The organism is Nocardioides sp. NPDC101246 (genome assembly GCF_044767415.1).
Lineage (GTDB): Bacteria > Actinomycetota > Actinomycetes > Propionibacteriales > Nocardioidaceae > Nocardioides.
In genome coordinates this window covers 293,986-407,248 of sequence record NZ_JBIWNX010000004.1, presented here as the reverse complement: position 1 = coordinate 407,248, position 113,263 = coordinate 293,986, and the positions used below count along the sequence as shown (strand labels likewise).

At 71.0% G+C, this 113,263-nt stretch carries 107 protein-coding genes (1 of these 107 cut by a window edge); 56 read left to right on the top strand and 51 right to left on the bottom strand.

The window, feature by feature from the left end:
• The 10 genes from ACIRON_RS09740 to ACIRON_RS09695 form a co-directional block, all read left to right on the top strand.
• Positions 1-220 carry the 3' portion of a tripartite tricarboxylate transporter substrate binding protein gene (locus tag ACIRON_RS09740; RefSeq protein WP_402992125.1) on the top strand. Its footprint begins 776 nt before the window's first position, so the window shows 220 of its 996 coding nt (coding positions 777-996); its start codon lies off the left edge, out of view; it ends in the stop codon at positions 218-220.
• Between the two features lie 29 nt (positions 221-249).
• Positions 250-780, top strand: coding sequence for a tripartite tricarboxylate transporter TctB family protein (locus tag ACIRON_RS09735; protein ID WP_402992123.1), 531 nt, complete (start codon positions 250-252; stop codon positions 778-780).
• A gap of 12 nt (positions 781-792) precedes the next feature.
• Positions 793-2,331, top strand: coding sequence for a tripartite tricarboxylate transporter permease (locus ACIRON_RS09730; protein ID WP_402992121.1), 1,539 nt, complete (start codon positions 793-795; stop codon positions 2,329-2,331).
• A gap of 26 nt (positions 2,332-2,357) precedes the next feature.
• Entirely contained in the window at positions 2,358-2,753 is a 396-nt protein-coding gene (locus ACIRON_RS09725) for a universal stress protein (protein ID WP_160028030.1), read from the top strand.
• Positions 2,750-4,018 (top strand): glucarate dehydratase family protein, encoded by a 1,269-nt coding sequence (locus ACIRON_RS09720; RefSeq protein WP_402992119.1) that lies wholly within the window; start codon positions 2,750-2,752, stop codon positions 4,016-4,018. Before ACIRON_RS09725 ends, ACIRON_RS09720 begins: the two co-directional genes overlap by 4 nt.
• A gap of 138 nt (positions 4,019-4,156) precedes the next feature.
• Entirely contained in the window at positions 4,157-5,353 is a 1,197-nt protein-coding gene (locus ACIRON_RS09715; protein WP_402992117.1) for a hypothetical protein, read from the top strand.
• Positions 5,350-5,874 carry a TRAP transporter small permease gene (locus tag ACIRON_RS09710; protein WP_402992115.1) on the top strand — a complete coding sequence of 175 codons (525 nt, stop codon included), beginning with the start codon at positions 5,350-5,352 and terminating at the stop codon, positions 5,872-5,874. The genes ACIRON_RS09715 and ACIRON_RS09710 overlap by 4 nt, the downstream gene beginning before the upstream one ends.
• 26 nt (positions 5,875-5,900) lie before the next feature.
• Positions 5,901-7,196 carry a TRAP transporter large permease gene (locus ACIRON_RS09705; protein ID WP_402992113.1) on the top strand — a complete coding sequence of 432 codons (1,296 nt, stop codon included), beginning with the start codon at positions 5,901-5,903 and terminating at the stop codon, positions 7,194-7,196.
• Positions 7,197-7,235: 39 nt separating this feature from the next.
• Complete coding sequence (locus ACIRON_RS09700; protein WP_402992111.1) at positions 7,236-8,288, top strand: TRAP transporter substrate-binding protein; 1,053 nt, start codon at positions 7,236-7,238, stop codon at positions 8,286-8,288.
• Positions 8,285-9,109 (top strand): NAD-dependent epimerase/dehydratase family protein, encoded by an 825-nt coding sequence (locus ACIRON_RS09695; RefSeq protein WP_402992109.1) that lies wholly within the window; start codon positions 8,285-8,287, stop codon positions 9,107-9,109. The genes ACIRON_RS09700 and ACIRON_RS09695 overlap by 4 nt, the downstream gene beginning before the upstream one ends.
• Positions 9,110-9,208: 99 nt before the next feature.
• Here the strand turns inward: ACIRON_RS09695 and ACIRON_RS09690 are convergent, their stop codons facing one another.
• Both ACIRON_RS09690 and ACIRON_RS09685 read right to left on the bottom strand, forming a co-directional pair.
• Positions 9,209-9,892, bottom strand: a complete 684-nt coding sequence (locus ACIRON_RS09690; RefSeq protein ID WP_402992108.1) for a FadR/GntR family transcriptional regulator — start codon at positions 9,890-9,892, stop codon at positions 9,209-9,211.
• 76 nt (positions 9,893-9,968) lie between these two features.
• Complete coding sequence (locus ACIRON_RS09685) at positions 9,969-11,090, bottom strand: mandelate racemase/muconate lactonizing enzyme family protein (protein ID WP_402992106.1); 1,122 nt, start codon at positions 11,088-11,090, stop codon at positions 9,969-9,971.
• Between the two features lie 76 nt (positions 11,091-11,166).
• Between ACIRON_RS09685 and ACIRON_RS09680 the strand changes: the two genes are divergently transcribed.
• The 3 genes from ACIRON_RS09680 (at position 11,167) to ACIRON_RS09670 (ending at position 14,905) form a co-directional block, all read left to right on the top strand.
• Positions 11,167-12,414 (top strand): alpha-hydroxy acid oxidase, encoded by a 1,248-nt coding sequence (locus tag ACIRON_RS09680; protein WP_402992104.1) that lies wholly within the window; start codon positions 11,167-11,169, stop codon positions 12,412-12,414.
• A gap of 35 nt (positions 12,415-12,449) precedes the next feature.
• A complete protein-coding gene (locus tag ACIRON_RS09675; RefSeq protein ID WP_402992102.1) occupies positions 12,450-13,847 on the top strand; it encodes an FAD-binding oxidoreductase in 1,398 nt (465 codons plus the stop codon).
• 77 nt (positions 13,848-13,924) lie between these two features.
• A complete protein-coding gene (locus ACIRON_RS09670) occupies positions 13,925-14,905 on the top strand; it encodes an NAD-dependent epimerase/dehydratase family protein (RefSeq protein ID WP_402992100.1) in 981 nt (326 codons plus the stop codon).
• Here ACIRON_RS09670 and araA read toward each other — a convergent pair.
• The 4 genes from araA to ACIRON_RS09650 form a co-directional block, all read right to left on the bottom strand.
• The gene (gene araA / locus ACIRON_RS09665) at positions 14,893-16,404 is read right to left on the bottom strand and encodes an L-arabinose isomerase (RefSeq protein ID WP_402992098.1); all 1,512 of its coding nucleotides are present in this window, start codon (positions 16,402-16,404) and stop codon (positions 14,893-14,895) included. The genes ACIRON_RS09670 and araA overlap by 13 nt on opposite strands.
• Positions 16,405-16,450: 46 nt before the next feature.
• On the bottom strand, positions 16,451-17,140 hold the full coding sequence (locus ACIRON_RS09660; RefSeq protein ID WP_402992096.1) for an L-ribulose-5-phosphate 4-epimerase: 690 nt from the start codon (positions 17,138-17,140) through the stop codon (positions 16,451-16,453).
• Positions 17,140-18,789: a xylulokinase gene (locus ACIRON_RS09655; RefSeq protein ID WP_402992094.1), complete on the bottom strand. Its 1,650-nt coding sequence runs from the start codon at positions 18,787-18,789 to the stop codon at positions 17,140-17,142. The genes ACIRON_RS09660 and ACIRON_RS09655 overlap by 1 nt, the downstream gene beginning before the upstream one ends.
• 321 nt (positions 18,790-19,110) lie before the next feature.
• Positions 19,111-20,127, bottom strand: a complete 1,017-nt coding sequence (locus tag ACIRON_RS09650; RefSeq protein ID WP_402992092.1) for a LacI family DNA-binding transcriptional regulator — start codon at positions 20,125-20,127, stop codon at positions 19,111-19,113.
• 101 nt (positions 20,128-20,228) lie between these two features.
• Between ACIRON_RS09650 and ACIRON_RS09645 the strand changes: the two genes are divergently transcribed.
• Genes ACIRON_RS09645 through ACIRON_RS09635 form a run of 3 tightly spaced genes read left to right on the top strand, consistent with a single transcriptional unit; the run spans position 20,229 to position 22,751 of the window.
• Complete coding sequence (locus ACIRON_RS09645) at positions 20,229-20,564, top strand: hypothetical protein (RefSeq protein WP_402992090.1); 336 nt, start codon at positions 20,229-20,231, stop codon at positions 20,562-20,564.
• A 59-nt stretch (positions 20,565-20,623) separates the two neighbouring features.
• Positions 20,624-21,568 carry an SDR family oxidoreductase gene (locus ACIRON_RS09640; protein ID WP_402992088.1) on the top strand — a complete coding sequence of 315 codons (945 nt, stop codon included), beginning with the start codon at positions 20,624-20,626 and terminating at the stop codon, positions 21,566-21,568.
• 34 nt (positions 21,569-21,602) lie between these two features.
• Positions 21,603-22,751, top strand: a complete 1,149-nt coding sequence (locus ACIRON_RS09635) for a TetR/AcrR family transcriptional regulator (RefSeq protein WP_402992087.1) — start codon at positions 21,603-21,605, stop codon at positions 22,749-22,751.
• A gap of 4 nt (positions 22,752-22,755) precedes the next feature.
• Here ACIRON_RS09635 and ACIRON_RS09630 read toward each other — a convergent pair whose 3' ends face one another.
• Entirely contained in the window at positions 22,756-23,970 is a 1,215-nt protein-coding gene (locus ACIRON_RS09630; RefSeq protein ID WP_402992085.1) for an oxygenase MpaB family protein, read from the bottom strand.
• Positions 23,971-24,135: 165 nt separating this feature from the next.
• On the opposite strand from ACIRON_RS09630, the gene ACIRON_RS09625 reads away from it, so the two are divergent.
• From ACIRON_RS09625 to ACIRON_RS09605, 5 genes are read left to right on the top strand one after another with little or no spacing between them, the layout of a single operon-like run.
• Complete coding sequence (locus ACIRON_RS09625; protein WP_402992084.1) at positions 24,136-25,740, top strand: succinic semialdehyde dehydrogenase; 1,605 nt, start codon at positions 24,136-24,138, stop codon at positions 25,738-25,740.
• A 2-nt stretch (positions 25,741-25,742) separates the two neighbouring features.
• Positions 25,743-26,216: a DUF4334 domain-containing protein gene (locus tag ACIRON_RS09620; RefSeq protein WP_402992082.1), complete on the top strand. Its 474-nt coding sequence runs from the start codon at positions 25,743-25,745 to the stop codon at positions 26,214-26,216.
• On the top strand, positions 26,213-27,277 hold the full coding sequence (locus ACIRON_RS09615; RefSeq protein WP_402992080.1) for an alcohol dehydrogenase catalytic domain-containing protein: 1,065 nt from the start codon (positions 26,213-26,215) through the stop codon (positions 27,275-27,277). Before ACIRON_RS09620 ends, ACIRON_RS09615 begins: the two co-directional genes overlap by 4 nt.
• A 44-nt stretch (positions 27,278-27,321) precedes the next feature.
• Entirely contained in the window at positions 27,322-28,467 is a 1,146-nt protein-coding gene (locus tag ACIRON_RS09610; protein WP_402992078.1) for a glycosyltransferase, read from the top strand.
• A gap of 9 nt (positions 28,468-28,476) precedes the next feature.
• Positions 28,477-29,394 carry a LysR family transcriptional regulator gene (locus ACIRON_RS09605; RefSeq protein ID WP_402992076.1) on the top strand — a complete coding sequence of 306 codons (918 nt, stop codon included), beginning with the start codon at positions 28,477-28,479 and terminating at the stop codon, positions 29,392-29,394.
• Here the strand turns inward: ACIRON_RS09605 and ACIRON_RS09600 are convergent.
• From ACIRON_RS09600 to ACIRON_RS09550, 11 genes are all read right to left on the bottom strand, one after another.
• On the bottom strand, positions 29,289-30,212 hold the full coding sequence (locus ACIRON_RS09600; protein WP_402992074.1) for a LysR family transcriptional regulator: 924 nt from the start codon (positions 30,210-30,212) through the stop codon (positions 29,289-29,291). The two genes, ACIRON_RS09605 and ACIRON_RS09600, sit on opposite strands and share 106 nt — an antisense overlap.
• 226 nt (positions 30,213-30,438) lie before the next feature.
• Positions 30,439-31,203, bottom strand: a complete 765-nt coding sequence (locus tag ACIRON_RS09595) for an SDR family NAD(P)-dependent oxidoreductase (RefSeq protein ID WP_402992072.1) — start codon at positions 31,201-31,203, stop codon at positions 30,439-30,441.
• A 22-nt stretch (positions 31,204-31,225) separates the two neighbouring features.
• Complete coding sequence (locus ACIRON_RS09590) at positions 31,226-32,356, bottom strand: thiolase family protein (protein ID WP_402992070.1); 1,131 nt, start codon at positions 32,354-32,356, stop codon at positions 31,226-31,228.
• The gene (locus tag ACIRON_RS09585) at positions 32,349-34,082 is read right to left on the bottom strand and encodes a class I adenylate-forming enzyme family protein (protein WP_402992068.1); all 1,734 of its coding nucleotides are present in this window, start codon (positions 34,080-34,082) and stop codon (positions 32,349-32,351) included. The genes ACIRON_RS09590 and ACIRON_RS09585 overlap by 8 nt, the downstream gene beginning before the upstream one ends.
• On the bottom strand, positions 34,079-34,867 hold the full coding sequence (locus ACIRON_RS09580) for a crotonase/enoyl-CoA hydratase family protein (RefSeq protein WP_402992066.1): 789 nt from the start codon (positions 34,865-34,867) through the stop codon (positions 34,079-34,081). The genes ACIRON_RS09585 and ACIRON_RS09580 overlap by 4 nt, the downstream gene beginning before the upstream one ends.
• Positions 34,868-34,887: 20 nt before the next feature.
• Positions 34,888-36,039: an acyl-CoA dehydrogenase family protein gene (locus ACIRON_RS09575; protein WP_402992064.1), complete on the bottom strand. Its 1,152-nt coding sequence runs from the start codon at positions 36,037-36,039 to the stop codon at positions 34,888-34,890.
• A 14-nt stretch (positions 36,040-36,053) separates the two neighbouring features.
• Positions 36,054-37,058 carry an NAD(P)H-dependent flavin oxidoreductase gene (locus ACIRON_RS09570; protein WP_402992062.1) on the bottom strand — a complete coding sequence of 335 codons (1,005 nt, stop codon included), beginning with the start codon at positions 37,056-37,058 and terminating at the stop codon, positions 36,054-36,056.
• Positions 37,058-38,362, bottom strand: coding sequence for an MFS transporter (locus ACIRON_RS09565; protein ID WP_402992060.1), 1,305 nt, complete (start codon positions 38,360-38,362; stop codon positions 37,058-37,060). The genes ACIRON_RS09570 and ACIRON_RS09565 overlap by 1 nt, the downstream gene beginning before the upstream one ends.
• A gap of 205 nt (positions 38,363-38,567) precedes the next feature.
• Complete coding sequence (locus tag ACIRON_RS09560) at positions 38,568-39,347, bottom strand: enoyl-CoA hydratase/isomerase family protein (RefSeq protein ID WP_402992058.1); 780 nt, start codon at positions 39,345-39,347, stop codon at positions 38,568-38,570.
• Entirely contained in the window at positions 39,344-40,492 is a 1,149-nt protein-coding gene (locus ACIRON_RS09555) for an acyl-CoA dehydrogenase family protein (RefSeq protein WP_402992056.1), read from the bottom strand. Before ACIRON_RS09555 ends, ACIRON_RS09560 begins: the two co-directional genes overlap by 4 nt.
• 48 nt (positions 40,493-40,540) lie before the next feature.
• Positions 40,541-41,761 (bottom strand): CaiB/BaiF CoA transferase family protein, encoded by a 1,221-nt coding sequence (locus ACIRON_RS09550; protein ID WP_402992054.1) that lies wholly within the window; start codon positions 41,759-41,761, stop codon positions 40,541-40,543.
• An 84-nt stretch (positions 41,762-41,845) separates the two neighbouring features.
• On the opposite strand from ACIRON_RS09550, the gene ACIRON_RS09545 reads away from it, so the two are divergent.
• A complete protein-coding gene (locus ACIRON_RS09545; RefSeq protein WP_402992053.1) occupies positions 41,846-42,775 on the top strand; it encodes a LysR family transcriptional regulator in 930 nt (309 codons plus the stop codon).
• A gap of 6 nt (positions 42,776-42,781) precedes the next feature.
• On the opposite strand, the gene ACIRON_RS09540 is transcribed toward ACIRON_RS09545, so the two are convergent.
• Positions 42,782-43,690: an acyl-CoA thioesterase gene (locus tag ACIRON_RS09540; RefSeq protein ID WP_402992051.1), complete on the bottom strand. Its 909-nt coding sequence runs from the start codon at positions 43,688-43,690 to the stop codon at positions 42,782-42,784.
• A gap of 163 nt (positions 43,691-43,853) precedes the next feature.
• Between ACIRON_RS09540 and ACIRON_RS09535 the strand changes: the two genes are divergently transcribed.
• The 11 genes from ACIRON_RS09535 to ACIRON_RS09485 all read left to right on the top strand — a co-directional run bounded on the left by ACIRON_RS09535 (position 43,854) and on the right by ACIRON_RS09485 (position 55,087).
• Entirely contained in the window at positions 43,854-44,798 is a 945-nt protein-coding gene (locus tag ACIRON_RS09535; RefSeq protein WP_402992049.1) for a CoA transferase subunit A, read from the top strand.
• Positions 44,795-45,580 carry a CoA-transferase subunit beta gene (locus tag ACIRON_RS09530; RefSeq protein ID WP_402992047.1) on the top strand — a complete coding sequence of 262 codons (786 nt, stop codon included), beginning with the start codon at positions 44,795-44,797 and terminating at the stop codon, positions 45,578-45,580. The genes ACIRON_RS09535 and ACIRON_RS09530 overlap by 4 nt, the downstream gene beginning before the upstream one ends.
• Positions 45,577-46,959, top strand: a complete 1,383-nt coding sequence (locus ACIRON_RS09525) for an MFS transporter (protein WP_402992046.1) — start codon at positions 45,577-45,579, stop codon at positions 46,957-46,959. The genes ACIRON_RS09530 and ACIRON_RS09525 overlap by 4 nt, the downstream gene beginning before the upstream one ends.
• Positions 46,946-48,205, top strand: coding sequence for a CoA transferase (locus ACIRON_RS09520; protein WP_402992044.1), 1,260 nt, complete (start codon positions 46,946-46,948; stop codon positions 48,203-48,205). Before ACIRON_RS09525 ends, ACIRON_RS09520 begins: the two co-directional genes overlap by 14 nt.
• 79 nt (positions 48,206-48,284) lie before the next feature.
• A complete protein-coding gene (locus tag ACIRON_RS09515) occupies positions 48,285-49,118 on the top strand; it encodes an HpcH/HpaI aldolase/citrate lyase family protein (protein ID WP_402992042.1) in 834 nt (277 codons plus the stop codon).
• Complete coding sequence (locus tag ACIRON_RS09510) at positions 49,115-50,275, top strand: acyl-CoA dehydrogenase family protein (RefSeq protein WP_402992040.1); 1,161 nt, start codon at positions 49,115-49,117, stop codon at positions 50,273-50,275. The genes ACIRON_RS09515 and ACIRON_RS09510 overlap by 4 nt, the downstream gene beginning before the upstream one ends.
• Before the next feature lies 1 nt (position 50,276).
• Positions 50,277-51,014, top strand: coding sequence for a 3-oxoacyl-ACP reductase FabG (fabG, locus tag ACIRON_RS09505; RefSeq protein WP_402992038.1), 738 nt, complete (start codon positions 50,277-50,279; stop codon positions 51,012-51,014).
• Complete coding sequence (locus ACIRON_RS09500) at positions 51,011-51,880, top strand: MaoC family dehydratase N-terminal domain-containing protein (RefSeq protein WP_402992036.1); 870 nt, start codon at positions 51,011-51,013, stop codon at positions 51,878-51,880. The genes fabG and ACIRON_RS09500 overlap by 4 nt, the downstream gene beginning before the upstream one ends.
• A 13-nt stretch (positions 51,881-51,893) precedes the next feature.
• The gene (locus tag ACIRON_RS09495; RefSeq protein ID WP_402992034.1) at positions 51,894-53,117 is read left to right on the top strand and encodes an acetyl-CoA C-acetyltransferase; all 1,224 of its coding nucleotides are present in this window, start codon (positions 51,894-51,896) and stop codon (positions 53,115-53,117) included.
• Positions 53,117-53,569: a MaoC family dehydratase gene (locus tag ACIRON_RS09490; protein ID WP_402992032.1), complete on the top strand. Its 453-nt coding sequence runs from the start codon at positions 53,117-53,119 to the stop codon at positions 53,567-53,569. Before ACIRON_RS09495 ends, ACIRON_RS09490 begins: the two co-directional genes overlap by 1 nt.
• Positions 53,570-53,764: 195 nt before the next feature.
• Positions 53,765-55,087, top strand: coding sequence for an MFS transporter (locus ACIRON_RS09485; RefSeq protein ID WP_402992030.1), 1,323 nt, complete (start codon positions 53,765-53,767; stop codon positions 55,085-55,087).
• Positions 55,088-55,107: 20 nt separating this feature from the next.
• Here ACIRON_RS09485 and ACIRON_RS09480 read toward each other — a convergent pair whose 3' ends face one another.
• A complete protein-coding gene (locus tag ACIRON_RS09480) occupies positions 55,108-55,710 on the bottom strand; it encodes a TetR/AcrR family transcriptional regulator (RefSeq protein WP_402992028.1) in 603 nt (200 codons plus the stop codon).
• Between the two features lie 61 nt (positions 55,711-55,771).
• Between ACIRON_RS09480 and ACIRON_RS09475 the strand changes: the two genes are divergently transcribed.
• The 3 genes from ACIRON_RS09475 to ACIRON_RS09465 all read left to right on the top strand — a co-directional run bounded on the left by ACIRON_RS09475 (position 55,772) and on the right by ACIRON_RS09465 (position 59,080).
• The gene (locus ACIRON_RS09475) at positions 55,772-57,079 is read left to right on the top strand and encodes a hypothetical protein (protein WP_402992026.1); all 1,308 of its coding nucleotides are present in this window, start codon (positions 55,772-55,774) and stop codon (positions 57,077-57,079) included.
• Positions 57,080-57,188: 109 nt separating this feature from the next.
• Positions 57,189-58,517, top strand: coding sequence for an MFS transporter (locus tag ACIRON_RS09470; protein WP_402992024.1), 1,329 nt, complete (start codon positions 57,189-57,191; stop codon positions 58,515-58,517).
• The gene (locus tag ACIRON_RS09465; RefSeq protein ID WP_402992022.1) at positions 58,514-59,080 is read left to right on the top strand and encodes a nuclear transport factor 2 family protein; all 567 of its coding nucleotides are present in this window, start codon (positions 58,514-58,516) and stop codon (positions 59,078-59,080) included. The genes ACIRON_RS09470 and ACIRON_RS09465 overlap by 4 nt, the downstream gene beginning before the upstream one ends.
• On the opposite strand, the gene ACIRON_RS09460 is transcribed toward ACIRON_RS09465, so the two are convergent.
• The 5 genes from ACIRON_RS09460 to ACIRON_RS09440 all read right to left on the bottom strand — a co-directional run bounded on the left by ACIRON_RS09460 (position 59,077) and on the right by ACIRON_RS09440 (position 63,382).
• Entirely contained in the window at positions 59,077-59,721 is a 645-nt protein-coding gene (locus ACIRON_RS09460) for a response regulator transcription factor (protein ID WP_402992020.1), read from the bottom strand. The two genes, ACIRON_RS09465 and ACIRON_RS09460, sit on opposite strands and share 4 nt — an antisense overlap.
• Before the next feature lie 17 nt (positions 59,722-59,738).
• Positions 59,739-60,995, bottom strand: coding sequence for an amidase family protein (locus ACIRON_RS09455; RefSeq protein WP_402992017.1), 1,257 nt, complete (start codon positions 60,993-60,995; stop codon positions 59,739-59,741).
• Positions 60,992-61,255 carry a hypothetical protein gene (locus ACIRON_RS09450; RefSeq protein ID WP_402992015.1) on the bottom strand — a complete coding sequence of 88 codons (264 nt, stop codon included), beginning with the start codon at positions 61,253-61,255 and terminating at the stop codon, positions 60,992-60,994. Before ACIRON_RS09450 ends, ACIRON_RS09455 begins: the two co-directional genes overlap by 4 nt.
• Positions 61,256-61,269: 14 nt before the next feature.
• On the bottom strand, positions 61,270-61,794 hold the full coding sequence (locus ACIRON_RS09445; RefSeq protein WP_402992012.1) for a flavin reductase: 525 nt from the start codon (positions 61,792-61,794) through the stop codon (positions 61,270-61,272).
• Between the two features lie 70 nt (positions 61,795-61,864).
• The gene (locus ACIRON_RS09440) at positions 61,865-63,382 is read right to left on the bottom strand and encodes an ATP-binding protein (protein WP_402992009.1); all 1,518 of its coding nucleotides are present in this window, start codon (positions 63,380-63,382) and stop codon (positions 61,865-61,867) included.
• Between the two features lie 176 nt (positions 63,383-63,558).
• Here ACIRON_RS09440 and ACIRON_RS09435 point away from each other — a divergent pair, with 176 nt between their 5' ends.
• The 9 genes from ACIRON_RS09435 to gdhA all read left to right on the top strand — a co-directional run bounded on the left by ACIRON_RS09435 (position 63,559) and on the right by gdhA (position 73,227).
• Positions 63,559-64,704 (top strand): acyl-CoA dehydrogenase family protein, encoded by a 1,146-nt coding sequence (locus ACIRON_RS09435; protein WP_402992006.1) that lies wholly within the window; start codon positions 63,559-63,561, stop codon positions 64,702-64,704.
• 28 nt (positions 64,705-64,732) lie between these two features.
• Positions 64,733-65,125: a hypothetical protein gene (locus tag ACIRON_RS09430; protein WP_091048142.1), complete on the top strand. Its 393-nt coding sequence runs from the start codon at positions 64,733-64,735 to the stop codon at positions 65,123-65,125.
• Positions 65,122-66,420 (top strand): Rieske 2Fe-2S domain-containing protein, encoded by a 1,299-nt coding sequence (locus tag ACIRON_RS09425; protein ID WP_402992003.1) that lies wholly within the window; start codon positions 65,122-65,124, stop codon positions 66,418-66,420. Before ACIRON_RS09430 ends, ACIRON_RS09425 begins: the two co-directional genes overlap by 4 nt.
• Positions 66,413-66,955 carry an aromatic-ring-hydroxylating dioxygenase subunit beta gene (locus ACIRON_RS09420; RefSeq protein WP_402992000.1) on the top strand — a complete coding sequence of 181 codons (543 nt, stop codon included), beginning with the start codon at positions 66,413-66,415 and terminating at the stop codon, positions 66,953-66,955. The genes ACIRON_RS09425 and ACIRON_RS09420 overlap by 8 nt, the downstream gene beginning before the upstream one ends.
• On the top strand, positions 66,952-67,698 hold the full coding sequence (locus ACIRON_RS09415; protein ID WP_402991997.1) for an SDR family NAD(P)-dependent oxidoreductase: 747 nt from the start codon (positions 66,952-66,954) through the stop codon (positions 67,696-67,698). Before ACIRON_RS09420 ends, ACIRON_RS09415 begins: the two co-directional genes overlap by 4 nt.
• Positions 67,699-67,729: 31 nt before the next feature.
• Complete coding sequence (locus tag ACIRON_RS09410) at positions 67,730-68,680, top strand: PDR/VanB family oxidoreductase (protein WP_402991994.1); 951 nt, start codon at positions 67,730-67,732, stop codon at positions 68,678-68,680.
• Between the two features lie 144 nt (positions 68,681-68,824).
• Complete coding sequence (locus tag ACIRON_RS09405; protein WP_402991991.1) at positions 68,825-70,324, top strand: GMC family oxidoreductase; 1,500 nt, start codon at positions 68,825-68,827, stop codon at positions 70,322-70,324.
• 38 nt (positions 70,325-70,362) lie between these two features.
• Positions 70,363-71,814, top strand: coding sequence for an aldehyde dehydrogenase family protein (locus tag ACIRON_RS09400; protein ID WP_402991988.1), 1,452 nt, complete (start codon positions 70,363-70,365; stop codon positions 71,812-71,814).
• 75 nt (positions 71,815-71,889) lie between these two features.
• The gene (gene gdhA, locus ACIRON_RS09395) at positions 71,890-73,227 is read left to right on the top strand and encodes an NADP-specific glutamate dehydrogenase (RefSeq protein ID WP_402992189.1); all 1,338 of its coding nucleotides are present in this window, start codon (positions 71,890-71,892) and stop codon (positions 73,225-73,227) included.
• Here the strand turns inward: gdhA and ACIRON_RS09390 are convergent.
• Positions 73,220-73,675 (bottom strand): DoxX family membrane protein, encoded by a 456-nt coding sequence (locus ACIRON_RS09390; protein WP_402991985.1) that lies wholly within the window; start codon positions 73,673-73,675, stop codon positions 73,220-73,222. The genes gdhA and ACIRON_RS09390 overlap by 8 nt on opposite strands.
• A 94-nt stretch (positions 73,676-73,769) precedes the next feature.
• Between ACIRON_RS09390 and ACIRON_RS09385 the strand changes: the two genes are divergently transcribed.
• Complete coding sequence (locus tag ACIRON_RS09385; protein WP_402991982.1) at positions 73,770-74,363, top strand: TetR/AcrR family transcriptional regulator; 594 nt, start codon at positions 73,770-73,772, stop codon at positions 74,361-74,363.
• 127 nt (positions 74,364-74,490) lie between these two features.
• On the opposite strand, the gene ACIRON_RS09380 is transcribed toward ACIRON_RS09385, so the two are convergent.
• Positions 74,491-74,757, bottom strand: a complete 267-nt coding sequence (locus ACIRON_RS09380; protein WP_402991979.1) for a hypothetical protein — start codon at positions 74,755-74,757, stop codon at positions 74,491-74,493.
• A complete protein-coding gene (locus tag ACIRON_RS09375) occupies positions 74,754-75,377 on the bottom strand; it encodes a superoxide dismutase (protein WP_402991976.1) in 624 nt (207 codons plus the stop codon). Before ACIRON_RS09375 ends, ACIRON_RS09380 begins: the two co-directional genes overlap by 4 nt.
• Positions 75,378-75,502: 125 nt before the next feature.
• Here ACIRON_RS09375 and ACIRON_RS09370 point away from each other — a divergent pair, with 125 nt between their 5' ends.
• The 3 genes from ACIRON_RS09370 to ACIRON_RS09360 all read left to right on the top strand — a co-directional run bounded on the left by ACIRON_RS09370 (position 75,503) and on the right by ACIRON_RS09360 (position 78,401).
• On the top strand, positions 75,503-76,447 hold the full coding sequence (locus ACIRON_RS09370) for an alpha/beta fold hydrolase (RefSeq protein ID WP_402991974.1): 945 nt from the start codon (positions 75,503-75,505) through the stop codon (positions 76,445-76,447).
• Positions 76,448-76,504: 57 nt separating this feature from the next.
• Complete coding sequence (locus tag ACIRON_RS09365) at positions 76,505-77,323, top strand: IclR family transcriptional regulator (RefSeq protein WP_402991971.1); 819 nt, start codon at positions 76,505-76,507, stop codon at positions 77,321-77,323.
• 61 nt (positions 77,324-77,384) lie between these two features.
• Positions 77,385-78,401 carry a 2-hydroxyacid dehydrogenase gene (locus ACIRON_RS09360; RefSeq protein WP_402991969.1) on the top strand — a complete coding sequence of 339 codons (1,017 nt, stop codon included), beginning with the start codon at positions 77,385-77,387 and terminating at the stop codon, positions 78,399-78,401.
• Here ACIRON_RS09360 and ACIRON_RS09355 read toward each other — a convergent pair.
• From ACIRON_RS09355 to ACIRON_RS09330, 6 genes are read right to left on the bottom strand one after another with little or no spacing between them, the layout of a single operon-like run.
• Positions 78,398-79,123, bottom strand: coding sequence for a sulfite exporter TauE/SafE family protein (locus tag ACIRON_RS09355; RefSeq protein ID WP_402991966.1), 726 nt, complete (start codon positions 79,121-79,123; stop codon positions 78,398-78,400). The genes ACIRON_RS09360 and ACIRON_RS09355 overlap by 4 nt on opposite strands.
• On the bottom strand, positions 79,123-80,136 hold the full coding sequence (locus tag ACIRON_RS09350) for an ABC transporter ATP-binding protein (RefSeq protein WP_402991963.1): 1,014 nt from the start codon (positions 80,134-80,136) through the stop codon (positions 79,123-79,125). The genes ACIRON_RS09355 and ACIRON_RS09350 overlap by 1 nt, the downstream gene beginning before the upstream one ends.
• Positions 80,133-81,092 (bottom strand): ABC transporter ATP-binding protein, encoded by a 960-nt coding sequence (locus ACIRON_RS09345; RefSeq protein WP_402992188.1) that lies wholly within the window; start codon positions 81,090-81,092, stop codon positions 80,133-80,135. The genes ACIRON_RS09350 and ACIRON_RS09345 overlap by 4 nt, the downstream gene beginning before the upstream one ends.
• Before the next feature lie 44 nt (positions 81,093-81,136).
• Positions 81,137-82,081 carry an ABC transporter permease gene (locus tag ACIRON_RS09340; RefSeq protein ID WP_402991960.1) on the bottom strand — a complete coding sequence of 315 codons (945 nt, stop codon included), beginning with the start codon at positions 82,079-82,081 and terminating at the stop codon, positions 81,137-81,139.
• Positions 82,082-82,094: 13 nt separating this feature from the next.
• Positions 82,095-83,024, bottom strand: coding sequence for an ABC transporter permease (locus ACIRON_RS09335; RefSeq protein ID WP_091048109.1), 930 nt, complete (start codon positions 83,022-83,024; stop codon positions 82,095-82,097).
• A 31-nt stretch (positions 83,025-83,055) separates the two neighbouring features.
• Entirely contained in the window at positions 83,056-84,609 is a 1,554-nt protein-coding gene (locus ACIRON_RS09330; RefSeq protein WP_402991957.1) for an ABC transporter substrate-binding protein, read from the bottom strand.
• Between the two features lie 211 nt (positions 84,610-84,820).
• Between ACIRON_RS09330 and kdgD the strand changes: the two genes are divergently transcribed.
• Together kdgD and ACIRON_RS09320 are read left to right on the top strand one after the other, a co-directional pair.
• A complete protein-coding gene (kdgD, locus tag ACIRON_RS09325; protein WP_402991954.1) occupies positions 84,821-85,735 on the top strand; it encodes a 5-dehydro-4-deoxyglucarate dehydratase in 915 nt (304 codons plus the stop codon).
• Between the two features lie 26 nt (positions 85,736-85,761).
• On the top strand, positions 85,762-86,703 hold the full coding sequence (locus ACIRON_RS09320) for a 2-hydroxyacid dehydrogenase (RefSeq protein WP_402991951.1): 942 nt from the start codon (positions 85,762-85,764) through the stop codon (positions 86,701-86,703).
• Here the strand turns inward: ACIRON_RS09320 and ACIRON_RS09315 are convergent.
• The 4 genes from ACIRON_RS09315 to ACIRON_RS09300 all read right to left on the bottom strand — a co-directional run bounded on the left by ACIRON_RS09315 (position 86,687) and on the right by ACIRON_RS09300 (position 92,883).
• A complete protein-coding gene (locus ACIRON_RS09315) occupies positions 86,687-87,979 on the bottom strand; it encodes a hemolysin family protein (protein WP_402991948.1) in 1,293 nt (430 codons plus the stop codon). The two genes, ACIRON_RS09320 and ACIRON_RS09315, sit on opposite strands and share 17 nt — an antisense overlap.
• 90 nt (positions 87,980-88,069) lie before the next feature.
• The gene (locus ACIRON_RS09310) at positions 88,070-90,379 is read right to left on the bottom strand and encodes an FdhF/YdeP family oxidoreductase (protein ID WP_402991945.1); all 2,310 of its coding nucleotides are present in this window, start codon (positions 90,377-90,379) and stop codon (positions 88,070-88,072) included.
• Positions 90,380-90,408: 29 nt separating this feature from the next.
• A complete protein-coding gene (locus tag ACIRON_RS09305; protein ID WP_402991942.1) occupies positions 90,409-92,184 on the bottom strand; it encodes a BCCT family transporter in 1,776 nt (591 codons plus the stop codon).
• A 180-nt stretch (positions 92,185-92,364) separates the two neighbouring features.
• Positions 92,365-92,883, bottom strand: coding sequence for a RidA family protein (locus ACIRON_RS09300; protein ID WP_402991939.1), 519 nt, complete (start codon positions 92,881-92,883; stop codon positions 92,365-92,367).
• 56 nt (positions 92,884-92,939) lie between these two features.
• Between ACIRON_RS09300 and ACIRON_RS09295 the strand changes: the two genes are divergently transcribed.
• From ACIRON_RS09295 to ACIRON_RS09285, 3 genes are all read left to right on the top strand, one after another.
• Complete coding sequence (locus tag ACIRON_RS09295) at positions 92,940-93,533, top strand: anthranilate synthase component II (RefSeq protein WP_402991936.1); 594 nt, start codon at positions 92,940-92,942, stop codon at positions 93,531-93,533.
• Positions 93,530-94,768 carry an anthranilate synthase component I family protein gene (locus ACIRON_RS09290; RefSeq protein WP_402991933.1) on the top strand — a complete coding sequence of 413 codons (1,239 nt, stop codon included), beginning with the start codon at positions 93,530-93,532 and terminating at the stop codon, positions 94,766-94,768. Before ACIRON_RS09295 ends, ACIRON_RS09290 begins: the two co-directional genes overlap by 4 nt.
• Positions 94,769-94,829: 61 nt before the next feature.
• Entirely contained in the window at positions 94,830-95,504 is a 675-nt protein-coding gene (locus tag ACIRON_RS09285) for a GntR family transcriptional regulator (protein WP_402991930.1), read from the top strand.
• Between the two features lie 51 nt (positions 95,505-95,555).
• On the opposite strand, the gene ACIRON_RS09280 is transcribed toward ACIRON_RS09285, so the two are convergent.
• The 3 genes from ACIRON_RS09280 to ACIRON_RS09270 all read right to left on the bottom strand — a co-directional run bounded on the left by ACIRON_RS09280 (position 95,556) and on the right by ACIRON_RS09270 (position 99,039).
• Entirely contained in the window at positions 95,556-96,722 is a 1,167-nt protein-coding gene (locus ACIRON_RS09280; RefSeq protein WP_402991927.1) for an FAD-binding oxidoreductase, read from the bottom strand.
• A gap of 18 nt (positions 96,723-96,740) precedes the next feature.
• Entirely contained in the window at positions 96,741-97,991 is a 1,251-nt protein-coding gene (locus tag ACIRON_RS09275) for an SRPBCC family protein (protein ID WP_402991924.1), read from the bottom strand.
• 265 nt (positions 97,992-98,256) lie between these two features.
• Complete coding sequence (locus ACIRON_RS09270; RefSeq protein WP_091048087.1) at positions 98,257-99,039, bottom strand: IclR family transcriptional regulator; 783 nt, start codon at positions 99,037-99,039, stop codon at positions 98,257-98,259.
• A gap of 239 nt (positions 99,040-99,278) precedes the next feature.
• Here ACIRON_RS09270 and fdhA point away from each other — a divergent pair, with 239 nt between their 5' ends.
• Entirely contained in the window at positions 99,279-100,490 is a 1,212-nt protein-coding gene (fdhA, locus tag ACIRON_RS09265; RefSeq protein WP_402991921.1) for a formaldehyde dehydrogenase, glutathione-independent, read from the top strand.
• 154 nt (positions 100,491-100,644) lie between these two features.
• Here the strand turns inward: fdhA and ACIRON_RS09260 are convergent, their stop codons facing one another.
• Genes ACIRON_RS09260 through glyA form a run of 10 tightly spaced genes read right to left on the bottom strand, consistent with a single transcriptional unit; the run spans position 100,645 to position 112,297 of the window.
• On the bottom strand, positions 100,645-101,964 hold the full coding sequence (locus ACIRON_RS09260; protein ID WP_402991918.1) for a bifunctional folylpolyglutamate synthase/dihydrofolate synthase: 1,320 nt from the start codon (positions 101,962-101,964) through the stop codon (positions 100,645-100,647).
• Complete coding sequence (locus tag ACIRON_RS09255; RefSeq protein WP_402991915.1) at positions 101,961-102,815, bottom strand: methylenetetrahydrofolate reductase; 855 nt, start codon at positions 102,813-102,815, stop codon at positions 101,961-101,963. Before ACIRON_RS09255 ends, ACIRON_RS09260 begins: the two co-directional genes overlap by 4 nt.
• Entirely contained in the window at positions 102,812-103,672 is an 861-nt protein-coding gene (gene folP, locus ACIRON_RS09250) for a dihydropteroate synthase (protein WP_402991912.1), read from the bottom strand. The genes ACIRON_RS09255 and folP overlap by 4 nt, the downstream gene beginning before the upstream one ends.
• Positions 103,669-104,559 (bottom strand): bifunctional methylenetetrahydrofolate dehydrogenase/methenyltetrahydrofolate cyclohydrolase, encoded by an 891-nt coding sequence (locus tag ACIRON_RS09245; RefSeq protein WP_402991909.1) that lies wholly within the window; start codon positions 104,557-104,559, stop codon positions 103,669-103,671. Before ACIRON_RS09245 ends, folP begins: the two co-directional genes overlap by 4 nt.
• 24 nt (positions 104,560-104,583) lie before the next feature.
• Positions 104,584-105,957 (bottom strand): L-serine ammonia-lyase, encoded by a 1,374-nt coding sequence (locus ACIRON_RS09240; RefSeq protein ID WP_402991907.1) that lies wholly within the window; start codon positions 105,955-105,957, stop codon positions 104,584-104,586.
• Positions 105,957-106,577, bottom strand: a complete 621-nt coding sequence (locus ACIRON_RS09235) for a sarcosine oxidase subunit gamma (protein ID WP_402991904.1) — start codon at positions 106,575-106,577, stop codon at positions 105,957-105,959. The genes ACIRON_RS09240 and ACIRON_RS09235 overlap by 1 nt, the downstream gene beginning before the upstream one ends.
• 4 nt (positions 106,578-106,581) lie before the next feature.
• On the bottom strand, positions 106,582-109,485 hold the full coding sequence (locus tag ACIRON_RS09230; RefSeq protein WP_402991902.1) for a 2Fe-2S iron-sulfur cluster-binding protein: 2,904 nt from the start codon (positions 109,483-109,485) through the stop codon (positions 106,582-106,584).
• Entirely contained in the window at positions 109,482-109,772 is a 291-nt protein-coding gene (locus tag ACIRON_RS09225; RefSeq protein WP_091048069.1) for a sarcosine oxidase subunit delta, read from the bottom strand. The genes ACIRON_RS09230 and ACIRON_RS09225 overlap by 4 nt, the downstream gene beginning before the upstream one ends.
• Before the next feature lie 12 nt (positions 109,773-109,784).
• Positions 109,785-111,002, bottom strand: coding sequence for a sarcosine oxidase subunit beta family protein (locus ACIRON_RS09220; protein ID WP_402991898.1), 1,218 nt, complete (start codon positions 111,000-111,002; stop codon positions 109,785-109,787).
• Positions 111,002-112,297, bottom strand: a complete 1,296-nt coding sequence (glyA, locus tag ACIRON_RS09215) for a serine hydroxymethyltransferase (RefSeq protein WP_402991895.1) — start codon at positions 112,295-112,297, stop codon at positions 111,002-111,004. Before glyA ends, ACIRON_RS09220 begins: the two co-directional genes overlap by 1 nt.
• Positions 112,298-112,408: 111 nt before the next feature.
• Between glyA and ACIRON_RS09210 the strand changes: the two genes are divergently transcribed.
• Positions 112,409-113,107, top strand: a complete 699-nt coding sequence (locus ACIRON_RS09210; RefSeq protein ID WP_402991892.1) for a GntR family transcriptional regulator — start codon at positions 112,409-112,411, stop codon at positions 113,105-113,107.
• Positions 113,108-113,263: the final 156 nt, after the last annotated feature.

Here is a 113,263-nt window from a genome sequence, read left to right as displayed (position 1 = left end):
CATGACCGTCCCGAAGGGCACCCCGGACAACGTCAAGGACGCCATCGCCGAGGCGATGCAGGCGACGTTCAAGACCGAGGAGTACCAGGCCTTCAACAAGCAGAACAGCCTCACCCCGATGGAGATCTCCGGCGACGAGGTGGTGACCCAGCTCGAGGCGGACAAGAAGCGGTTCGCCGATCTGGTCGAGCAGTACGGTCTCAACCTCGGCGCGAGCTGACTCCCGCCCCACACGACGAAGGCATGACGATGAGCGACGAACGTACCCCATCTCCAGACCAGGACATCCTGGCCGAGATCCAGGCCGAGGTGGCCCATGAGCTGGAGGAGGAACGACCTCCGGCCGGCGGACCGGTCTACCAGGTGGTGGGTGCGCTCGTCGCTCTCGTCGTCGGCATCGGCGGCGCGGTCCTCGCCTACGGCTACGGCCTGGGCTCGCTGCGCCAGCCCGGACCCGGCCTGTGGCCGTTCGTGGTCAGCATCGCCATCACCCTGATGGCCGTGGCGCTGCTCGTGGTCGGCCGCGGCCTGACCGACAGCGAGAAGTTCACCCGCTCCAGCGTGCTGCCCGCGGTCGGCCTCGTGACCTTCATCGCGCTGGCCCTGCTGATGCCCGTGATCGGCTTCGAGATCCCCTCCCTGCTGCTGTGCGTCGTCTGGCTGAGGTTCCTCGGTGGCGAGTCCTGGCGCAGCACGATCATCACCTCGGTCGCCACGGTCGCCGCGTTCTACTTCCTGTTCCTCTACGGGCTGCGCATCCCGCTGCCCCACCTGTTCTGAGCGGAGCCCCCAGTGGACGTCAACGCATTCCTCGACGGCTTCGGGCTCGTCACCGAACCGCAGAACCTTCTCTACTGCCTGATCGGCGTGCTCATCGGCATGCTGATCGGCGTACTCCCCGGCCTCGGGCCGGCGGCCACGATCGCCATCCTGCTGCCGATCACCTACAGCATCGACCCGGTCTCGGCGATCATCATGCTGGCGGGCATCTACTACGGCGCCCAGTACGGAGGCACGATCACCTCGGTGCTGCTCCGGCTGCCGGGTGAGGCCTCATCGGTCGTCACCGTCTTCGACGGCTTCGCCCTCGCCAAGCAGGGCAAGGCCGGCACCGCTCTCGGCATCGCCGCGATCGGCTCCTTCGTCGGCGCGACCGTCTCCATCCTGGGCCTGACCCTGGTGGCGCCGCTGATCGCCGGCTGGGCGCTCAACTTCGGTGACCCGGAGTACGCAGCCCTGGCCCTGCTGGGCGTCCTGCTGGTCGCCACCATCGGAAACGGCAACAAGCTCAAGGCCATGATCGCCGCCGCGCTCGGCCTCCTGCTGGCCACGATCGGCCGGGACAGCTTCAGCGGCGCCGAGCGCTTCACCTTCGGCAGCCTGCAGCTGACCGAGGGCATCGACTTCGTGGTCGTCGCGATGGGCCTCTTCGGCGTCGGCGAGATCCTCTACAACCTCGAGGAGCGGCACGGGAAGCCCCACGTACCCGCCGCCGTGGCCAACATCTGGCCCTCCCGCAAGGACCTCAAGCAGTCCTCGGGCGCCATCGGCCGCGGCTCGGTGATCGGCTTCGTCCTGGGCGTGCTGCCCGGTGGCGGCGCGGTGATGTCCTCCCTGGCCGCGTACGCCACCGAGAAGCGGATCTCGAAGCACCCCGAGCGCTTCGGGCGCGGTGCCATCGAGGGCGTCGCTGCTCCCGAGACCGCCAACAACGCCGCCGCGACCTCCTCCTTCATCCCGCTGCTGACCCTCGGCATCCCGGCCAACGCGTCGATGGCGATGCTCTTCGGTGCCCTGCTCATCCTCGGCATCTCGCCCGGTCCGCAGCTGGTCGAGGAGCGCCCCGACCTGTTCTGGGGCGTCATCAACTCGATGTACATCGGCAACCTGATCCTGCTGGTCCTGAGCATCCCGCTGGTCGGCATCTTCGTACGCATCCTGCGGGTGCGCCCGGCGATCTTGGCCCCGATCACCGCGCTGATCACGATCCTGGGCGTCTACACGATCAACAACTCCACCTTCGACATCTTCGTGATGATCGTCTTCGGCCTGATCGGCTACCTGATGAAGAAGGTGGGCTTCGAGCCCGGCCCGCTGGTGCTCGCCTTCGTCCTGGGCTCGATCGTGGAGGACGGGGTACGCCGCTCGATGCTGATCTTCGACGGTGACCCGACCGGGTTCTTCACCCGCCCGATCTCGGGCACCATCCTGGCCGCCTTCGTCCTGGTCGCCCTCTGGCCCGCCGCCAAGGCGATCCTGGGCCGGCGCAAGACCGCCCCCGTCGCCGCGGCCCCGGCCGAGCGCGACGACGCCGACACCCCGACCCGCTGAGCCCGACCCGCTGAGAGGCACACACCATGACCATCCTGATCGGCTACGTACCCACCCCGGTAGGTGAGGCGGCCCTCGAGGCCGGCCTGGCCGAGGCCGCGGCCCGCGGCGACGACGTCGTCATCGTCAACAGCCCGCGCCGGGGCGCCACCGTGGACGCCGACCTCGTCGACGAGGCGGCGGCCGCGAAGCTCGTCGCCCGTGCCGCCGAAGCCGGGGTGAGCGCTCGCGTCGACCACACCACGCACGGCGCCGACGTCGTGGAGACGTTCGACGGTCTGGTCGCCTCGACCGGCGCCCGGCTGATCGTGATCGGCCTGCGCCGCCGCTCGCCGGTCGGCAAGGCGCTGCTGGGCAGCGACGCCCAGCGCATCCTGCTCGACGCCGGTGTGCCGGTCCTCGCCGTGAAGCCGACCGCATGAGCGGGCCGAGCCGGATCTCCAAGGTCGTCGTCACCCCGGTCGCGTTCGCCGACCCGCCGCTGCTCAACGTGGTCGGCGTCCACCAGCCGTGGGCGCTGCGCGCGATCGTCGAGCTGCACACCGACACCGGCCTGGTCGGCCTCGGGGAGACGTACGCCGACGAGACCCACCTCGCCCGCCTCGACGCCGTCGCCGCCGCACTGCCAGGACGGGACCCCTACGACACCCACGGCCTGCGCCGGCTCGTCGTCGACGTGCTCGGCAAGGAGACCGGCGGGGCGGGTGCCTCCTTCGGCGGCATGCTCGACGTCTCCTCCGCCGTCGACACGGTCTACTCCCCCTTCGAGGTCGCCTGCCTCGACCTGGTCGCCCGCGAGGCGGGCCGTCCGGTGAGCGACCTGCTCGGCGGCGCGGTGCGCGACCGGGTGCCGTTCAGCGGCTACATGTTCTACAAGTGGGCCGGCCACCCCGGGCAGCCGGACGACGCGTGGGGCGAGGCCCTGAACCCCGACCAGATCGTCGCGCAGGCCAAGCGCCTGGTCGACGGCTGGGGCTTCGGCTCGCTCAAGCTGAAGGGCGGGGTGTTCCACCCCGACGAGGAGTGCGCCGCGATCGAGGCGCTGCGCGACGCCTTCCCCGACCTGCCGCTGCGGCTCGACCCCAACGGCGCCTGGACGCCGGAGACCTCGGTGAAGGTCGCCGAGCGGCTGGCGGGCATCGTGGAGTATCTCGAGGACCCCACCCCCGGGATCGAGGGGATGGCGCAGGTCTCGGCCCGCACCGACGTACCCCTGGCCACCAACATGTGCGTGATCGCGTTCGAGCACCTCAAGCCGGCGATCGCGGCCGACGCGGTCCAGATCGTGCTCTCCGACCATCACCTGTGGGGCGGGCTGCGCCAGTCGGCGCTGCTGGGCGGCATCACCGACACCTTCGGGATGGGCCTGTCGATGCACAGCAACTCCCACCTCGGCGTCTCCCTGGCCGCGATGGTCCACCTGGCCGCCGCGACCCCGAACCTGACCTACGCCTGCGACACCCACTACCCGTGGAAGACCCAGGACGTCGTACGCCCCGGGGTGCTCGACTTCAGCGACGGCGCGATCGCGGTGCCGACAGGTCCGGGCCTCGGCGTGGAGCTCGACCGCGATCTCCTCGGCGAGCTGCACGAGCAGTACCTCAGCTGCGGTGTGCGTCGCCGGGAGGACACGGTCTACATGCGTACCTTCGAGCCGGACTTCACACCGAACACCTCACGCTGGTGACCGATCGGGCGATACCCATGAGGTATCGCCTGATGCGATAAGTGCCTTGGACACGAATCGCGCATCCTGACAGTCTCCTGTGACCGGGGCCACACTCGGCTCCGCCCCCACACCCCTGGCTGGCAGGAGCAGACACCGGTGACTGAGACCGACTCGGGCAGGACCGGCACCGTCCCGGTCGTCGGATATGCCTACCCCTGGGACGTGATCGGCGACCCTGCGTTCGCCGATCGCGCCCGGGGGCTCGGAGTCACGAAGGTCGCCCTCGCCGCGGCCTATCACACCGCGCGCGCCGCGACCCCGCTCCACCCCGGGCACCGGATCGTCGAGGCCCGCAGCGCGGCGCTCTACCGCCCGGTGCGCGCCGAGGCCTGGGCCGGCGCGCGACTGGTGCCGCCCGCGGCGACCTGGGTCGCGGCGGAGGACCCGTTCGGCGAGGCCGCAGCCATCCTCGCCGAGGCCGGGATCGAGGTAGCCGCCTGGATCGTCCTGACCCACTCCACGATCCTCGGCGAGGCCAACCCGGACCTCGCGGTCCTCAACTGCTGGGACGAGCCCTACCCCTACGCCCTGTGCGCCCGCCACGAGGACGTCCGCCGCTACGCGGAGACCCTGGCCGCCGAGGCCGTCCGCGACACCCCCGTCTCCACGGCGATCCTGGAGGCCTGCGGCCACCTCGGGTTCGGCCACGGCGGACACCACGAGAAGACCGACGGCGCCTACGACGAGGTCACCCAGGAGCTGCTCTCGATCTGCTGCTGCCGGGCCTGCCGCGAGGACTGGGCCGCCCGCGGGCTCGACGCGGAGGCCACCGTCGCGGCCCTGCGTGAGGCGACCGGCACGGCGCCGTCCGGAGCGGCCGTCGACCAGGAAACCCTGGACGCGATCCTCGCCTCCCGCCACGCCGCCGACGACGAGCTCCGCCACCGGGTGATCGCGGCCGTCCGCGAGGCCGCACCCGACATCGCCGAGATCGGCCTGCACGCCCAGCCCGACTCCTGGGCCACCGGCGCCAGCCCGGGTCTGACCCCGACCACCGCCGACGACGTCGACCTGGTCGTCTCCTTCTGCTGGCCGACCACCGAGGCCTCGGTGGAGACCGGGCGCCGGCTCGTCGAGGCGGTCTCCGGAAAGGCAGCGGCTGCCGCGTACGTCACCGTTCTCCCGCCGACCACCGAGGACGCCTTCGGTGACCATGTGCGGGCCCTGGTCGATGCCGGGATCGACCAGATCCACCTCTACCACCTCGGCCTGGCGGGCGCGGACAGGCAGCACCTGCTCGCCGAGGCGACCAAGGTCCCCACCACCGCGACGAGGACGGATCGACGCCCATGAACACCCGCAACGAGAACGGAACGCTTCGGCGCGCCTGGCGCGCGGTCGACACGGTCTTCGAGGCCTTCTGCGTCCTGTGCCTGGTCGCCACGCTGCTCATCGTGCTGTGGCAGGTGTTCAGCCGTGAGCTGCTGAGCAACTCCCCCAGCTGGAGCGAGGAGACGGCCCGGATCCTGCTGGTCTGGATCGGCTTCCTCGGCGCGGCGATCGGCTTCCGGGAGGGCGCCCACATCGCGGTCACCTTCCTGGTCGACAAGTTCCCGGCGACGCTCAGGTCGGTGATCGACCGGTTCGTCCAGGTGCTGCTGCTCGGGTTCGGGCTCTTCCTGATCGTCCAGGGAACGCAGTTCGTCATCGACGCCCAGACGGCGACCCTGGCCGGCACCGGCCTCCCCCGCAGCGTCCTCTACCTGATGATGCCGGTCGCCGGCGCCATGATCGTCCTCTACACCGTCCTCCAGGCCTTCGGCATCAGTACCCAGCGGTACGCCGAGCCTGACGATGCAGCCGAGATCGGCTGAGCCGCCGATAGCCGAAGGACTCCCCCATGCCTATCGATCCACTTGCCATCGCCATCTTGCTGGGTGGCTTCGCCGTCCTCGTCCTGCTCCGCGTCCCGGTCGCCCTGGCTCTCGCTCTGGCCGCCATCTTCGAGGCGCTCTACATCGGACTTCCGCTCACCACCGTCGGCCAGCGGATGGTCGCCGGTCTGGACACCTTCGCCCTGCTGGCCATCCCGTTCTTCATCCTCGGCGGCGAGATCATGGGCACCGGCGGCATCTCGCGGCGCCTGATCGCCCTGGCCGGGCTGCTCGTCGGCTGGGTACGCGGCGGCCTCGGGATGGTCAACATCGGCGCCAGCACCTTCTTCGGTGCCCTGTCCGGCTCCTCGGTCGCAGACGTCTCCGCGATCGGGTCGGTGACGATCCCGATGATGAAGAAGCGGGGCTACGACACCGACTACGCGGTCGCCGTCACCGTCTCCGGCGCCACCCAGGCGGTCATGATCCCGCCGAGCCACAACCTGATCATCTACTCGATGGCCGCGGGCGGCGTCTCGATCGGCGCCCTGTTCACCGCGGGCGTGATCCCGGGGCTCCTGCTCGGGGCGTCGCTGATGGTGATGGCCTACATCGTGGCGGTCAAGCGCGGCTACCCGAAGGAGGAGCTGGTCCCGCTCAAGGACGTACCGAAGATCGTCGCCGAGGGCCTGCTCAGCCTGCTGATGCCGGTGATCATCCTGGGCGGCATCCTCAGCGGCATCTTCACCGCGACCGAGTCGGCGGCGATCGCCTGCCTGTACGCCTTCATCCTGACCTTCTTCGTCTACCGGGACCTGCCGCTCAAGGCGATGATCCCGATCCTGCAGAGCAGCCTGCGCACCCTCGGCGTGGTCCTGTTCATCATCGCGGCGGCGGGTGCCTTCGGCTACTTCCTGGCCTTCCTGCAGGTGCCGGCGCTGGCCACCGACGCTCTCCTCGGCATCTCCGACAACATCGTCGTGGTCCTGCTGCTGATCAACCTGCTGCTGCTCGTGCTCGGCGCGATCATGGACATGGCTCCGCTGATCGTGATCATGACGCCGATCCTGCTGCCGGTCGCCACGGGGCTCGGCATGGACCCGGTCCAGTTCGGGATCATGCTCGTCTTCAACCTCGCCATCGGCCTGATCACCCCGCCGGTCGGCAACGTCCTCTTCGTCGGCTGTGCCATCGGACGTACGTCGATCGAGAAGGTCATCAAGATGGTCGGCGTCTTCCTCATCCCGATGCTCATCGTGCTGCTGCTGATCACGTACGTCCCGTTCTTCTCGCTCGCCCTCCCCGATGCGCTGGGCCAATAGATCGGACCACGTAACTCCCTCTCTGGAAAGGAACCACCCGTGAACACCTCATCCCCCACGCCGGTTGCCCGGCGCTCCCTCTTCAAGGCAGGCGCCTTCGGCGCCGCGGCGGTCGCCGGCGGCCTGGCCCTCAGCGCGTGCGGCGGCGGGTCCCTCGCCGGCAGCGGCGGCGGAGGCGGTGGCTCGTTGACCTTCAAGCTGGCCGAGACCCACCCCGACGACTACCCGACCACGCTGGGCGACAAGAAGTTCGCCGAGCTGGCCGAGAAGTACAGCAACGGCCGGATCAAGATCCAGGTCTACCCCAACGCCCAGCTCGGCGAGGAGTCCGACGCCATCGAGCAGGTGCAGATGGGCTCGATCGAGATGACCCGGATCAGCTCGGCCCCGATGGGCGAGTTCGTCCCCGCGATGGGGCTGTTCAGCCTGCCGTACCTCTTCGACGACGCCGATCACCTGTGGCGCTTCCTGGAGAGCGAGAGCGGCAAGAAGCTGCTCGGCGAGGCCGATGGCGCCGGCTTCAAAGGCCTGGGCTACTTCGACCCGGGCGCCCGCAGCTTCTACACCTCCCAGAAGGCGATCAAGGCCCCGGGCGACGTCAAGGGACTCAAGATCCGGGTGCAGGAGTCACAGGTGCAGATCGACTTCGTCAAGGCTCTCGGCGGCTCCCCCACCCCGATGGACTACGGCGAGGTCTACAGCTCGCTGCAGAGCGGGCTGCTCGACGGCGCCGAGAACAACGAGCCGTCCTACTACTCCGCGTCTCACTACGAGGTCGCGAAGAACTACACGCTCGACCGGCACATGCGCGTCGCCGAGGTGCTCCTCATCAACAAGGACACCTGGGAGGGGCTCGACTCCGCGGATCAGGAGGCGCTGCAGAAGGCCGCCGACGAGGCCGCCCCGTTCCAGCGTGAGAAGTGGGACGCCCAGGTCGAGACCGACCTGGAGAAGCTGCGCGGGGAGGGCGTCACGATCAACGAGATCAGCGACCTCGCCCCGTGGCGCGAGGCCACCAAGTCCGTCATCGACAAGCACGGCGCGGACCTGGGTGAGTACATCACCGCCGTCGAGGAGCTGCGCACCGCATGACACAGGTTGTCCTGATCACCGGAGCCGACGGCGTCGTCGGGCGGCTGATGCGCACCCGCCTGGCCCGCGCGGGCAGGGTGCTCCGCCTCCTCGACGTCGTACGTCCCGAGGACCCCGCCGAGGGCGAGGCCGTCGAGGTCATCGAGGCGTCGGTGACCGACGAGGCGGCGATGCGCGCCGCCTGCGAGGGCGTCGAGGCGATCATCCACCTGGGCGGCATCAGCGTCGAGGGGCCCTGGGCCGACATCCTCTCGGCGAACATCGACGGCACCCGGGTGGTCCTGGAGGCCGCCCGGGACGCCGGGGTGGCGCGCGTGGTGCTCGCCTCGAGCAACCACGCCGCCGGCTTCTACGACCTCGACGACGTACCCGCCGAAGGGCTGGCCGCCGACGCCTTCCCGCGACCGGACACCTACTACGGGGTCAGCAAGGTCGCGATGGAGGCGCTCGGCAGCCTCTTCCACGACCGCTACGGCATCGATGTGACCGCGCTGCGGATCGGCTCGTGCTTCGAGAAGCCCTGGGACCGCCGCTCGCTGTGGACGTGGATGTCACCCGACGACGGCGCCCGGCTCCTCGAGGCGTGCCTGGCCACCCCCGAGCCCGGCTTCCGGGTGGTGTGGGGCATCTCCCGCAACACCCGTCGCTGGTGGTCGCTGGAGGCCGGCGAGGCGATCGGCTACCACCCGCAGGACGACTCCGAGATCTTCGCCGCCGAGCTGCTCGGCGAGGCGATCGACGATGGTCCGCAGGGCCCCGAGGAGCGTCTGGCCGGAGGGAAGTTCTGCTTCACCCCGCTGGGTGAGCAGCAACAGAAATAGACCCCATGGGGAACGGGTGGTCCGGCTGTCGCCGGGCCACCCGTTCTCCTTTTCCCAGGTTTCAGCCAGCGTGGGTCGGCGCCGTGGCTCCAGACGTGATCACTGCCGCAGGCGCCGGCGGGTGCTGCCCAGATGCACCCGCATCGCCGCCCGGGCCGTGTCGGCGTCACCGGCGAGGATCGCGGCCGCGACGTTGTCGTGCTCGCGCTGCACCCGCTCGACGTGGAGCGCGTCACTGGGCGAGTACGCGTCGCCGAGCCGGGTCCGGGGCAGCATGATCATCATCGGGCCCAGCGAGTCCATCAGGTCGAGGTAGAAGCGGTTGCCGGTCGCGGCCGCGACGGCGCGATGGAAGGCGAAGTCGGCCTCCACGGCGCCGTCGGGATCCGCGGCGGCCAGTGCCGCGAGCGCCTCCTCGATGGCGCGCGAGCCCTGCTCGTCGAGGTGGGCGGCGGCCAGGGCCGCCGCCTCACACTCCACGCCGAGCCGGAAGTCGACCATGTCGAGCACGTCGTGCTGGGTGCGGATCGCGGAGGACTCCAGCGCGAACGGCGACGGAGCCGGCACCGCCAGCACGAACGAGCCGCGCCCCTGGAACGTCTCGACCAGACCCTCGGCACGGAGGCGGGTGACCGCCTCTCGTGCCACCGTCCTCGACACCCCGTACGCCGCGACCAGGTCCGACTCCGAGGGCAGCTTCGCACCCGGAGCCAGGTCCCCGGCCAGGATCTGGTCCTTGACCCCCGAGACCACGCGGTCGGCGAGCCCAGCGCTGATGGTCATGCCGTCGCCTCCGTCAGACAGAGGCAAGGATACGGACGCGACGGCATGACCCTGATCGTCGCTCGCTGGCGCTCGCTCATGCCTTGAACTTAGCCGTCTCCACGGTGTGCTTGCGCATCTGGTCGCTGAGCGTGAAGCCGAGGCCCGGGCGGTCCGGGACCCACATCTGGCCGTCGTGGATGTCGATGCGCTCCTCGAAGAGCGGGTTGAGCCACTCGAAGTGCTCGACCCACGGCTCGGTCGGGTAGGCCGCGGCCAGGTGCAGGTGGATCTCCATCGCGTAGTGCGGTGCGAGCGCCAGACCGGCGTGGGCGGCGAGGGTGGCGAACTTCAGGAACGGGGTGATCCCGCCGATGCGCGGCGCGTCGGGCTGCACGATGCCGCGGTAGCCGGCGTCGATCAGCGCCATGTGCTCGGGCACCGAGGTGAGCATCTCGCCGGTCGCGATCGGGGTGTCGAACGTACGCGACAGGTCGGCGTGGCCGACGGCGTCCCAGGCGTCGAGCGGCTCCTCGATCCAGATCAGGTCGAACTGCTCGAGCTCGCGGCACATCCGGCGGGCGCGGGCGCGGTCCCACTGCTGGTTGGCGTCGACCATGAGCGGGGTGTCGCCGAGGTGCTCGCGGATCGCGGCGACGCGCCGCAGGTCCTCGGCCCAGTCGGGCTGGCCGACCTTGATCTTGATGCCGCCGATGCCGGCCTCGAGCGACGCGGTGGCCTTCTCCTTGATCTCCTCGACGCTGGCCTGGAGGAAGCCGCCGGAGGTGTTGTAGACGCGGCAGGAGTCGCGGTGGGCGCCGAGGAGCCTGGCCAGCGGAAGGCCGGCACGACGGGCCTTGAGGTCGTAGAGCGCCACGTCGAGAGCGGCCACGGCCTGGGTCGCCACGCCGCTGCGGCCGACGGAGGCACCGGCCCACATCAGGGACTCGTAGATCTTGGCGATGTCGGAGGGGTCCTGGCCGATGGCGACCTCGGCGATCTCCTTGAGGTGGGCGTACTGCGCCGGGCCACCGGCGCGCTTGGAGTAGCTGAAGCCCATGCCCTCGAAGCCCTGCTCGGTGGTCACCTCGACGAAGAGCAGCACGGTCTCGGTGAGCGGCTTCTGCCGCCCGGTGAGCACCTTGGCATCACTGACCGGGTTCTCGAGCGGGAGGACGACGTGGGAGAGGGTCAGTGACGTGATGCGGTCGGCGGCCATGGCGGGATGCTCCTCGATGGGCTAAGTTGTATGACAAGTTCAGAACTTATCCGATGAGTGGCGAGGAGTCCAGAGCGTGCCCGATTCCGAGGTGGTCCAGCAGGTCGTCCGGCGGCAGGTCCCCCGATGGCGCGATCTGGCGCCCTTCCTGCGGCCGCGCCCGTTCCGATGGCGGGCCGCCGACCGCCGGCTGGCCCGCTGTCTCAGCGTCGACGATCTGGAGCTGGCCGCGCGCCGGCGGGTGCCGACGGCGGTCTGGGACTACGTCTACGGCGGCTCGGACGGCGAGCACGCGATGCGCCGGAACCGGGAGGCCTTCGACCGCGTGGAGCTGCGGCCCACGGCCTTCGGCCAGGTGGGCGAGCCGGAGGTGCGTACCTCGATCCTCGGGCGGCCCGCGGCTGCACCCATCGTGCTCGCGCCGACCGGCTACACCCGGCTGAGCCACCACACCGGGGAGCGGGCGGTCGCCGCGGCGGCGGCCGCGGCCGGGCTGCCCTACACGCTCTCGACGTACGCGACGACCTCGATCACCGACGTCGCGGACGCGGCGCCGCAGGGACGTAACTGGTTCCAGGTCTATCTGATGAAGGACCGGGCGGTGACGCTCGAGCATCTCGCCGAGGCGGCCTCGCAGGGTTATGAGGCCCTGATGCTGACCATCGACACGACCGTGACCGGGATGAAGCGCAAGGACAAGCTCAACGGGTTCGCGATCCCGCCCCAGCTGAGCCTGCGTACGTTCGCGGGCATGGCCCGCCATCCCGGCTGGGTCGCCGACATCCTGACCACCGAGCCGCTGCGGTTCGCGACGTTCCCCGAGGGGTCGCACTACGGCCGCTGGGGCATGTCCAACGAGCTGCGCGAGCAGGCGATCCGGCCCTCGGACATCGGCTGGCTCAAGGAGCACTGGGACGGCCCGGTGGTGGTCAAGGGCGTGCTCTCGGTCGCCGACGCGGTGGCGTGCGTGGACGCGGGAGCCGACGCGGTGGTGCTCTCCAACCACGGCGGCCGCCAGCTCGACCGGGCACCGGTGCCGCTGGAGCTGCTGCCGGCGGTGGTCGACGCGGTCGGCGACCGGACCGAGGTCTACGTCGACTCCGGCGTCCGCTCCGGTGGCGACATCGCGGCCGCGCTCGGCCTCGGCGCCCACGGTGTGGTGATCGGACGGCCCTACCTCTACGGCCTGATGGTCGCCGGGCAGCAGGGGGTCGACGCCACCCTGAGCCTGCTGGTCGAGGAGCTGCGGCGGGCGATGTGTCTGCTCGGCACCCCCGACATCGCCGCGATCGGCCCCGAGCACGTACGCCTGCGGTCGGCATGACCGCCCACCTCCCCCACCTCCCGAAGGAGAACCCTGTGACCGACCTCGTCCACGACCTGCGCGCCGCGCTCGGCGAGAACGCGGTGCTGACCGATCCGGCCGACATGACGGCGTACGTCACCGACTGGACCGGCAGCTTCACCGGCACCGCCCTCGCGGTGGTGCGCCCGGCCTCGACGCAGGAGGTGGCGACGGCGGTCCGGCTGTGCGCGGAGGCGGGCGTCGGGGTCGTCCCGCAGGGCGGCAACACCGGCCTGGTCGGCGGCGGCGTGCCCGACTCCGGCGGCGACCAGGTCGTGCTCTCGCTCGGCCGGATGCGGCGGGTCCGCGAGGTCGACCCGGTCGCCGACACGCTCGTCGTCGAGGCCGGAACGCCCTTGGCAACCGTGCAGGAGGCCGCCGCGGCCGCCGGGCGGCTCTTCCCGCTCTCGCTCGGCTCGGAGGGCTCGTGCACCATCGGCGGCACGATCGCGACCAACGCCGGCGGTACCGCGGTGCTGCGCTACGGGATGATGCGCGAGCTGGTGCTCGGGCTCGAGGTGGTGCTCCCCGACGGCCGGGTCTGGGACGGGCTGCGACCGCTGCGCAAGGACAACACCGGCTACGACCTCAAGCAGCTCTTCATCGGCTCCGAGGGCACGCTCGGCGTCGTCACCGCGGCGGTGCTGCGACTGCTGCCGGCAACCCCGCGCCGGGCGACCGCGTTCGTGGCGCTGGAGTCCGTCTCCGCGGCGACCGAGCTGCTTCCCCTGCTCCGCGAGCACGGCGGCGGCCAGCTGACCACCTGGGAGCTCCTCGGCCGCCAGGCCGTCGACCTGGTCCTCGCCCACCTGCCGGGCGTGCGCGACCCGTTCGGGGACCGGCACGAGTGGTACGGGCTCGTCGAGCTCGCCGGCACCTCCGCCGACGTGGACGAGCGGCTCGAGTCGGCCCTCGAGGCCGCCGCTTCGCAGGAGCTGCTGCTCGACGCCGTCGTCGCCGGGAGTCCCGCCCAGCGCGAGTCGCTGTGGGCGCTGCGCGAAGGGGTCTCCGAGGCGCAGAAGAGCGAGGGCGCGACCCTCAAGCACGACGTCACCCTGCCGATCACGGACCTACCCCGGTTCGTCTCCGAGGTCGGCCCTAGGTTGCTGGAGGCACTGCCGGGGCTGCGGCTGGTGACGTACGGGCACATCGGGGACGGCAACCTGCACTACAACATCTCCGCACCCCTCGGCGACGACGCGGCACTCAAGCGGGAAGCTCCCGAGCTGACCCGGATCGTCTACGACGCCGTCACGGCGCTCGGCGGCAGCATCTCCGCCGAGCACGGGATCGGTGCGCTCAAGCGAGATGCGGCCGCTGCGTACAAGACGGGTGTCGAGGTCGACCTGATGCGCGCCATGAAGCAGGCGATCGACCCCGACGGGATCATGAACCCTCGCAAGGTGCTGTGATGAGTCGTCCGGTCTCCAGGATCTGCCTGAAGCAGAATCGGTTGCCGCGTGGCGCTCGCGGGTGATTGCGTGTCCGCATGCGAATCCTGGTGCTCGGCGGCACGGTCTTCCTCTCCCGCGCAGTGGCGGAGTCGGCGGTACGCGGCGGTCACGAGGTGGTCTGCGCGGCGCGCGGCCGGTCGGGGACCGTCCCGGAGGGCGCGGAGCTGGTGCCGTGGGACCGCACCGAGACATCTCCCTCCGCCCTGACGACTGCGGAGTTCGACGCTGTCGTCGACGTGGCCCGGACCCCCTCGTGGGTTCGTTCCGCCGTCGCCGCCTTCAGCGAGGCCCACTGGGTCTTCGTCTCGACCATCAGTGTGTACGCCGACCACCGCACCCCCGGCGGCACTCCGGACTCGCTCCCTGTCCTCGCTCCGGCGACGGACGACATCGAGGACGACGACCCCGATGCGTACGGCTCGATGAAGGTCGCCTGCGAGGAGCTCGTCCGCGCGGGCGCAGCCTCAGCCACCATCGTCCGCCCCGGCCTGATCGTGGGCCCGGGGGACCCCAGCGGCCGGTTCTCCTACTGGCCGCGGCGCCTGAACGCCGGCGGCGAGATCCTCGCTCCCGGCTCGCCCGAGGACAGCACCCAGGTCATCGACGTACGCGACCTGGCGGACTGGATCCTCCACTGCGCCACCGCCCGGGTGGACGGCACCTTCGACGCCACCGGTCCGTCGATGCCGATCAGCACCTTGCTGACCGAGACCGCGAGCGGCGTCGGCACCGTCCCGACCTGGAGCTGGCTCCCCCAGGACTTCCTCCAGGCCAACGACGTCGACCCCTGGTCAGGCCCAGGCTCGATCCCGCTGTGGCTCCCCCGCCCCGAGTACGACGGGATGCTCGCCCACGACACCACCTCGGCCACGGCGGCCGGCCTCACCACCCGCCCGATCGCCGAGACCGCCCGCGACACCCTCGCCTGGCTGCAGGCCTCCCCCGATGCGTACGTCACCGGCATCTCGCCCACCCGCGAGGCCGAGCTCCTCGACCTCTGGCGTCAGAGCCCCTGAGCGACCCGGTAGAACACCTGGTTCCAGCGCACCTGGTCGGCGAAGCCGCGGCGGGTGGTCGACTCGTCGATGACCAGCAGCTCGGTGCGGGCGATGTTGGCGAAGACCTCGAAGGCCTCGATCCCGGCGGCGGTCGACATCACCGTGTGGTGTGCGCCACCGGCGGTCAGCCAGGCCTCGGCCGAGGTCGCGAAGTCGGGGCGCGGGGCCCAGACGGCGCGCGCGACCGGCAGGTTCGGCAGCGCCTGCGTCGGGGGGACCACGTCGACCACGTTGGCGGTCAGCCGGAAGCGGTCACGCATGTCGGCCAGCGACACGACCACGGCGCCCTCACCGGCATCGGCGTCGAAGACCATCCGGACGGGGTCCTCGCGGCCACCGATGCCGAGCGGGTGGATCTCGACGCGCGGGGTGGAGGTGGTCAGCGAGGGGCAGACCTCGAGCATGTGGGCGCCGAGGATGACCTCCGCGCCCGGGGTGAGGTCGTAGGTGTAGTCCTCCATCAGGGAGGCGCCACCGGGCAGCCCCTCCCCCATCACCTTCGCGGCCCGCACCAGGACCGCGGTCTTCCAGTCGCCCTCGGCGCCGAAGCCGTAGCCCTTGCTCATCAGCCGCTGCACGGCGATGCCGGGGAGCTGGCGCAGGCCACCGAGGTCCTCGAAGTTGGTGGTGAACGCCTTCGCGTCCCGCTCCACCAGGAACGCCTCCATGGCGATCTCCTGGCGGGCGGCGTAGCGCAGCGACTCGTGGCGCTCGCCGCCTCGACGAAGCGACGGCTCGACGTCGTAGAGGTCCTCGTACTCCGCGACCAGCGCGTCCACGGCCGCCTCGTCGACGGCCTCGACTGCCGCCACCAGGTCGTTGACGCCCCAGGTGTTGACCGAGACGCCGAAGCGCAGCTCGGCCTCGGTCTTGTCGCCCTCGGTGACCGCGACGTTGCGCATGTTGTCGCCGAAGCGGACCAGATTGAGCCCGTGGGTGGCGGCCCAGCCGGCGGCGCCGCGGACCCAGGTGCCGACGCGGCGGGTGACCGCCGGGTTGGAGACGTGCCCGACGACGGTGGTGCGGGCGACGCCGAGGCGGGTGGCGATGTAGGCGTACTCCCGGTCGCCGTGGGCGGCCTGGTTGAGGTTCATGAAGTCCATGTCGATCTCCGACCAGGGGAGCTCGACGTTGGCCTGGGTGTGCAGGTGCAGGAGCGGCTTCTGCAGGGCGTCCAGGCCGGCGATCCACATCTTGGCCGGGCTGAAGGTGTGCATCCAGGTGATCACGCCGAGGACGTTGTCGTCGGAGTTGGCCTCGAGCATCGCCCGGCGGATGGCCGCGGAGTCCTTCAGGACGGGCTTCCACACGACCTTCGCCGGTACGTCGCCGGAGGCGTCCAGGGCGCGGGCGACCTCCTGGGACTGCTCGGCGACCTGGCGAAGGGTCTCCTCGCCGTAGAGGTCCTGGCTGCCGGTGAAGAACCAGACCTCGCGGTCCGCGTAGGGCTTGCTCATGTGGGGGGGTCCTTCCGATGCTGGATGTGGTTCGTGGCGGCGCAGCTCAGTGCTGGCCGTAGACGTTCTGGTAGCGGTCGTAGAGCGCGTCGACGTGGCCTTGGTCGATCGGGAGCGGCTGGCCGAGCTGGCGCGCGATGTGCACCGTTCGGGCGACCTCCTCGCACATCACCGCGGCCTTGACCGCGGAGCGGCCGTCCTTGCCGATGGTGAAGGGGCCGTGGTTCCGCATCAGCACCGCCGGGCTGCGCGACTCGCGCAGCGTCTCGACGATGCCGTGCCCGATCGAGTCGTCACCGATGATCGCGAACGGACCGACCGGGATCGGTCCGCCGAACTCGTCGGCCATCATCGTGAGCACGCAGGGGATCTCCTCCCCGCGGGCGGCCCACGCGGTGGCGTAGGTGGAGTGGGTGTGGACCACGCCACCGACCTCGGGCATGTTGGCATAGACGTACGCATGGGCGGCGGTGTCCGAGGACGGCGACCGCTCGCCCTCGACGAGGTCGCCGGCCAGGTCGCACACGACCATCGCCTCGGCGGTGATGTCCTCGTAGGCGACCCCGGAGGGCTTGATGACCAGCAGGTCCTCGCCGTCGGGGTTCGGCACCCGCTCGGAGACGTTGCCGGCGGTCCACACGACCAGCTCCCAGCGGGGCAGCTCGGCGTGCAGCGCGGCGACGCGCTCCTTGGCGGCGTCGACGGCTTCGCGAAGAGCGGTGGGTACGCCGATCATCACTGGTCTCCTTCTGCGGTGTTGTCTGCGGTGTTGTCTGCGGTGGCGGGGGCGAGCGCGGCCACGGCGGCGCGCTCGATGTCCAGGCCGGCCTCGTAGCGCTCGAGGTAGGTCCGGAACCCGGCGAGGTCGGCCGCGTCGGGCTCGACGACCTCGAGGTCGATGTCGCCGAAGACGCGCTCGGCGAGGTAGGCGCTCAGGCTCGGCCCGTTCCCCTCCGCCGTCGCCCGGGCGTACGCAGCCAGGACCGCGATCCCCCAGGCACCGCCCTCGCCGGCGGTGCGGCCGACCGCGACCGGGGCGCCGATCGCGGCGGCGAGCAGCCGCTGGGCGACGCCCGCGGTGCGGAACAGGCCGCCGTGGGCGAACATCGCGTCGATCTCGACGCCCTGGTCGGCGAGGACGCGCATGCCGAGCGCGAGGGTGCCGAAGACGCCGTAGACCTGGGCGCGGGCGAACCCGGCGAGGTCGAGGCGGCTGCCGGGGGTGCGTACGAACAGCGGGCGACCCTCGTCGAGGCCGGTGATCGGCTCGCCGGCCAGGTAGTTGTAGGCCAGCAGGCCGCCGCCGTCGGGCGAGCCCTTCAGGGCCGCGGTCAGCAGGGCACCGAAGACGGCGTCGGGCTCGCTGGGGTGGCCGAGCGCGGCGGCGAACTCGCCGAAGACCCCGGCCCAGGCATTGAGCTCGCTGGCGCCGTTGTTGCAGTGCACCATCGCGACCGGGTCGCCGGCCGGGGTGGTGACGATGTCGATGGCGTGGTGGACGGTCGTCAGCGGGGCCTCGAGGACGACCATCGCGAAGATCGAGGTGCCGGCGCTGACGTTCCCGGTGCGCTTGGCCACGGAGTTGGTCGCGACCATGCCGGTGCCGGCGTCACCCTCGGGCGGACACAGTGGGACACCGGGCCGGAGCGTGCCGGTGGGATCGAGCAGCGCAGCGCCCTCGGGGGTGAGGTGGCCGGCGTCGGCGCCTGCCGGGAGGACCTGCGGGAGCAGCCCCTCGACCCGCAGACCGGGGCGCTTGGCGGCGGCCAGGTGACCGAGCTGCTCGAGCATCCGCTGGTCGTAGGTTCCGGTGGCCGGGTCGATGGGGAAGACGCCGGAGGCGTCGCCGACGCCGAGCACATGGCGTCCGGTGAGCGCGCGGTGGACGTAGCCCGCGAGCGTGGTCAGCGAGGCGATCTTCGGCAGGTGGGGCTCGTCGTCGAGGATCGCCTGGTAGAGGTGCGCGACCGACCAGCGCAACGGGATGTTGGTGCCGAAGATCTCCGACAGCTCGGCGGCGGCGACGGCGGTGTTGGTGTTGCGCCAGGTGCGGAAGGGCACCAGCAGCTCGCCAGCCTCGTCGAAGGCGAGGTAGCCGTGCATCATCGCCGAGACCCCGATCGACCCGAAGGTGTCCGGGCGTCGCCCGTAGCGGCGCTCGACCTCGTCGCCGAGGGCGGCGAGCGCGCCCTGTACGCCCGCCCAGACCGCGTCGAGCGAGTAGGTCCACAGGCCGTCGACGAGCTCGTTCTCCCACAGATGGGAGCCGGTGGCGACCGTCGCATGGTCGGGCCCGATCAGGCACGCCTTGATGGTGGTGGAGCCCAGCTCGATGCCGAGCGCGGTCTCTCCGAGGTCAGGCAGGCGGCCTGTTCGCTGCGTCATCACGGCTCCGTTTCTGCCCGACGGCTCGGGGTGGGGTTCGAGGCGATGTGAACGCTAACATATGACGGGCGGGTTACCGCTGGGTTCCCCGCAGACCCTCGTCGAGGCGTCAGCCCCGTCGGCCGAGTTGGCACCGTCGCGCCGACTCGGCCGACCCAGCTGACGACTCGACCGACCTAACCGACGACTCGACCGACCTAACCGACGACTCGACCGACCTAACCGACGACTCGACCGACCTAACCGACGACTCGACCGACGTAGGTGACGACTCGACCGACGTAGGTGACGTCTCGGCCGACGTGGGTGACGCCTCGGCTGTTAGCTGGGGATCTCGTCGGCGGAGGCCCGGACCACCAGCTCTGGCTCGAGCAGAGCGGGGGTCTCGACGGTCCCCTCGGCGATGGCCTTGGTGGCCACCTCGACCGCGAGCTCGCCGAGGGAGGCGAAGTCCTGGCGGACCGTGGTCAGCGGGGGCCAGAGGTAGGCGGCGTCGGGGACGTCGTCGAAGCCGACGACGCTCACGTCCTGGGGGACCCGGCGGCCGGCCTCGTGCAGCGCCCGGATCACCCCGAGGGCCATCGAGTCGTTGGCGGCGAAGACCGCGGTGACCGAGGGGTCGCGGGCGATCACGGCTCCGGCCTCGTAGCCGCTCCTGCTCGACCAGTCACCGAAGATCTCGGGCCCCGGCCGCGCGTCGGCCTCCCGGAGCGCGGCCAGCCACCCCTCCCGGCGCTGCCGGGCGTCGATCCAGCCGACCGGACCGGCGACGTGGGCGATGTTGCGGTGGCCGAGGTCGAGCAGGTACTGCGTGGCCAGCACGGCACCGGCGTGCTGGTCGATCCCGACCGAGCGCACCCCCGCCGGCGGGTCGCTGTGGATCATCACGACCTCGACCACGGACGCGAGCTGGGCGACCAGATCCTCGAACGACTGGTGCGAGACGCCGAGGAGCACGGCCTCGACCGCGTCGTCGAGCAGCGCCTCGATCGCCCGCTCCGCCGAGGTCGCCTCGAGGTGTGGCACCGGGCTCAGGATGACGTCGTAGCCGGCCTTCTGACCGGCCTGGTGCACCGATGCGGCCAGCGTGCCCGGCCCGTAGAGGTGCGGCTGGGAGTAGAGCAGACCCAGGCGTCCCGAGCGCCGCGTCACCAGTGCCCGCGCCGACTTGTTGCGTCGATAGCCCATCTCGTCGATCGCCGCCAGCACCCGGTCGCGGGTCTCGCCGCGTACGGCGTCGGAGCCGTTGACCACCCGGGACACGGTCTGGTGCGAGACCCCTGCCCGGGCCGCGACATCTGCCATGCTCGGCGCGTTCTTCGACTCAGGCGGGACCATGCTGTGATCCTAAGAGGCATCCGCGCCCCCGTCTCGCAGCGGCCTGCCACCAACGCCGACTCCGCACCGGATCTTGTCTCGAGTCGCTACCCTCCCCTGGCGTGCCTCAACTCATTCGTTCCACGCTCCGAACGGCGGCCCGCTTCGCGGCCGGGGCCCTGCTGGTCAACGCGATCCCGCACACGGTCAAGGGCGTGACCGGGCAGCGGTTCCCGACGCCGTTCGCGAACCCGCCCGGGGTCGGCCCCTCCTCCCCCACCGAGAACGTCGCCTGGGGAGCCGTCAACCTCGCTGCCGGCAGCGCGCTGCTCGCGGCCGGCTCACGTACGAAAGGCTCCAAGGTCCCGCAGGTGGTCGGCGGCGCCCTGATGGCGGTCTTCCTCTCCCGCTACTTCGGCGACGTGGACGCCAGGCTGGGATCGAGAGACCCTGGATAGATCCTCGGCGCCCTCGGAGGATGGATCCGACCCCGGACCCGCCAACGAGGAGCAGACCGATGCCACGTCGACCCATCGACATCACGATCCCCGACCTTTACGGCAAGCGAGCCCTGGTGACGGGGGCCAGTGACGGGATGGGGCTGGTGATGGCGACGCGGCTGGCGGCCGCAGGGGCGGAGGTGGTGCTGCCCGTACGCAACCCGAGCAAGGGCGAGAAGGCGCTGGCCACGATCCGCGGGCACGTCCCGGAGGCCAGGATCTCGCTGCGCGACCTCGACCTCTCCTCGCTGTCCTCGGTGACGGCGCTCTCCGAGACGCTGCTGGGCGAGGACCAGCCGTTCCACGTGCTGATCAACAACGCCGGCGTGATGACGCCGCCGGAGCGGCAGACGACCGCCGACGGGTTCGAGCTCCAGCTCGGCACCAACCATCTCGGCCACTTCGCCCTCGTCGCCCGGATCCTGCCGCTGCTGCGAGCCGGCCAGGCCCGGGTGACGTCCCAGGTGAGCGTCGCCGCGCGGCGCGGCGACGTCAACTGGGAGGACCCCAGCTGGGAGCACGGCTACGACGACATGTCGGCCTACAGCCAGTCCAAGATCGCCGTCGGTCTGTTCGGGCTGGAGCTGGACCGACGCAGTCGTGCCGGTGACTGGGGAATCACCAGCAACCTCTCCCACCCCGGCGTCGCCCCGACCAACCTGCTGGCCGCACGACCCGAGATCGGACGTAGGACCGACACCTTCTCCGTACGCATGATCCGCTGGCTCTCCGCCCGCGGGATCCTCCTGGGCACCCCCGAGACCGCCGCCCTTCCCGCGCTGCTGGCCGCGACCTCGCCCGAGGCGGCCGGTGGCCGGATGTACGGCCCCAGCGCGCCCGGGCACCTCGGTGGCCCGCCCGCCGAGCAGGCGCTCTACCGGCCGCTGCGCAGTCCCGAGGACGCGGCAAGGCTCTGGGAGGTCTCCGAGAGACTCACCAGGACCGCGCTCCCGACCAGCTGACCGGCGTACGACTCCGGCATGGTTGACTCGGCGCGTGAGCACGCGACCGCGCAACCGGCGCCAGCTGATCATCGAGGCGGCGGGCAAGGTCTTCAGCGAGCGCGGCTACCACGCCGCGTCGATGGAGCAGATCGCCGCTGACGTCGGGATCACGGCGGCGGCCCTCTACCGGCACTTCCCCGGCAAGTACGACCTGTTCCGCGACTGCGCGAACCTGCTCATCGACCACCTGCTCGAGGCGGTGTCCGACCTTCCCGACGACGCGGATCTCGAGCGGGTGCTGCGTACGATCGCCGAGCTCACCGTCGACCATCGCAGCTACGGCGGCATCTACCGCTGGGAGTCGCGCTATCTGGGCGCCGAGGACCTCGGCGAGATCCGGGTCAAGGTCGACCGGGTCGTCCGGCGTGTCGTGGCGGCAGCCGGTGGAGGCCCGGACCCGTCCGCCGACGACCGGCTCCGGGCCGTCGCGGCACTGGGAGCGATCGGCTCGATCACCACCCATCACGCCACCATGGCCAGGCGCCGACTGGTCGGCCTGCTGACCGAGGTCGGGCTCCGGGTCATCGGCACCGACGTGGCGTCGCTCCCGCGGACCGACCCGACGCGGGCGGAACCGGTCGAGGAACCGCCCGCCTCCCGCACCCGCAGCGCCGAGATCCTCGCCGCCGCGATCCCGCTCTTCGCGCGCGACGGCTTCGCGAACGTCACCCTCGGACACATCGCCGAGGTCGTCGGAGTGGCGCCGTCGGCGCTCTACCGGCACTACCCGAGCAAGGTCGACATCCTCGCGGCGGCGTGCCTCCAGGCGGCGACGATGCTCGACCAGTCGGTCCGCGAGGCCCTGCGCGATCCTGGTGACGCGACCGGCGCGGTCGCGGCCCTGGCTCGGGCGTACGTCGGCTACAGCTTCCGCCACCACCTGCTCACCCAGGTCGGCACGGCCGAGATCGCCGGGCTCCCCGAGCCGCTGCGTACGCAGCTGATCCGGGCCCAACGTGAGCACGTCGCCCTCTGGGAGGACCACCTGGTCGCCGCGCGGGACGACCTTGACACGCGCGCGGCGAGGGTCGTGGTCCATGCCGGACTCGGCGTGGTCGCCGAGTCCGGCCGGCTGCTCCACTGGCAGGACGGCAACGAGGAGAGGGTCACCGCCCTCCTGATGCACGCGCTCGGTCTCTGAGACCTCAGGACGGTCGGTTCATGTCGGGGATCTCGATCGGGGTGGTCTGGCCCGACTCACCGCCGTTGAGGAAGGCCATCGCGAGCGCCCTGACGAACTGGTCGAACATGTAGTAGGAGCCCGGCAGGACGTTGATCGTGCCCTCGCGGAACGCGATGTAGGCGGGCCAGGCGGTCTTGATCAGCGCGGCCGAGACGTAGTCGCGACGCAGGCCCAGCCAGTTGGAGACCTGGTCGCCGAGCGTGTAGCGGACGAACTCGTTGAGGAACCCACGGGTGACGCCCAGGTCGACCTGGGCGGTCAGGCCGAGAAGGGTCTCGGCGAGGCTGTTGCCTTCCGCGGTGGGCGCGAGGATCGGGGTGAGCACCTGCGCCGCCTGAGCGTGCGCATCCGCCCAGGTCTGCGGGATGAACCGGTCCTGGACGCCGAGCAGGGAGATGGCGACCTGCCAGGAATGCAGGAACGCCTCCTCCTCGGCGGCGGTCATCGGGATGCGCCACTCCTTGAACTTCTTGTGCACGAAGGTGCCGAGGCTGTGGAAGGTGACCAGGATGTCGCCGTTGCTGATCGGGATCTGGTTGTGCTCGGTGGCGCCCTCGCGCCATTGCGGGAGCTGCGGCAGCAGGTGGCGTACGGCTGCGTGCACCATCCGGGTCTTGTTGGCCGTGACGATGAACTGACCCTGGGGCTCGAAGGCGTGCAGCTGAGCCATGTCGTAGCCGAAGGTGAAGGTCTTGGCGGCGCGGTCCTGCATGTCGGCGCCCCCCTTGGACCAGTAGACCGACTTGGCCTCGCGCGGGATGACGGTGCTCATGATCCCGCTGCCGACGCTGTAGAGCGCGAACAGGTAGGTGTCCTTGCGGCGGTTGAAGTCCGCGGCCAGCGTCAGCTTGTCCATGTCGGCCCACTCGGGCAGCTGGTTGACGTCCTGCAGGTAGGCGGTGAGGTCCGCGGGCAGGCCGGTCGGCAACGGGTCGCTGTTGTCGACCCACGGGCGGATCGCGGTGTTGACCGCGGACACCTGGCCGTTGTCGAGCACCGACTTCATGATCGCGTCGATCCGGTCGTCCCAGACCCACTGCGGGTCGGCATACGTCGCCGAGCCGGCGATCGACCCTGTCGACGCCCAGCTCCACGACGGAGCGACACCCTCGGCAACACCCACGAAGCCGAGCGCCGCGCCCAGCGAGATGAAGCCTCTACGACTGAGATCTCCCATTGACTTACCTTCCACCTTTGGAGGGATTCGCTCGGCCTTTTGGGGGTCGACGCGAATGTGATTCCTGATTAACATACGGCCAGTGACGGACGTCACGCAATGGCTCTCGCCCCCTCATCGCGATGGCCGGGCAAATTTGTGAACCAAGATTAGAAATGGGCTGCCATGACGACCAGAGAAGACCACGCCGCACCTGTCACCGGGTCGGCGTTCCGGCCCGGATGGCTGACCGACGCCGTCCTCGACGATCTGCGTGCCCGGGTCTGCAGCGAGAACCCCGACGAGGCCACCCCCGACGTGGTCGCCCTGGCTCCCTATGACCTGCTGCCGACTGCCCCGGTGCCGAGCTCGTCGGTCCTCGACGTGACCTCGGCGGTCTCGCGCGGGCGGGTCGCGCAGCGGTCCTGGGCCGAGCTGCCACTGGCGAAGCGGGCTCAGATCGTGCTCGCCTTCCACGACCTCCTCGTCGCCCGCCAGGACCAGGTCCTCGACCTGATCCAGTGGGAGACCGGCAAGTCCCGCTTCCACGCCTGGCAGGAGATCGCCCAGGTCGCCACGATCGCGCGTCACTACGCCCGTCGCGCGCGCCGCTACCTCGCCGACAACCGGGTACGCGGCATGGTCCCGCTGCTGACGAAGGTGACCGAAGTGCGCGTCCCCAAGGGGGTCGTCGGGATCATCTCGCCGTGGAACTACCCGCTCTACCTCGGTGTCGGCGACGTGCTCCCGGCGCTGCTGGCCGGCAACGCGGTCGTCTCCAAGGCCGACCCGCAGACCTCGCTCACCATGCTGTGGACCCACGCCCTGCTGGCCGAGGCGGGGCTCCCCGCCGACGTGTGGCAGATCGTCGTCGGCGAGGGCGTACCGGTCGGCACGGCGCTGGTCGGTGAAGCCGACTTCGTCTGCTTCACCGGGTCCACCGCGACCGGGCGGACCGTCGCCGAGCAGGCCGGCCGCCGGCTGGTCGGGGCATCGCTCGAGCTGGGCGGCAAGAACCCGCTCATCGTGCGCGCGGACGCCGACGTCGACAAGGCCGTGGCCGGGGCGGTGGCTGCTGCGTACGCCAACACGGGGCAGATGTGCATCAGCATCGAGCGGATCTACGTGCACGAGTCGGTCTATGAGTCCTTCCGCGACGGCTTCGTCGCGGCGACCGCGGAGCAGCGGATCGGACAGGCCCTCGACTTCTCCGTCGAGCTCGGACCACTGATCTCGCAGCGTCAGCTCGACGCGGTCACCGCCCACGTGGAGGATGCCGTGGCCCACGGCGCGACGGTGCTCACCGGCGGCAAGGTCAGGCCCGATCTGGGGCCGCTCTGCTTCGAGCCGACGGTCCTGGAGGGGGTCACCCCGGAGATGCGCGTCTATGCCGAGGAGACCTTCGGTCCGGTCGTCGCGCTCTATACGTTCCGTACGGACGAGGAGGCGATCGCACTCGCCAACGAGGGCTGCTACGGCCTGTCGGCCTCGATCTGGTCGCGCGACACCACCGCGGCAGCCCGGATGGCACCGCAGATCCGCGCCGGGTCGGTCAACGTCAACGACGGCGCCGCGGCCGCGGCCGGCAGCATCGAGGCCGGGATGGGCGGGATGGGCGAGAGCGGCCTCGGCCGCCGTCACGGAGCCGAAGGCATCCGGAAGTTCACCGAGTCGCAGACGGTCGCGATCCAGCGGGTGATCCCGCTCGGCGCCGCGCCCGGCAAGGCCGAGTCCTTCGTCGAGTCGACCAACAAGCAGCTGACGCTCATGCGCAAGATCGGAGTCCGGTGATGGTGACCCTGCAGACAGCCGTACGTTTCAACGAGCTCCGCGCGATCGACGGCCCCGTCGACCCGGCCGAGCTCGACAAGGTCTGGGCGGGCCTCGACACCGTCGCGGCCTCGGCGATCCTCGGCCCCTGGCGCGGCTTCGCGTTCTCGACCGGGCACCCGATCGAGAAGACGCTGGCCACGAGCAGCTGGCACGGCAAGCGGTTCGACGCCCTCGACGACGCCAAGCCCCTCATCTGCCGCGCCGAGGACGGCTCTCTCTACTCCGACCTCAAGTCCGGCCGCGGCGAGGCGAGCCTGTGGAACATCGAGTTCCGTGGCGAGGTCACCGCGACCATGGTCTACGACGGGATGCCGGTCCTCGACCACTTCAAGCGCGTCGACGGCGACACCCTGATGGGGATCATGAACGGCAAGCCCTCCGTCGTGCTCGACCCGGCCGGGCGGCACTTCTACTTCGGGCTGGAGCGCGCATGAGCGAGCACGGAACGACCACTCAGGTGCTGCTCACCTGCGGCGATGCTCCGGCCGAGCTCGTCGAGGCACGGCTGGATGCGCCTCGCGACGACGAGGTGCTCGTCCGGATCGAGGCGGTCGGTCTGTGCCACACCGACCTCGCCACCCGGGCCGCGCTCGGCACCACTCCGGCCGTGCTCGGGCACGAGGGGTGCGGCATCGTCGAGCAGATCGGCGCCGCGGTCTCCGGCGTCCGCGTCGGCGAGCGGGTGGTGCTCTCCTTCCGCTCCTGCGGCTCCTGCGAGCGCTGCCTCGGCGGCGCTCCGGCCTACTGCGAGCAGTCCCAGCGGCTCAACAACGCCGGGCGCCGCCCCGACGGCAGCGCCACGGTCACCGTCGACGGCCACCCGGTATTCGCCTCGTTCTTCGGGCAGTCGTCGTTCGCGAGCCACGCGCTCGTGGCGGCCAGTGCCTGCGTACCCGTCGGGGACGTGGCACCCGAGGTCGCGGCCCCGCTCGGCTGTGGCTTCCTGACCGGTGCGGGCGCGGTGCTCAACGTGCTCCGGCCGGGCGCCGGCGACCGGCTGCTGGTCGTCGGCGCCGGTGGTGTGGGCGCAGCGGCCGTGCTCGCGGCACGTTCCGAAGGCGTCGAGGTGATCGTCGTGGAGCCGTTGGCCTCCCGGCGCGAGCTGGTCGGGTCGTTCGGCGCCAAGGCCTATGAGTCCTTCGACGAGCTGGCCGATCCGGGGATCAGCCACGCCCTCGACACCTCGGGCCGCCCCGAGGTGGTCGACCGCGTCCTCGGCCTCCTGGACCCGCTCGGCACCCTGGCCGTGGTCGGTCTGGGCCGGGCGCGAGCCGAGATCGACGTACGTCGCCTCATGCTGCGCGGACTCACCCTCCGCGGCTGCGTGGAGGGTGACGCGGTGCCTCACGAGCTCATCCCCGACCTGCTCCGACGCCACGCCGCCGGCACCCTCCCGCTCGACCGCCTGGTCACCACCTTCCCGCTCGCCCAGTGGGATGCCGCGGTCGCCGAACAACGCGCCGGGAGGGTGCTCAAGCCCGTTATGCTGCCCTGATTCTCGGGCATGGCCCGGAGCCACGAAACGGAACGGAGCCATGGATGCGCGTGCTGGTGTCGACGTACGGGTCGCGGGGAGACGTCGAGCCGATGGTGGCGCTCGCGGTCGAGCTGCAGCGGAGAGGCGCGGAGGTCAGCATGTGCGCGCCGCCGGACGGGGAGTTCGTCGACCTGCTGGAGCGGGAGGGTGTGGCGCACGTGCCGTTCCTGAAGCCGTGGCGGTCGTGGGAGCGGCCGCCGACGGCCGAGGAGCGTCATCAGCGGGTGACCGACTTCATCACGGCGCAGTACGACACGGTGGCCGAGGCCGCTGAGGGCTGTGACGTGGTCGTGGCCACCGCGATGTCGCAGTTCGTCGCGCCCTCGGTCGCCGAGAGGCTGGGCGTCCCCTATCACTACGTCCTCTTCTGCCCCGACGTCGTCGGCGGCCTGGACGGGCGCGGCTTCACCGAGCTGTTCAAGGAGCCGCTCGACGCTCACCGGGCCTCGATCGGGCTCTCGCCGGTCGAGGATGTCAGCGAGTTCATGTTCACCACGCACCCGCTCCTCGCGGCCGATCCTGTCCTCGGTCCGTGGCACGGGACCTCCCGCTTCGAGGTGACCCAGACCGGCGCCTGGACGCTCTCGGACGACCGCCCGCTCCCCGAGGATCTGACGGGATTCCTCGACGACGGGACGGAGCCCGTCTACGTCGGGTTCGGCAGCATGCGCACGGTCGGCGAGGAGGGCGTACGGGTCGCGATCGAGGCCATCCGCGCCCACGGCCGGCGCGTGGTCATCGGGCGCGGCTGGGCGGGACTGGACGTCATCGACGGTCGTGACGACTGCTTCGTCATCGGCGAGGTCAACCACCAGCGCCTCTTCGGCCGGGTCGCCGCCGTCGTCCACCACGGTGGCGCGGGCACCACGACCACGGCCTACCGGGCCGGCGCCCCGCAGGTGGTGGTGCCGCAGGCCGGCGACCAGACCTACTGGGCCGGTCGGATCGCCGAGCTCGGCCTCGGGATCGCTCACGACGGCGCCGCACCGACGCTCGAGTCGCTCACCACCGCTCTCGGTGCCGCCCTGACGCCCGCGGTCCGCGCGCGGACGACCGCGATGGCCGCCGAGGCCCGGGTCGACGGAGCCGCGATGGCCGCGGAGCTGCTGCTCGCCGGCGGGCGTCGACCCGGCGCCGGCCCGGCGTAAGGTCGCAGTGTGGACCTGCGGCTGCTGGAGTACTTCGTGGCCGTCGTCGACCACGGCGGCGTGACCAAGGCCGCCAACACTCTCTACATCTCGCAGCCGTCACTGTCTCAGGCGATCCGCAGCCTCGAGCGGGAGATCGGCGCCCCGCTCTTCGATCGCAGCAACCGCACCCTGGAGCTCAACGCGGCGGGCGCGGCCTTCGTCGAACCGGCGCGACGGGTGCTCCGGGAGGCGCAGGAGGCCCGGCGCAAGGTCGGGGCGGTGCGAGACCTGCGCGGCGGCCGGCTCACCGTCGCCGCGCTGGCGAACCTCACGATCACGCCGCTCTCCGAGCTCGTGAGCGAGCTGCGCAACCGGTATCCGGGGATCCAGGTGCACGTCGACGACCCGGGCAGTCCGGCCGGCGTGGTCGCCGCGGTGCGGCAAGGGCGGGCCGAGGTGGGGCTGACCCAGTTCTCCACCCCGCCCGAGACGCTCGCCGTCGACGAGCTGTGGACCGAGCGGGTGATGCTGGCGATGGCTCCCGAGCTCGCGGCCGACCTGCCCGACCCGGTGCCGCTGGACCTCGTCCGCGAGATCCCGCTGGTGCTGGAGGTCGACGACCGGCTCAGCAGCGTCATCGCGGACCCGGAGATTCGTGACGCGATCGGCCAGGTGGCGGTCCGCTGCGCCCACCGGCAGGCGATCTGGGAGCTGGTGGCGATGGGCGCCGGAGCGACCTTCCTGCCGGAGCGCCTGGCCGAACGCGTCCTGCGCAAGGTCGCGCTCCGCGCGATCGAGCCGGAGGTACGCCGCCGGGTCGGGGTCGTCTACCGCGCCGATCAGCTCTCCCCTGCCGCCCGCGCGTTCGTCGAGCTGGCCCGGGCAAGCTCGACGAACGCCTCGGCCGCCGGGGAGAGCGTCTCCGGCTCGAAGACCAGCCCGTAGCGCCGGCTCAGCGCGGGAGCGAAGGAACGGACCTCCGCGCCACGCGCCCGAGCGAAACCGGCCAGGGAGCGCTCGATGAAGGTGCCGCCGACGCCGGCCAGGGCGAAGGCCAACCGGGCCTCGCGGTTCTGGAGCACCGCCGCCGGCGGTCGGAGCCGCCCGGCAGCGGCCATGGTGCGGACGATCTCCTCGGCGTGCGAGCCGCCCGGAGGAACGATGACCAGCGGGAGGTCGGGCAGCTCCTCCCACCGGATCGGGTCGTGCGCGGGGACGTCGCTGCCCGCAGGGAACGCGATCCAGAACTCCTGGGTGCCCAGCTCGAGCACGTCGAGCGGCCGGTCCCGGGGACTCGGTCGAGCACCCGCGTCGTAGGGAAGGTGGCACACCACGATCTCGCAGCGGCCGCTGCGCAGGGCGACGGTGGGGTCGTCATCGCTCTGCTTGCCGATGCTGATCAGCACCTTCGGATAGCGGCGGCGGTACTCCGCGACCAGCGCCGGCACCATCCCGGTGCCGAGCGCCGGGATCGTGGAGAGGTCGAGGCGGCCGTGGAGCTGACCCTCCCGGTCGCGTACGGCACCTTCGGCCGCGGCGACGCCGCGCAGGATCCGCCGGGCCGAACCGACCATGGTCAACCCCGCGGAGGTCGGCACCATCCCCCTCCCGATCCGGTGGAAGAGGGCGGTGCCGAGCTCGCGCTCGAGCGAGCGCAGCGCCTGCGAGATCGTCGGCTGCGCCACGCCGAGCGCGGTCGCGGCGGCATGCACGCTGTCGTGGTCGACGACGGCGAGGAAGTAGCGCAGGTGGTGCACGTCCATGGCCCCAACCTAGGGCCTGTTTCGGAATGTGGAGCGCCGGCTCCGCGCCGCCCAGCACGCACTCTCGCGGCGTTGCCGCCTCTCATCAGACACCCGGTATGCCTTCGAGACGGCGCCTTGCGAGGGGCCACTTCGTTCAGACCCGCACTGGACGACGCGGCGCTCGGCGCCACATTCCGAAACAGCCCCTAGGCCGTACGCCGGGACCGGCCGCCCGAGCGCCGGCTCAGCGCGGCGCCATCCGGATCGCGCCGTCCAGCCGGATCGTCTCGCCGTTGAGGTAGCCGTTCTCGAGGATGGTGCCCGCGAGGTGGGCGAACTCGTCGACATGACCGAGTCTGGCCGGGTTGGGGACGGTCGCCTCCAGCGAGGCGCGTACGTCCTCGCGCAGCCGGGCGAGCAGCGGGGTGTCCATGATGCCGGGCGCGATGGTGCACACGCGGATGTGGCGGCTCGCCAGGTCGCGTGCGGCGGTCAGGGTCATCCCGACGACACCCGCCTTCGACGCGGTGTAGTTGATCTGCCCGATCTGTCCTTCGTACGCAGCCACCGAGGCGGTGAGCACGATGGCGCCACGCTCCCCGTCGACGACGTCGAGCCGCGCCATCCGCTCCGCGCCGAGCCGCAGCGCGTTGAACGAGCCGACCAGGTTCAGCCGGACCACGAACTCGAAGTCCTCCAGCGACCCGGCACTGCCGTCCTTCTCGAGGATCCGCATCCGGCGACCGGCACCTGCGCAGTGGACCAGCCCCCGGAGCCCGCCCTGGGCGTCGGCGATGTCGAGTGCGGCGGCGAACTGGTCGGCGTCGGTGACGTCGGCGGGGGCGAACGTGGCGTACTCCCCCAGCTCGGCGGCGACCCGCTCTCCGTCGGAGCCCGGCAGGTCGATCAGGGTGACCCGGCCGCCCTCCTTCAGCAGTCGGCGTGCGGTGGCGAGGCCGAGTCCGGAGGCTCCTCCGGTGACGGCGGTGGTGAGGCCTTCGAGGCGCATGGATGGTCCTTTCGCAGGTGTGTCAGAGGAGTTCGAGGACGGTCGCGTTGGCGAGGCCGCCGGCCTCGCACATGGTCTGCAGGCCATAGCGGATGCCGTTGTCGCGCATGTGGTGGACCAGCCGGGTCATCAGGATCGCTCCGGAGCCGCCCAGCGGGTGGCCCACGGAGATCGCGCCGCCGAGCGGGTTGAGCCGCTCGTCGAGGCCGCCGGTCTCGACCTGCCAGGCCAGCGGCACCGGCGCGAACGCCTCGTTGACCTCGTAGGCGCCGATGTCGCCGATGCCGAGCCCGGCGCGCTGCAGCGCCTTGGCGGTGGCGGCGATCGGGGCGGTCAGCATCATCACCGGGTCATCGCCCGCCAGGGCCGAGGTGTGCACCCGCGCGATCGGCTGCCACCCACGGGCGGCGGCGGTCTCGCTCGAGGTGATCAGCAGCGCCGCGGCGCCGTCGGAGATCTGCGAGGAGTTGCCGGCCGTGATCACGCCGTCCTCGCGGAACACCGTACGCAGCCCGGCGAGGGTCTCCACCGAGGTGCCGCGTCGCAGCCCCTCGTCGGCCTCGAGACCGGCGATCGGTGCCAGCTGGCCGGCGAAGGCGCCGGAGTCGATGGCCGCCGCGGTGCGCTCGTGCGACCGCGCGGAGTACTCGTCGAGCCGGGCCCGCGAGAGGCCCCACTTGTCGGCGACCAGCTCGGCGCCGATGCCCTGGTTGAACCCGTCGACGCCATAGCGCCCGAGCACGGACTGCGGGTACGGCACGCCGCCGGCGACGGCGCTGCCCATCGGCACCCGGGTCATCGACTCGACGCCACCGGCGATCGCGATGTCGTAGTGCCCCGCGATCACACCGGCGGCCGCGAAGCTGACCGCCTGCTGACTCGAGCCGCAGCGGCGGTCGACCACGGTGCTCGGCACCGACTCGGGCCACCCGGCCGCGAGCACGCCGACCCGGCCGATGCTGCCGGACTGGTCGCCGACCTGGCTCACACAGCCCCAGACGACGTCGTCGACGGTCGCCGGGTCGAGGTCGGTGCGCGCCGCCAGCGCGGAGAGCACGTGGGCGCTGAGGTCACCGGGGTGGAGGTCGGCGTACGCGCCGTTGCGCCTGCCGATCGGGGTGCGGACGGCGTCGACGATCACTGCATCACGCATGGGGGTCTCCTGGTTCGTTGTCGCTGGGTTCGTTGGCGATGGTCCGGAGCTCGGTCTTGAGGATCTTTCCGGCGGGGTTGCTGGGCAGCCGGTCGACGACGTGAACGGCGCGGACCTTCTTGTAGGGCAGCACCCGCTCCGCGACGTACGTCATCAGCGCGGCCGCGTCGACCCGGCGGCCCGCGGCGGGCACGACGAAGGCGACCGGCTCCTGGCCGACCGCGGTGACCTCACGGCCGACGACGGCGGCGCCGTCGACGTCGGGGTGGGCGACGAGCAGGTCCTCGAGCTCGCGCGGGTAGACGTTGTAGCCCTTGTAGATGAGCATGTCCTTGGCTCGGTCGCAGATGAAGAGGAAGCCGTCCTCGTCCACGTAGGCGATGTCGCCGGTGTTCAGCCAGCCCTCGACGTACTGTGCCGCGGTGGCGTCGGGGCGCTCGAAGTAGCCGTCGGTGACCTGCGGTCCGCGGACCCACAGCTCGCCGCGCTCCCCGGGCCCGAGCGGCCGCTCACCCGGCACGCCGGAGCGGATCTGGAGCTCGGTGTCGAAGACCGGGAGCCCGACGCTGCCCTGCTTGCGCAGCCCGTCACGGAAGGCGATGCCGCCCGAGACCAGACAGGTCGCCTCGGTGAGGCCGTAGCCCTCGAGGATCGCCGCCGACGGGAACAGTCCCTGCAGCGCCTCGAGCGTCGGGCCGTCGATCGGCGCCGCCCCCGAGGAGACCACCCGGACCGAGGCGAAGTCTCGCCCGCCGGCGTCGCCCGCCGCCCCGACCAGGGCGTGCCACATGGTCGGGCTCCCGGTGATGTACGTCGCCCGCTCGCGCTCGACCAGCTCCAGCATCCGGGTCGGCTCGAAGCGGCCGAGCAGCACCTGGGTGGTGCCGCACACGTGCAGGAAGCTGCTGTTGATCAGCGCGTGCGCGTGGAACATCGGCGAGACCACGATGCTCACCGCGTCCCCGGGCACCACACCGGCCCCGGCCGCGTCGGGCAACGGTGTCAGCGTGCACCCTCCGCCGGGGACGGCGTCGATCGCGTGACCCGCCCGCCAGCCGGTCATCTGCGCCACGTTGGCGACCACGTTGCGGTGCAGCACCCGCACCGCCTTCGGGACCCCGGTCGTGCCGCCGGTGTAGGCGAGGTGCGCGACGTCGTCGGGTCCGACCCCGGCCTCGGGCGGGGTCGTGGGCCGGCCGGCGACGAAGTCGGCCAACGCGACCGCACCCACGGGCAGGTCACGTGTCGCCGGCGCCGCCGAGGTGCCCGGCACAGCGACCACCGTACGCAGCCCGGTGCCCGCCCGCGCCTCGTCGAGCACGGCCACATGCTCGGGGTGCGAGAGCGCCGCGACCGCGCGGGTCTCCTCGATCTGCGCCCGCAACCCGGGCGCGGGCTGCAGCGGGTTGGTCGGCGACACGGTCGCACCGGCCAGCAGGATCCCGTAGTAGGAGGGCAGGAACCACAGCGAGTTCGGCTGGTGCAGCACGACGACGTCGCGGTCACGGACACCCGCGGCGCGCAGACCGTGCGCGATCGCGCAGGCCCGGGCGTGCAGCTCCGCGAACGTCAGTGTCTCCTCGCCGTCGCGCAGCGCGACCCGCTCTCCGTAGGCCGCCGCGGCGTAGGCGTTGAGGTCGCCCACGGTGATCGGGGCGTACGACAGCCCGCGGGGCAGCTGAGCCGGCCAGTGGCCACCGGTGGTCGGTGGCGTCGCGGTGCTCATCGGCCCTGCCAGACCGGGCGCCGCTTCTCGGCGAAGGCGCGCGCACCCTCGGCCGCGTCCTCGGACGCGAACACGGGCTCGACGATCGCCCGCTGCCGGGCGTACCGCTCCTCGACCGGCCAGCCTCGCGACTCGACCATCACCTGCTTGCTCGCCGCGACCGCGAGCGGGCCGTTGGCCGCGATCCGGTCGGCGAGGGCGATCGCGGCGTCGAGTGCGGAGCCGTCGTCGACGACCTGGTTGACCATGCCGATCTCCTGGGCCCGCTCGGCCTCGAGGTGGTCCCCGGTGAGCGCCAGCTCCATGGCGACGGCGGGTGGGATCCGCTCGGGCAGCCGCAGCAGGCCACCGCCCGCGGCGACCAGGCCGCGCTTGACCTCGGGGATGCCGAACCGGGCGCCGCGCCCGGCGACGACCATGTCACAGGCGAGCACGATCTCGCAGCCGCCGGCGAGGGCGTACCCCTCGACCGCCGCGATGACCGGCTTGGCCGGTGGGGCCTCGGTGATGCCCGCGAAGCCGCGGCCGGGGACGCTCGGGCGCTCTCCGCGCAGGAACGCCTTGAGATCCATGCCTGCGCAGAAGGTGCCGCCGGCGCCGGTGATGACGCCGACGGCCAGGTCGGACCGGGCGTCGAGCGTGTCGAGCGCCGCGGCCACAGCCTCGGAGACCGCGCGGTCCACGGCGTTCCTGGCCTCGGGACGGTCGAGGGTGATGACGAGGACGCCTGGGCGTTCCTCGACGCGGACCGCGGCAGCGGTCTCGGGACGGGTGTCGATGCTCATCGGATGCTCCTCCTCAGCGGTCACAGACCGAGCGACTTGGCGACGATGGTCTTCATGACCTCGCTGGTGCCGCCGTAGATGCGGCTGACCCGGGCATCGGCGTAGAGCCTCGCGATCGGGTACTCGTTCATGTAGCCGTAGCCACCGTGCAGCTGCAGGCACTTGTCGACGACCCGAGCCTGCATCTCGGTCATCCACAGCTTCAGCGCTGCCGCGTCGGGGCCGGAGAGCTCGCCGCGGTCGTGCGCCTCGAGCGCCTGGTCGAGGTAGGCCTGACCGGCCGCGACGTCGGCGGCGCACTCGGCGAGCACGAACTTGGTGTTCTGGAACTCGGCGACCGCCTTGCCGAACACCTGCCGCTCGCGGGTGTAGTCACGGGCGAGGTCGACGGCGTGGGAGGCAGCCGACCAGGCGCCGACCGCGATGGTCAGCCGCTCCTGCGGCAGGTTGTGGCTGAGGTAGCCGAACGCCTGGCCCTCCTCGCCGAGCAGGTCCTCGAACGGCACCCGGACATCGTCGAAGGAGAGCTCGCAGGTGTCCTGCGCCTTCAGCCCCAACTTGTCGAGGATCCGGCCGACCTCGTAGCCCGGGCTCGTGGTGTCGACGACCAGGATGCTCAGCCCGGTGCGCCGGTTGGCCGGGTCGGGCGCGGAGGTCCGGGCGACCACCAGCACGCGGTCGGCGTTGTAGCCGCCGGTGATGAACGTCTTGGCGCCGTTGAGGACGTAGCAGTCGCCGTCACGGCGGGCGGTGGTGCGGATACCGGCGAGGTCGGAGCCGGTGCCGGGCTCGGTCATCGCGATGGCGGTCATCAGCTCACCGGCCGCGAACTCGGGCAGCCAGCGCTGCTTCTGCTCCTCGGTGGCGTACGCCAGCAGGTAGGGCAGCACCAGGTCCATGTGCACCCGGAGCGGTCCGAGGTTGATGTCGGCCCGCACCGACTCCTCGGTGACGATCGCGTTGAACTTGTAGGACGCCACTCCGGCGCCGCCGTACTCCTCCGGGACCTGGATCCCGACGATCCCGAGCTCGGCGGCCTGTCGGTAGAAGTCCCGCGGCGGGTGGCCGGCCCGCTCCCAGGAGGGGAAGTCCGGGGCGACCTGCTTCTCGAAGAACTGACGGACCGTGCCCCGGAAGGCCTCGTGGTCCTCGTCGAAGATCGTGCGCTGCATCGTTGCTCCTGAGGTCAGATGGACGTACGTGTCATGGCGGCCAGCCGGCCGGAGATGATGTCGCCGGCCTCGCCGAGGATCCGGTCGACGAGCTCTGCGACGGTGGGGATGTCGTGGACCAGCCCCTGGGACTGGCCGACGCTCCAGATCCCGAGGTCCGTGTCGCCGACCTCGTAGACCTGCTTGCCGCGAGCACCGGCGACCAGATGGCGTACGTCCTCGAAGACCGCGCCCTCCTCCAGACGGGCCACCACCTCGCGACTGACCGAGTTGCTGGCGACCCGGGCGGTGTTGCGCAGCGGCCGGAAGATCAGCTCGGTGTCACGCTCGGTCGCGGCGACGATGGCCTCCTTGACCTGGTGATGCACCGGCGACTCCACCGTGCACAGGAACCGGGTGCCCATGTTGACCGCGTCCGCGCCGAGCGCCAGCGCGGCGACCAGGCCGCGGGCATCGGCGATACCGCCGGAGGCGATCACCGGGATGTCGAGCCGTTGGGCGGTCAGCGGGATCAGCACGAGCCCGGTGACGTCGTCCTCGCCCGGGTGGCCCGCGCACTCGAAGCCGTCGATGCTGACCGCGTCGACGCCGAGCTCCTGGGCCTTGACCGCGTGCCTGACCGAGGTGCACTTGTGGATGACCTTCACCCCCGCCGGCCTGAACACCTCGACGTGCTCGGTGGGCGCGTTGCCGGCGGTCTCCACGATCGTGATGCCGGACTCGATGATCGCGTCGCGGTACTCGGCGTACGGCGGCGGGCTGATGCTCGGCAGGATCGTGAAGTTCACCCCGAACGGCCGGTCGGTGAGGTCCCGGGTGCGAGCGATCTCCTTGACCAGCGCCTCCGGCGTCGGCTGGGTGAGCATGGTGAGGCAGCCCAGCGCGCCGGCGTTGGCGACGGCGGCGACGAGCTCGGCACGGCCGACCCACTGCATGCCGCCCTGGACGATGGGGTGATCGACGCCGAAGGTCTCGGTGAAGCGGGTGTGGAGCACAGGGCCCGTGGTCGTCTCCGTCATCAGCGCGCCGCCTCGAGCAGCCGGGCCTTGTCGCGCTCCGGGTTCACCATCACCATGGCCGCGAGAGCGCCGAGGATCGCGAAGACCCCGAAGATCTGGAAGGCCCTGGCGAACCCCTCGGCCGGGGTGGCCGCGGCATCGACGATCACGCCGGTGACGTACGGCGCTATCAGGCCGCCGATCGCCATCAGGGCCAGGAAGATCCCGAGCGTGTTGGCCATCTGGCGCGGCCGGACGACCTCGGAGACCGCGGAGTTGAACAGCGGGAAGACGCTGGCGCCGAACGCGTAGCCGACCGAGACGACGACCACGGCCACGACGGGCGCGCCGAGGTAGGGCACCACCGTCATCGCGAGGCCGCACACGAGCAGGCCGGCCGCGGGCACGATGCCACGGAGCACCCGCGAGGTCGCGCCCCGGGCGAGCAGCCGGTCGCCGACGCCGGAGAGCAGGAACATCACGACCAGGCTGGCGATGCTCGGGAAGGCGAACATCGTGCCCGCCTGGACCTGGCTGTAGCCCAGGCCGAGCTCGAAGTAGGACGGCAGGAAGGTCAGTACGACCGTGACGAGTGCATACATCGACATCACCGCGAGGGCACCTCCGACGAACGTCGGCGTGGTGAGCACCGCCCGCCACGGCGAGACCGGCTCGTCGTCGTCCGGCGCGGGGCTTGCCTTGTCGGTGCCGTAGGGACCGACCCGCCAGGTCGGCAGCCAGCACGCGGCCCACACCACTCCCACGACGGCGAGCACCAGGAACGCGGCCCGCCATCCCTGGGTCGCCATCAGGATCGCGAGGACCGGTGCGATCGCGATCTTGGCGATCGACGCGGAGGCGGTGATGCACGCGGCGGGCAGGCCGCGCTTCTCCCGCGGGTGCCAGGAGAACACCGAGGTGTGCACGAGCGCGCTCGACGGGCCCTCGAGGAACCCGAGCAGCATCCTGCTGAGCAGCAGCACCGAGAACGTCGCCGAGAGCACCAGCGGCAGCATCGCCACGGACCAGCCGATGGCGAGGACCACGAGGGCTAACTTCAGCGTCATCCAGCGGTTCAGCGGGCCGGCGAAGAAGCCACCGATCGTGAAGGCCAGGAAGAACGCGCTCCCGACCAGACCGATCTGCGATGCGCTCAGCCCGAGCTCCCTCGCGAGCGGCTGGGCGGCGAGGCCGAACACGGCCTTGTCGGCCCAGTTGACGACGTAGAGCGAGACCAGCAGGCCGGTGAAGCCCCACGCCTCGGCGCGCGACTCACCCGCCTGAGTGTCGGCGCCCGAGGAGGCGGTGAGATGGGTTGCGGTCACGGTTGTCTCCTTCGCAGAACCACAGGGATCGCTGCCGTGACGGGCCGGTGTGCGGGCCGTCGTCGGGCGGCATCACCATGGTTGTGGCGACGGGTCCGGCACCGCAAAGACTCTTCGGCTAACCGATCGATAGGCGCTACCTATGACGACCGTCACACGTCGGCCATCGCTGGACCGACGCGCGAGAAGCGCCGCCGGCGGCTCCTCAGGCGCCGATGAAGTCGGGCCTCCGGCGCTCGAGGAAGGCCGCCCGGCCCTCGGCGAACTGCCGGCCCGCGAGCAGCTCGACCTGGAGGTCGGCCTCCGCTTCGAGTACGCCGTCGAGGCTCTGGTCGGGCTGGTCGAGGAGGCGCCGGGTGCCGGCCACCATCGGCGCGGAGAGGTCGGCCAGCCGCGAGGCCAGCTCGACGGCGTGGTCGAGGGCGGTGCCGTCCTCGACGACGGTCTCGACCGCTCCGATCCGCTCGGCCTCGGCCGCGTCGAAGGTGCGTACGGTCAGGAGCAGCTCGCGCGCCCTCCCCTGCCCGACGCGCCGCGGGAGCGTGTAGGCGAGACCGGTGTCGGGGCCGAGCCCGATCTTCCCGAAGGACGTCGAGAAGGTAGCCGAGCGGCCGGCGACCACCAGGTCGCAGGCGGCGGCCAGGGCGAGGCCGAGGCCGTACGCGCCGCCCTCGACCGCCGCGACGAGCGGCAGGTCGCCGGTGACCAGCTGGCGTACGACGGCGTTGACGACCTCGAGCCGCTGCCGGGCGACGTCACGGTCCTGCGACATCGACCGGATGTCGCCGCCCGCGGAGAACACCGAGCCCGCACCGGTCAGGACGACGGCACGCGCCTCCTGCTCGGCAGCCCGGAGCGCGGTGAGCAGGTCCAGCCGGTCGGCGAGGTCGAGCGCGTTGCGGCGCTCAGGGCGGTCGAGGGTGAGGATCCGGACGTGGCCACGGTCCTCGACCCGGACGGCCCCGGTGCGCTCCCCCGAGCTCATCCCTGGAACTCCTTGACCATCTGCTTGGCGATGATCAGCTTCTGGATCTCGCTGGTGCCCTCGTAGAGGCGGAACAGCCGCGCGTCGCGGTAGAACCGCTCGACCGGCACCTCGCGCATGTAGCCGAGGCCGCCGTGGATCTGGACCGCCCGGTCGGCGATCCGGTCGACCGCCTCGGTGCAGAACAGCTTGCACATCGAGGGTGCCGTCCGCCGGTCGCTGCCGTCGTCCCAGCTGCGGGCGGCCTCGAGGACCATCGCGCGACCGGCGTACGCCTCGGTCCGGCTCTCGGCGAGCATCGCCTGGATCAGCTGGAACTCCGCCAGCTTCTGGCCACCCTGGCCGTTGGTCGTGGCGTGGCGCAGGCTCTCCTCGATCAGCCGGTCCGCGAGCCCGACGGTCAGCGCCGCGATGTGCAGCCGGCCCTTGGCCAGCGAGCGCATCGCCGCGGAGAAGCCTTCGCCCTCGACCTCGCCGACCAGGTTCTCGGCAGGCACCCGGGCACCGTCGAAGAAGATCTCGGAGGTCGCGGCGCCGCGCTGGCCCATCTTGTGGTCCCGCGGACCGACGGTGACGCCGGGGGTGTCGGTCGGCACCACGAACACCGAGATGTTCTTGGCGCCCTCGGCGAAGTCGCCGGTACGGGCGAAGACCATGAGCAGGTCGGCCCAGATCGCGTTGGTGATGAAGCGCTTCTGCCCGCTGATGACGTACTCGTCGCCCTTGCGGACGGCGCGGGTGCGCAGGCCGCTCGGGTCGGAGCCGGCCTCGGGCTCGGTGAGCGCGAACGAGGCCACCAGCTCGCCGCTCGCCAGCCCGGGCAGGTAGCGCTGCTTCTGCCGCTCGGTGCCGCAGTTGACCAGCACCTGACCGGCGATCCCGTTGTTGGTGCCGAACATCGAGCGGAACGACGGCGTCGTCCAGCCGAGCTCCATCGCCAGCCGGACCTCCTCGGACATGGTGAATCCGAGACCGCCGTACTCCTCGGGGATGGCGTAGCCGAACAGCCCCATCGCCGCGGCCTGCTGCCGGATCCGGTCGGGGATCTGGTCGGTCTCCTCGATCTCGTCCTCGGCCGTGACGACCTCCTTGCGGACGAACGCGCGGACGGCGTCGAGGATCGAGGTGAACTCGTCGGGCTCCATGGGTGCTGCTCCTTCGTGCGAGGGGTTCAGGGCCGGGTCAGGGCTGGGTCAGGGCGTGGGAACGGGTACGTCGCCGGGCCGCCCGACCACACCGGCGGCTGCCATCCTGTCGATGCTGCCGGCGTCGAGGCCGAGCTCGGCGAGCACCGCATCGGTGTGGGCACCTAGCTCGGGGATCGCGCCCATCGGCAGCTCGACGTCACGGAACGTCATCGGCGGCAGGACGCCACGGACCGGCCCCGAGGGGGTGTCGACCTCGCGCCACCGGTCGCGGCCGGTGAGCTGCGGGTGGTCGACCAGGCCGGACATGTCGTTGATCTGGGCGGCGGGCACGCCGGCGGCGGCGAGCCGGGCGTCGAGGTCGGCGGTGGCGAAGCCGCGGGTGTGCTCGGCGACGACCGCGTCGCACTCCTCGCGGTGCTCGACCCGCAGCGGGTTGGTGGCCAGCCGGGGATGGTCGGCGAGATCGGGCCGCTCGAAGACGTCGGACACCAGCGCCCGCCAGCCGCGGTCGTTCTGGACGCCGATCAGGATCTCCCCGTCGGCGGTCGGGTAGGCGTCGTACGGCGCGATCGAGGCGTGGCTGAGCCCCATCCGGGGGATCTGCCGGCCGCCGTACATCTGCATGTACATCGGGTGTCCGAGCCACTCGACGGTCGCGTCGAACATCGACACGTCGACGATGCCGCCCTTGCCGGTGCGCTCGCGGCGGAACAGGGCCGCGACGATCGCCTGGCTCGTGTAGAGGCCGGCGGCGATGTCGGAGCTGGGGACGCCGGTCTTGGTCGCGGTCTCCGGGGTGCCGGTGACCGAGATCAGCCCGGACTCGGCCTGGATCAGCATGTCGTACGCCTTGCGGTCCCGCAGCGGGCCGCCGGTGCCGTAGCCCGAGATGCCGGCGACGACGAGCCGCGGGTGCCGTTCGGCGAGCTCCGCCGCGCCGAGCCCGAGGCGCTCGGCGGCACCGGGCGCGGCGTTCTGCAGGAACACGTCGGCACGCGCGACCAGCCGGCGGGCGAGCTCGGCGCCGTCGGGCGACTTCAGGTCGAGCGCCACCGACTCCTTTCCGCGGTTGAGCCAGACGAAGTGCGAGGCGAGGCCGTGCACCGCGTGGTCGTAGTTGCGGGCGAAGTCACCCTCGCCCACCCGCTCCAGCTTGATCACGCGGGCACCGAGGTCCGCGAGGTGGCGGGTGGCGAGCGGGGCCGCGACGGCCTGCTCGAGGGCGACCACGGTGATGCCGTCCAGCGGCAGCAGGTCGGTGGTCATGCAGAAGAGCATGGCCTGACTTCTTATGCCCGTCCAATACCTAATGCTTGGCTGATTGTTCCAACTAATGCAACAGTTGTCCTTATGGACCTGCACCACCTCGAAGCGTTCCTGGCCGTCGCCGAGGAGCTGCACTTCGGCCGAGCGGCCGAGCGGCTGCACATCGCCCAGCCGCCGCTGAGCCGCACGATCAAGCAGCTCGAGCGCGACCTCGGCACCCAGCTGTTCGACCGCACCACCCGGAGCGTCCGGCTGACCTCGGCCGGCGAGGCCCTCGTGCGACCCGCCCAGGACGTCCTCGAGGGCATGCGCACCGCGCGCCGGGCGGTGCGTTCGGCGGGCCGGGGCGAGACCGGGCGGGTCCGGATCGGGTTCGCCGGCCCCTCCTCCCACGTGCTGGTCGGACAGCTCGGCCGGATCGTGCGCGAGCAGCATCCCGGGATCGAGCTCATCCTGCAGAGCACCACCTACAACTACGAGGCGCTGCGCTCGCTGCAGGACGGCGAGCTCGACCTGGCGATCGCCCGGTGGCGGATCGAGCCCCAGGGGCTCGCGCACCGCGTGATCGCCGTCGAGCACTACGTGCTCGCCGTTCCCGCCGGCCACCGGCTGGCCGGGCGCGAGCAGGTCAGCATGGCGGAGTGCCGCGACGAGCCGTTCGTCGCACTGCCCGCCGACCCGGGCTCCAGCGTGCGTGACGCCTTCATCGAGACGGCCTCCCAGGCCGGCTTCGTACCGAACATCGTGCAGACCGCGCCGGACAGCTGGACCGCGGTCGCGCTGGTCGCGGCCGGAGTCGGCATCACGTTCACGCTCGACACCGCGCTCGCCAACGTCGTCCAGACCGGCATCGAGGTGGTCCGGGTGACCGAGTGCGATCGCCCCACCTTCCAGCAGCTCGCCTGGCGGCAGGAGGACCGGAGCCCGGCGCTGCACGCGGTGCTGCGCGCCTCGGAGGAGGCGCTGCCGACGCCGGACCTGCCCTCGACCCTGCCTTCTACCCTGCCCTCCTGACCACGGTCAGGGGGCGGTCGCGACCTTCACGAGACCGACCTGCGACGCGGTGGCGACGTGGCGACCGGCCGCGTCGAACAGCTCGCCGACGCCGTGGGCACGCCCGTGGGCGATCGACTCCACCCGGCAGTCGAACTGGTGCCACTGGGTCAGATCGGCGGCGGCATGGAACGTCAGCGCGTGGGTCAGGCTGAGGATCCGGGCGCCCGGCTTGTGCCGTGCTGACCCGAGCGCCAGGAACGAGGCCTCCAGGATGCTCATGTCACTCACGTAGGCGACCAGCGCCGCCCGCAGGACCGCGTCGTCAGGCAGCGGGCCGGTCGCCCGGAAGAAGGTGGTCTGCCGGTCGTTCGGCTCGGCGAGGGTGAAGTACGGCGGGGCCACCGCGTGCCGGAAGTGGATCGGTCGCCGAAGCCGCCACCAGGGCGGGATCCGCTCGTCGGAGCCGAACCTGTCGGCGTGGTCCGGCAGCGTCTCGGGGTCGGGCGCGGGCGCCCGCCGGGCGGAGCTGTAGGAGGGCAGGTCGTCACGGACCGTCGCCCACCGCGTGACCGCGCCGAACAGCTCCTCCCCCGCGTCGTCGAGCAGTCGGCTGCGCCGGGTCGCCAGCGACGGTGCGTCCGAGACGACGGTGACCTCCCAGTGCAGCGGCCGGTCCGTCGGCACTCCGCCGACGAAGTCGGCCTGCAGGCTGATGATCCGCTGGTCGGCCCGGATCCCACGGCCGGCGGCGACCAGCGCCTGAGCCAGGAGGAGGCCTCCGAAGAGCCTGCCGGCGGGATGCGGCTGAGGTTGCCCGATCCAATGACTGACCCGGCCGGTCGGCTCGTCGACGCAGCTCAGGTCGAGAAGGTCGAGCAGCTCGTCGAGGGTCAGGGCAGCACGAGTGTCAGCGGCAGGAGAGGCAGGGTCCACGCGGCTCATTGTGCCGTCGTTTGTCATCACTTTCGATATCTGTCTCGAACTATTCATACGTATCCGTCAACAGTGAGCGGCGGAAGAAGTATTGGAGTTCGGCACGCGGCTGGCGGCAGGCTGGGACCACTGACCACCCCCTGCCCGCCCCCGAGGAGCCCCCATGGCCACGCCCGACAAGGTCACCGATCTCACCTCGGCGGTGGCCGCCCACGTACGCGACGGCATGACGGTCGCGCTGGAGGGCTTCGGCCACCTGATCCCGTTCGCGGCAGGCCACGAGATCATCCGGCAGGGTCGTCGGGACCTGACGTTCTGCCGGATGACCCCCGACCTGCTGGCCGACCAGATGATCGCCGCCGGCTGCGTCTCGAAGCTCGTGGCCTCGTTCTTCGCCAGCGGTTCGGCGGGCTCCCTGCACGAGGTCCGGCGCCGCGTGGAGAGAGCCGATCCAGCGCCGCTCGAGGTCGAGGAGTACAGCCACTACGGCATGGTCTGCCGCTACCAGGCCGGCGCCTCCGGGCTGCCGTTCTTCCCGCTCCGCTCCTACGCCGGCAGCGATCTGCCGAAGCTCAACCCACGGATCCGCAAGGTCGCCGATCCCTACGGCGGACCCGACATCTACGTCGTGCCACCGCTGCGCCCGGACGTGACGATCCTCCACGCCCAGCGCGCCGACCGCTCCGGCAACGTCCAGATGTGGGGCATCGTCGGGGCCCAGCAGGAGGCGGCGTACGCGGCCGAGACCGTGATCGTGACCGTCGAGGAGATCGTCGAGGAGGACGTGGTCCGCTCCGACCCGAACCGCACCGTCCTGCCCTCGCACGCGGTCACCGCGGTGGTGGAGTGCCCCGGCGGCGCCCACCCGTCCTACACGCAGGGTCACTACGACCGTGACAACGCCTTCTACCGGGAGTGGACGCCGATCAGCCGCGACCGGGAGGCGGTGCTCGGCTGGCTCGAGGAGTGGGTGCACGGCGTCCCCGACCGGGAGGCGTATCTCGACAAGCTCGGCGCAGAGCGCTGGGCCGGGCTCGGTGTCGCTCCCCGACCCTCGCAGCCCGTCGACTTCGGCCGCCGCCGGGTGGCCGCCCAGGAGGCATCATGAGTACGCCGCTCTCGGACGTTGCTCCGGCCAGCACCGAGTTCCTGGCCGCGGTCGCCGCTCGGCAGCTGGTCGGCAAGCACCGGGTCTTCGCCGGCGTCGGGCTGCCGACGCTCGCCGTCGACCTGGCCCGCCGCACCGTGAACCCCGACGTCGAGCTGGTCTACGAGTCGGGGATCTGCGGCGCGCAGCCGGAGGGACTGGCGGAGGGCATCGCCGACTCGGTGCTGGTCTCCGGGGCCGCCGCGGTGCTGAGCATGCCCGCGCTGTTCGGCTACGTGCTGCAGCGCGGCCACGTCGACGTCGGCTTCCTCGGCGCGGCCCAGGTCGACCGCTGGGGCAGCCTCAACACCAGCTTCATCGGCGACTGGGACAAGCCGACCGTCCGGCTCCCCGGCGCCGGCGGCGCCGCGGAGATCATGCCGAACGCCGGCGAGTGCGTGGTGGTGCTGCGTCGCCACGACCCCGGTGCCCTGCCGGCGGAGCTCGACTTCTGCACCTCGCCCAGCCCGGTGCGCGCGCATCAGGAGGACCCGCGGATGGTGCCTCCCGGCCACGGGGTCTCGACCGTGATCACCCCGATGGCGGTGCTGCGCCGCCCCGACAAGCTCGGCGAGCTCGAGATCAGCGAGGTCCACCCCGGCCTCACCGTCGACGACGTCCGCGCCGCGACCGGGTGGAACATCCCGGTCGCCGAGGACGTACGCGAGACCGACCGGCCCACCGTCGAGGAGGTCAGGCTGCTCCGCGACGAGATCGACACGGTGCGGCTCTACCTCCGATGAGCCCGTCCACCCTCACGTACGAACCCCGCCGGACGGCGTACGTCGCCCTGCTGGCGTGCTCCACGCTCGGCACCCTGTCGAGCACGATCATCAGCGCGCCGATCAACGTGATCGCGCACGCGATCGGGGCCTCGCCACGCGGGATCGTCTTCGCGGTCAGCGCCTTCACCCTGGCGATGGTCGTCTTCGCCCCGATCTCGGGCTGGATGTGCCAGCGGTTCGGCTCCCGATGGGTGCTCGCCGGGTCGCTGCTGCTGATGGTGGCGGCGCAGGCGGGTGCCGCGTTCAGCCAGGGGCTCGCGTTCCTGGTCGTGATGCGCGCCCTGCAGGGGATCGCGTGCTCGGCGGTGCCGCCCGCGATCCAGCAGGTGCTCGGCCGGCACTGGGCCGGCAACCGGGCCCGGGTGATGGCCGCCTGGGCGGCCGCGATCGGCGTCGGCCAGGCGCTCGGCCCGCCGCTGGGCGGTCTGGTCGCCGACACGCTCGGCTGGCGGTGGGTGTTCCTCACCCATGCCTCGCTCAGCGCGGTGCTGCTGGTGCTGTGCCTGACCGTCGTCCCTGACGTCCCGCCGTCCGACGCCCCGCTCCACGTCAGCGGCATGGCGACGCTTCTGGTCGGGGTCGGTGCCCTCGTCGGCGCCGTCAGCTGGCTGGGGCAGCACGGCGAGGTCGCGGTGGCGGCCGCGATGGCGGCCGTGGGCGTGCTCGCCCTGGTCGTGCACAGCCGGCTCGGGCGCACCAGCGCCGGGCCGTTCGTACCGCCCGGCCTCCTCACCGAGCGGAGGTTCGTCGCGAGCACGATGGCCGCCGGAACGGTGATGGGCTGCCTCGGCGTGGCGATCGTCGCCACTCCCCTGCACCTGGGCCGTGACCTCGGCCTGGGGCCGGGACACATCGGCGTCACCATGCTCGCGCTGGCCCTGGCGATGACGCTCGCCGCACCGCTCTCCTCCCGGATCACCGAACGGTTCACCGCCCGGCGCACCCTGCGCGGCGGGCTGGTGCTGCTCGCGCTCGGCCTGCTCGCGCTGCCGCTGGCCGCGACCGCCTCCGGGTCCGGCACGGTCGTCGGGCTCACCGTGGCCGCGCTGGTGCTGACCGGGGCTGCGATCGGTGTCGTCCAGGCGACCTCGGCACTCGGCCTGATGACCTCGCCGGCGGCCGCCGACGGGGTCGCGCTCGGGATCCACAACATGCTCCGCTTCACCGGCCTCGCCATCGGCTACTCCTGGGTCGCGATCGCCTACCCGACCGGAAATCTCTCGCTCGTCTACGGCGTGCCGGTCGCCGCGGTCGCCCTGACCTGGGCGATGGCCGGTCCCGGCCCTGCCGCCCCCTCCCAGCCCGTTACCGAAAGGGTGCTCCATGACCACCGCTGACCCCGCTACCGCCCCGCTCGCCGGCCCGCTCGCGGGCCTGAGAGTCGTCGAGGTGTCGAGCTTCGTGGCGACGCCGCTGTGCGGCACCACCCTGGCGCAGCTCGGCGCCGAGGTGATCCGCGTCGAGCCGCTCGAGGGCGCACCGGACCGAACCCGATGGCCGCTCAGCGACGACGGCGCCAGCCTCTACTGGAACGGGCTCAACCCCGGCAAGAAGGCCATCGCCGTCGACTGCACCCACCCCGAGGGACGGCAGCTGGTCTCCGACCTCGTCGTCTCGGGCGGCCCGTCCGGCGGCATCGTGGTCACCAACACCGAGCGCTGGACCGAGCTCGGGTACGCCGCGCTGCGCGCCCGCCGCGACGACGTCATCCACGTGCTCCTCACCGGCCGCCACGACGGCGGGACCGCCGTCGACTACACCGTCCAGGCCGGCACCGGCTTCCCGCTCGTGACCGGCCCGGAGGAGCATGCGGCACCGGTGAACGGCGTGGTCCCGGCCTGGGACCTCGCAGCCGGGCTCCACCTCGCGACCGGTCTGCTGGCCGCCGAGCGCCGGCGCACGGTCACCGGCGAGGGCGCCGAGGTGCGGGTCGCGCTGGAGGACGTCGCCCTCGCGGTCGCCGGCAACCTCGGCTACCTCGCCGAGGCGCAGCTGCGGCCGGCCGGCGAGCGCGGCTCGATCGGCAACCACGTCTACGGCACCTTCGGCCGCGACTTCACGACCGCGGACGGCGACCGCTTCATGCTGGTGGCCCTCACCCCGCGGCAGTGGTCGGACCTGCTGGGCATCACCGGCCTCGGCGACGCGGTGGCCGCGCTCGCCCGCGCACTCGAGGCCGACTTCTCCGACGAGGGCGCTCGGTTCCGGCACCGCACGGTGCTCGGCGGCCTGGTCGCCGCCTGGTTCGAGCAGCACGAGACGGCGTACGTCACGAAGGCTCTCGCGCAGACCCGGATCCTGTGGTCGCCCTACCGCAGCTTCCGCGACCTCGCCGCCGACGACGCCCGGCTGCTGCGCGAGCACCCGCTGTTCTCGACGATCGACCAGCCCGGCGTCGGCGAGCTGCTCGCCCCGGGCGCGCCGATCACCGTCGACGGCCGGCGGAGCGCACCCCGGCCGGCGCCCGCCGTCGGACAGGACACCGGTGAGGTGCTCGCCGGCGTTCTCGGGCTGCCCAGCGACAGACTGGACGACCTGATCGGTCGCGGTGTCATCGGCAACCGCGAGATGGTGGTCCGATGAGCGAGCGCCAGCGAGTGATCATCAGGTCATTCATCGGGCGGCGTCCGTATTCTGGCGCTCGCGCTACGGAGGTCGCCCGATGAGCACCGTAGAGACCGCACGCACCTGGCTGTTCGTACCCGGCGACCGACCGGAGCGGTTCGCCAAGGCGGCCGCGGCCGGCCCCGACGTGGTCGTCCTCGATCTCGAGGACGCGGTCGCCCCGGCGTCCAAGGACGCGGCCCGCGGCCACGTCATCGGCTGGCTCCCCCGGGCCGAGGTCACCGTGGCGGTGCGCGTCAACGCCGCCGGCTCCGCCTGGCACGACGCCGACATCGCCGCGTTGGCGGCCCTCGACGCTCCGACGACCGTGGTGCTGCCGAAGGCCGACAGCCCCGAGATCGTGGCGACCGTCCTGGCCGCGCTCCCCGACCGTTCCGCAGTCGTGGCGCTGGTCGAGACCGCGCTCGGCATCGCGCGAGCCATCGACCTGGCCCGCTCCCCCGGAGTCGTACGCCTCGCCTTCGGCAGCTACGACCTGGCCGCCGAGCTCGGCGTCGACCCGGAGCACGCCCCGGCGCTGGCGTCCGCCCGCGGCCAGCTGGTGCTCGCCTCCGCGATCGGCGGCCTGGCCGGACCGATCGACGGCGTCACCGGCGACGTACGCGACCACGAGCGGCTGACCGCCGACATCACCGCGGCCGCGGCTCTCGGGTTCGCCGGCAAGCTCTGCATCCACCCCGGCCAGGTGGCCCCCACCGCCACCGCACTGGCCCCCACCCCCGACGAGGTCGCCTGGGCCGAGCGTGTCCTGGCCGCCGCGACCGAGGATGGCGTCGCCCTCGTCGACGGCCGGATGGTCGACGCCCCCGTCGTCGCCCGCGCCCGCCGCATCGTCTCCCTCACCCGACCCAACCCAGGAGCAGCCAGATGAGCAGCCTGACCCCTGACGAGCAGGACATGGTCCGGCTCGTCGCCGACTTCGTCGACGAGCGCGTACGCCCCCGGGTGCGCGAGTTCGAGGCCGACGACATCTACCCCGAGGAACTCATCGAGGAGATGAAGAAGCTCGGCTTCTTCGGCCTCCTGGTGCCCGCCGAGCACGGCGGCGTCGACGTGAGCACGGCCTGCTTCGCGCGGGTGACCGAGGAGCTCGCCCGTGGCTGGATGAGCCTGGCCGGCGCGATCGGCGGGCACTCGGTGATCAGCTACCTGGTGCGCCACTTCGGCACCGCTCAGCAACAGCAGGACTACCTGCCCCGGATGGCCGACGGCAGCCTGCGCGCCACGATGGCGCTGACCGAGCCGTCCGGCGGCAGCGACCTGCAGGGCATGCGTACCTTCGCCGACGCCGAGGGCGACGACCTCCTCATCACCGGCTCGAAGACCTGGATCTCCAACGCCCAGCACGCCGGCCTGATCGGGCTGCTCTGCATCACCGACCGCTCCGCGAAGCCCGCGCACCGGGGCATGAGCGTGGTGCTAGTCGAACCCGGCGACGGGCTCACCGTCTCGGGCAAGATCCCCAAGCTCGGCTACCGCGGCGTCGAGGCCTGCGAGCTCACCTTCGACAAGATGCGCGTCCCGGCGACCGCCGTCCTCGGCGGTACGCCCCACCTCGGCTGGGGCCACATGATGCGCGGCCTCGAGGTCGGCCGGATCCAGGTCGCCGCCCGCGCCGTCGGCGTCGGCCAGGCCGCGCTCGACGACGCGCTCTCCTACGCCCAGACCCGGGAGAGCTTCGGCAAGCCGATCTGGAAGCACCAGTCGGTCGGCAACCTGCTCGCCGAGATGGGCACCAAGATGCGCGCCGCCCGGCTGATGACCGTCGACGCGGCCGAGCGGCTCGACGCCGGCGACCGCGCCGACATGGAGGCCGGGATGGCCAAGCTCTTCGCCTCGGAGGCGGCCATGCAGGTCGCCCTCGACGCGGTGCGGGTGCACGGCGGCTACGGCTACTCCAAGGAGTACGACGTGGAGCGCTACTTCCGCGACGCCCCGCTGATGATCGTCGGCGAGGGCACCAACGAGATCCAGCGCAACGTGATCGCCGCCCAGCTGGTGGCGCGCAACCAGAAGGGTAAGAACTGACATGGCACTTCTCCAGAACCGGACCGCGGTCATCACCGGCGGCGCCCAGGGCATCGGCCTCGCCGTCGCCGAGCGCTTCGTGGCGGAGGGGGCCCGGGTGGTGCTGGCCGATCTCGACGGCGCCGCCGCCGAGGCCGCCGCCAAGGAGCTGGGCCCGGACGTGGCCACCGGCATCGCCTGCGACGTGGTCAGCGCCGAGGACGTGGAGCGCGCTCTCGAGACCGCGGTCGCGACGTACGGCTCGCTCGACATCGTCGTCAACAACGCCGGCATCACCCGCGACGCGACCATGCGGAAGATGACCGAGGACCAGTTCGACCAGGTCATCGCGGTGCACCTGAAGGGCTGCTGGCACGGCACCCGGCTCGCCGCCGCCCGGATGCGCGAGCAGAAGTCCGGCGCGATCGTGAACATCTCCTCCATCTCCGGCAAGGTCGGCATGGTCGGGCAGACCAACTACTCCGCCGCGAAGGCCGGCATCGTCGGGCTGACCAAGGCCGCCGCCAAGGAGATGGCCCACCACGGCGTCCGCGTCAACGCGATCCAGCCCGGTCTGATCCGCTCCGCGATGACCGAGGCGATGCCGCAGCGGATCTGGGACGAGAAGATGGCCGAGATCCCGATGGGTCGCGCCGGCGAGCCGGCCGAGATCGCCAACGTCGCGCTCTTCTACGCCTCCTCGCTCTCCTCGTACATGACCGGCACGGTCGCCGAGGTGACCGGCGGAAGGTTCATGTGAGCTGGCGGCCGCGGCGGGTGACGTCGGTCGAGACCCTCGAGGCGGGTCCGGCCGGCGCCCTCGGCGCGCTCCTCGACAGCGGCGCTCCGGTGCCGGTCGCCGGGGACGTACTCCCGCCGCTGTGGCACTGGGTCGCGCTTCCGCGCTGGCCGGTGTCCTCGGTCATCGGCGTCGACGGTCACCCGCGCCGCGGGGACTTCCTGCCGCCGATCGACCTGCCCCGGCGGATGTTCGCCGGCGGCGAGGTGACCTTCCACGGCGACCTCCGGGTCGGCGCCGAGGTCGTCCGCGAGTCCGAGGTCGTCTCCGTCGAGGAGAAGGACGGCCGCAGCGGCCGGCTGGCGGTCGTCGAGGTGCTCACCCGCCTGGTCGACGCCGAGCGCGACGACCTGCTCGTGGAGGAACGGCAGAACCTGATCTACCGCGACGCCGCACCTGCGCCCTCGTCGTTCCCGGACCCCGAGCCCGCAGTCGTCGACCCCGCCGGCCCACCGCTGGTGCCCGAGGACGACGGCTGGCGCTTCGTCACCGACCCGACGCTGCTGATGCGGTTCAGCGCGGCGAGCGCCAACCCGCACCGGATCCACTACGACTGGCCCTACGCCACCCGGGTCGAGGGCTATCCGGGCCTCGTCGTGCACGGCCCGCTCTCGACCCTGGTACTCGCAGAGGCGATCCGGCTGGCCCACCCCGACCGGGCCGTACGCCTCCTGAGGCATCGCAACACCGCTCCGCTGTTCTGCGGAGACCCTGCCCTCGTGAGCATCGACCGACCTGCCCCCGACACCGCCGAGGTGGCGCTGCGGCGCCCCGACGGCACCGCGCTGGCCGGCCTGAGGGCCGAGCTGGCGACCGCAACCCCGTGAAAGGCATCCACCCATGAACGACACCTCCCGCGACGTGGTCATCTGCGAGCCCGTCCGCACCCCGATCGGCCGCTACGGCGGCGTCTTCAAGGACCTGAGCCCGGTCGACCTCGGCGTCACCGCGCTGCAGGGCCTGCTCACCCGCACCGGCATCGACCCGGAGCGGATCGACGACGTCATCCTCGGCCACTGCTACCCCAACGCCGAGGCGCCGGCGATCGGCCGCGTGGTCGGGCTCGACGCCGGGCTCCCGGTCACCGTCGGCGGTCAGCAGGTCGACCGTCGCTGCGGGTCCGGGCTGCAGGCCGTCGCCAACGCGGTGATGCAGGTGGCCTCCGGCGCCAGCGAGATCGTGGTCGCCGGCGGCGCGGAGTCGATGAGCAACGTCGCCTTCTACTCCCTCGACATGCGCTGGGGCGGCGCACGCAGCGGCGTGCAGATCCACGACGGCCTCACCCGTGGCCGCCAGACCCCGGGCGGCCGGTTCCACCCGGTGCCCGGCGGCATGCTCGAGACCGCCGAGAACCTGCGCCGGGAGTACGCCATCGGCCGCGAGGAGCAGGACCGGCTCGCCGTCAGCTCCCACCAGCGGGCCGTCGCCGCCCAGCAGAGCGGCGTCTTCGCCGACGAGATCGTGCCGGTCACCGTGCCATCACGGAAGGGCGATGTCGTCGTCGACACCGACGAGCACCCCCGCGCCGACACCACGATGGAGTCGCTCGCGAAGCTGCGGCCGATCCTCGGCTCCTCCGACCCGGAGGCGACCGTCACCGCCGGCAACGCCAGCGGCCAGAACGACGCCGCCGCGATGTGCCTGGTCACCACCGCAGAGACGGCCGAGCAGCTCGGCCTGCGGCCGCTGGTCCGGCTCGTGTCCTGGGCCGCTGCCGGCGTACGTCCTGACGTGATGGGCATCGGCCCTGTCCCCGCCACCGAGGCGGCCCTCGCCAAGGCCGGCCTGACGATGGCCGACATCGACGTCATCGAGCTCAACGAGGCCTTCGCCGCCCAGGCGCTGGCGGTGATGCGCGAGTGGAAGTTCACCGACGAGGACCTCGAGCGCACCAACGTCCACGGCTCCGGCATCTCCCTCGGCCACCCCGTCGGCGCCACCGGCGTACGGATGCTCGGCACGCTCGCCCGCGAGCTGCACCGCCGCGAGGCCCGCTACGGCCTCGAGACCATGTGCATCGGCGGCGGCCAGGGCCTCGCGGCCGTCTTCGAGCGGATCGCCTGATGCGTACGTTCACCTCGATCGAGGCGATCGAGGCCGCTGTCGGCGAGGAGCTCGGCACCACGGACTGGGTGCAGATCACCCAGGACCGGGTGAACCGCTTCGCGGAGCTCACCGGCGACCAGCAGTGGATCCATGTCGACGTCGAGCGCGCCACCGCCTCCTCGTTCGGCGGCACGATCGCGCACGGCTACCTCACCCTGTCGATGCTGCCGGGCTTCTCCACCGAGCTCTACACGATCGCGGCCGGCTCGGCCCGGCTCAACTACGGGCTCGAGAAGGTGCGGTTCCCCGCACCGGTCGCGGTCGGCACCAAGATCCGGGCCACGCCGCGGATCAAGGAGGTCCGGGCGGTCCCGGCCGGGACCCAGGTGCTGGTCGCCTGGACCGTCGAGGCCGAAGGCGCCGAGCGACCGGTCTGCGTCGCGGAGAGCATCACGCTGGTCCTCCCCTGACACCTCACGAGGCCGCCGATCGTCCCTGTGGACGATCGGCGGCCTTGGCATGCCCGGAACTCATTGGGCTCAAGGGTGATATCAATGCCATCTACATTTGGTGTTGGACGTGCAATGGCGATCGTTCCTAGTGTGAACGCGGTCACACAGCATTCCGGTGCGTGACGACACACAATCCCCGGAGGAGCAGTCCCCATGACCCAGTCAACGCGCGTCCCCGACGAACGGATGGCCCGTAAGGCGGGCATCGCCGCGTTCGTCGGCACCACCATCGAGTGGTACGACTTCTACATCTACGGCACCGCGTCCGCTCTGGTCTTCGGGCCGCTGTTCTTCAGCAACGCCGAGCCCGCGGTCGCGACCCTGCTCTCCTTCGCGACGTTCGCCGTCGGGTTCCTGACCCGGCCGCTCGGCGGCGTGGTCTTCGGCCACCTCGGTGACCGGATCGGCCGCAAGCGCTCCCTGATCCTGACCCTGCTGCTCATGGGCGTCACCACCGTCGGCGTCGGCCTGCTCCCCACGCATGCCGCGATCGGCGCCGCCGCACCGGTGCTGCTGATCATCCTCCGGCTGCTGCAGGGCCTCGCCGTCGGCGGCGAGTGGGGCGGCGCGGTGCTGATCGCGACCGAGCACACCCGCCCCGACCGCGGCTTCCTGTTCGGCGCCTTCGCCCAGCAGGGCTCCCCCGCCGGCCGGATCCTGGCCACCCTCAGCTTCCTCGCCGTCACCGGCCTGCTCCCCGACGACGCCCTTCTCGAATGGGCCTGGCGACTGCCGTTCCTGGCCTCGGCCGCGCTGGTCGTGGTCGGGCTCGTGATCAGGCTCAGCCTCGAGGAGTCCCCGGCGATGAAGGACCTCCAGGAGCGCAACGAGGTCGTCCGGGTCCCGGTGATCGAGCTGTTCCGCAGCAACTCCCGCGAGCTGACCCTCGGCGTCTTCGGCATCCTGTGCGTCTTCGTGGTCGTCTACGCCCGCGACACCTTCGCGCTCTCCTGGGCCACCACCCACCTCGGCTTCGGGAAGGACTCCTTCCTGACGATCATCCTGATCGCCAGCCTCGTGCAGTTCTTCGTGCAGCCGTTCGGCGCGGTGCTCGCCACGCGCTGGAACCCGCGCACCCTGGTCACCGTCCTGCTGGCCCTCGAGATTCCCGCGCTCGCGCTGATGTTCGTGCTGATGGGCACCGGGAACTGGACGCTGGCGATGATCGGCGCGGTGCTGGCCACCATCCCCGACGTGATGTTCTACGCGATCATGGCCGGCATGCTCGCCCAGGCGTTCCCGGCCCGGGTCCGCTACACCGGCATCTCGGTGACGTACGGCCTCTCGGGGGCGCTGTGCGGGACGACGCCGATGATCCTGCAGTGGCTCCTCGACACCTCCGGCAGCATCGTGGTGCCGGTCGCCTTCGGTGTCGTGACCACCGTGATCTCGCTGTTCTGCTCCCGCGCACTGCTCGGCCGGAAGACCGCCGAGGCAGCGGCCGACGAGCCCGCGACGGTTCCCGCCGCGCGCTGATCCCTGACGCCTGATCGCCCTCAGTCGAGCGCCGCGAGGCGGAGCCCCACCTGGTGCTCGACGAGGGCGATCAGGCGTTCCTCGGTCGCCTCGGTCGGATCCTCGAGCCGCATCCTGAGCAGCTCCCGTCCCGACGCGTGCAGCAGACGGGCCACCATCTCCGGGTCGGGGGTGCTCGGGAAGACCGACTCCAGCCCCTGCCGGAGGAAGGCTCGTACGACGGCCTCGGACTCCTCGAGCCGGGCGTGCAGGGCCGGCGGCGCCCCCTGCGGCGGGAACAGGAACAGCCGCCAGGTCGCGCGCGAGGTCGCGAGCGAGTCGAGCGCCACCCGGAAGGTCCCCACGAAGACGGTCGACGGGTCCGAGAGGTCCAGCGCCGCGACCCCGGCGGCGAACTGCTCCCCGGCGCGGGCGAACTCGCGGTCGACGAGGGCGACGTAGAGCCCGGACATGTCCCCGAACTGCTGGTAGAGCACGGGCCGGGTCACGCCGGCCTCCTCCGCGACCCGGTTGGGCGTGGCGGCGTGGAACCCCTCGGCGTCGACGATCGTGAGCAGGACGTCGAGGATCTGCTCGCGGCGGTCCTGGCCGGTCATGCGCTTGCGGGTGGCTGTGGAACTCATTGCTTGACAGCCTAACTTTCAACCTGTCAGATAGGAACTAACAGACTGAAAGTTGAGGGTGATGACGACGACGCTCCACTACCCCGAGCTGGCCGAGCGGGTCCGCTCCCAGGCCGTCCTCCAGCCGCACATGTACGGCGACGTCGACCTGACCGCGACGCCCTACCGCTTCACCACCGACCCGGACGTACGCTCCTCGCTGCCCCGGGGCGTCGACGACCGAGCCGGCCTGCTCGCCGACGAGAAGGTCGTCGAGCTGATGCACTCCGCGACGATGCTCGGCGACGTCGTCGCCGATCCGTACGCCGCCCTGGTCGACGACCACGGCATGAAGGGCCTGATCCGGATGCTGTCCACCGCCTGTCGCGAGGGGGTCGACGCCGTCCCGGACGCACCCGAGGAGCTGCGCACGTTCATCGCGTCCATGGAGGTCGTGCCGGACTGGCTCGACATGGACCTGGTCGAGGAGGGCGCGCGGCACTCCCGGGTCAGCGCGGCGCTGTTCGCGCCGTTCATCATCCGCGGCGCGTTCCTCGCCACCTTCATCAACACCTACGCCGCCCTGCCGATGGCGCTGACCGGCGCGCTCTCCGACAAGCGGGCCGCACGCCGCGTCATCGAGACGAGCAGCTTCTTCGCCGTCACCACTCTGCCGGGCGCCCTCGACCGCTTCGGCGTCGGCTTCGAGACCACCGCACACGTACGCCTGATGCACTCCGTCGTCCGCTACAACGCGCTCAAGCGCTCGGCGAAGTGGGACCAGCAGGTCTTCGGCGTCCCCGTCCCGCAGGTCGACCAGATGCCCGCCGGCATGATCCCGATCTACATCCTGGCCACGGCCGCGGTGCGCCAGGGCCGCACCGAGTGGACCGCCCGCGAGCGCGCGATCCACGAGTTCGTCCGCTATCGCTGCTTCCTCATGGGGCTGCCCGAGGATCTCCTGCCCGCCGACCCCGAGGGCATCGTCCGGGTCTTCCACGCCCGGGCGGCGACGCTGCGCCACGACTTCGACGACGCCACCTGCGGAGAGCTGGTGCGCTCCACCCTCGCGGCCTACCTCCGCCCGGGACGTACGCCCTACGACCGGGTCGCCGACCGCGTCGAGCTCGCCTGGAGCCGGACCTTCTTCACCCAGGCGTTCGGCCGCGGCAGCGGGACGATGGGCGTCGATCTCGCCCTGCTCGACCGCGCCCTCGTCGCCGCGACCGCGCCCTTCGTCCTCGGCCGCTACGTCCTGGTCACCCGCGCCTGCTCCGGCCGGTTCCACGCGCCGTTCGACGCCTACACCCTCCGGGTGCTGCGCAAGCGGCTGACGGCGTACGGGGTCGACGAGGCGATGACCGAGGCGCACGGCACGATGGCCGGCTGAGGGAGGCCCGCGTAAGGGATTCCCTCACCACGGGGCGAGACTCCTCCAATGGCCGGTTGACCTGCGCGATTCCTAGTGTGCTGTGGTCCACACCACACCAGGAGACCGCATGACCGACACCACGGCACCGGAACGCACCACCCCTGCCCAGACCAGACGACTGGCCATCGGCGCCGGCGCCGGGACATCGCTGGAGTTCTTCGACTTCTCGATCTACACCGTCGCCTCGGCGCTGGTCTTCCCGGCCGTCTTCTTCTCCGGGGACACCGATCCCTGGTTCGCCTCGTTCATGAGCCTGGCGACCTACACCCTCGGCTACGTCGTCGCGCCGCTCGGCGCCGTCGTGATGGGCTGGGTCGGCGACCGCCACGGCCGGCGGAAGGCCATGCTCATCACCTTCTACCTGATGGGCGGCGCCACCGTCCTGATGGGCCTGCTCCCGTCGTACGCCTCGATCGGGGTCGCCGCACCGGTCCTGCTGATCGTGCTGCGGATGGTGCACGGGTTCTCCCGCGGTGGCGAGCTCGGCGGCGCCTCCGTGCTGGCCGTCGAGCACGCCCCGATCACCCAGCGAGCCGCGTACGGCGCCTTCGTGGCGCTCGGCTCGCCCCTCGGCGCGCTCCTCGCGAACCTCGCGTTCGTGCTCGTCTTCTACCTGCCGGCCAGCGCCGTGCAGAGCTGGGGCTGGCGCATCCCGTTCCTCGCCGGCGCCCTGGTCCTCCTGGTGGGCATCTGGGCCCGGCGCGCGCTCGAGGAGTCGCCGGTGTTCCAGGAGCTGGCCTCCGAGCAGACGGCTGAGCAGATCGCCCGGATCCCGATCTGGAACGTCCTGCGTGACAACTGGCGCCGCCTGCTGCTGGCCGCCGGCGCCAACATGGGGCTCAACGCGGTGATGTTCGTCCTGGCCGGCTTCATGCTCTCCTACGCCGCCTCCCCCGCCCCGCAGGGACTCGGCCTCGAGATCAAGTCGGTCCTGTGGTGCACGCTGCCCGGTCTCGCCCTGCACGCCGTCACCGTCGTGGCCGGGGCGAGGCTCTCGGACCGTCTCGGGCGCAAGCCGGTGATGCTCGCCGGCGCGGTGGCCGTCCTGGCGTACATGCTGGTCCTCTTCCCCATCGCCCAGCAGGGGACGCTGGCCTCGTGGGCGCTCGCCATCGCCGGCGGCTTCCTGCTGACCGGCTTCCTGTTCGGTCCGCTCATCACCTACCTCACCGAGCTGTTCACCCCGGAGCAGCGCCAGTCCGGTGCCGGGCTCGCCTACCAGGTCGGCGCGGTGCTGGGTGGTGGTCTCTCCCCCTCGATCGCCAACCGGCTCATCGAATGGACCGGCCAGGCGTCCTCGGTCGGCTACTACCTGGCCGCCGGGATGGCCGTGACCGTGGTGTGCCTGCTGGTGCTCCCCGAGACCGCGCCGGTCCGGACGAGGACGGGTCGATGAGCGACGAGCTGGAGGCGCTGCGGCGCCGGGTGGCGGTCCTGGAGGCGGAGGCGGAGATCCGCCGCCTCCAGGCCCGCTACATGTTCCTGTGCGACACTCCCTGCCCCGAGGCGGGCGTGTCCGACGATGCCCGGCGCATCGATCTCGTCATGGATCTCTACGCCCATGACGCCGTCTGGGAGGGCGTCGGGGAGTACTACGACGGCCAGTTCGGCCGGGCGGAGGGTCATGACCAGATCCGGGCCCACTTCGAGCGGTTCTGGTCGCCCGAGCGGACCCCGGCCCTGGTGCTGAACGCCCACTACCTGACCTCGGAGCAGCTCCACGTCGACGGCGACCGCGCCGAGGGGCAGTGGATCCACATGCAGCCCTGGCTGTACGCCGACGGCACCGCGCTGCTGCGCTCGAGCCGGCTCAACAACGCCTTCCGGCGCGAAGTCGACGGTCGATGGCTGATCACGCGCACGCGCACCGAGAACGTGTTCGTCGCGCCGCTGCCCGACGGCTTCGCCTCGGCGTACCCGTCGACGTCGGTGCTGATGGATCCGCCGCAGCGGGACTAGATGGTGACGCGGTACTGAAGGACGTCCCGGACGAGGGTGCCGAGGCTCTCGGCCTCGGTCTTCGCCTTGATCCGGGCCCGGTGCACGTCCACCGTCTTGACGCTGGTCCCGAGCTGGCGCGCGATGTGCTGGCTCGGGAGCCCGGCGACGACGAGGCGGAGCACCTCGCGCTCTCGCGGGGTGAGGGAGTCGATCCGGGCGGAGACGGCACGGCGGCACCGGTCCTCGGCGAAGCGCCGGGCCGCGACCGCCAGGTGCTCCTGGACGACCTCGAGCATCTTCTGCGGCTCGTAGGGCTTCTCCAGGAAGTCCACCGCGCCCTGGCGCAGGGCGCGCACCGACATCGGGATGTCGCCGTGGGCCGAGCAGAAGATCACCGGCGCGGGATACTCCCGCGCGACCAGCTGCTCCTGCAGCTGGAACCCGCTCAGCCCGGGCATCCGTACGTCGACGATGACGACGCTCGGCTCCTCCGGGTCCATCTCGTCGAGGAACGTCGGTGCGTCCGGGTAGATGAAGGCGGTGATGCCGACGCTCTCGAACAGGAACACCAGCGACTGCCGGAGGTCCTCGTCGTCATCGACGATGTGGACCACCGGAGCCACCGGGTCATCGGGCTGTGCGGAGTCGGACGGGTTCATGGGGCACCACCCTCACTCTAGGACCGGACCGATCCGGTCAGGTGTCGTTCCACCCAGGCAGCATGGCCGATCAGGTCGGTCTCGCCGCGGCCGGGGCCGATCAGCTGGACACCGAGCGGCAGCCCGTGGTCGTCGGTCAGTCCCGGGACGGTCACGGTCGGCAGGCCCATGGCCTGCCAGGCGCGGCTGAGCACCGGGTCGCCGGTGGCGTCCAGCCCGCGCGGGGCTGGCCCGGGAGCGGCTGGGCCGAGGATGACGTCGTAGGACGACAGCAGCCGGGCGACCATCTCCTCGCCGACGTCGACGACCTCGGACGCGGCCCGGTAGTCCACCAGGGACGTGGCGTCCCCGGTGCGGAGCAGCAGGGCGAGCTGCTCGCTGATCTCCTCGGCCCTGGCCAGCTCCGCGGCGCGCTCGCGGGCGGCCTCGAAGGCCATCACGACCGGGTGGGCGCGGGTCACGTCGGCGACGAGCCGCTCCTCGGGGAAGGTGTCCACGCTCGCCCCGGCCGTACGCAGCCGCTCGACCGCCGCGGCGAGCGCGGCCCGCATGGGCTCCTCGACGACGTCGAGCGGGTCGGCGGTCCAGAGCAGGATCCGGGGCGGACCTCCGAGAGCGCCCAGGTCCGGGGCGCCGGTGAACGCCGACCAGGCGAGGGCGAGGTCGGACACCGAGCCGGCGATGACGCCGTGGCTGTCCAGGCTCGGGCTCAGGCCGGTGACCCCGGTGACCGGGAACCGGCCGTGGCTCATGACCAGCGACGCGACGCCGCAGTAGGAGGCGGGCCTGGTCACCGAGCCGGCGGTCTGCGAGCCGAGCGCCAACGGCACCTGGCCGGACGCGACGGCGGCCGCCGATCCGCTCGAGGAACCGCCCGGGGTGTGCCCCGGCGCCGCGGGGTTGGCGGTCGGGCCGGGCGCGAAGAAGGCGAACTCGGTGGTCACGGTCTTCCCCGCCGGGAGCGCGCCGGCGGCACGCCAGGCCGAGACGATCGCCGCATCGGCCTGCGCGGGCGAGGCGTCGGAACGCACCGCGGCGCCGCAGCGGGTCGGCAGCCCGGCCACGTCGATGATGTCCTTGACGCCGAGCGGGATGCCGCCGAGCGGTCCCGGTCCGGGCACCGGGGGCGGGTCGGCGAGAGCCACCCAGGCGCGCAGCGCAGGGTCGGTCTCCGCCACCCGCTCGCGGAACCTGGCCCAGACCGCGCCGGTCGTGGTCCGCCCGGCTCGCAGGTCCTCGACCAGCGCGCGCAGCGACCACGGGGCCGCGCTCACGCCTCGTCCTCCCAGGTCGCGTCGGCCTCCCAGTAGTCCATGCCGCTGGCGCTCACCGCGTGCCGCCACCCCGAGGTACGCCGCAACGACGGCTCGATCTGCGCGGTGACGTCGTCGGCGGCGTCGGGGCCGTCGGCCGGGACCTGCCAGTGGACCCAGTTGAGCTCACGGCCCTCGGCGTCGTGGACGAAGAGGTCGACGTGGCGCCAGCCGTAGCCGTGCGTGTCGTTGTAGCACATCAGTGTCGTCCGCTCGGTCATCTGCGTCCCCTGCCTCAGGCGCTCGCCGCGACCGGCGTCGCGGGTGTGATCCGGTGGAAGCCGCGTTGGAAGTAGAGCAGCGCGCCGGCCTCGTCGTGGACGCTGACGTGGTCGACCTCGACGAAGAGCACGGTGTGGGTGCCCTGGGTGAACTCGGCCCCGACGCGGCCGACCAGGACGGCCGCCGCATCCTCGAGCACCGGCACCCCGTGCCGGTCGTGGTCCCATGCCGGGAGCGCGAACCGCTCCTCCATCGAGAGCCCGGTCGCGCCCGCGAAGTGCATCGCGAGCTCCTCGTGCTGGCGGCCGAGGACGTTGATGGCGACCCGGCGGTTCGTACGGAAGATGTCGTGGGTGTAGCTGGACTGGTTGACACACACCAGCAGCGTCGGCGGTGTGTCGGTCACCGAGCACACCGCACTGACGGTTATCCCGGCCCGCCCGCTGACGCCGTCGGTGGTGACGACGTTCACGGCGGCCGACAGGTTCGCCATGGCGGCGCGGAATTCACGCTGGTTCGTGGTGAGCTCGTCGGACATGTCTCGACGTTATGCCGGGCTCACGGCGCCGAGATATCGAGAGTTCCACCCCGCCCGCTGAGGATTTCCCCTAGCTGGCCGGCTCCTCGGCCAGGGGCAGCGCGAAGCCGAAGCGGGACCCGCCGGCGTCGCGGTGCTCGGCCCAGATGCTGCCGTGCTGGCGGGTGATGATCCGGTGGCTCAGCGCGAGGCCGATCCCGCTGCCCGCCTCCTTGCTGGTGAACGACTCGGCGAACGGGTCGCGCACGAAGCCCCGGCCGTGGTCGTCCACGGTGACCACGCCCATCCCGTCGGTGGTCCGCACGGTGACCTCGATCCGGCGTACGTCCCGGTCGCAGGCGGTCATCTCGTCGATCGCGTTGAAGCACAGGTTCATCACCACCTGCCCGGTGAGCACCTGCTCGCAGCGGACGAGAACGGGGGCATCACCCAGCTCGACCTGCAGGTCCACGTCGCTCGCGGCCGCCCGGAGCCTGATGAAGTAGAGGCACTCGCGGACCACCTCGTTGAGGTCGACGACCTGCTCGACCTGCTCGAGGTGGCCGACGAACGAGCGCAGCGCGCTGACGATGCCGGTCGCGCGGTCGATCTGCCGGGCGGCGCTGTCCAGGCCGTACGCCACCTGGTCGGCGAAACGCTGCGGCAGCTCCCCCGCCTGGGCCAGCGAGCTCGCGCGACCGCGGATCCCGGCGATGAAGTTGCCGGCCGCCGCCAGCGGCTGGCCGAGCTCGTGCGCGATCGCCATGGCCATGTCGCCCATCGCGTTGTAGCGGGCGAGGTAGTTCTCGTGACGCAGCTCGAGCTCGCGCCGCGCCTCGCCCCGGACCCGCTCGGAGACGTCGTGCAGGATCATCAGGTAGGCGTCGACCTCCTGGACGCGCAGCCGCTCGATGCTCCCCTCCAGCCAGATGGTGCTCGCGCCGTCACCGAGCAGCTCGAGCTGGACCGGCCCGACCGGCGCCGCACCCGCCGCGGTGTCCTCCCACGACACCGGCAGACCACCTCGCCGCAGCCGCCCGTACGTCGTCAGCGGATGTCCCGCCGGCGGGTCGTCGTCACCGGTCAGACCGATGTAGCCGAGCGCCGTGTCGGTGGCGAAGCGGACGGCGCCCACCTCGTCCAGCATGAACGCGACGGTCGAGGTGTGACGCGCGAGCGCGTCGACGTAGGAGGTGGTCAGCTTCAGCTCGCGCTCGACCTCCTGCTCCCGGGCGATGTCGCGGAACTGCACCATGACGGCCGGCCCCTGGGCGAGCTCGACGCGGACGGCGATGGCGTCGGTCGGGATGATCCGCCCGGACCGGGACCGGTAGTGCCACTCGATCCGGCTGGACCCGAGCTCGACGGCGTCCTGGAGCCAGGCCCGGCCGAGGACCCGGTCGTACTGCTGCGCCGAGCTGCTCATGTGGTTGGCCTTGAGCGGCCGGATCTCGGCGACCGTGAACTCGAGCATGTCGCAGGCCGCGCGGTTGGCCCACAGGATGTTCTTCGTTCCGGCGTCGTGGATCAGCACGCACATGCTGGAGGCGTCCATCATCGCGACGAAGTCTTCGGTCACCAGCTCGGGTGCCGCGGAGTCGACCTGCATACCGGCCAGCGTAGGAGCGCACCGCGGCCTGCGGCAGCCCCCGCCTCACGGGAGCGCTGAAGAAATCCCCTACGCCCCTGGGAGGGAATCCCCCGGCACCGCAGGCAATGACCAATCGACGCTGCCCGGGCCCGAACCTAGCGTCGGGGGCAGACCCGATCGATGAGGAGCAACCGATGGTCCAGACCCAGGAGAGCCGCCCAGCGACGGTCCCGCTCGAGGACGTCCTGGTGGAGCTCACCAGCCGCCGGCAGGAGTTCCGCGACCAGCGCTATGTGTCGCGGGACTTCGTGGCCCGGCTCAAGGAGACCGGTATCTACCGGGCCTCGACACCGAAGCGGTTCGGCGGCGATCCGCTGCCGCCCGCGGAGTTCCTGAGGCGGATCGAGCGGATCTCGGCGGTGGACGGCTCCACCGGCTGGGTCGCGAGCTTCGGCTCGGCGCTGGTCTACCTCGCCGCCCTTCCGCTCGAGACCCAGGCCGAGCTCTACGCCGACGGCCCGGACGTGTGCTTCGCAGGCGGGCTGTTCCCCGTCCAGCACGCCGAGCCGACCGAGGCCGGCTTCCTGGTCGACGGCCGCTGGAAGTTCGCCAGCGGATGCATGGGCGCGGACATCCTCGGCGTCGGCATCCCCGGTGACGACTCGACGGCCGGCAAGCCGCGTACCGCACTGCTGCGGCCCGACCAGGTCGAGATCGTGCAGGAGTGGGACGTCGTCGGCATGAAGGGCACCGGCTCGTTCGACCTCGCCGTCGACCATGTCGAGGTGCCGCGCGAGTGGACTTTCATCCGCGGCGGCGAGCCGACCGTGGACGAGCCGCTCTACCGCTACCCCACCCTCGCGTACGCCGCCCAGGTGCTCGCCGTCGTCGGCGCCGGCGTCGCCCGGTCCGCCCTCGACTTCGCCACCGAGGTCGGGGCCGGACGTACCGGCGTCACCGGAGCACCGAAGCTGGCCGACCGCGCCTACTACCGGATCGGTCTGGCGGAGGCGGAGGCGAGCCTGCGCTCGGCCCGGGCGTACTTCTTCGAGGTCAGCGAGGAGACCTGGCAGACCGTCCTCGCCGGCGACCCGGCCACGAGCCGGCAGAACGCCCAGCTGCGTCTCTCCGCGACGCACCTCGCGAAGACGGCGGCCGAGGTCGTGAACCAGGTGATCCAACTGTCCGGCACCGGGGCGATCAGCACGGGCCATCCCCTGCAGTGGCTGCTCGGTGACGCCCTCGTCCCCCAGCAGCACGCATTCCTCGGCCCCGCGATGTACGACGCCGCCGGCGCCGTGCTGATGGGTCAGCCGCCCACCGTCCCCGGCTTCCAGTGAGCCACCCCTACCCGAGAGGAGACCGCCCGTGAGCACACCGCCGCTCCGCGTCCTGTTCTGCATCGGCATCAACCAGAACTTCTTCGACCTGCCCGAGGGCGGGGTCGAGCCCGGCGACGTCTGGACCGCGTTCGTCGGCCTGATGGACGGCATCAAGGCGCTGCCCGGGGTCGACTTCATCGGCGACATCGATGACGACTCCCACATGGTCGGCCCCTCCGACGGCTGGCCCTGGACCTGCTACCTGCTCTGCGACGTCGACGCCCAGGAGACGGTCAAGGAGGCCTGCGGCCTGCTGCGGACCATCACCGTCGGCACGAGCCCCTGGAAGCTGTGGAAGTTCGCCAAGATCGAGGCGCGGATCGGCCGCGCCCTCACCCCACGCGAGTACGAGGACCCCACGAAGGACGCAGCCCGATGACCACCGACTTCACGGCCGAGACCGTTCACGACCTGCCCCCTGCCGACCTGGTCCTCGACGACCGCGTCGCCGGGAGGATGTACACCGACCCGGTGATCTTCGAGCAGGAGATGACGAAGGTCTTCGAGAGCACCTGGGTCTGGGTCGCCCACGAGTCCGAGCTGCCGAAGTCCGGCAGCTTCAAGTCGACGTACGTCGGCAGGCAGCCGGTCATCGTGACCCGCGACCGCAAGGGCAACATCCACACGATGGTCAACCGGTGCCGGCACCGCGGTGCCTCGCTGTGCGAGCAGCGCACCGGCCACGCCAACGGCTTCACCTGCCCCTACCACGCGTGGTCCTACGGCCTCGACGGCCAGCTGCGCGGCATCCCGTACCCCGAGGGCTACGAGGGCGTGATGGACAAGTCCGGGCTCGGCCTGAAGAAGCTGCGTACCGAGTCCTACGGCGGCATGGTCTTCGCGACCTTCGCCGACGACGTCGAGCCGCTCGAGGACTTCCTCGGCGACGTGAAGGGCTGGATCGACCGGTTCATGGCCCAGGGCGGCGGCTACCCGATCAAGGTGATCGGCACCCACCAGTTCAAGTTCAAGGGCAACTGGAAGATCCAGCTCGAGAACACCACCGACGGCTACCACTTCCCGATCGTGCACCGCTCCTGGATGGCCTCGGTCGACGCCGAGACCGCCGAGATGATGTCGTTCATGACGGACCCGACGGCGGTCACGCACGACCTCGGCAACGGCCACTCGGTGATGCAGATGGTGCCCGAGCACTCCGACCTGGAGACCGACGACGGCAGCGAGCCGCTGCAGCCCCGGTTCGACCCGCTGGTCGCCGACCTGCGCGAGCGCGGGGTCGAGGAGGCCGAGATCCGCCGGCTGGTCCGGGCGGTGCACGGCACCGGGTTCAACCTCAACCTGTTCCCGAACGTGTCGATGTCGATCTCCTTCCTCCGCGTGCTCCGGCCGATCAGCGTGAACGAGACCTACATCGAGCACGTCGCCCTCGGCCCCGACGGCCCGGCCGAGATCGTGGACCCGGTCAACCGTGAGCGGCTGCGCGCCCACGAGCACTTCCAGGGCCCCTTCGGCTTCGGCACCCCGGACGACTCCGAGGGCTGGGACCGCGTCCAGCGCGGCGCCCAGGGCGCACCCGAGATGCCGATCATGGTCAACCGCGGCCTGGGCCGCGAGAAGCCGTCCGACCAGGGCTGGCCCACCAGCCACGTGACCGACGAGACCGGCATGCGTGCCGCGTACCAGCAGTGGAAGCAGATGATGAGCGATGACTGAGACCGTTCCTGAGACGGTTCTTGTGACCATGCCCGCCGCCCCGGTGCTGTCCGTGGCCGACCCGCGGGTGGTCCGAGCGATCGAGCTGATCTGGCGCGAGGCCGCCGTCCTCGACGCCAAGGACTACGAGACCTGGCAGGCGCTCTACAGCGACGACGCGGTCTACGTCATCCCGATCGACCGTGACGCCGAGTCCTTCGACGACATCTTGAACATGGTCTACGACGACGCCCGGATGCGGCGGCTGCGCGTGGCCCGGATGACCGAGGGCTTCGCCATCGCCGCCGTCGACGCCGCCACGACCGTACGCACGGTCTCCCGCTTCGTGCCGGCCGCCGTCTCCGACGAGGAGGTGTCGCTGCGCGCCGCCCAGGTCCTGGTCGCATACAAGCGCGGCGGCCATGACCTGTGGGCCGGCGACGTGGACCACGTGATCCGGCTCGGCGCGACCCCCGAGGAGGACCGGATCGTCCGCAAGGTCGTCCGCCTCGTCGACGCCGACGACGCGGTCCCCGCGGCCGGGTTCCTGCTGTGAGCGCCCAGGCACCGGTCGCCGTCGTCACCGGCGGCGCGACCGGTCTCGGCCGCGAGATCGCCCGCCGGCTGCACGCCGGCGGGCACCGGGTCGCGATCGCCGACATCTCTGCCGAGGCGGCCACCGAGCTCGCCGCCGAGCTCTCGGCGCAAGGACCCGACGCGCGGGCCTACACCGTGGACGTCGGTGAGCGGGCGGCCGTCGAGAAGCTGTACGCCGCGGTCGTGGCCGACCTCGGCAGCGTCGAGGTCCTCGTCAACAACGCCGCCCGTACCCAGGCACGGCCGCTGCTCGAGATCACCCCGGACGAGCTGGACCAGGTCATGCGGGTCAACCTCAACGGCACCTTCTACGCCTGCCAGGTCTTCGGGACCGCGATGGCCGAGACCGGCTACGGCCGGATCGTGAACATCGCCTCGCTGGCCGGCCAGAACGGCGGCACCGCCACCGGCGGGCACTACGCCTCCTCCAAGGGCGCGGTGCTGTCCGCGACGAAGGTCTTCGCCCGGGAGCTCGCGGCCCGCGGGGTCACGGTCAACGCGGTCTCCCCCGGACCCCAGGACAGCCCGATGGTCCGCGAGCTCCTCGGCGACGGGCTCGACGGGCTCGTGGCCGGCATCCCGGTCGGCCGCCTCGGGAGCATGCGCTTCATCGCCGACATGGTCGCCCTCCTCGCCTCACCGGACGCCGCGTCCGTCACCGGCGCCTGCTGGGACGCCAACGGCGGTCTCCACCTCCGCTGACCCGCACACCGAACACCACCAGGAGCACCCGATGACGAACATCGTCTTCCGTGTCGTCGACATCGCCGAGGAGGCACCGGACATCCGCACCCTGCGGATGGTGCGCGCCGACGGCCAGGCCCTCAAGCCCTATCCGGCGGGCTCGCACATCGACGTGGTCGGACCGACCGGCATGCTCCGCCAGTACTCGTTGTGCATGCCGCCGGACGATCCCGAGTCGATCCTCATCGCGGTCAAGCGGGAGCCCGCGTCGCGGGGCGGCTCGGCCGCGATCCACGAGGTCCGGGTCGGTGACCACCTCAAGGTGAGCAAGCCGCGCAACCTGCTCGCGGTCGCCGACGACGCCGACCGGCACGTCCTCGTCGCGGGCGGCATCGGCATCACGCCGCTGCTCTCGATGGCGTACGACCTGCACAGCCGTGGCGCGGAGTTCGAGCTCCACTACTTCGCCCGCTCGCGCGAGGAGGCCGCGTTCGTCGGCCTCCTGGAGAACCGCGCCGAGTTCCGCGACCGGGTCCGGATCCACCTCGGGGTGCCGCGCGCCGGGCACCCGGAGGTCCTCGCCGCTGTCGTCCCCGGGCTCACCGCCCGCAGCCACGTCTACACCTGTGGCCCGCAGGGCTTCATGGACCAGGTCGTCGCCACCTTCGCGGAGGCGGTCGGCGAGGCCCGGGTCCACCTGGAGAACTTCGTCGCCGCCGAGGTCGACACCAGCGAGGACCGCGCGTTCACCGTCGAGCTCGACACCGGCGAGACCTTCGATGTCCCGGCGGACCGCTCCATCCTCGGTGTGCTCGAGGACAACGGCGTCGAGGTCTTCAAGTCCTGCGAGGAAGGCGTCTGCGGATCCTGCGTCTCCGGCCTGCTGGAGGGCACCGTCGACCACCGCGACAACTGTCTCACCGCCACCGACCGGGAGAGCCAGCTGGCCCTCTGCGTCTCGCGCGCCACCAGCGACCGCCTGCTGATCGAGCTCTACTGACGTACGGGCGCCGGGGTCGGGGAAACCCTTAGCCGGCTGCACCTTGTCCCCATGGTGAGCCACCGCGCGCCACTTCTAGCGTGATCCTGCGCACCGCAGCACCTCTCTCGGACCCCCATCCGTTCATGTGACAGGAGCCGGCAGTTGACCACCGACATTCTCATCCTCGGAGCGGGAACCGCCGGCTCCGTCCTGACCCGACGCCTGCTGGACGCGGGGCTCCGGGTCACCCTCGTCGAGGCCGGCGGGATGGACACCAACCCGGCGGTCCACGACCTCTCCCGGGTGGGCGAACTGTGGGGCGGCCCGGAGAACTGGGGCTGGTCCAGTACGCCCCAGGCGCACGCCCAGGGCCGGCGGATCATGTCCCCACGCGGCAAGGTCGTCGGAGGCTCGGGCCAGCTCAACGGCACGATCTGGGTGCGCGGCACCGCCTGGGACTACGACGGCTGGGCCGAAGCCGGCAACAAGGGCTGGGCCTGGGACGAGGTGAGCCCGGTCTTCGACCGGATCGAGACGAACCTGGAGACCGGCGAGGGCTTCATGGACCGCGTGACGCCGGACCTCTCCCCCATCCAGCAGGCGATCATCGACTCCGCGGTCGCCACCGGCCTCCCGCTCGTGGAGGACTACAACACCGGCGACCAGGACGGCGTATCCCGGATGCAGCTGAACCTGCGTGACGGCAAGCGCCTCTCGACCTGGGCGGCGTACGTGCGCGACGTGCTCGACCATCCGAACCTCACGCTCCTCACCGGTGCGCTCGTCGATCGCGTCGTCGTCACCGACGGTCGTGCGACCGGCGCCGTCGTCGTCATCGACGGCGAGCGCCGCACGATCGAGGCGGATCGGATCGTCCTCGCCGCGGGAGCGCTCGCCTCACCCGGGGTGCTGCTGCGCAGCGGCATCGGTCCGGCGAAGGATCTCGAGGCGCTGGGCATCCCGGTCCTCGCCGACCTGCCGGGTGTGGGCGCGAACCTCCAGGACCACTGGCTGGTCCCGGTCATCTTCGGCACCGAGAAGCGCGAGATCGACCCGCCCCAGCCCTTCTGGCCGGTCACCCAGACCCACTGGTTCTGGAAGTCGGATCCGGCGCTTCCGGTCCCCGACACCCAGCCGATCAACTTCTCCATCCCGTTCTACTACGACCCGGAGATGACCGGTCCGCCGTCCGGCTTCACCCTGCACGCGGCCCTGATCCGGCCCCGGAGCACCGGAACCGTGTCGATCGCGAGCACCGACCCGGAGGTCGAGCCGCTCATCGACTACGGCGTGCTCAGCGACCCACGCGACGTCGCCGCCCTGGTCGCCTCCGTACGCCAGGTCCGCCGGGTCGCGGCCACCGGTCCCCTCGCCGAGGAGTGGGGAGCCCACGAGGTCCAGCCGGGACCCGGCACCGACGACAGCGACGAGGCCATCGAGGCCTGGGTTCGGCGCTCCGTGCAGACGTACCACCACCAGGTGGGCACCTGCCGGATGGGCACCGACGCCGACGCCGTCGTCTCCCCGGATCTCGCCGTCGTCGGCGTCGAGGGACTCATGGTGGCCGACGCCTCCGTGATGCCCGCGGTCACGACCGGCAACACCAACGCACCGACGGCGATGATCGCCGAACGTGCCGCCGACATCATCCTCGGCCGCTGACGCGGCCGTCATCCCACGTACTGACCAGGAGCACGCACATGACCACCACGCCCGACCTCACCACCGACCTCCTCCTCGGCGACGCCTTCGTCGCCGGGACCGGCGGCACCTTCACCTCGCTCAACCCGACGACCGGGGCGACGCTGGCCGAGATCTCCGCGGCCTCGGCCGAGGACGTCGACCGGGCGGTCGCCGCGGCGACCTCCGCGCTGCACGGGGACTGGGCCGCCGTACCCCCGTCCGGGAAGGCCGCCCTGATCCATCGGCTGGCCGATCTCGTCGAGCGTGACGCGTCCGTCCTGGCCGACCTCGACTCGCTCGACATGGGCGTCCCGAACGGGCTGGCCCAGATGCTGTTCGTGCCCAACCTGGTCGCCACGCTGCGCTACTACGCGGGCTGGGCGGACAAGATCAACGGCGAGCAGATCGGCAACGACGGCTACTTCGGTCGTCCGACCCACGCCTACACCCTGCGTCAGCCCGTCGGCGTGATCGCCGCGATCGTGCCCTGGAACGCGCCGCTGATGATCCTCGGCTGGAAGCTCGCCCCCGCCCTGGCCTGCGGAAACACGGTCATCATCAAGCCGGCCGAGGACGCCTCGCTCTCGATCCTCCACCTGGCGCGGCTGGTCGTGGAGGCCGGCTTCCCGGCAGGCGTCGTCCAGGTGCTGCCCGGCGAGGGGACGGTCACCGGGGCTGCCCTGGTCCGGCACCGGGGCGTGCACAAGGTCAGCTTCACCGGGTCGACCGAGGTCGGCCGGGAGATCCAGAAGGTCACCGCCGACACCTTCAAGCGCACCACTCTCGAGCTGGGCGGGAAGTCCGCGCAGATCGTCTGCGAGGACGCCGACCTGGACCTGGTGTTCCCGTCGATCGGCATGGGCGTCTTCGCGAACTCCGGCCAGACCTGCGCCGCCGGCAGCCGGGTGTTCGTCCACCGCTCCCTGTACGACGCCGTGCTGGACGGTCTCGGCGGCGCGGCCTCGTCGCAGGTGCTCGGCGACCCGTTCGCCCCGGAGACCACGCTCGGCCCGCTCGTCAGCGCGACCCAGCGTGACCGGGTCCTCGGCTACGTACAGAAGGGCTCCTCGGAGGGCGCCAAGCTGGTCGCCGGCGGCAAGGCCTTCGGGGACGCGGGCTTCTTCGTCGAACCGACCGTCTTCGCCGGCACCAACGAGATGACGATCGCTCGCGAGGAGATCTTCGGACCGGTCGCCACCGTCATCCCGTTCGACTCCGACGAGGAGGCGCTCGCTCTGGCCAACGACACCGACTACGGCCTGGCCGGCACGATCTACACCCGGGACCTCGCCCGGGCCCACACGATGTCGGCGGGACTCCAGGCCGGAGCCATCGGGGTCAACGGCTGGTCCCCGCTGATGCCCCAGCTTCCCTGGGGCGGCCTGAAGTCGTCGGGCGTCGGTCGCGAGTGCGGCTACGACGGGATCCTCGCCAACACCGAGAGCAAGACCGTCACCGTGGTGCTCTGATCGATGACGTTGTCCACGTGCCGGTAGGGGCACGGCGAGATGCTCGTCGGTAGGTAGTGTTCGCGCGTGACGAGCATCAACGCAGCGCTGCAGCCCCACCTGGACATCGTCCTCTCACGCAACCCGGGCGAGGGCGAGTTCCATCAGGCGGTCGCCGAGGTGCTCGGCTCCCTCGGCCCGGTGGTCGAGCGTCACCCGGAATACATGGAGCACTCGATCATCGAGCGCATCTGCGAGCCGGAGCGCCAGCTGATCTTCCGGGTGCCGTGGGTCGACGACCGGGGTCAGGTGCAGATCAACCGTGGCTTCCGGGTCGAGTTCAACTCGGCCCTCGGCCCCTACAAGGGCGGCCTGCGGTTCCATCCGTCGGTCAACCTCGGCATCGTGAAGTTCCTCGGCTTCGAGCAGATCTTCAAGAACTCCCTGACCGGCATGCCGATCGGCGGCGGCAAGGGCGGCTCCGACTTCGATCCGCGCGGTCGCTCCGACGGCGAGATCATGCGGTTCTGCCAGGCCTTCATGACCGAGCTCTACCGTCACATCGGCGAATACACCGACGTACCCGCCGGAGACATCGGCGTCGGCGGCCGCGAGATCGGCTACCTGTTCGGCCAGTACAAGCGGATCACCAACCGCTACGAGTCCGGCGTCCTGACCGGCAAGGGCCTCTCCTGGGGCGGATCGCTGGCCCGCACCGAGGCCACCGGCTACGGCGCGGTGATGTTCGCCCAGTCGATGCTGGCCACCCGGAGTCTCTCGTTCGAGGGGCGACGTACGTCCGTCTCCGGCTCCGGCAACGTCGCGATCCATGCGATCCAGAAGGCCCAGCAGCTGGGCGCGAAGGTGATCACCTTCTCCGACTCCTCCGGATACGTCGTCGACGAGGCCGGTGTCGACCTCGACCTCCTTCGCGAGGTCAAGGAGGTCAGGCGCGGCCGCGTCGCCGACTACGTCGCCTCGCGCCCGAGCGCGCACCTGGTCACCGACGGCTGCGTCTGGGACGTGCCCACCGAGATCGCCCTCCCCTGCGCCACCCAGAACGAGCTCGACGGCATGGCCGCGAAGGCGCTCGTCACCAACGGCGTCCTCGCCGTCTCCGAGGGCGCCAACATGCCGTCCACCCCCGACGCGGTGAACGTCCTGCAGGACGCCGGTGTCCTCTTCGGCCCGGGCAAGGCCGCCAACGCCGGCGGCGTGGCGACCTCCGCCCTCGAGATGCAGCAGAACGCCTCGCGGGACCGTTGGAGCTTCGACTACACCGAGCAGCGCCTGCAGAGCATCATGACCGGGATCCACGACACCTGTGTGGCCACCGCCGAGGAGTACGGCGCCCCTGGCGACTATGTCCTCGGCGCCAACATCGCCGGGTTCATCAAGGTCGCGGACGCCATGCTCGCCTTCGGCGTCATCTGACCGCATCCCGTGTCCCGGCGCGGTGACCGCGGGCGACGACCACGGTGGCGGCGAGGAACACGATCTGCAGGATCGTGCGCGGCACCAGGTGGTCGAGCCACTCGGTGGCGAGGCCGTGGGTCGCGGCGTACACGTTCGCGGGGAACATCGCGATCAGCATCAGCCCGAGCGCGATCGCCGCCGCTCGGGTCGTACGCCGCCACACCAGCCCGACGGCACCCAGGAGCTCGAGCACGCCGGTGACCGTCACCAGGAGCCCGGGCTCGGGCAGCGCCGGCGGCACCATCGCGATCAGCTCGTCCCGCATCCCCACGAAGTGGGCCGCGCCGGTGGCGGTGAACATCGCCGCGAGCCCGTAGCGCAGGGCGTGCGCCCACGACCTGGAGCCACCCGCACCGGTGAGCAGGACGACGGCGGTGACGACCGACAGGATCAGCAACGGAGCCATGTGACTCCCCTTCCTCTCAGAACTTGACAGTGACAAGACTGGCTCGACGGGACAGATCTTGTCAATGCCTAGATATCAGCCCTAGACTCGCCCCATGCCCGCGGACCGCTACCACCACGGCGCGCTGCGCCGTGCCGTCCTCGACGCCGCCGTCGAGTCGATCACCGAGTCCGGGCCCTCGGCCCTCAGCCTCCGCGACCTCGCCCGCCGGGCCGGGGTCTCGCACGCGGGACCGGCGCACCACTTCGGCAGCAAGGAAGGCGTCTTCACCGCCCTCGCGGCCGAGGGCTTCACGATGCTCGCCGACCAGCTCGAGGCCGTACCGACGGGGTCGATGGCCGAGCTGGGCGTCGCGTACGTGCGCTTCGGGCTCCAGCACCGCGCCCACTTCGAGGTCATGTTCCGACCCGAGCTCTACGACGCCGAGGACCCCTCCGTCGCCGAGCCGCGCGAACGGACCTGGACCGGCCTGAGCGGCTCCGCCCGCGTCGCCACGACCTATGCCGACCAGGTCTCCCCCGAGGTGACCGAGCTCGGCGCCTGGGCCCTCGTGCACGGCTTCGCGATGCTCGCGGCGAGCGGTGCCATCGAGGCCGACTCACCCGACGAGGTCGCAGCACTCGTCCGCGGCGCCGCCTCGATGATGTTCCGCGATCCGAACGAAGCCACGTCGCCCCGCGAGCACTGATCCACGGTGGGATCGAGCTCGACTCCTCAGGGACCGTCACCTGTACGATCCCCCACTCCGCCCGACCACGGGGCCGCCCGGTGACACCGGGCAGCCCCGCCTCAGCGCGCACCACGTGCGGCCGGCCTCAGCCCGCCCGCACGCTCGCCTCCAGCCGCAGCGTCAGCTCGGCCAGGCAGGTCTCCCGGGAGATCCCGGACTCCCGCTCGTAGAGCCCCAGAGCCAGCTCGGCCAGCAGCATCGACCCGCCCGCGAGGGTCATCGAGTCCTCGAAGGACGCCATCAGCGAGGACGCGCCTTCATGGTCGCCGCGGGCCCGGGCGGCCAGCACCCCGGCCGCCCGCTGCGCCGCGTCGACCATCTCGAGCCGTGACGCCTGCTCGTCGCTGCTCACGGGAGGATCAGCCCGGTCGTCTGCGTACGCGCCTTCTCGAAGCGCGCCTCGACGTCGGCCCAGTTGACGATGTTCCACCAGCCCTTGACGAAGGACGCCTTGTCGTTCTTGTACTGCAGGTAGTAGGCGTGCTCCCACATGTCGAGCATCAGCAGCGGGACCATGCAGATGGGCACGTTCCCCTGGTGGTCGAAGTGCTGGATGATGTAGGGCCGCTGGGCGAGCATGTCCCAGGTCAGCACCGACCAGCCCGACCCCTGCACCGAGAGCGCGTTGGCCTCGAAGTGGGCACGGAACGAGTCGAACCCGCCGAAGTGGTCCTCGATCGCCTGAGCCAGCTCCCCGGTCGGCTTGTCACCGCCGTCCGGGGACATGTTCGGCCAGAAGACCGAGTGGTTGACGTGGCCGCCGAGATGGAAGGCGAGGTTCTTCTCCAGCGTCGAGAGGGTCCCGAAGGACTTCTGCTCCCTGGCTTCGGCCAGCTGCTCGACCGCGGTGTTGATCCCGCCGACGTACGTCGCGTGGTGCTTGTCGTGGTGGAGCTCCATGATCTCGCCCGAGATGTACGGCTCCAGCGCCGCGTAGTCGTAGGGCAGGTCGGGCAGAGCGTAAACGGCCACGGATCAGACTCCTCTTATTGAGAATACCTTGCAATAAGGAACCTATCGCGCCAGTAGTGGGCTAAGGCAAGCCTCAGCGGAGCGGCCGCAACATGCTTGAAACCCATGGCGACTAGCGTGCAAGCATGACGCGGGCGATCGTGGAGCAGTCGCGGGTGATCCACGGCTACCGGCGTGCGTACCGCATCGGTGGCGAGGGCCCCGCGATCATGTTCATCCACGGCATCGGCGACAGCTCGCGGACATGGGAGGACGTGCTGCCCCTGTTCGCCGAGAACCACCTCGTCATCGCTCCGGACCTCCTCGGCCACGGCGACTCCGACAAGCCGCGTGCCGACTACTCGGTCGGCGGGTTCGCCAACGGCATGCGCGACCTCCTGGCCGTGCTGGACGTCGAGCGGGTCACCCTGGTCGGCCACTCCCTCGGCGGAGGCATCGCGATGCAGCTCGCCTACCAGTACCCACATCTGGTCGAGCGGATCGTGCTGGTCTCCAACGGCGGCTCCGGGCGAGGTGTCTCGACCTGGCTGCGCCTCGCCACCCTGCCGCTGGGGCCGGAGCTGCTCACGCTGTTGCGGCTTCCGATCTCGCGGCCCGGGTTGTCGTTCTCCCTCCGCCTGCTACGCCACCTGGATCACGACCTCGGCGTCGACGCCCTGGACCTGGCCCGCATCATCGACGCACTGCCCGACACCCGCTCCCGCCAGGCCTTCGCCCGTACGCTGCGCTCGGTCGTCGACTGGCACGGCCAGGTCGTCACGATGCTCGACCGCAGCTACCTGGTCGAGGACATCCCGACGCTGATGGTCTGGGGCGACCGTGATGGAGTCGTCCCGTTCCGGCATGCCGGGCAGGCGCGGCTGGCGATGCCGTACGCATCCCTCGACGTGTTCCACGGCGCCGGTCACTTCCCGTTCCGGTCCGACCCCGGGCGCTTCGTGATGACTGTCGAGCGGTTCACCCATGACACCGAGCCCGCGACCTGGGATCGGCACGCATGGCAGCAGCGGCTGCGTACCGGCCCGGAGACAGAACCCGACGCCCGCGCCACCGAGGCGCTCAGCGAGTAGCCCGCCGCACGTCTGCATACGTGGACGGGTGTCCGACCCGCGCATTACCCTGCGCTCATGAACGACGCCGCGCCCGAGATGGGCACACCAGCCACCGGAGGGGTGCGCGAGGTGAAGTCCGCCGCCCGCACGGTGGAGATCCTGGAGTTCCTCGCCGCCCGCCAGAACCGGCCGGTGCGGCTGCGCGAGCTGAGCGAGGCGCTCGGGGTCCCCCGCAGCAGCCTGCACGCGCTGCTCCGCACGCTCGCCAAGCACGGCTGGGTACGCAGCGACGCGACCGGCACGCTCTACGGCATCGGCATCCGGGCTCTGCTGGCCGGCACCAGCTACCTGGACACCGACCCCTACCTCCCGCAGGTGACACCGTTCCTCGTCGAGCTCCGCGAGCAGCTCGACGAGACCTTCCACTTCGGCCGTCTCGACGGCACCGACGTGGTCTACCTCGCCACCCGCGAGTCCTCGCAGTACCTCCGTCCCTACAGCCGTGTCGGCCGCAGGCTCCCGGCCTACTCCACCTCCCTGGGCAAGGCGGTCCTGGCCGCGCAGCCCGAGAAGGAGGTCGACGACCACCTGCCGGCCGAGCTCACGCCGCTCACCCCGCACACCTTCACCGACCGCGGCGCGCTGGCCGCCGAGCTCGAGGCGACCCGTCTGCGCGGCTACGCGGTCGACAACGAGGAGAACACCCTCGGGCTGCGCTGCATCGCGGTCGCGCTGGACTACGACGAGGCGGTCTCGGACGCGATCAGCGCCTCGATCCCGATCGCCCGGCTCACCCCCGAGCGCGAGGCCGAGGTGATCGCCGCACTGCGCCAGGCGGCGGACCGGATCGTCCGCGTGGTGGGTCCGATCCGCAACTCACTCTCCTGGTCCTGACTTCGTCCTGACTTCATATGGAGACCTTGTCCACAGATGTAGACGCTGACAGAATACGTGGGTGACCTCCACTCCCCCGTCCGCGCCGCTGAACGTGCTCGTGACCGAGCCGATCATGGCCAGATTCACCGATGTCCTGACCCGGAACGGCGACTCGCCCCACGAGTGGACGTTCGCCTGGGGCGACGACCCCCGGATCGCCGAGGTGGCCCCGACCACCGACGTGCTGGTCTGCTCCTCGGCCACCCCGGCGACGCCGGAGCTGCTGGCCTCGATGCCCGGGCTCAGGCTGGTCCACGTCACCGGTGCCGGCGTCGACAAGATCCCGCTCGAGGCGCTGCCCGATGACGTACGTCTGGCCAACACCTACCATCACGGCCGCTCCATCGCCGAGCACGTGATGATGGTGTCGATGATGCTGCTGCGCGGCGTCCTGCGGTCCGAGGCCGACATGCGCCGCGGCGTGTGGAGCAACGTGCTCGTGGCCGGGGACTACCCCTTCGGCGGCGTGCTCGCGGGCCGCACTCTCGGCCTCGTCGGCTTCGGTGAGATCGGCTCCAGCGTCGCCCGCCTCGGCTCCGCGTTGGGCATGAAGGTCCGAGCCGTACGCCGCAACCCCGACGCGCCTGTGCCCGAGGGCGTCGAGCTGGACTGGGTCGGCCCCGACTCCGCCCTGCACGAGCTGCTGGCCGCCTCCGACGTGGTCGTCGTGACCGTCCCGATGAGCGAGGAGACCCGCGGGCTCATCGACGCCGCCGCCCTGGCCGCGATGCGGTCCAGCGCCGTGCTGATCAACGTCGCCCGAGGTCCGGTGGTCGACGAGCAGGCGCTGCACGACGCGCTCACCGCCGGCACGATCGCCGGCGCCGGGATCGACGTGTGGTGGCGCAACCCCCGCGACCCGGACGCTCCGCCGCCCTCGCACCTCGACTTCACCAAGCTGCCCAACGTCGTGCTGACCCCGCACCAGTCGGGTCACACCGTCGAGGTGTTCGCCCAGCGTGCGCAGGACATCACCGACAACGTCGACGCCCTGGCCGAGGGCCGGCCGCTGCGCAACCCGGTGAGCAGAAGCTAGGCGAGGAGCTGGTCGACCACCAGCACGACGGCACCGAAGATCGAGACCCCGATCGCCGTACGCCGCAGCCGCACCGGCGACATCACCTTGTTGAGCAGCAGCGACAGCCCCCAGCCGAGGAACGGGGCGGGCACCAGCGCCGCGGTGACCAGCAGGGTGCGCTGGTCGACGGACCCGGTGGCGGCCAGCGCGAGGAACGAGAGGGCCGAGCCGACCAGGAAGAACGTGCTCATCGAGCTGCGCAGCCCGGCGCCGTGCTTCTGCTGCCAGACCAGCGCCATCGGCGGCCCGCCGATCGAGGTGGCGGTGCCGAGCAGCCCCGAGGCCGCACCCGCTGTGACGAGGTTGCGGCGCACCGGCCGCGGCTGCCAGCCCAGCGAGTTGAGCGCGACACCGAGCAGCACGACGCCGGCCAGCATCAGCGCGAGACCCCGCTCGGGCAGCGCCGCGACGAGCAGCGCTCCGGCGATCGTCCCCGGCACCCGGCCGAACAGCGCCCAGCCGGTGCCGCCGAGGTCGATGTGCTGCCGTTCGGTGACGACGACCATGACCGTGACCACGAAGGCGAGCATCACCAGCGTGCCGGGCAGCAGCCCGGGATCGACCAGGGCGACGACCGGGGCGGCGAGCATGCCCATCCCGAAGCCGATGGAGGCCTGGAGCGCCGAGGCCAGGACGACGGCCACGGCGACCAGCGCGAAGGACCCGAGCGAGAGCCCCATCAGCCCACCTGCGCCGCGGCCAGCTCCTGCTCCTCCGCTCCCAGTGGATGGAAGCACTCGGCCGTGTGAGCGCCGTCGACCGGGTCGATGGCGAGCGGCGGGAGCGCGGTGGCGCACTCGTCGGTCGCCTTCCAGCAGCGGGTCCGGAACCGGCAGCCGGACGGCGGGTTGAGCGGCGAGGGGATCTCACCCGACAGGATGATCTGCTCGCGCCTGCGCTCGTGGTCCAGCGAGGGCGCCGCCGACAGGAGCGCGCCGGTGTAGGGGTGCTGGGGCCGCTCGAACGTCGACTCGGTCTCGCCCTGCTCGACGATCCGGCCGAGGTACATCACCACGACCCGGTCGGCCACGTGCCGCACCACCGAGAGGTCGTGCGAGATGAACAGGTACGCCACTCCGAGCTCCTGCTGCAGGTCGTTGAGCAGGTTGAGCACCTGTGCCTGCACCGAGAGGTCGAGCGCGGAGACCGGTTCGTCGCACACGATCACGTCCGGGTTGAGCGCGAGCGCGCGGGCGATCCCGAGGCGCTGCCGCTGGCCACCGGAGAACTCCTGCGGATACTTCCCGGCGTCGCCCGGCCGCAGCCCGACGAGGCCCAGCAGCTCCCGAACCCGGGCCGCTCGCTCACGTGAGGTCTTGTGGAGACCGGTGTGCGTACGCCACGGCTCGCTCACGATGTCGCCGGCCGACATCCGGGCGTTGAGCGAGGCGAACGGGTCCTGGAACACCATCTGGACCCGGCGCCGGAACGCCAGCAGCTCGGCGCCCCTGGTCGTGGTCGGGTCGACCCCGTCGAAGCGTACGGAGCCGCCGTCGGGGGTCTCCAGCATGAGCAGCGTGCGGGCCAGCGTGGACTTGCCGCAGCCGGACTCCCCCACCAGGCCGAGGGTCTCGCCCCGGTGCAGGTCGAGCGTGACGCCGTCGAGGGCGCGCAGCTCCTTGCGCTTGCCGGCGTGGCGTACCGGGAAGATCTTGGTGAGGTCGCGGACCTCGAGAAGCGGTGCTTCGCTCATCGGTTCACCTCGTCGGGGAAGTGGCAGGCGGACAGGTGGCCGGGGGCGACCTCGCGGGCCGCGGGCCGCTCCTCACGGCAGCGGTCGCGGGCGATCGGGCAGCGGTCCTGGTAGACGCAGCCGGCCGGGATCGCGGCCAGCTCGGGCGGCGAACCGCCGATCGACTTGAGCTCCGCGCCGCGCTCGGCGTGCACGGGCACCGACTCCAGCAGGCCGGCGGTGTAGGGGTGCTTCGGGGAGCCGAAGACCTCCTCGACCAGGCCCTGCTCGACCACGTTGCCGGCGTACATCACCACGACCCGGTCGGCCTGCTCGAAGACCAGCGCGAGGTCGTGGGTGATCAGCACGACCGCCATGTCGCGCTCCTCGCGCAGGTCCTTGAGCAGGCTCATGATCTGGGCCTGGACCGTGACGTCGAGCGCGGTGGTCGGCTCGTCGGCGAGCAGCACGGCCGGCGAGAGCGCCACGCCGATCGCGATCAGCAGCCGCTGCCGCATACCGCCCGAGAACTGGTGCGGGTAGGAGTCGACCCTGGTCTCCGGCTCGGGGATGCCGACCCGGCGCATCAGCTCGATGGCCTCCTTGCGGGCGGCCTTCTTGGACAGGCCGCGGTGGATCCGGAACGGCTCGGCCAGCTGCGTACCCACGGTGTAGACCGGGTTGAGCGCGGTGAGGGCGTCCTGGAAGACGATCGCCAGCTCCTTGCCGGCGATGTCGCGCCGGTGCCTCGCCGAGGCCGTCCGCAGATCGGTGGTGCCGCCGTCGCCGGTGATGCGGACGGCACCCTCGGTCACGTCGGCGACCGGCTCCAGCAGGCCGACGACCGCGGTGGCGGTCATCGACTTGCCGCAGCCCGACTCCCCGAGCAGCGCGAGGGTCTCGCCCCGGCGCGCCTGGAAGGTGACCTTGTCGACGGCTCGGACGACACCGCGCGGTGTGCGGATGTCGACGCTCATGCCGTCGACGTCGAGGGCGACGGCATTCTCGGTCAGAGCGCTGTTCACTGGGCGTCCTCCGTAACGGTCTCGGTGACGGTCGGGGTGACGGTCGGGGCTGCGGCCGGGGTGGCGCGGCGACGCTGCCGCCTCGGGACGGTGAGTCGCCATCGCTGAGCGGGATCGGTGGCCAGCCGCACCCAGGCGGCGAGCACGGCGGCGGACACCGTCGCGATCACGATGGCCAGGCCGGGGAAGAACGAGAGCCACCAGGCGGTCTGCAGGTAGTTCTGCCCCTGGGCCACCATCAGGCCCCAGCTGACGTCGGGTGCCTGGATGCCGATGCCGAGGAAGCTCAGCGACGACTCGGCGAGCATGACGTAGCAGAAGTCGAGGGTGGCGACCGTCAGCAGCGTCGGCAGCACGATCGGGAAGACGTGGCGTCGGATGATGCTGAAGCTCCCCGCCCCGAACGTACGGGCCGCGTCGACGAAGACCCGGCTCTGCAGCTCGGCCGACTCCGCCCGCGCGGTGCGCAGGTAGATCGGGATGCGGGTGATCGCCAGCACGATCACGATGTTGCGCGGGCTGGGCGAGTAGACGTAGAGCACCACGACCGCCATCAGCAGCGACGGGAAGCTCAGGATCACGTCGGCGATCCGCATCACGAGGGTCTCGCGCCAACCACGGTGGTAGCCGGCCCACATGCCGATCACCGAGCCGACGACCAGCGAGATCAGCACCGCGGGGATGGCGACGCCGAGAGTGGTCCGGGTCGCGACGACGATCCGGGCCAGGACGCTGCGCCCGAGCGAGTCGGTGCCCAGTACGTAGAGCCAGCCGTCGAGCTCGAGCGGGGCCTTGTTGCCTCGGGTCAGGTCCTGGGCGTTGGCCTCGCTGCCGAGCAGGACCGGCCCGAAGACCGCCACGAGCAGGATGAAGCAGAGGATCACGGCGGCCACGGTCGCGACCTTGTCGCGCAGCAGCATCCGCCAGTAGCTGGTGCTCATCAGTTCTCCTCCTTCACACCATCGCCTTGTCGCGCACACGGGCGTCGAGCAGGGCGTAGCAGATGTCGATGGCGATGTTGAGCAGGAAGATCGTCACTGCGGTGAGCAGCACGGCCGCCTGCAGGATGGCGAAGTCGCGGCCGGTGATCGAGTCGATCATCAGCTTGCCGATGCCTGGCCAGCCGAAGATCGACTCCACGACCACGGCACCGTTGACCAGACCGACCGCCAGGTCGCCGGCCACGGTCAGCGCCGGGGCGGCGGCGTTGCGCAGGGCGTGGTGCGCGACGACCCGACGGCTGTCGGCACCCTTGCTGCGCGCCAGCCGGACGTACGGCGCCGACAGGGCCGCCACCATCGCGCCCCGCACCACCTGGGTGAGCACGCCGACGGGGCGCAGCAGCAGGGTCGCGATCGGCAGGACCCACGACAGCAGCCCGGCGTCGACACCCGAGGTCGGCAGCACCCCGAGCATCACCGCGAAGACCCAGACACCCATGATGGCGAGCCAGAAGTCGGGGACGCTCGCGGCGGTCATCGAGAGGAACGACGCGAACCGGTCGGCCAGCGAGTTCGGACGATACGCAGCCCACGAGCCGATCACGACGGCGAGGACGACCGCGATCAGCATCGTGGTGATCGCCAGCTGGAGCGTCGCGGGGAAGGCCCGCAACGCCATCGCGGCCGCGGACTCACCCGTGCTCAGCGAGGTGCCGAAGTCGAGGCGGAGGATGCCCTGGAGGTAGTCGACCAGCTGCTGCCAGACCGGCAGGTCGAGGCCGTTGACGGCGCGGAAGGTCTCCTTCTGGGCCTCGGTGGCGTTCTCCGGCAGGTACAGGCTGGCCGGGTCACCGGTGAGGCGGGCCAGGAAGAACACCCCGAGCAGCACCACGACGAGCGGCAGCAGCGAGGTGAGGGCTCGCTTGCGGAGGAACGTCACCATCGATGACCTCCTGGGTGAGTCGCGGCCGGGATCACTTGGCCGGCTTCATCTCGGTCACGCGCATCTCGTCGCCGGTCGCCGAGTTGGGCTCGTACTCGACGTTGTCCGACTCGCCGATGATCCCGGTCATGTGCGCGATGTAGGCGAACTGCGAGACCTTCTCCGGCTCGTCGGCGAAGATGCCCGCGAACGCGGTCTGGCGGTCATCGCCCTCGGCCTTGTCGGCGGCCCCGATCTGGGCGTCGAACTCCGGCGTACCGAACGTCGACTGAGCGCCGTCGCTGAGCATGTACTGGTCGACGGAGAACTGGGCGTCACCGGCCTGGTTGCCGTGCTGGACGAGGATGATGTACGGCCCGGTGTTCTTGGGGTACGGGCGGGACTGGTACTCGACCGACGCGGCGGTGTCCATCATCTCGATCGAGACGTTGAGGCCGATGTCCTCGAGCGCCTTCTGGACGACCTCGACGGTCTCGCCGACCTTGGGGAAGAGGCCGTTGCGGGAGATCAGCCGGATCTTGGTGCCGGTCGGCACCCCGTCGGCCTTCGCCTCGGCGATGAGCGACTTGGCCTTCTCCGGGTCGTACGGCCACGGCTCCAGCTCGGCGTTGTGGCCCACGACGCCCTCGGGCACCAGCTGCGAGGCGACCTCGGCGTAGCCCTCGAAGAGGCTGTCGACGATGGACTCGCGGTCGATCGCGTAGTTGATCGCCTGGCGCACCCGGATGTCGTCGAGCGGGGCGTACGTCCCGGTCGACCGCAGCGCGGTGGTCTCGTTGTTCGGGTAGCGGACCGCGGCGTCGCCGGAGAGGTCCTCGGGCGCGAGGCCGGTGGCGATGTCGGCCTCGTTGTTGGTGATCATGGCGGCGCGGACGCTGCCCTCCTCACGCCACTGGTACTCCGCGGTCTTGAAGGCGGGAGCCTCGCCCCAGTAGGTGTCGTTGACCGCGAGGGTCAGCTTGGTGCCGTTCTGCCAGTCCTCGATCTTGTAGGGACCGGTGCCGATCGGCTCGCGCACCTTCGCGGTGTCGCTGGTCGAGGCGGGCACTACCTCGATGAAGGAGAGGCGCAGCGGAAGGATCGGGTCGGCCTCGGCGGTGACCACCTCGAGGTGGGTGGCGTCCACGGCCTTGACCTGGAGGTCGTCGTCACCGAAGACGTACCCCTCGACATTGCAGCCGAAGGTGCCGTTGACCGCGCGGTCGATCGAGTGCGCGGCGGCCTCGGCGTCGAAGGCTGAGCCGTCGGAGAACTTCACGCCCTCACGCAGGGTGAAGGTCCACTTGGTGGGCTCGGTCTGCTCCCACTCCGTGGCGAGCAGCGGCTGGAGCTCACCGGAAGCGGGGTCGCGCTCGACCAGCGGCTCGGTGATGTTGGAGCGCACGACGACGCCCGTCGAGGTCAGGTTGGCATCGCACGGTTCGAGGGTCGGCGGCTCCTGCGGGAGCACGATCCGGACCGTGTCGCCGGCGGCGCCGGCACTGTCGGAGTTGGCGACACCGCACGCCGAGAGGGTGAGCGAGGCAGCCATGAGCGAGGCGCTTGCGAGACCGAAACGGGACCGCAGCGAGGGGCGAAAGTTCATGCGACTGTTCCTCCAGTCGATCGGCGACGTCTGCATATGTGGACGTCGTTGTCATTCGTGGATGAACCGTATGAGCGAGTTTGTGTGACGTCAAGCACGTCGGGCAATGCTGATAGAGCATCGAGCGATGCAGGGACGATGTTGGACGCGTATCATGATCGCTACCTAGCCTCGGGATCTCCGACGTCGTCGAAACCCTTGAGGAGACCCCATGGGCCGCTACTCCCCCACCGAGCTTCGTGACGCCCTCGGCGCCGGCCTGCTGTCGTTCCCGGTGACGCACGCGACCGCCGACTACGCCTTCGACGAGGACGGCTACCGCGCGCACCTGCAGCACCTGGCCGGCTTCGACGTCGCCGGCCTCTTCGCCGCCGGCGGCACCGGCGAGTTCTTCTCGCTCACCCACGACGAGGTGTCCCGGGTCCTGCGGGCCACCGTCGAGGAGGTCGGCGACGGCACCCCGGTGATGGGCGCGGCCGGCTACGGCACCTCCCAAGCCGTCGCCATGGCGCAGCGTGCCGAGGCCGATGGCGCCGACGGCATCCTGCTGCTGCCGCCCTACCTCACCGAGCTGCCCGGCCGCGGCCTGTACGAGCACGTCGCCCGCGTCTGCTCCGCCACCTCGCTCGGCGTGATCGTCTACCACCGCGCCAACGCCCGCTACGACGCCGACACCATCGTCCGTCTCGCCGAGGAGTTCCCCAACCTCATCGGCTTCAAGGACGGCGTGTGCGACATCGACCTGCTGGCCACGCTCAACGCCCGCCTCGGCGACCGCCTGCTCTACGTCGGTGGCCTGCCCACCGCAGAGACGTACGCCCTCCCCTATCTCGAGCTCGGCGTCAGCACCTACTCCTCGGCGATCTTCAACTTCGCGCCGCGGTGGGCGGTCGAGTTCTACGACGCCGTACGCAACCGCGACCGCGACGATGTGCTCGCCCGGCTCCGCGACTTCGTGGTCCCCTACATCGCGATCCGCGACCGCGGGGCCGGCTACGGCGTCTCGATCGTCAAGGCCGGGCTCACCGCGGCCGGCCGTCCGGCAGGCCCCGTACGTCCCCCGCTGACCGACCTCACCGAGCCGGAGCTGGCGGAGCTGACCGCCCTCGTCAAGTCCGTCATCTGACGGCCACCCGAACAACAGGAGACACCGTGACCCGCCGCATCCTCCAGGTAGGACCGCTCAAGCCGTCGCTGGCCGCGACCCTCACCGACCGCTACGACTCCCTGGTCCTGCCGGTCGACGACACCCGGGCCGCATTCCTCGCCGAGCACGGCCCCTCGATCGGTGCCGTGGTGACCACCGGCCGCACCGGCGTACCGGCGGAGCTGATGGCGCAGCTGCCCGCGCTCGGCGCCGTCATCAACTTCGGCGTCGGCTACGACACCACCGACGTCGAGGGCGCAGCCGCGCGCGGGGTGCTGGTCTCCAACACCCCGGACGTGCTGACCGACTGCGTCGCCGACACCGCGCTCGGCCTCGCCATCGACACCCTGCGCGGCCTCAGCGCCGCCGACCGGTTCGTACGCCGCGGCGACTGGCCCGAGGTCGTCACCTACCCCCTGACCCGCAAGGTGTCCGGCAAGCGGGTCGGCATCCTGGGCCTGGGCCGTATCGGCCAGGCGATCGCGACCCGCTTCGAGGCGTTCGGCTGCCCGATCTCCTACCACTCCCGCAGCGAGGTCCCCGGCTCCTCCTACACCTACGCCGCCTCCCCCGCGCAGCTCGCCGCCGACGTCGACATCCTGGTCCTCGCCACCTCCGGCGGCAGCGGTACGCAGCACCTCGTCGACCGCAAGGTGCTCGAGGCGCTGGGGCCCGACGGCTACCTGATCAACATCGCGCGCGGCTCCGTCGTGGACCAGGAGGCACTGATCGAGCTGCTGCTCGAGGGTGGCCTCGCCGGCGCCGGGCTCGACGTCTACGCCGAGGAGCCCACGGTCCCCGCCGAGCTGATGGACCTCGACAACGTGGTCCTCCTCCCCCACCTGGCCAGCGGCACCGTCGAGACCCGTGCCGCCATGGAGCAGCTGACCCTCGACAACCTGGACCGCTGGCTCGCCGACGGCACGGTCCTCACTCCGGTGCCGTAGGTCGGTCCTCGGGGCGCAGCGCGATCTCGGTGACCCGGTTGCCGTTCCGGGCGGCCACCTCGAGGGTGCCGCCCGGAAGGACCAGCACCTCCCCGACCTGCGGGATGTGGCCGAGCCGGGAGATGAGATACCCGGCGACGGTCTCGTAGCCGCCGTCCTCGAGCTCGATGCCGGTGGTGTCCGCGAAGTCCTCGATCGTCATCGCGCCGTCGATCCGGGACAGGTCGCCGTGGTCGCGGATGCGGGCCTCGCCGTGGTCGTACTCGTCGCGGATGTCGCCGATCATCTCCTCGACGAGGTCCTCGAGGGTCACGATGCCGTCGGTGCCGCCGTACTCGTCCACGACCATCGCCAGGTGGGTGCCGCCCTCGCGCATCGTGGCGACCGACGGGATCACCCGCTTGCTCCCCGGCAGGGCGAGCACCGGACGAGCGACGTCGCGGATCGTGCGCTCGTCGGTCGGGGCGACACCGAGCAGGTCGCGTACGTGCAGGAAACCGAGGATGTCGTCGAAGCCCGCGCCGGTCACCGGGTAGCGGGAGTAGGGCAGGTCGCGCACCTTCTCGGCGGCCGCGGGAAGCGGCATCGAGGCGGGCATGAAGGTGACGTCGCCGCGCGGGCGCATCACCTCCTTGAGCGTCGTCTCGGTGGTGGCGAAGACGTCGCGGAGGATCCGCCGCTCCTCCTCCTCGAGGTCCTGGTTGGTGGAGACCATCTCGCGCAGCTCCTCCTCCGAGACCTGCTCGGCCGAGGCCTTCGGGTCGCCGCCGAGCAGGCGTACGACGGCATCGGTGGAGACCGAGAGCAGCCAGATCACCGGCCGCATCACGCTGGCGAACCTGTCCAGCACGGGCGCGACGGCCAAGGAGATGCCGGCGGACTTCTGCAGCGCCAGCCGCTTGGGCACCAGCTCACCCAGCACCAGGGAGAGGTAGGCGATGAACAGGGTCAGCACGATCAGCGCCGTGGTCTCGGCGAGCGCCTCCCCCATCCCGAGGCGCTCGAGGTAGGGCGCCACGTCAGGAGCGATCGTCGACCCGCCGTAGGCCGCGGAGAGGAACCCCGCGACGGTCACGCCGATCTGCACCGCGGCCAGGAAGCGGTTGGGGTCGCGGGCGACCTCCGCCACCCGCGCACCGCGAGGCCCCTGCCGCTCCATCGCGGCCAGCTGGCTCTCCCGCAGCGACACCAACGCCAGCTCGGTCGCGGCGAAGACGCCGCCGACCAGCACGAAGACCAGCACCAGTCCCATGCTGAGGAATGTCTGGCTGTCCATCAGGCCCGCCCACCCTTCAATGCGATCCAGGGTGGGCGGTTGGAACTTCGAGGCCTCTTCACAGGTACGAATCTACAGCCAGAGACCGCGTCAGTCCGACTCCGCACCGGCGAGCGCCAGGCGAACCACGACCCCCTTCGACGTCGGGGTGTTGCTGCCCTCGGCGACGCTGTCGAGCGGAACCAGGACGTTGGTCTCCGGATAGTACGCAGCCGCTGACCCACGGCTCGCCGGGTAGGCGACCAGGGTGAACCCGGGCGCGCGCCGCTCGACGCCGTCCTCCCAGACGCCGATGATGTCGACGCGGTCGCCGTCGGTCAGCCCCAGCTCGTCGATGTCGGCCGGGTTGACCATCACGATGCGACGGGCGTGATGGATGCCGCGGTAGCGGTCGTCCATGGCGTACGGGATGGTGTTCCACTGGTCGTGGGAGCGCAGCGTCTGCAGGATCAGGTGACCCGGAGGGGCCTCCAGCCAGGTCAGGTCGTTGCGGGTGAAGACGGCCTTGCCGCTCGGGGTGCGGTAGACGCCGGAGTTGACCGGGTTGGGCAGGACGAACCCGGTCGGCTCCTTGATCCGCTCGTTGAAGTCCTCGAACCCCGGCACCACCCGGGCGATCCGGTCGCGGACCCGGCCGTAGTCCGCCTCGAAGTCGGCCCACCGGATGCGGTGGCGCTCACCGATCGTGGCCTGCGCGAGGCGGGAGACGATCGCGACCTCGCTGAGCAGGTCCGGCGAGGCTGGTGGAAGCTTGCCGCGGGTGGCGTGCACCGAGCTCATCGAGTCCTCGACGGTGACGAACTGCTCGCCGCTCGCCTGGACGTCGACGTCGCTGCGGCCCAGCGTGGGCAGGATCAGCGCGGTATCCCCGACCACCGTGTGGGAGCGGTTGAGCTTGGTGGAGACCTGCACCGTCAGCCGGCAGTTCCGCAGCGCGGCCTCGGCGACGTCGCTGTCCGAGATGGCCCGGACGAAGTTGCCGGCGACCCCGACGAAGACCTTCGCCTTCCCGTCCCGCATCGCCCGGACACCGTCGACCGAGTCGTACCCGTGCTTTCGCGGCGGCTCGAACCCGAACTCGGCACCGAGCGCGTCGAGGAAGGAGTCGGGCATCTTCTCCCAGATGCCCATCGTCCGGTCGCCCTGCACGTTGGAGTGGCCGCGGACCGGGCACACGCCGGCCCCGGGCTTGCCGATGTTGCCCCGCAGCATGAGGAAGTTGACGACCTCGCGGATCGTCGGCACCCCGTGCTTGTGCTGGGTCAGTCCCATCGCCCAGCAGACGATGACCGAGCGGCTGGCCAGCACCTGCTCGTGGACCGCCTCGATCTCCTCGCGGGTGAGGCCGGTGGCCTCGAGCGCCGTCTCCCAGGTGATCGCGCGGGCCTGCTCGGCGAAGGCGTAGAAGCCGGTCGTGTACTCCGCGATGTACTCCCAGTCCAGGACCCCGCCGCCCGCGTCCCGGTCGGACTCGAGCAGACGCCGGTTGAGCATCTGGAACAGCGCCAGGTCACCGCCGGGCCGGATCTGCAGGAACTGGTCCGCGATCTGGGTGCCGCGGCCGACCACGCCCCGGGCCTTCTGCGGGTTCTTGAACCGCATCAGTCCCGCCTCGGGCAGCGTGTTGACCGCGATCACCCTGCCGCCGCGCTGCTTGGTCTCCTCGAGCGCCGACAGCATCCGCGGGTGGTTCGTGCCCGGGTTCTGGCCGACCACGAACACCAGGTCCGCGTTGTAGATGTCCTCGAGCTGGACGCTGCCCTTGCCGATCCCCAGCGTCTCGTTGAGCGCCGAGCCACTCGACTCGTGACACATGTTCGAGCAGTCGGGCAGGTTGTTGGTGCCGTACGCGCGGGCGAAGAGCTGCAGCAGGAACGCGGCCTCGTTGTTCAGCCTGCCCGAGACGTAGAACATCGACTCGTCGGGAGAGTCCAGGCCGTTGAGCTCCTGGCCGATGGTCTCGAACGCCTCCTCCCAGCTGATCGGCTCGTAGTGGGTGGCGCCCGGCCGCTTGACCATCGGCTCGGTCAGCCGGCCCTGCTGGTTGAGCCAGTAGTCCGACTTCCCGTCCAGCTCGGCGACCGAGTGCTGCGCGAAGAACTCCCGCGTCACCCGACGCGTGGTCGCCTCGTCGGCGATGTGCTTCGCGCCGTTCTCGCAGTACTCGTTCTTGTGCCGGTGACCCGGCTCCGGCCAGGCACACCCCGGGCAGTCCATCCCGTCGGCCTGGTTGAGGTTCAGCAGTGTCAGCGCCGTACGCCGCACCGACGTCTGCGTCAGCGCGTACTCCATCGCCTTCCGGACTGCCGGTACACCGGCGGCCCAGGTCTTCGGCTCGGTGACGCTGAGCGCCTCCACCGGTTCCTCCACGGAGTACGCGCCGTTCGCGTCTCGCTTCACCACACCCGTTCCCTTTCGCGCGACTCGTGCTAGCTGGCCGACCTGGGCAGCTCCGCGTCTTCGTCCTCTTCCTCGTCCGATTCAGCGGTCACCCCAGCGGCCGGCTCGTCGGCAGGCGCGTCGGGATCGCGGGAGACCCTGATGACGAAGTCGTCACCGTGCTCCGAGACCCCGTAGACGACGGCCTGCTCGACGGCCTTGGAAGCGTACTGGGCGCGCACGACCAGCGGATCTTCGCGTAGGTCCTTCACCAGCGAGACGCACAGCGCGACCATGACCAGCACGAACGGGACCGCTGCGACGATGGTGATCGTCTGCAGCCCGCTCAACGCGTCGGAGCCGCCGACCAGGAGCATGACCGCAGCGACCGCACCGGTCGCGACACCCCAGAAGATCACGGTCGGCCTCGCCGGCTCGATGGAGCCGCGCTCGGAGAGCGTGGCCATGACGATCGAGGCCGCATCCGCGCCCGAGACGAAGAAGAGCGCGACCAGGAGCATGACCACCACGCTCGCCACCGTCGCGAGCGGGAAGGACTCCAGCGTGGTGAACAGCTGGGTCTCCACGCCACCCGCGCCGGCGATGTCCACACCGCCCAGCTGCAGGTCGATGGCCGCTCCGCCGAAGATGGCGAACCAGGCCAGGCTCACCAGCGACGGTACGAGCAGCACCCCGATCACGAACTGGCGGATGGTCCGCCCGCGCGAGATCCGGGCGATGAACATGCCGACGAACGGGGTCCAGGAGAGCCACCAGGCCCAGTAGAAGACGGTCCAGCTCGACAGCCAGGAGGCGGTCTCGGATCCCTCGGCCGAGGTGCGCGCCGACATCATCGCGACGTCTTGGAAGTAGGACCCGACGGTCGTCGGGACCAGGCTGAGGATGAACACCGTGGGACCGGCCAGGAAGACGAACAGGGCCAGCCCGACGGCGAGCACCATGTTGATGTTCGAGAGCCACTGGATCCCCTTGGCCACACCCGAGACCGCCGAGAAGACGAACGCGACGGTGAGCACCGCGATGATCGCGACCAGGATGCCGTTGCCGGTCTGACCCAGCCCACCGACGATCTCGAGCCCGCTGCGGATCTGGAGCGCGCCGAGACCCAGCGAAGCGGCCGACCCGAAGAGCGTCGCGAAGATCGCGAGCATGTCGATGACCTTGCCGCCCGCGCCGTGCGCGTGCCGCCCGAGGAGCGGCTCGAACACCGAGCTGATCAGCAGACCGCGCCCCTTGCGGAAGACGCTGTACGCGATCGCGAGCCCGACCAGGGCGTAGATCGCCCACGGGTGGATCCCCCAGTGGAACAGGGTCGTGGCCATGGCCGTCTGGATCTTCTCGGACTGGCCGTCACCCACCGAGCCCGGAGGAGGTGCGATGTAGTGGCTGATCGGCTCGCTGACGCCGTAGAAGATCAGCCCGATCCCCATGCCGGCACTGAACATCATGGTGACCCACGAGACCGTGCGGAACTCGGGCTCCTCGCCGTCCCGGCCGAGCGGGATGTTGCCGAACTTGCCGAAAGCCAGCCACAGCACGAACCCGACGAAGGTCGACGCGGCGGTGACGAAGAGCCACCCGAGGTTGCCCATCACCCACGACAGCGACTTCCCCGAGACCGACGCCAGCGAGTCCGTGCTGACGAATCCCCAGACCAGGAAGCCGACCGCGATGAGCGCGGTCACCCCGAAGACGACGCGATCGAGGCCCCCGGTGTTCTTGGCCGTCTCCTCGGGAGGACAGTCGAGGGCCGGATGGGTCGGGCTCCCGTTCTGGCTCTCGGACCTGTGCCGTGGCGACGCCACCGGCGAAAGGTCTCCGCTACCTGTAGATGATCTCATGACGCACTCCGATCGAGGGCTTGGGATGAGCAGCATCTGTCGGTGCCACAGAGGGCTCCGGGCGGCGGCACTTCGGTGGGGCGCTACACAGCCAGATGCTGATATACCAGTTACCTTATATGTGATGCATCACACGAGCAAGGGTCAGATCTCAACGACGAGCTCGAGCTCGACCGGCGCATCCATCGGCAGCGCCGAGACACCGATCGCAGAGCGCGCGTGCTGCCCGACGTCGCCGAACAGCCGGCCGAGGAGCTCCGAGGCACCGTTGGCGACAAGGGCCTGATCGGTGAAGAGCGCACCCGAGGCGACGTAGACCACGACCTTGACGACACGCTTCACCTGAGCGAGATCACCGATCTCGGACTTGATCGCGGCGAGCGCGTTGAGCACGCACCACTGCGCACAGGCCTGGCCGTCGGCGACGCCGAGGGTGTCGCCGACGCTGCCGGTGGCGAGGAGCTCGCCCTCCCGGATCGGCAGCTGCCCCGAGGTGAAGACGAACGCCCCCGCGCGAACCGCCGGCACATGGGCCGGCACCGGCGGTACGACCTCGCGGGCCGGCAGGCCGAGCTCGGCCAGCACCGCAGCCGATGGCGGCACAGCCGTGTTCGATCTCCGTGGGCCCAGCAGCCGCACCACCCGGTTCGCACGCTCCGACATGGTGGGACACTAGCACTGATATACTAGTTGTCGACAGTGTCCTCTGGAGGTGGCCCGTGACCCACACCGTCCTTCCCCGGATCGTCGTCGTCGACCACCACGACTCCTACACCTGGAACCTCGTGCACCTGATCGCCGGCGTCACCGGAGCGCTCCCGACCGTGGTCCAGCACGACACGACGACAGCGGCCCACGTGCTCGGCTTCGACCACGTCGTGCTCTCCCCCGGCCCCGGGCATCCGGCGAACCCCGGCGACTTCGCCGTCGGCGGCGACGTCCTCCGCGCGGGGACGGTCCCGGTGCTCGGCGTGTGTCTCGGCATGCAGGGCGTCGTGACCACCTACGGAGGGCGCGTCGACCGGATCCCGCCCGCGCATGGTGACGTGGCGCGGGTCCGGCATCGGGGCGACCAGCTGTTCTCCGGCGTACCGTCCTCGTTCTCGGCGGTGCGCTACCACTCGCTCGCCGCGACGAGCATCCCGCCCGAGCTCGAGGTCATCGCCGAGACCGAAGGCGGCGACGGCGAGCCGGTGGTGATGGCCGTACGCCACCGATCGCTGCCTCACCTGGGCGTGCAGTTCCATCCCGAGTCGATCCTGAGCGAGCACGGAGCCGCACTGGTCGCGAACTTCCTCGCGGCGACGTCATGAGCACCGAGGAGCGGTTCGTCGAGATGGCGAGCACCCGCCCGCGCTGCTTCTGGCTGGACGCCGGCCCCGGGACCACCCGGCGCTCGATCATGGGAGCACTGCGCGACGACGACGTCTCCCTCACCTACGACGCCACCCGCGGCGAGGTCCTCCGACACCGCGGTGAGGAGGTCCGCCCGGTCGGCACCGATATCTTCGCCGTCCTCGGGGACGAGCTCGCCCGTACGCCCCCGGACGAGATCTGGGTCGGCTACTTCGGCTACGCGTGCCGCCCGGACCTCCCGGCCCGGAAGAGCCGCACGGACGATCCCGCGATGCCGGACGCGGTCTGGATGCGGACCCGGCGCCCGACGGGCTTCGAGCGGTCGCCGGCCCCGGGCCCCCTGCGACACCTAGCGACGGGATCCGTCGCCGAGACCCCGGCCGCCTACACGCGAGCCTTCGACCAGGTGCAGCGAGAGCTGAGGGCCGGCAACACGTACGAGGCGAACCTGACCCACCGGGTCCAGGTGCGCGACGACGTCGACCCGGCTCTCGCCTACCTGCGCCTGCGCGAGCTCAACCCCGCCCCCTACGCAGGCTTCATCCAGCACCACGACGTCCGGCTGCTCAGCTCCTCACCCGAGCGGTACGCCACGATCGACCGGGACCGGATGATCGAGACCCGGCCGATCAAGGGCACCACCCCGCGCGCGGCGTGCCCCGACGAGGACGAGGAGCTGCGCCGGCAGCTGGCGTCGAACCCGAGGTTCCGCGCCGAGAACCTGATGATCGTCGACCTGCTCCGCAACGATCTGGCGATGGTGTGCGAGCCCGGGTCGGTGACGGTCCCGTCACTGATGGCGGTGGAGTCGTACGCATCGGTCCACCAGCTCGTGACGACCGTGCGCGGCAGGCTGCGCGACGGCGTCACCGGCATCGAGGCCCTGCGCGCCCTCTTCCCCGCCGGCTCGATGACCGGCGCACCGAAGCTTCGGACCATGGAGATCATCCGAAGCGTCGAGACCAGCCCGCGCGGCGTCTACTCGGGCGCCTTCGGGTGGATCGCGCCCGACGGCCGGGCGGATCTCGGCGTCGTGATCAGAAGCCTCACCACCCCCGGCGACGGCACCTGGGAGCTCGGCACGGGAGGCGGGATCACCGTCCACTCGACCGCGCACGACGAGTACGCCGAGTCGGGCTGGAAGGCCGAGCGGCTGCTGCGGGTGTTCAGCACGCCGTTGCCCGGCCACTGATGTATCAGTCTAAGATGGTAAAAAGCGCTCAGGCCGGAACAGACAAGTGGGGCACGACTCGATGACGGTTGACGAGATCCTGGCAACGACGGCGACTCCCCCCGCCGGCTCGCTCGCCGAGCAGGCCTACCAGTACATCCGCGAGCGCCTGGTGATGCTCGACATCCGGCCGGGGGCGCCGATCAACGACGGCCAGATCGCCGCGGCCATCGGCATGGGCCGCACGCCCGTCCGCGAGGCGATCAAGCGCCTCGAGGCCGACCACCTGGTCCACTCCTTCCCTCGCCGCGGCACCTTCGCGACGACGATCGACGCGACCGAGCTCAGCGCGATCGCCGAGATCCGCCGCCAGCTCGCGCCGTACGCCTCACGCGCGGCCGCCGAGCGCGCGACCGCTGAGCAGCGCGAGCAGATGCGCGCCCTCGCGGCCCAGATCGGCGAGGGCAAGCTCGGCGACGGAGACCGAACTTCGCTGATGCAGGTCGACAAGGCCGCGCACGGGCTGATCTACCGCTCGAGCGGCAACGCCCATCTGGAGGACATCCTGATCAGGTACGACAACCTGGCCATCAGGATCTGGTGGATGGTCATCGACCGGCTCCCCGACCTGGCCCACCACGTCGTCGAGCAGGCCCAGCTCCTCACCGCCGTCGCCGACGGCGACGCCGACTGGGCCGAGGAGCTCACCCTCGCGCACATCGGCGGCTTCGAGAGCGAGATCCGTCAGGTCCTCTGACGCCCGGGTGGCTGCCAGGTCTGCGACCTGACAGCCACCGGTGCTTCGGGCTCAGCAGTCCAGCTGGATGTCACCCAGAGGCTTGGAGCAGCAGATCAGGACCTTCTGGTTGGCGATCTCCTTGGGCCGGATGCCGCCGTTGTGCTTCATGTCGACCTCTCCGGAGAGCATTGACACCTTGCAGGTCCCGCACATGCCCTGACCGCAGGCGGCCATCGGCCGCATGCCGGCGGCCGTCGCCGCCTCCAGGATGGTCTGGTCCGGACCGCACGTGATCATCCGCCCGCTGCGCGCGAACTCGACGGAGAACCCGGCCGCGGCCTCCTCCTCGGAGTCCTGCTCGATCGGCGGCGCGGCGCTCGGGGCGGGCACCTCGGGAGCGCCGAAGTCGAAGCTCTCCTCGTGATACTTCCCCATGTCGTAGTCGAGCTCTTCGAGCAGCGACTTCGCCGCGGCCATGTAGCCCGCGGGACCGCAGATGAACGTCTCCCGCTCGCCGAGGTCAGGGGCCAGGATCTCGAGCACCGGCTTGGAGATGCGTCCCTGCAGCCCCATCCAGCGCTCGGTCGGGGCGTCGCCCTCACAGATCTCCACCACCCGCAGGTTGGGCATCAGGCGCGCCATCGCCTCCAGCTCACCGCGGTAGATGATGTCTGCCGGCGTACGCGCGCTGTGGACGAAGAGGATGTCCGCCTCGGACCCGAGGTCGTACAAGGTCCGCGTCATCGAGAGCACCGGGGTGATCCCGCTTCCCGCCGAGAGGAACAGGTACTTCGGTGCGTCCTCCTCCGGCAGGACGAAGGCACCCGCCGGGGCGTGCATCGAGATCCACGCCCCGGGCTCCAGGTTGTCGTGGAGCCAGTTCGACACGACGCCGTCGGGGACCCGCTTGACCGTGATCGCCAGTCGGTCGGGCCTGGTCGGCGGTGAGGCGATCGTGTAGCAACGAGTCATCAGCTCGCCGTCGATCTCGACCCGGATGGTGATGAACTGTCCGGCCTCGAAGTCGAAGGGACGTCGCTCGGGGGTCGTGAAGACGAAGGTCTTCACGTCATGGGTGACGGCCAGGACCTGGCTGCACACCAGGTCCATCACGTCGCTCTCGGCCCAGCAGGGCTCCAGCATCCGCTTGCTGCGGACGGGGGCCGGGCGGCCGTTCTGCAGGCCGAACGAGTTCGGCTCCGACACCGCGGGGATGTCGGTCTCCAAGATCGTCATGTCTCCTCCGACCTGCGGCTAGGCGTTGGCTCGGACACGTTGGACATACCAGGTGATGAAGGCATCGACCTCACCCTCGACGACCGAGTAGGGACCGGGGACGTATCCCGGGTCCGTCACCCCTCGCTGCGTGCCCTCGACCAGGACGCGGTCCTGGTCGTTGGTGGCACGCCACACGGAGGTGAGCGACTCGACCGAGTAGTCGACGCCCTCGACGGCCTCCGGGTTCACCAGCCAGGTCGTCCGCACCAGCGTCCGGTCGACGGCGAGCGGGATCACCGAGAAGACCACGGCGTGGTCACCGAGGAAGTGGAACCACGAGTTGGGCTGCATGTGCAGCGACAGGTCGCCGAACCGCGGGTCCTCGATGGCACCCATCAGCTTCGCGCAGAGTTGCTGCCCGTCCGGACCGAACGACGCGCCCGCGCCGTCGAGCGGGAGGTGGGAGAGCTGGAACCCCGTCGTACGGCCCTCGAGCTCGCAACGCTCCTCGTGGGGGAAGCCGATGGCGTCGCGCGCCTTCTCGAGCTCCGCCTGCGCCACCTGGTAGCGCTCGAAGGTCGACTGCATGCGCGGCGGGACATCCTTGGCCTCGTAGCGGCTGATCGGGAAGTACGCCGTCACCAGCTCCGGGTGGGAGGCGTCGCAGTGGTGGCACTCCCGGTTGTTCTCCATCACCAGCTTCCAGTTGCCCTCCTCGACGATGTCGGTCTGATGGGCGACCTTCGCCGAGGCGAGCGAGTAGGGCTTGAGGTAGGGCTCGAGGAACTCAGCAACCTCGTCGAAGTCGGCCGGCGGCTCGTCGGCGAGGCAGAGGAAGACCAGCCCGCCGACAGCACGGACGTTGACCGGCTTGAGCCCGAACTTGTCGTACTCGAACGTGTCCGCCTGCGACTCGGCGAAGATGAGGCTGCCGTCGACCCGGTAGGTCCACTGGTGGTAGGGACACACGATGTTGCCGATCGAGCCGCAGGCCGACTCGAGCAGTCGCGACCCGCGGTGCCGGCATACGTTCCGGAAGGCGCGGACGTTCTCGTCGTCGTCGCGAACGACGATGACCGAGTGGGCGCCCACATCGATGGTGACGTAGTCACCGGGATCCGGGATCTCCGCCTCGGCGACAGCGAAGATCCAGTGCTGGCCGAAGATGACGTCGAGATCCTGATCGTAGATCTCCGAGCTGGTGTAGAAGGGCGCCTCCAGGCTGTAGCCGGATGCTCGCCTGTCCGCCAGGGACGCCAGATCCACAGGCGTCGTTTCGATGCTCATTCGCGTCACGTTGATGTCTCCCACGCTCAAACCGGGCAGATTCCGGGTTCAGATACGGCGGTCCGCCAGACGGCGGTTGTTTCACTCTGCAAAACTGCTGCGCAGAACGCAACACGATTCTGACGCGCACATCGAGACGCTGTCAACGGGTCCTCTGGATTCCCTCAGAGGATTTACATCCGCGTCACGACGTACGCGAGGGGCCCGCATGCACCAGGCATGCGGGCCCCTCGAGGTGCCGAGTCGTCGCCTCGGCGGGCACGGTTCACTCGGCCTTGGGGAAGCCGTTCCGCTCGGAGATCGCCGCGGCGGCCGCGAGCACGTGCTCGGCCAGCTCGGGCGCCTTCTCGGCAGTGATGCGGAACGACGGCCCCGACGCCACCACGGCAGCGATCACCCCGCCACCCAGCGAACGGATCGGCGCGGCCACCCCCGTCAGGCCGATCTCGTGCTCGTCGACCGAGAAGGCATATCCCAGCTCACGGACCTCGGCGAGCTGCGCCTCGAGCTTCTCGGGGTCGACCACCGTCTCCTCGGTGTAGGACTCCAGGCCGCCCTCCAGGATCCGCCGACGGTCCTCGGGCGGCATGTTCGCCAGGAAGACCTTGCCGGACGCGGTCGTGTGCAAGGGGCTCCGCTGACCGACCCAGTTCACCGAGGTGATCTCGGCGCTCCCGATCACCTGGTCGATGGTGATGGCCTCCTCGCCGTCATTGATGACGATGTTGACCGTCTCGCCGACCGCATCGGCCAGCGCCATGCAGATCGGCCGGCTGGTGACCGAGATGTCGTGCTTGCGGGTCGCACCGGCAGCCAGCTGGATGACGCCGTAGCCGAGCTGATAGTGCCCGCGACTGCTGTTCTGCTCCACCAGCCCACGAGCCTCGAGCGTCGCCAGCAACCGGAAGACCGTGGACTTGTGCACCCCCAGCTCCTCGGAGATCGGCGTGACGCCGACAGCACCCCGACGGGCGAGCACCTGGAGGATGGAGATGGCCCGGTCGACCGAGTGAACAGTCGTGCTCCGTGTTTCGCTCGTGTTGCTCATGCTGAAACAGTATGCCTCCCACGCAGATTCTCCTCGCCGCCGCCTACCGCCGGTCGGGCGCGGCACGCGCGACCAGGCACCGCGGCACAGGGCCTGAAATCAGTCGGACCAGGGTCTTGATGCGGGCACCGTCGACGGTCTAGTTTGTTTCATATAGCGCTCTTGTTTCGCTATGAGAAACATCCCTGCAACCTGATCACGCCGGACGCCCCCATCCGGGGGCAGGAAGAAGAGACGCCATGGCAGACAACAGAGTCGTCGTCTACAAGGGGCCGGGCGAGGTGGCCGTCGAGTCCATCGAGTACCCGAAGCTGGAGCTCCCCCAGGACGTTGTCAGCGGCCTGGGCATCAAGCGCGCCGCGCCGCACGCGGTGATCCTCAAGCTCGTGACCAGCAACATCTGCGGCAGCGACCAGCACATGGTCCGTGGCCGGACGACCGCACCCGTGGGTCAGACGCTCGGTCACGAGATCACCGGTGAGATCGTCGAGATCGGCGACGACGTCCTCTTCCACGAGGTCGGAGACATCTGCTCGGTCCCGTTCAACATCGCCTGCGGCCGCTGTCGCATGTGCAACGAGGGCAAGACCGGCATCTGCCTCAACGTGAACCCGGCCCGGGCCGGCGCGGCGTACGGCTATGTCGACATGGGCGGCTGGATCGGTGGCCAGGCGGAGTACGTCATGGTGCCGTTCGCCGACTTCAACCTGCTGAAGTTCCCCGACCGGGACCAGGCCCTGGAGAAGATCCTCGACCTGACGATGCTCTCCGACATCTTCCCGACCGGCTACCACGGCGCCTACACCGCGGGTGTCACCACGGGGTCGACCGTCTACGTGGCGGGTGCGGGCCCGGTCGGGCTCGCCGCGGCGTACTCGGCCCAGCTGCTCGGGGCCGCGACCGTGATCGTCGGCGACATGAACGCGGACCGGCTGAAGCAGGCCGCCAGCTTCGGCTGCGCGACCGCGGACCTGTCCTCCGGTGACTCGCTGGCCGACATCATCGCGGACATCCTCGGCGAGCCGGAGGTGGATGCGGCGATCGACGCGGTCGGGTTCGAGGCCCGTGGCCACGGCCGCGACGCCGCCGAGCAGCCTGCGACCGTCCTCAACGACATCATGGACGTCGCGCGTGCCGGCGCCTCCCTCGGCATCCCCGGCCTGTACGTCACCGGCGACCCGGGCGCCGTCGACGACGCCGCCAAGCAGGGGCAGATCGGCGTACGCCTCGGTCTCGGCTGGGCCAAGTCGCACACCTTCGTGACCGGTCAGTGCCCGGTCAAGCAGTACAACCGCCAGCTGATGAACCTGATCCTCGCCGACAAGGCCCACATCGCCGACGCCGTCAACGCCAAGGCGATCAGCCTCGACGAGGCTCCGGAGAGCTACGCCGCGTTCGACAAGGGCGCGGCGACCAAGTACGTCATCGACCCGCACGGCATGGTGCGCTGAGCCGCACTCGCCGGTCGAGCCGGAGTCGTGAGGAACGAGCGACTCCGTGTCGAGACCAACACAGCCGACCCGAGCGCCGAGGGGACTGTGTTGGTCTCGACACGCCTTCGCCTAGCGGCTCCGGCGGCTCGACCAGCCGTGGTCGAGCCGCCGGTCACAGGCCCAGCAGGCGGCGGGCCTCCCCCACGGTGACGACGGAGCCGGTGACCAGCACCTGGGCCTCCTCGGAGAGGGTCGAGGCCGCCGCGGTCGCCTCGACGAGCGCGTCGGCGAGGTCGCCGACCTCCACGACGCGGTCGGCGCCGAGGACCGCTCGCGCAGCGGCGGCGGTCTCCCGGGACGACAGCGACCGCGGGCTGCTGTTCCGCGTGCAGATCATCGTGGTCACGACGGGCTCGAGCGCGGCGAGCATGCCGACGAGGTCCTTGTCGCCCATCGCGGCGAGCACGGCGACGGTCGGTCGCGGGCCGAGGTCGGAGAGGCCGGCCGCCAGGGCCCGGGCGCCGTCGGGGTTGTGGGCGGCGTCGAGGATCACGGCGGGGGTTCCGGGCAGCACCTCCAGCCGCCCCGGTGACCGGGCCGAACCCAGCGCCCGACGCAGTACGTCCAGCGGGATCGCCTCTTCCAGGAGCGCCTCGACGCTCGCGACGGCGAGCACGGCGTTGTGTGCCTGATGCCGGCCGTGCAGGGACAGCGGCACGTCGGGGTAGTGACCCGCGAGGCCGTTCACCGAGATGACCTGGCCCGCACCGGACGCTCTCCGGCCGCCCAGCCCGAAGTCGCGCCCCTCGACCATGAGCCGGGCGAGATGCGCGTCGGCGTGCGCCCGCAGGAGCTGCTCCACCTCGGGGGTCTGCCTGGCCGTCACGGCCAGCGCTCCGGCCTTGATGATCCCGGCCTTCTCCGCGGCGATGTCGAGCCTGGTCGGGCCCAGCTGGTCGACGTGGTCGAGGCCGATGGGGAGGATCGCGGCGACCGGGGCGTCGATGACGTTGGTCGCGTCCCACATCCCGCCCATGCCGACCTCGACCGCCGCGACGTCGATGCCGGCGGTCGAGAACGCCTGGTAGGCCATGGCGACGGTCATCTCGAAGAACGACAGCGGCGTGGGACTCTCGCGGTCCACGGCCTCGGCCGCCGGTGCGACGTCCCGGTAGGCCCGGACGAAGCCGTCGGGCGAGATCGGGTGGCCGCCGATGCTGATCCGCTCCCGGATGTCGGCGAGGTGAGGACTGGTGAACCTGCCGACGCTCGAGCCCAGCTCGAGCAGGATCGCCTCCACCATCCGGGCGGTGCTCGTCTTGCCGTTGGTGCCGGTGATGTGGATCGACCGGTAGCCGTGCTGCGGCCGGCCGAGCGCATCCGTCACAGCCCGGATGCGCTCCAGGGACGGGGCGATCCTGGTCTCGGGCCAGCGGGCGAGGAGCCGCTGCTCCACCTCGGCGACGTCGAGGTCGAAGCCGATGCTCGTCACTGTGGGTCTCCGCCCAGTCGGGTCAGCAGGTCGCGGCGCCAGGCCTCGGTCTCGGCGACCTGGTTGAAGGTGAACAGATGCAGGCCCGCGACCGCGGCCTCCGGGCCGTCCAGGTCCGGGGCCGCCCGGGTGAGGAACCGCTCGGGCGAGAACCCACCGGGCGCGGCGATCCGCGCGAACATGCCCGTGTTCTTGGCGAGGAACCTCGTCGACTCCCCCACCCCGATCTTGGTCGCCATGGTGAGGAGCTTGGCGCGCTCGACCGGGCCGGGCAGCCCGACGAGGATCGGGGTCGTGACGCCTCGGGCCCGCACGCGGCGTACCCAGTCGGTGAGGGCGCCGGGGTCGAAGGTGAGGTTGCTGACGATCTCGGTGGCGTGGTGGCGCTTGTCCCACATCGCCTGGACCAGGCGGTCGTGGATGATCGTCGGATGGTCCTCCGGGTAGCCGGCGACGCCGACGTGGCCGAACGGGTCACCGAGGTCGACGAGGGCCTCGAGGAGCTCCAGCGCGCCGGGGAATGCCCCGGGCCGCTCCGCGTCCCCTGCCGGCACGAAGATCTTCCCGATGCCGGCCGCCTTCAGCCGAGCGGTGATCTCGGCGAGCTCGGCCCGGCTCGAGACCATCCGCGCGGCGAGGTGCGGTACGACGTCGTAGCCGTGTTCCGCGAGCCGGATCGACAGGTCCACGGTCGCCTCCAGGCCCTTGGCCGGGGAGGCGGTCACGGTGACGGTCCGGCCGGCGGGGAGGGAGGTCGTGACGACCTCCTCGATCCTCGCGGTGGGCAGGACCTCGTAGCGAGCCGCGAGCAGCAGGCGGCGTACGACCGCGGCATCCGAGCGACGGCTCATCGCTTCGCTGCCCGGGCGCCGACCAGGTCCACCGCCACCGTCGGTCCACGCAGGCGCGCGGCCACCCGGGAGGCGGCCGCGGCGCCGGAGACCGAGTGGACGCGTACGCCCCAGGCTCCTTCCGCCGCGGCGATGGCCGCGACCGCGTCCGATGCCTCGTCCCGGTCGGCCGGGACGTCCGGTACACGTCGTCCGTACGCCGCCGCCTCGGCGAGGAACCGCTTGCGGGAGGCCCCGACGAGGAGTGGGAACCCGAGACCTCGCAGGGTCGGGAGTGCCGAGAGCAGCTCCCAGGACTGGGCGGCGGTCTTCGCGAACCCAAGGCCGGGGTCGAGGACGATGCGCTCGGGACGTACGCCTGCGGCGAGCGCGGAGTCGACCCGGTCACGCAGCTCGGCGCAGACGTCGTCGACGACCGAGTCGTAGAAGCAGTAGTCGTCCATCCGGGTGGAGTGCGCCCGCCAGTGCATGAGTACGCAGGTGACGTCCGCCTCGGCGAGGAACGGCAGCATCCCGGGGTCGGCGAGGCCGCCGGAGACGTCGTTGACGATGACGGCACCGGCCTCGACGGCGCGCTGGGCGACCGAGGCGCGCATGGTGTCGACCGAGACCGGGAAGCCGCCCCGGGACAGCGCCTCGACCACCGGGACCACGCGGGCGAGCTCGTCGGCCTCGCTGACCCGCTGGGCGCCGGGCCGGGTGGACTCGCCGCCGACGTCGAGGAGGTCGGCGCCGTCACGCATCAGCTCGAACCCTCGGCGTACCGCGGCATCGACCTCGAGGAACCTGCCGCCGTCGGAGAAGGAGTCGGGGGTGACGTTGATGATGCCCATCACCTGGCAACGCTGCTCGCTCATGTCAGCGCCCCGGCGATCGCCTCCCTGGCAGCCAGCTGCTGTTCGGCGATCTCGACGATGTTGGTCAGCAGCATGGCGCGGGTCATCGGCCCGACGCCACCGGTGGCTCCGGTCATCTTGCCGGCGACGACGTCCACGTTCGGGTCGACGTCGCCGAGGATGCCCTCGATGGTGCGGGTGATGCCGACGGAGAGGACGGTGGCGCCGGGGCTGACCCAGTCGGGCTTGACCAGGTGGGCAACGCCCGCGGCGGCGACGATGACGTCCGAGGCCCGGGCGTGGGCGGCGACGTCACGGGTCTCGATGTTGCACAGGGTGACGGTGGCGTGCTCGGTGGGCCGCGTGAGCATGAGCCCGAGGGGCCTGCCGACGGTCAGACCGCAGCCGATGATGCAGAACCGTTGCCCGGTGATCGGCACATCGTGCTGCCGCAGCAGCTCGATGATCCCGCGCGGCGTGCACGGCAGCGGCGCCGGAGTGCCGAGCACGAGCTTGCCGAGGTTGGTGGGGTGGAGACCGTCGGCGTCCTTGTCCGGGTCGATGAGCTCCAGGACCCGGTGGGTGTCGACATGGGGCGGCAGCGGCAGCTGGACGATGAAGCCGGTGCAGGCCGGGTCGTCGTTGAGCTGCCGCACCGCGGCCTCGATCTCGGCCTGCGAGGCACTGGCGGGGAGCTCGATCCGGATCGAGGCGATGCCGACCTCCGCACAGTCGCGGTGCTTGCCCGCGACGTAGGAGTGGGAGCCGGGGTCGTCGCCGACGAGGATCGTGCCGAGGCCGGGGTCGATCCCGGCCTCGTGCAGTGCCTTCACCCGCACGGCGAGCCCGGCCTTCAGATCAGCGGCGACGCGCTTGCCGTCGATCTTCGCTGCGGTGGTGGTGGTCATCTGCTTCTCCTTCTCGCGGGGCCGTCAGCATTCGATGACGTTGACGGCGAGGCCTCCGCGGGAGGTCTCCTTGTACTTGATCTTCATGTCGGCCCCGGTCTCGCGCATGGTCTTGATCGCAGCGTCGAGGGAGACCCGGTGGCTGCCGTCGCCACGGGCGGCGATGCGGGCGGCGTTGATGGCCTTGTTGCTGGCGATGGCGTTGCGCTCGATGCAGGGGATCTGCACCAGCCCGCCCACGGGGTCGCAGGTGAGCCCGAGGTTGTGCTCGATCCCGATCTCGGCCGCGTTCTCGACCTGCTCCGGGGTGCCACCGAGCACCTCGCACAGGGCGCCGGCGGCCATCGCGCAGGCCGAGCCGACCTCGCCCTGGCAGCCGACCTCGGCGCCGGAGATCGACGCGTTGATCTTGAACAGGATCCCGATCGCCGCGGCGGCGAGCAGGAACCTCACGATCCCGTCCTCGTCGGCGCTGGGCACGAACTTCTCGTAGTAGTGGAGCACGGCCGGGACGATGCCCGCGGCGCCGTTGGTCGGAGCGGTCACGATCCGGCCACCCGAGGCGTTCTCCTCGTTGACGGCCAGCGCGAAGAGGTTGACCCAGTCCATCGCCCGGAGCGGGTCGGTCTCGTCCGTGGAGGCGTGCAGATGGGCGTACAGACCGGGGGCTCGGCGAGGGACCTTCAGCCCGCCGGGGAGCGTGGGTTCGACGCGGGTGCACCCGTTGTGCACGCACTCCTGCATGACCGACCAGATGTGCAGCAGCTCGTGGCGCACCTCTTCCTCCGTACGCCACGCCAGCTCGTTGGCCATCATCACGTCGCTGATCCGCTTGCCCGACTCGGCACAGACCGCGAGCAGCTCCGCGCCGGTGGTGAACGGGTACGGGATCGGGGTCGCGTCCTCGACGATCCGGTCGGCGCCGGCAGCGTCCTCGTCTACGACGAAGCCGCCGCCGACCGAGTAGTAGGTGCTCTCCTGGAGCACCTCCCCAGCGGCGCCGAAGGCCCGGAAGACCATGCCGTTCGGGTGGGCGGGGAGGGTGCGGGTGCGGTGCATGACGACGTCGTCGGCGTCGAGCTCGATGTCTCGGGCACCGGCGAGGTTCAGCCGACGGGTGGCACGGACCTCGGCCACCCGAGCGTCGGCGTTGTCCGTGTCGACCGTCTCGGGCCGGTTGCCCTCGAGACCGAGGATGACCGCCTTGTCGGAGCCGTGCCCGTGGCCGGTGGCACCGAGGGAACCGAACAGCTCCACCTGGACCCGGGCGACGGCATCCAGCAGCGAACCCGCCTTGAGCGCGTCGGTGAACTGCACCGCCGCTCGCATCGGGCCGACCGTGTGAGAGGACGACGGCCCGATGCCGACGGAGAACATGTCGAACACGCTCAGTGCCATCAGCCGGATCCCAGAACCTTGAACTCGGCCATGGCGTCGATCAGCCAGCGGCCCAGGTAGTCGGCGAACGAGGCGCGCGGCAGGATCCGGTAGGAGTCGGTGCCGACCTTCCACAGCAGCACCGGGACACGCCCGATGTTGGTGGCGACCGCCGTGCCGGTGGCGAAGGCCCTCGGGTGCAGGTCGAGCGGGCAGCCCTTCTCCAGGACCGCCTGCGCCGAGGGGCCCTCGAGCCGGAGGGTGGTGCGGTTGGCCGAGAGGTCGACGACCGCGGCAGCACCCTCGGACACGCCCGCACGCAGGTAGGAGGCCAGGGTGGAGCCGGCCACGCTCTGCGAGATGACCAGGTACTCGTCGGGCGAGAGCCACAGCACGACCACGTCGTGGCCGGTGGCGACCTCACCGCAGCGGGCGGGGAGCTCTGCGCCGAGGATCTGGGCGAGGCGGTCCCGGTCGGCCGAGCCGACCGGCACCCGCAGGCCCACCATGGTGAGGAACTGCTCCTCGCGCACCCGCACCCCGAAGGCTCCCGTGACACCGGCGACGAGGAAGTCGCCGTGCAGGTGCTGGGCCGGGCTGACGCGCAGATCCGAGGTCTTCTTGTCGATCGGTTCGATCATGGTCTCAACCATCGCGACGGGTTCCTTCCGGGTCGTAGAGGACGGTTTCAGCGACGACGACGTCGACCAGTCGGTCCCCGACCGGCGCGACGAGGGTCTGGCCGATGCGGTTGCGGCCATCCTTGATGAGTGCCAGCGCGAACGAGCGTCCGAGCGCGGCGCTGTGGTAGCTCGAGGTCACGTGCCCGACCATCGGGACCGGTCCCTCGGCAGGGGTGATCGGCGTACCCGCCTCGACCAGCTGGGTGCCCTCGGGCAGCCTGAAGGACTTGTCGACGGGCAGCACCGAGACGAGGTGCTTGCGGTCGGTGCGGGAGGTGTCGGCCCGCTGGTAGGACCGCTTGCCGACGAAGTCCTTCGCCTTGGAGACGATCCACTCCATGCCGGCGTCCTGGGGCGTGACCGTCCCGTCGGTGTCCTGACCGACGATCGGGTAGCCCTTCTCGGCGCGAAGGACGTGCATGGTCTCGGTGCCGTACGGGGTGATGTCCCAGTCCTGGCCGGCGGCGTGGATCTCCTCCCACACCTGCTGACCGAACCAGGTCTCGACGTTGACCTCGAAGGCGAGCTCTCCGGAGAAGGAGATCCGGCACACCCGCGCCGGGATGCCCGAGGCGAGCGTCGTCTCGCGGAACGTCATGAACCCGAACGCGTCGTTGCTGACGTCGAGGTCCGGGGCGATCCGGGCGATCACCTCACGCGACCGGGGGCCGACGACGGCGACGGTGGCCCACTGCTCGGTCACCGAGGTGAAGCTGACGTCCAGGGTCGGCCACTCGGTCTGGTGCCACTCCTCGAGCCAGTCGAGGACCTTGGCGGCGCCGCCGGTGGTCGTCGTCATGAAGTAGCGGCCCTCGTCGATGCGGAGCGTGACGCCGTCGTCGAACATCATCCCGTCGGGCGTGCACATCACGCCGTAGCGGGCGGATCCGGGGGCGAGCTTCTTGAAGGCGTTGGTGTAGATCCGGTTGAGGAACTCACCGGCCTCGCTCCCCCACACCTCGATCTTGCCCAGCGTGGTCGCGTCCATCATGCCGACGGACTCGCGGACCGCGGCGCACTCGCGGAGCACGGCCTCGTCGAGCGACTCGCCGTTGCGCGGGTAGTACCAGGGCCGCAGCCACTGGCCCACGATCTCCATCTCGGCACCCTGCGCGACGTGCCAGGGGTGGATCGAGGTCAGCCGGGCGGGGTCGAACAGGTCGCCCCGCTCGCGACCGGCGAGCGCGACGAACGGGATCGGAGCGTACGGCGCCCGGTACGTCGTGGTGCCGATCTCACCGGGGCTGCGCCCGTCGTTGAGGGCGGCCGCGATGACCCCGATGGCGTTGACCCCGGACGTCTTGCCCTGGTCGTTGGCGGTGCTGATCGAGGTGTAGCGCTTGATGTGCTCGACGCTGCGCATGCCGGCCCCGGTCGCCCGGAGCACGTCGTGCACGGTCTGGTCGCGCTGGAAGTCGACGAAGTGGTCGACCAGGTCGTCCAGCGGTACGCCCTCCTCGGCGGCGAGCCACAGAGCGCGGGTCGTACCGTCACCCGTCGCTGCCGGGAGCGGCCCGGCCGGGGCCTCGTCGGCGAAGCCCGTGGCGAGCAGCGCCGTCGCCGCGGCATGCCGTCCTTCGGCGAGGCACGCGTCGAGGGTGTAGCTGCCGCGGGCGGACCCCACGACCTGCTGGCCGGCGACCTCGCCGGCCGGGACGAACCCGGCCAGGTCCTCGTCCCAGCGGACCTTGCCCTGCCGCTGGCTGTGCAGGTGGACCACGGGGCTCCAGCCGCCGGCGACGGCGACGACGTCGCAGGCGATCTCTCGCCCCTCGCCGACCGCGGCTCCACCGGCGTCGATGGCGGACACCGTCGCGGAGGTGACCCGCGGGTCGCCGGCGGTGTCGAGGACGGCGGAGCCGAGGACGACCTCGATGCCGGCCTCCTCGGCACGACGGGCGGCCTCGGACCGCTCGGCGCGGGCGTCGACGACGGCCGCTACCCCGACTCCGGCGGCGGCCAGGTCGGCGGCGACCTCGTAGACGCTGTCGTTCGTGGTGGCGAGCAGGACGTCGGAGCCCGCGGCCACGCCGTAGCGGTTCAGGTAGGTGCGGACGGCGGAGGCCAGCATGACGCCGGGGCGGTCGTTGTTGCCGAACACGAGCGGACGCTCGTGCGCACCGGTGGCGACGACGACCTGCTGTGCCCGGATGTGCCACAGACGCTGTCGCGACAGGCCGGCGAGCGACTCCTTGGTGGCGGCGTCGAGGTGGTCCAGCCGGCTCTCGAGGGCGATCACGTAGTTGGCGTCGTAGCTTCCGAAGGCGTTGGTCCGGGTGAGGACCGTGACCTCGGGGGCTGCCGCGAGCTCCTCGGTGACATCGCGCAGCCAGGTGTCGCTGTCGACGCCGTCGATCGTGAGGGCGCGGATGGAGAGGAGGGACCCGCCGAGCTCGGGCTGGTCGTCGACGATGATCACCCGGGCGCCGGTGGCGGCGGCGGTCCGCGCCGCGACGAGCCCGGCGGGGCCGGCACCGATGACGAGGACGTCGGTGTGGACGTACTTCTTGTCGTAGACCGCGGTGTCGTTGCCAGGGTCGAGATCGCCGAGGCCGCTGAGGTAGTCGGCCTCGAGGCCGTCGACGAGCTCGACGGTCGTGGCCGGGAGCATCGACTCGGTCACCGAGTCGCCGGGGCGCCGCACCTTGACCAGCGCGTTGGACTCCTCGAGCCCGGCGGCGAGTACGCCACGGGGGCGCTGCCGGTAGAGCGAGGGACCGCACTCGAGCACGCCGTTGGCGATCAGTGCCGAGGCGAGGGTGTCACCGGCGTGGCCGGCGTACTCCTGGCCGTCGACGCTGAAGGCGAGATGGGTCGATCGGTCGATGCGGCCGCCGTCCGTGAGGCGGTGGGACGTCGTGTTCACTGCGAGTCTCCATCCAGGGTGGGGCGTGGCTCGCCGTTGCGGTAGACGGCGGCGATGCGGTAGGTGACGGTGTCGCGAAGGACGTTGAACCACTTGCGGCAGCCGGAGCTGTGGACCCAGCGCTCGGCGAAGATGCCCTTGGTGTTCTCGCGGTAGAAGAGGTAGCGACCCCACTCCTCGTCGCTGAGGGTGCTCGGGTCCTCCGGGTAGGGGACGTGGGCCTGACCGCCGTAGTGGAACTCGGTCTCGTCGCGGGCGCCGCAGTCGGGGCAGCTGATGAGGATCATCCTCGGCTCCTTTCAGTGGGCCACGGCGGCGGCGCCGTGCTCGTCGATGAGGGCACCGGTGCTGAATCGCTCGAGAGCGAACGGCGCGTTGTACTCGTGGGGCTCGTCGTGGGCGATCGTGTGCGCCAGCGTCCAGCCGGCACCCGGGGTGCCCTTGAAGCCGCCGGTCCCCCAGCCGCAGTTCACGTAGAGCTGGTCGATCGGTGTCTTGCTCACCACCGGGGAGGCGTCCGGCGTGACATCGACGATGCCGCCCCAGGTCCGCAGCAGATGCGCACGGGCGAAGATCGGGAACAGCTCGACAGCCGCCGCCATCTGCTCCTCGATCACGTGGAACCCACCGCGCTGGCCGTAGCCGTTGTAGGCGTCGACACCCGCGCCCATGACCAGCTCGCCCTTGTGGGCCTGGGAGACGTAGACGTGGACGTGGTTCGACATCACCACGGTGGGATGGACCGGCTGGTGGAGCTCGGAGACGAGCGCCTGGAGCGGGTGCGACTGGATCGGCAGGTCGAAGCCGGCCATCTCGGCCAGGACGCTGGAGTGCCCCGCCGCGCAGAGCGCGACCTTGCCGGCCGCGATCGTGCCGCGACTGGTCTGCACGCCGACGACCCGGTTGCCGTCCTTGACGATGCCGGTCACCTCGCAGTCCTGGATCAGGTCGACACCGAGCTCGTCGGCCTTGCGGGCGAACGCCCAGGCGACGTGGTCGTGCTTGGCGATGCCCGCGCGCGGCTGGTAGGTCGCGCCGAGGACCGGGTAGCGGATGTCGTCGCTGGTGTTGATGATCGGGCAGACCTCCTTCACCTGGTCGGCGTCGAGCCACTCCGCGTCGACCCCGTTGAGGCGGTTGGCCTCGCAGCGCCGCACCGAGTCGCGTACGTCCTGCAGCGTGTGGGCCAGGTTGAGCACGCCGCGCTGGCTGAAGAGGAAGTCGTAGTCGAGCTCGTCGGGGAGCACCTCCCACTGCTTGAGGGAGTGCTCGTAGATCGCCGCCGACTCGTCCCACAGGTAGTTGGACCGGATGATCGTCGTGTTCCGCGCCATGTTGCCGCCGGCGAGCCAGCCGCGCTCGAGGACGGCGACGTTGGTGATGCCGTGGTTCTTGGCCAGGTAGTAGGCCGTCGCCAGGCCGTGCCCGCCGCCGCCGATGATGACGACGTCGTAGGACGACTTGGGCTCCGGGTTGCGCCAGAGGAAGTCGGGGTGCTCGGGGAGCAGGTCTGCCATCACTCGGCTCCGTTCGACTCGAGGAGGTGGGGGTAGAGCGGGTGCTTCTCGGCGAGGTTCGTGACCCGGGCGCGCAGCACCTCGGCCGTCTCCTCGGTGAAGTCGTCCTTCAGCGCGGCCGCGATGATGTCGGCAACCTCATCGAAGTCGGTGTCGCCGAACCCGCGGGTGGCGAGCGCGGGCGTGCCGATCCGCAGGCCGGAGGAGACCATCGGCGGGCGCGGGTCGAACGGGACCGCGTTGCGGTTCACGGTGATCCCGATGCGGTGGAGCCGGTCCTCGCCGTCCTGGCCGTTGAGCTCGGAGTCGCGCAGGTCGACCAGCACGAGGTGGACGTCCGTGCCGCCGCTGACCACCGAGACCCCCGCGGCCGCGACGTCGTCGGCGAGCAGCCGCTCGGCGATGATGCGGGCACCCCGCAGCGTACGCTCCTGGCGCTCGCGGAACTCGGGCTCCGCGGCGACCTTGAAGGCGACCGCCTTGCCGGCGATGACGTGCTCGAGCGGTCCACCCTGCTGGCCCGGGAAGACCGAGGAGTTGATCTTCTTGGCGATGGCGGGGTCGTTGCTGAGGATGACGCCGCCGCGCGGGCCGCCGAGGGTCTTGTGCGTGGTCGAGGTGACGACGTCGGCGAAGGGCACCGGGTTCGGGTGCAGGCCGGTCGCGACCAGGCCGGCGAAGTGGGCCATGTCGACCATGAGGCGCGCGCCGACCAGGTCGGCGATCCGGCGGAACTCCGCGAAGTCGAGCTGGCGGGGGTAGGCGGACCAGCCGGCCACGATCAGCTTGGGCCGGTGCTCGAGGGCGAGGCGCTCGACCTCGGCCATGTCGATCAGGAAGTCCTCGCGGCTCACCTCGTAGGGAACGACCTGGTAGAGGCGGCCGGAGAAGTTGATCTTCATCCCGTGGGTCAGGTGGCCACCGTGGGCGAGCGAGAGGCCGAGGATGGTGTCGCCGGGCTCGAGGAGGGCGAACATCGCGGCGGCGTTGGCCTGGGCGCCCGAGTGCGGCTGCACATTGGCGTACTCCGCGGAGAAGAGCGCCTTGAGGCGGTCGATCGCGAGCTGCTCGATGACGTCGACGTGCTCGCAGCCGCCGTAGTAGCGACGGCCGGGGTAGCCCTCGGCGTACTTGTTGGTGAGAACCGATCCCTGAGCCTCCATGACGGCGGCGGGAGCGAAGTTCTCCGAGGCGATCATCTCCAGCGTCGTCTGCTGGCGGCTCAGCTCGGCATCGATCTGCGCACGGACCTCGGGATCGAGGTCCGCGAGCGAGGCGGTCAGGACGTCAACCACGATGAACTCCCAAACTCTTGAAGTACGATTGATATATCAGTTCTGGATGACCAGTATGCTTGGTAGCGAAGACCGCTGTCAACGGTCCAGATCAGAAAGCGGTGACATCGAATGACCGACGTTCAGACACCCGTCCGGACGGCGAGCGGCCCAGGAATCAGCCCAGCGATCAGCCCCGTGACCTCGCTGGCGTACGCAGCCTACGAACGCATCCGGGACCGGCTGATCATGCTCGACATCAGGCCGGGCGAGCCGATCAACGACGGCAGGCTCGCGGAGTCCCTCGGGTTCGGCCGCACCCCGGTGCGCGAGGCCCTCAAGCGCCTGGAGACCGACCATCTGGTCGTCTCCTACCCGCGCCGGGGCACGTTCGCGACGGCCGTCGACGTGACCGAGCTGGGCGCGATCTCCGACCTGCGCCAGCAGCTCGAGCCGTTCGCCGCGAACCGGGCGGCGAGCGCCGCCACCGAGCCGATGCGGGCCGAGCTGCGAGCCATGGCCGAGCGGGTGCGCGGGCTCGACGCGACCGGCGACGACCGGTCCACGCTGATGCGCCTCGACATGTCGGTGCACCGGATGATCTACCGCGCGACCAGCAACAAGCACCTCGAGGACGTGCTGATCAGGTACGACAACCTGGCGACGCGGATCTGGTGCCTGGTCGTCGACAAGCTCCCCGACCTGGCCTCCCACATCTGTGAGCACGCCCAGCTCCTGGACGCGATCGCCGACGGCGACTCCGAGCGCGCCGAGCGGCTGACCCGCGAACACATCGACAGCTTCGCCACCGAGGTCCGCCGCGTCCTCTGACCGCGTCGTTCGAAATATGCGATCGGGGGGCGGGCCCCCCCCCCCGCGCCCCCCCCCCCCCCCCCCGCCCACCCCCGCCCCCCCCCCCCCCCGGGGGCGCCCCCCCCCCCCGGGGGGGGCGGCCCCCCCCACCGCCGGCCCCACTACAACAACAAG

Bases quoted from the DNA above. Each gene is read 5' to 3' on its own strand.
- ACIRON_RS09735 (WP_402992123.1), top strand. From the start codon at position 250: ATGAGCGACGAACGTACCCCATCTCCAGACCAGGACATCCTGGCCGAG.
- ACIRON_RS09725 (WP_160028030.1), top strand. From the start codon at position 2,358: ATGACCATCCTGATCGGCTACGTACCCACCCCGGTAGGTGAGGCGGCC.
- ACIRON_RS09720 (WP_402992119.1), top strand. From the start codon at position 2,750: ATGAGCGGGCCGAGCCGGATCTCCAAGGTCGTCGTCACCCCGGTCGCG.
- ACIRON_RS09710 (WP_402992115.1), top strand. From the start codon at position 5,350: ATGAACACCCGCAACGAGAACGGAACGCTTCGGCGCGCCTGGCGCGCG.
- ACIRON_RS09705 (WP_402992113.1), top strand. From the start codon at position 5,901: ATGCCTATCGATCCACTTGCCATCGCCATCTTGCTGGGTGGCTTCGCC.
- ACIRON_RS09695 (WP_402992109.1), top strand. From the start codon at position 8,285: ATGACACAGGTTGTCCTGATCACCGGAGCCGACGGCGTCGTCGGGCGG.
- ACIRON_RS09690 (WP_402992108.1), bottom strand. From the start codon at position 9,892: ATGACCATCAGCGCTGGGCTCGCCGACCGCGTGGTCTCGGGGGTCAAG.
- ACIRON_RS09685 (WP_402992106.1), bottom strand. From the start codon at position 11,090: ATGGCCGCCGACCGCATCACGTCACTGACCCTCTCCCACGTCGTCCTC.
- ACIRON_RS09670 (WP_402992100.1), top strand. From the start codon at position 13,925: ATGCGAATCCTGGTGCTCGGCGGCACGGTCTTCCTCTCCCGCGCAGTG.
- araA (WP_402992098.1), bottom strand. From the start codon at position 16,404: ATGAGCAAGCCCTACGCGGACCGCGAGGTCTGGTTCTTCACCGGCAGC.
- ACIRON_RS09660 (WP_402992096.1), bottom strand. From the start codon at position 17,140: ATGATCGGCGTACCCACCGCTCTTCGCGAAGCCGTCGACGCCGCCAAG.
- ACIRON_RS09655 (WP_402992094.1), bottom strand. From the start codon at position 18,789: ATGACGCAGCGAACAGGCCGCCTGCCTGACCTCGGAGAGACCGCGCTC.
- ACIRON_RS09650 (WP_402992092.1), bottom strand. From the start codon at position 20,127: ATGGTCCCGCCTGAGTCGAAGAACGCGCCGAGCATGGCAGATGTCGCG.
- ACIRON_RS09640 (WP_402992088.1), top strand. From the start codon at position 20,624: ATGCCACGTCGACCCATCGACATCACGATCCCCGACCTTTACGGCAAG.
- ACIRON_RS09630 (WP_402992085.1), bottom strand. From the start codon at position 23,970: ATGGGAGATCTCAGTCGTAGAGGCTTCATCTCGCTGGGCGCGGCGCTC.
- ACIRON_RS09625 (WP_402992084.1), top strand. From the start codon at position 24,136: ATGACGACCAGAGAAGACCACGCCGCACCTGTCACCGGGTCGGCGTTC.
- ACIRON_RS09615 (WP_402992080.1), top strand. From the start codon at position 26,213: ATGAGCGAGCACGGAACGACCACTCAGGTGCTGCTCACCTGCGGCGAT.
- ACIRON_RS09610 (WP_402992078.1), top strand. From the start codon at position 27,322: ATGCGCGTGCTGGTGTCGACGTACGGGTCGCGGGGAGACGTCGAGCCG.
- ACIRON_RS09600 (WP_402992074.1), bottom strand. From the start codon at position 30,212: ATGGACGTGCACCACCTGCGCTACTTCCTCGCCGTCGTCGACCACGAC.
- ACIRON_RS09595 (WP_402992072.1), bottom strand. From the start codon at position 31,203: ATGCGCCTCGAAGGCCTCACCACCGCCGTCACCGGAGGAGCCTCCGGA.
- ACIRON_RS09590 (WP_402992070.1), bottom strand. From the start codon at position 32,356: ATGCGTGATGCAGTGATCGTCGACGCCGTCCGCACCCCGATCGGCAGG.
- ACIRON_RS09585 (WP_402992068.1), bottom strand. From the start codon at position 34,082: ATGAGCACCGCGACGCCACCGACCACCGGTGGCCACTGGCCGGCTCAG.
- ACIRON_RS09580 (WP_402992066.1), bottom strand. From the start codon at position 34,867: ATGAGCATCGACACCCGTCCCGAGACCGCTGCCGCGGTCCGCGTCGAG.
- ACIRON_RS09575 (WP_402992064.1), bottom strand. From the start codon at position 36,039: ATGCAGCGCACGATCTTCGACGAGGACCACGAGGCCTTCCGGGGCACG.
- ACIRON_RS09570 (WP_402992062.1), bottom strand. From the start codon at position 37,058: ATGACGGAGACGACCACGGGCCCTGTGCTCCACACCCGCTTCACCGAG.
- ACIRON_RS09560 (WP_402992058.1), bottom strand. From the start codon at position 39,347: ATGAGCTCGGGGGAGCGCACCGGGGCCGTCCGGGTCGAGGACCGTGGC.
- ACIRON_RS09555 (WP_402992056.1), bottom strand. From the start codon at position 40,492: ATGGAGCCCGACGAGTTCACCTCGATCCTCGACGCCGTCCGCGCGTTC.
- ACIRON_RS09550 (WP_402992054.1), bottom strand. From the start codon at position 41,761: ATGACCACCGACCTGCTGCCGCTGGACGGCATCACCGTGGTCGCCCTC.
- ACIRON_RS09545 (WP_402992053.1), top strand. From the start codon at position 41,846: ATGGACCTGCACCACCTCGAAGCGTTCCTGGCCGTCGCCGAGGAGCTG.
- ACIRON_RS09535 (WP_402992049.1), top strand. From the start codon at position 43,854: ATGGCCACGCCCGACAAGGTCACCGATCTCACCTCGGCGGTGGCCGCC.
- ACIRON_RS09530 (WP_402992047.1), top strand. From the start codon at position 44,795: ATGAGTACGCCGCTCTCGGACGTTGCTCCGGCCAGCACCGAGTTCCTG.
- ACIRON_RS09525 (WP_402992046.1), top strand. From the start codon at position 45,577: ATGAGCCCGTCCACCCTCACGTACGAACCCCGCCGGACGGCGTACGTC.
- ACIRON_RS09520 (WP_402992044.1), top strand. From the start codon at position 46,946: ATGACCACCGCTGACCCCGCTACCGCCCCGCTCGCCGGCCCGCTCGCG.
- ACIRON_RS09515 (WP_402992042.1), top strand. From the start codon at position 48,285: ATGAGCACCGTAGAGACCGCACGCACCTGGCTGTTCGTACCCGGCGAC.
- ACIRON_RS09510 (WP_402992040.1), top strand. From the start codon at position 49,115: ATGAGCAGCCTGACCCCTGACGAGCAGGACATGGTCCGGCTCGTCGCC.
- fabG (WP_402992038.1), top strand. From the start codon at position 50,277: ATGGCACTTCTCCAGAACCGGACCGCGGTCATCACCGGCGGCGCCCAG.
- ACIRON_RS09495 (WP_402992034.1), top strand. From the start codon at position 51,894: ATGAACGACACCTCCCGCGACGTGGTCATCTGCGAGCCCGTCCGCACC.
- ACIRON_RS09490 (WP_402992032.1), top strand. From the start codon at position 53,117: ATGCGTACGTTCACCTCGATCGAGGCGATCGAGGCCGCTGTCGGCGAG.
- ACIRON_RS09485 (WP_402992030.1), top strand. From the start codon at position 53,765: ATGACCCAGTCAACGCGCGTCCCCGACGAACGGATGGCCCGTAAGGCG.
- ACIRON_RS09480 (WP_402992028.1), bottom strand. From the start codon at position 55,710: ATGAGTTCCACAGCCACCCGCAAGCGCATGACCGGCCAGGACCGCCGC.
- ACIRON_RS09475 (WP_402992026.1), top strand. From the start codon at position 55,772: ATGACGACGACGCTCCACTACCCCGAGCTGGCCGAGCGGGTCCGCTCC.
- ACIRON_RS09470 (WP_402992024.1), top strand. From the start codon at position 57,189: ATGACCGACACCACGGCACCGGAACGCACCACCCCTGCCCAGACCAGA.
- ACIRON_RS09465 (WP_402992022.1), top strand. From the start codon at position 58,514: ATGAGCGACGAGCTGGAGGCGCTGCGGCGCCGGGTGGCGGTCCTGGAG.
- ACIRON_RS09460 (WP_402992020.1), bottom strand. From the start codon at position 59,721: ATGAACCCGTCCGACTCCGCACAGCCCGATGACCCGGTGGCTCCGGTG.
- ACIRON_RS09450 (WP_402992015.1), bottom strand. From the start codon at position 61,255: ATGACCGAGCGGACGACACTGATGTGCTACAACGACACGCACGGCTAC.
- ACIRON_RS09445 (WP_402992012.1), bottom strand. From the start codon at position 61,794: ATGTCCGACGAGCTCACCACGAACCAGCGTGAATTCCGCGCCGCCATG.
- ACIRON_RS09440 (WP_402992009.1), bottom strand. From the start codon at position 63,382: ATGCAGGTCGACTCCGCGGCACCCGAGCTGGTGACCGAAGACTTCGTC.
- ACIRON_RS09435 (WP_402992006.1), top strand. From the start codon at position 63,559: ATGGTCCAGACCCAGGAGAGCCGCCCAGCGACGGTCCCGCTCGAGGAC.
- ACIRON_RS09425 (WP_402992003.1), top strand. From the start codon at position 65,122: ATGACCACCGACTTCACGGCCGAGACCGTTCACGACCTGCCCCCTGCC.
- ACIRON_RS09420 (WP_402992000.1), top strand. From the start codon at position 66,413: ATGACTGAGACCGTTCCTGAGACGGTTCTTGTGACCATGCCCGCCGCC.
- ACIRON_RS09410 (WP_402991994.1), top strand. From the start codon at position 67,730: ATGACGAACATCGTCTTCCGTGTCGTCGACATCGCCGAGGAGGCACCG.
- ACIRON_RS09400 (WP_402991988.1), top strand. From the start codon at position 70,363: ATGACCACCACGCCCGACCTCACCACCGACCTCCTCCTCGGCGACGCC.
- ACIRON_RS09390 (WP_402991985.1), bottom strand. From the start codon at position 73,675: ATGGCTCCGTTGCTGATCCTGTCGGTCGTCACCGCCGTCGTCCTGCTC.
- ACIRON_RS09385 (WP_402991982.1), top strand. From the start codon at position 73,770: ATGCCCGCGGACCGCTACCACCACGGCGCGCTGCGCCGTGCCGTCCTC.
- ACIRON_RS09370 (WP_402991974.1), top strand. From the start codon at position 75,503: ATGACGCGGGCGATCGTGGAGCAGTCGCGGGTGATCCACGGCTACCGG.
- ACIRON_RS09365 (WP_402991971.1), top strand. From the start codon at position 76,505: ATGAACGACGCCGCGCCCGAGATGGGCACACCAGCCACCGGAGGGGTG.
- ACIRON_RS09355 (WP_402991966.1), bottom strand. From the start codon at position 79,123: ATGGGGCTCTCGCTCGGGTCCTTCGCGCTGGTCGCCGTGGCCGTCGTC.
- ACIRON_RS09350 (WP_402991963.1), bottom strand. From the start codon at position 80,136: ATGAGCGAAGCACCGCTTCTCGAGGTCCGCGACCTCACCAAGATCTTC.
- ACIRON_RS09345 (WP_402992188.1), bottom strand. From the start codon at position 81,092: ATGAGCGTCGACATCCGCACACCGCGCGGTGTCGTCCGAGCCGTCGAC.
- ACIRON_RS09340 (WP_402991960.1), bottom strand. From the start codon at position 82,081: ATGAGCACCAGCTACTGGCGGATGCTGCTGCGCGACAAGGTCGCGACC.
- ACIRON_RS09335 (WP_091048109.1), bottom strand. From the start codon at position 83,024: ATGGTGACGTTCCTCCGCAAGCGAGCCCTCACCTCGCTGCTGCCGCTC.
- ACIRON_RS09330 (WP_402991957.1), bottom strand. From the start codon at position 84,609: ATGAACTTTCGCCCCTCGCTGCGGTCCCGTTTCGGTCTCGCAAGCGCC.
- kdgD (WP_402991954.1), top strand. From the start codon at position 84,821: ATGGGCCGCTACTCCCCCACCGAGCTTCGTGACGCCCTCGGCGCCGGC.
- ACIRON_RS09315 (WP_402991948.1), bottom strand. From the start codon at position 87,979: ATGGACAGCCAGACATTCCTCAGCATGGGACTGGTGCTGGTCTTCGTG.
- ACIRON_RS09300 (WP_402991939.1), bottom strand. From the start codon at position 92,883: ATGTCGGAGCGTGCGAACCGGGTGGTGCGGCTGCTGGGCCCACGGAGA.
- ACIRON_RS09290 (WP_402991933.1), top strand. From the start codon at position 93,530: ATGAGCACCGAGGAGCGGTTCGTCGAGATGGCGAGCACCCGCCCGCGC.
- ACIRON_RS09285 (WP_402991930.1), top strand. From the start codon at position 94,830: ATGACGGTTGACGAGATCCTGGCAACGACGGCGACTCCCCCCGCCGGC.
- ACIRON_RS09280 (WP_402991927.1), bottom strand. From the start codon at position 96,722: ATGACGATCTTGGAGACCGACATCCCCGCGGTGTCGGAGCCGAACTCG.
- ACIRON_RS09275 (WP_402991924.1), bottom strand. From the start codon at position 97,991: ATGAGCATCGAAACGACGCCTGTGGATCTGGCGTCCCTGGCGGACAGG.
- ACIRON_RS09270 (WP_091048087.1), bottom strand. From the start codon at position 99,039: ATGAGCAACACGAGCGAAACACGGAGCACGACTGTTCACTCGGTCGAC.
- fdhA (WP_402991921.1), top strand. From the start codon at position 99,279: ATGGCAGACAACAGAGTCGTCGTCTACAAGGGGCCGGGCGAGGTGGCC.
- ACIRON_RS09255 (WP_402991915.1), bottom strand. From the start codon at position 102,815: ATGAGCCGTCGCTCGGATGCCGCGGTCGTACGCCGCCTGCTGCTCGCG.
- folP (WP_402991912.1), bottom strand. From the start codon at position 103,672: ATGAGCGAGCAGCGTTGCCAGGTGATGGGCATCATCAACGTCACCCCC.
- ACIRON_RS09245 (WP_402991909.1), bottom strand. From the start codon at position 104,559: ATGACCACCACCACCGCAGCGAAGATCGACGGCAAGCGCGTCGCCGCT.
- ACIRON_RS09240 (WP_402991907.1), bottom strand. From the start codon at position 105,957: ATGGCACTGAGCGTGTTCGACATGTTCTCCGTCGGCATCGGGCCGTCG.
- ACIRON_RS09235 (WP_402991904.1), bottom strand. From the start codon at position 106,577: ATGATCGAACCGATCGACAAGAAGACCTCGGATCTGCGCGTCAGCCCG.
- ACIRON_RS09225 (WP_091048069.1), bottom strand. From the start codon at position 109,772: ATGATCCTCATCAGCTGCCCCGACTGCGGCGCCCGCGACGAGACCGAG.
- ACIRON_RS09220 (WP_402991898.1), bottom strand. From the start codon at position 111,002: ATGGCAGACCTGCTCCCCGAGCACCCCGACTTCCTCTGGCGCAACCCG.
- ACIRON_RS09210 (WP_402991892.1), top strand. From the start codon at position 112,409: ATGACCGACGTTCAGACACCCGTCCGGACGGCGAGCGGCCCAGGAATC.